Here is a 114,130-nt window from a genome sequence, read left to right on the forward strand (position 1 = left end):
CAGGCACCTTCGGATTGCGGCCGTCGTTGCTGTCGATGAATTTTCCGATCACTTGATATCGTCTGGAGCGTTCGGGGTCATGCGAGAGGGCCAGGTAATACAAGGTGTCAGATTTCGCCGGCCCCTGAAACGCATTTTCGAGCGTAAACGCACATTCGGCACTTCCGGCCTCGACACCCTTCTGAAAGGTCTTGAGTGCCTCCGGGTATGACCCGTCGGTCTTCAAGTCCAGGCCGAGCATCATCGCGGCTTTCCCATACCCTTGAGCTGTAGCGCACTCCCGCATCTGCTTCGCAATGACCGGTGCATTGTCCCGTGGTGCGAGTAGTTCCCCAATGTAGTACTGAGCGTCGGGGTTGCCCAGATCGGCAGCTTTTCGGAAGTAATGCAGCGACATCTCGTTGTCTTGCTTCAGACCGTATCCGGCCTCGAGATATTGGCCGATGTCGTAGTAGCCGGCGGGTATGCGTTGCTCGACCAATTGTGAGGCGAGATCAACCGCTTCTTTCGCCGGGTCGGGAGAGTGGGCCAGTTCTTGCGAAATCAGGAGTTGAGCGTTGTCGTTGGCCTTGTAGTGTCCATACGCGGCGGCAATCCGATAGTAACGAACGATATCGTCGAAATCTTTCGGTCCGTTCCGCTTCTGCAGGTATCGAGCGTACTGGAACAATGCATCTGCCTTGGGATCGAGCGAAGGAAGATGGTCGGCGTTGTGTGTGCAGGTAAATGCGAGATTGGCTTGCACGCTGTTGAGATCGGGAAGCGTGGTTGACTCGGGCGCCGGTTTTTCCTTTTTCGTACACGCGCCCATGAGAAGGGCGAATGAAATGCACAGGGCGAGTCTGTTCATCGATCGATCATCGTAGGTACGATTCAGATGCATCCCGACAGGAAGTCCGAAGTGTCGAAGCACTACGGTTGACCGAATCTCATTTCAGATCCCGCATGCCGTTGACGATTGGTTGTTGCATCTGCACTTGACCACGTAGCGCGCGACGAGGTTCCCGAGCCGGAGGCGAGTCCGGTTCGGGAGCCGCGGAGTGTGCCGAATGTGACGCATTCGCGGGTGTCAGGCCTGATCGAGGTACGAGATGAGTCGCCACGCGACCTGCGTCGTCTGCTGGCGCGTACCGATCACGCGATCCAGAAGCGCGAGTGCCCTTGATTCGTGAACGATGATCGAGGGCAGCGTATCGCCCTTCAGAAACCGCCGTTCCGAGTCGCCGGCCTGACCTTCCTTCAGGGTTGCGCACCAGACTCCGTCCTCGGGGCAGCGTTCCCCGGTGCGAGCGACCGTTCCGATCGGCAGTCGCGTCGCGACGGTCACCGGCTGCAGTTCCTCCGAGACTTTGTCCTGGACGCCGGCGAGCGGTAGCCCCGTTGCCGGATCGAGGTGCTTCGCCTTCGCCATTTCGTTGATCATCTCGTCGGAAGGCTTTTGCGGAGGCGTGGCGGCATCTTGCTCTTTCTGCCACTGGAAGCTGCCGTCCCACGGCGGAAGTTTTGCGGGTGGCAGAGGGACGATCTTGTCGATGTCGGGAACCTTCGGATTGCGGCCGTCGTTGCTGTCGATAAATTTTCCGATCAGTTCGTAGCGTCGTGTTCGTTCGGGATCGTTGGACAGGGCCAGGTAATACAGCGCGTCGGATTTAGGCGGCCCCTGAAATGCATGTTCGAGCATGAACGTACTTTGCGAGTCTCCCGACTCGGCACCTTTCTGGAAAGCCTTGAGTGCTTCCTGATAGAAGCCGTCGGTCATCAAGTCCGCGCCAAGCATGTTGGCTGCTTTGCCATTGCCTTGAGCCGTAGCACACTCCCGCATCTGTTTTGCAATGGCCGGTGCATTGTCTCGCGGGGCGAGTAATTCTCCGATGTAGTACTGCGCGTCGGGATTGCCCAGATCGGCGGCCTTTCGGAAGTAGCGCAGTGACATCTCGTTGTCTTGCTTCAAGCCATAACCGGTTTCGAGATAGTGGCCGATATTGTAGTAACCGGCGGGTATGCCTTGCTCGACCAGTTGTGAAGCGAGATCAACCACCTCTTTTTCCGGGGCGGGAGAATGGGCCAGTTCTTGCGAAATCAGGAGTTGAGCGTTGTTGTTCGCCTTGTAGTGACCATACGCTGCCGCTATCCGATAGTAACGGACGATATCGTCGAAGTCTTTCGGTCCGCTTTTCTTTTGCAGGTATCGAGCATACTGAAACAGCTCATCTGCCTTGGGATCGAGCGAAGGGAGATGGTCGGCCTCGTGCGTGCAGGTAAATGCGAGATTGGTGTGCACGCTATTGAGCTCGGGAAGGTGAGGTGACTGGGACACTGGATTTTCCTTTTTTGTACACGCACCCAGGACAAGGGCTAGCGAAATGCACAGGATGAATCTGTTCATCGATCAATCGTCGTAAGTACGGTTATCAGAGGTTCTTTCGAATCGGACGAGCGAGGCAATAGGCTTCATTCCTTTGTTGTTCAACGTCTTGTTGCGATCCAGGATCGTGCCCCACGCTTTGAAGGAACTTGCATAGTCGTCCAGGTCTCCCGCTCCGTTGGTATGAAGCCCCCAAAGCTTCTTTCGCAGCGGCTTCGTGATATCGCTGTTTTCGTGACAAATATTGAGTTCGCTATCGACATTCATGCTTCGGATGTTCACATTCGCGGACCCGAGCGTCATGAATGCGTCGTCGACCGTCATCAGTTTGGCATGGACGTATACCGGCAACCAATTGTCTGGGTGGGAGTCGGGCGCCACGAGCGTACAAATATGTATCTTAAGCCCGGGTACGTCCATGGGGGGCGCATCCGGGCGGATGTTCGCATTGGCGCGCTTTTTCCGCTGCACTTCGTCCAGACCGATCTGAATATCCTGCTGCCGAGACTGGCTCGCCTGATAGTAGTTTGCGGCACCTTGCATCGCCATCCCGTCAAACGGATTCACTCCCTGGGATTGCATTTTTTGTAACGACGCCTGCTCTGCAGCAAGCTGCGACTCCAGCGAGTGCTGCTGCGCGGTGAGCTGGTCATCGACGGCTTTCTGCTGGCCCGTCATGCCTTCCTCACGCTCCAGCAATGCGACGCCCGGCATCGTGTTTCCGTATCCAAGCGAATTCAACATTTGGTACGTTCTCACCGTTCCGTTGCCGACTGCCGCATCGCTGGAGTTCGTAATCACGAACAGATAGATTGGCCCGTCCTGGCCGACATCCCGGCCCCATCGGAGATGCGTGGTCGCGACATTCTTGATTTTCGTTGCGAGTTCCTGCCAGCGGAAATACTGATTCTGGATGAATATGTATTGCGTCGCGTTGTTGATCGCCTGCAGGTACATTTTCCCGATGTCGCGCTTGCCCTTCTGCGATTGCGTGCGCAAAACCTGCGCCCTCACTTTGAGATCGTCAGGTGAGTCAGTGCGGATCTTTTGCTTCCCGGCTTGCCCGGCGCGCAGCTTCGTCAGATTTTGCCCCGTCGCATCGTCCCATGCTTCGCAGAAGTTCTTGTTCAGGTCCTCCAGGATGGGACCCGTTACGCGACTCGATATGTCCTGCCACGGACAGGGGCCATTGCGGCCCGTGCTCGGCGTCTTGGGGTCGTAGTGGTGATCGTCGGTATCCCAGTACTGGTCCAGCATGTTGTGACCCATGACGAAACCGGTGGCCAGATCGGGATCCTCGTAATCGATCAACACCATCTTTTGGTGATGCGTCGGCTCGGAGCCCATGCCTTTGGCCGCGCCGCGTTTCATGGCTGCGTTCCAGTCGGACTTCGAGCCATAGTTCCAGACCCTGCCGATGATTTCGGCGCGTTCGGAAAAGCTGAACCCGCGCGTCGCGATCTCGATGTTGGTCATGGCCTCCTTTCGATGAAGGAACTTGGTCGGCACGTCCGACAGGGACGTGAGCGACTGGACCGCCTTTACCGGGGCCATGACCACGTCATCGACGACGCGATTGGCCAAGGACGCCGATCCGCCTCTCGTAACGTTGTTCAGATTGGCTCGTCTGTACCATTCCGTATCGAACTTGCGCTCTTCCGCTGTCTGGTAGTCGGGTGCCATCAGGGGATGGCTGTCGTACATGTTCTGGCTAAAGCTTTGTTTGAGGCGCGTGATGCCGTCGAAGCCCGGCATGTTGTTTTCGCTCAGTTCGGCCACGTAAAGGTCATCGTGCCAGCACAGCAATCGTACCTTGCAGCCTTCCTTGCCCTTTTGCTCAAGCAGCGCACCAATTCGCATGCCGGAACCGTCACGGCGAAAGTACATGGACGGCTGAAAGCCCCAGCAAACGATGTCGATCGAATGCTTGGCGCCTGCGATGGCATCGTATACAGCCCGAAACGCGGTTTCGCCATTGACCAATGGCCGGAAGGATCCGGACTTTGGACCATATTCCGTGTTTTGCACATACCAGGGGAGGCAGACATTCGCGGCCGATGTCTCGTTCTGAGCGATGGGCGTGGTGATCTTCTGGTTTGGCGTCGCCATGGCCTATGCATCCGATGAAGGGTTGAGCAGGTCGCTGTAGAGTTGCCGGTGTGCGGCGCGATCGAGGGCGATCGCGTCGCCCTCGGGGAGCGTTTCGTGAAACTGGAAACCCTGATTGGCGAGCGCGCCATTGGCCGCGTCGCGGTAGTCGCCCGGTACCGGAATGTCGTGCGTGACGCCGTTAGCCATCTCCAGCGTGTATTTTTGCGTGGTGACGTGATGGTCGATCGGCAACTGGCCGGTACGGTCCAGCACGCCTTGCTTGACCAAAGCGCCATCAGCATAGAGCTTGTACGGCATGCCTGCCGGCACCACGCTGGTGGCGGATGGGGATGCCATCGTATTTAACGTCAGGCGTCGCGTCGGTAGATTCTTGAACGCCGGATTCGTCACATCCATGCGGGTCGGGCCGCTGAACGTGAAATCGGCACCCTTGAAATCGAGCCTGCCTGGCGCATGAATCTCGATGTTGCCGTCCTTGATCCGGATGTATGCGCCACCCGACGTCAGCAGGATTTCCTGTTGTGCGGAGGCTTGAACCTTCTCTGTTGCCGACGCGAGCAGCAGGGACTTTTGCGCGGTGACCTCGACGTTATCCGCGTGGGCCTGCACCTGAATCTTGCCTTTGGCCGCGAACAGCTTCATGCCGGCGTTCTGCACAAACAGGCTCAACTTCTCGGTGATGCTGGCGACCAGCGATCGTCCCGTTGCGATGTGCGTGCTCTGGCCGCTGACGAGATTGACATGCTGATCTGCCGCGACATGTGCAGACTTCTGAGTCGACAGTGCGATGCCTGCCGGTGCGGCGACCAGAATCACGGGCTGTTTGAATACGCTGGCCTTTCCCGTTCCACCGCCTGCCGTTACGCCGCCGCCGCCCGTGGCCCCTGTTTCGCTGTGAGTGGTTGCATCCGCAAAGGCATGCAATGCCGCATGCCCGTCCTTCAGGCTTTCCGCGCTTGCCGTTTCGCTAGCTTGCGAGAGACCGTCGAGCACGTTGGCAGAGCTTGTCAACTGGTTGGTGGCTGCGCGCGTATCGAGCGGCTGGTTGGCCACCGGATGAGTTGATACGTAGAGTCCGCGGCCCGAACGCAATGCCCCATATGCGTCCGAGCTGAGATCGAAACCGCTGCCGAGATAGTCGCCCCGAGCGTTGCCCGTGTGGTTGATCAGGTAGCCGAGATGCAATTGCGCATTGGTATTGCTACTGTATAGCTGCACACGGTTCTGTCCGGTCGAGTCGTCCATCACCATTTGATTGAATCCGGTTCCCGAAAACTCACGGGACCGATAACCTGACAGCAGGCCATTTGAATGCCATTGTGGCTTGGTTGCGCCGTTGTAGACACGAAGCAGTGCGATCGGCCGATCGATATCGTTGCCGATATGTCCGATGAGCAGTTCTTCACCGGTGCGTGGCATATGGACGCCACCGTAGCCGTCTCCTGCGTCGGACTGGGCAACGCGCACCCAGCACGATGCGCGTTCGTCGCCGTCGTTGTGCCGATCCCACGTGAAAAGAACCTTGATGCGATTCAGATCGTCGGTATACGCTTCCTGGCCACTCGGGCCGACCACGATCGCCGATTCCAGTTTGGCCTCTGGCTTGAGGTGTTCGAACGGACTGCGATATGCGACGGTGGTGCGCTGCGCTTCAAGCGACACACGATAAAAGCCGGTCGAACCATCGGCGTGCGGGACCGAGAACAGGCCACCGGGGTCGTCGTCCTGCACGTTCTTCAGTACGTGATACAGGCTGTGCGGGAAGTTCGTCTCGTACTTGGAGAGCGGCAGATTGTTGACGATGGCCCATTCGACGTCGATCACGGCGAATTCCCGCTGGTTCGCTGGATCGAGGTCGTGCTCGGGATGACCGGTCATCGTGAATCGTCGTCCCGCGTCGGCTCGACGCAGGTTTGCCACGCCGTGATAGCGCTTGGCTTTCGATTCCCACTCCTCCATGCGGAGTTTGGACAGATGGTCGCCGCGATCCTGCTTCGGATAGGTATAGGCGCCCGTATATTCGTAGACTTCCATCTGCGCGGGCACATCGCCTTGATGAGCCATCGTCGGAATCGATGTCGCCTTCGGGTTGGCCGGTGTTGGCGGGTTTTTATAGTCGAACGTTCGCGTCGACAGCAGCACGGACTGCAGCGTGCGTGTCGCCGACCATTGCGTGAAGGTGTCGGCCTCGCCATGGGCGCCGGCACGCGAAAAGGCGACTGTCGGGGGAGACAGCGGCTCGAGCACTTCGAGGCGATCGGTGATCACCAGCGTGTGTGATTTGCCGTCGATCGCCTGCCTCCAGATACCGTATAGCCCTTCTGATTCCAGAATGCGGTGCACGAAGTTCCAATCGGTTTCGTCCTGACGGCAGTACGAACGCGACGGCAGTGGTTGCGCCAGTTCGAACCGATACATACCGCGTGCTTGCGGATGTTGATCCAGTACGTCGGTGATGATCGCGTCGGCGCTTTGGTCTTGCCAGTGACGCTGGTCGCGACGGAACTTCAGGAAATGCATCCAGGATGAGAAGTGCAGTTGGTAGCCGGTCAGCCCGCCGTCTTCGCCCAGTCGCCGGGCTGTGTGGACATACCCGTGATGCGGGAGATAGGACCGGTCGGTCTGCTGGATCCAGAGCGTGACCGGTTGTGAAATCAGCGTCTTGAGAGGGACGTCGCGCGAGAGCGATACGCAATCGACCATGAACAGGTAATCACGCCCGATGCGCGAATGTCCGATGATCTGGTGGGGAATCAGCACGTCGGTGCCGATCGGCGTATCGAGCTTAAGAATACGTCCCTCTTGGGACAGCCCTCCCGTCATTGTCCCAATCATGCTTCGCGCATCCATGCTGACTCTCTCTCTCGTTATTTAGGCATATCGCGCGATTCTACGCGCGCTGAAATTAAATATGAAGAGCGCGCGCTGGATGTTAATTGGTGGTATCGGAACTTTGTCGGACGAAGTATTTTTTTGATTTCTCTCGATAGATCAATGGCATGAAGAGGTTTTTCTTCTACTTGATGAATGCTCGTTTACATGGAGACGAGTTGCGGGTGATTGAAAGTCATTGTTAAGTGAATTGATTTTGTAAGTATTCGGTTTGGTTAATGTTGGGGATGTTGGGTATTCTGCGGGCATCTATTTTGTTTGGTAATTGAAAGAATGAAAATTGCGGTTTTAGAGAGTCATCGCCTGTGTGCAGCCCGTACTCCTAATCTAATTCGATACTCCAACTTGATTTTGAGAACGATCGGTTCTAATATCGCCTTCCATGAGCCCCACGCCGACATCTTCCGGCGCCCGCGATAGGGGGCGCCCACGCGAATTCGACACCGACGAGGTGATCGATGCGGCCGCACGCGTCTTCTGGGAGCAGGGATATCACGCGACGTCGATCGACGCGTTGTGCGAGGCGACCGGCGTCTTTCGCGGCAGCCTGTACCGAACCTTTGGCGACAAGCACGGGCTGCTGGTCGCCGCGTTCGACCGTTATGCGGAAGGTGCGATCGCGCGGCTCAAGGAGCGCCTCGCGGCGGATCTGCCGCCGCGGCAGGCACTCCGGGAGGCGCTGCTGTACTACACGGAAATCGGTGTACGGCTGTCGGAGCGACGCGGCTGCTTCATCACGAATACGGCCGTCGAACTCCTGCCCGGAGACGACGCATTACGCCCATACATCGAATCGACGCTGCTGCGCATCGGCACGCAATTCAGCCTGGCCGTCGCACGCGGGCAGCAGTCGGGCGATTTCGACCGGAATCTCGATCCGGAAGCGGTAGGCCGGTTCCTGCTGTGCCTGATCCAGGGCATGCGCGTGCTGGGCAAGTCGAGTGCGTCGGAGTCGGAGCTGGCATCGATCGTCGATATCGCGATGCGGGCGCTGGCCTGATATTTTTTTGATAATTTTGAGAATGATCGGTTTCAAATGTGGAGCGTGCCGGATGCCCGCATCGAGACCGTGAAGGGCAGGCGAGAACAGCAAGGAAGGTAATAAGACGCTGCCGCTGCGCACATCAGCACCGGCATCATTTTTCAATTAATTTGGGAATGATCGGTCATGAATAACGCAACTCCCGCAACACCTGTCGCGAGCGCGTACGGCAAAGGCATCGTCGCATGTGTGACCGCGACGATCCTGATGGGCGTGATGTTTCCGGTAATGACTGATGCGCTGCGCTACATCGATCCCTTTACATTCACGTCGCTGCGCTATCTGGTCGCCGGCATGGGCTTCCTGGCGTTGCTGGGGATCGTCGAAGGCCCCGGCGCTTTCCGTTCGGCAGGCGAGCCCGTGGCGCTCGCGTGGCTGCTCGGGTCGATCGGCTTTTGTGGATTCGGGTCGTTTGTATTCCTGGGCCAGCAACTGGCCGGCGACGAAGGCGCGCTGACCGCGTCGATCATGATGGCGACGCAGCCGATGATGGGGCTCCTGCTCAACGCAGTGGTGCGGCGCGTCGCGCCCGCGCCGGTGTCGGTGCTGTTCGTCGTGCTGTCCTTTACCGGCGTGGCCCTCGTCATCACGCGCGGCGACGTGATCGCCGCGCTGCGCGAGCCGCAGCACTATGCGGCCAACGCACTGATCATCGTCGGCGCGTTGTGCTGGGTCGTCTATACGTTCGGCGCGGCACGCTTCACCCGCTGGTCGGCGTTGAAATACACGACCTTCACGACGTGGCTCGGCTTGACCACGATCGTCGCGGTCAACCTGCTGCTGATCGTTACGCACCGGATCGCGGCACCGTCACTTGCCGCGGTGCAGGCGGTCCTTCCGCATCTCGCGTACATGGGGCCGGTGGCCGGCTTCGGCGCGATCCTGCTGTGGATGACGGGCAACCGGATTCTCGGGCCGATGAACGGCGTGCTGTTCATGGACATCGTGCCCATTACGGCATTCGCCGTTTCCGCATTCACGGGCGTCGTGCCCAATCATGCACAGATCGCAGGCGCCGCGCTGACCGGTGCGGCGCTGATCCTGAACAACCTGTACCTGCGGCGCAGGGCGCGTCGAATCGGCACGACGCCCGCGCGCGTGCCGTCGGTTTCCACATGAGCGTCGCGCCTTCGCGTGTTACGAAAACACCACCGTCCGATCCCCGTTCAGGAACACGCGCCGCTCGATGAACGCCTTCACCGCGCGCGCGAGCGTGAGCGATTCGACATCACGCCCCACCGCAAGCAACTGCTCCGGCCGCAACGCATGATCGACCCGCTCGACGACCTGCTCGATGATCGGGCCTTCGTCGAGATCGTCGGTGACGAAGTGCGCGGTCGCGCCGATCAGCTTCACGCCGCGCGCATGCGCCTGGTGATACGGCTTCGCGCCCTTGAAGCCGGGCAGGAACGAATGATGGATGTTGATCGCGCGGTTCGCGAGCTTCGCGCTCGTCTCCTGCGACAGCACCTGCATGTAGCGCGCAAGGATCACGAGTTCGGCGCCGCTCGATTCGAAGAAGTCGAGCCACTGCGCTTCCTGCTGCGCCTTCGTCTCGGCCGTGATCGGGAAGTGGCGGAACGGCAGCCCGTGCTGCGCGGCGAGCGGCTCGAAGTCGGGATGGTTCGACACGATGCCGACGATGTCCATCTTCAGCTCGCCCATCCGCCAGCGGAACAGCAGGTCCGCGAGGCAGTGCTCGAGCTTCGACACCATGATTAGCACCTTGGGCCGCGCGTTCACATCGTGGATCGCCCACTGCATGTCGCCCTGCTCGCCACCGAGGCTGGCTGCGATCGGTGCGAATTCGTGGCGCAGCGCATCGATCTGCAGCGTTTCATCCGTCGGATGAAAGACGCAGCGCACGAAGAAGCGGTTGCTGAGATCGTCGTCGAACACGTTCAGCGCATCGACATAGCAGCGATGGCGATCGAGAAAGCCGACGACGGCGGCGACCTGGCCGGCCGCGCTCGGGCACGACAGTGTCAGGACGAATTGATCGGGGCGGTGCTCGGCGGTCATGAGACTCCTCGGATGGCATGGGCGCACGGCCGTGCGGCGGCGCACGAAGGCGCCGCGCCGCGCGGGTAGCGGGAGGCTCAAGTAAATCAGGACGATTTCGGGGCGGATAGAACCAACGCGCCGTGTGGCTGGTATCGGCGCGCCAGCTCGCGGGGGCGCGCTGCGCCCGTCACGCGCTCGCGCACGCGTCGAGCAGCCAGCGCCGGAACACGTGGGTCGCGTCCGGCTCGGGCCGTTGCGGCGGCCGCACCAGGAAGTAGCCGCGCGACGTGACGACCGGCGCGTCGACGGGCTTCACGAGCTGCCCCGACGCGACGAGTTCGTCGACGAGCGGCGACCAGCCGAGCGCGACGCCTTCGCCGAGCAGCGCCGCATGGATCACGAGCGCGTAGCTGTTGAAGGTCACGCCGCGCGCGGCGGCGGCCGTATCGAGGCCGTGCGCGTCGAACCAGCCGGACCACGACAGCCAGCGCTCGGGGCGCGTCGGCTGCACGTGCAGCAGCGGCAGGGCCAGCAAGTGCTCGGCCCGCGCGACGTGCGGGTGCGCGTCGCGGAACGCCGGCGAGCAGACGGGCGTGACCGATTCCGGAAAGAGCCGTGCGGCGGTGCACGACGGCCAGTGCCCGTCGCCGAACAGGATCGCGATGTCGCCATGGTCGCGCTGCGCGTCGTAATCCTGTGACGTGACGACGCGCACGTCGACATCCGGCATCACGCGCTTCAGCCCGGCCAGGCGCGGCATCAGCCAGTAGGTCGCGAAGCCGAAGTCGGTGACGATCGTGAGTGCGCCATGCTCGCGGCGCGCACGCAGGGTCGCGGTCGCGCCGCGCAGCGTGTCGAGGCTCATCCGCACGGCTTCGTACAGGCACTCACCGTCGGCCGTCAGCGTGACGCCGCGCGGGCTGCGCTCGAACAGCGGCACGCCCAGTTCGGCTTCGAGCTGGAACACCTGCTGGCTCACGGCCGGCTGGGTGGAGCCGAGCTCGCGCGCGGCGGCCGTGAAGCTCGCGAGCCGGGCGGCCGATTCGAACGCGCGCAGCGCCTGCATCGACGGTAACGGTTCGGATTTCGACATAAGTCTCTCTAATGGCCCCATAAGGGCCGGACACCTACCCGCGCGAATTCGGGTGGGGGATAGTGCTTCGGACGGTGCGGTACCTGCGCTTCGCGGCCTGCGTCAAAGCCCGCTTCTAAGCCTGCTTCAAAGCCCGCTTCACGGGCACCGCGCCACGCATTCCGCGATTCTAGCCAGCGCGGCCCGCCCGTGCGGCACTTTCGCCGAACTGCTTCCGTCATGCCGGACGTCCCGCTGCGCGAGCGGCGCGCCGCTCCATTCGAACACCGTTTTCCCCACGACAGCCGATGACGAACCCGACACCCAACATCCTGATCCTGATGGCCGACCAGCTCACGCCGTTCGCGCTGCCGGCCTACGGCAATCGCGTCGCGCGTACGCCGACGCTGGACCGTCTCGCCGCGCAAGGCGTCGTATTCGACGCGGCGTACTGCGCGAGCCCGCTGTGCGCGCCGTCGCGTTTCTCGCTGCTGACGGGCAAGCTGCCGTCGGGGATCGGCGCCTACGATAACGCCGCCGAATTGCCGGCGCAAACGCTGACGTTCGCGCACTACCTGCGCGCGGGCGGCTACCGGACGATGCTGTCCGGCAAGATGCATTTCTGCGGGCCCGACCAGCTGCACGGCTTCGAGGAGCGCCTCACGACCGACATCTATCCGGCCGATTTCGGCTGGGTGCCCGACTGGGACAGCCCGACCGAGCGGCCGAGCTGGTATCACAACATGAGTTCGGTGCTGGAGGCCGGCCCGTGCGTGCGCACGAACCAGCTCGATTTCGACGACGAAGTCACGTTCGCGGCGAAGCAGAAGCTGTACGACGTCGCGCGCGAGCGCGCGGCCGGGCACGATGCGCGGCCGTTCTGCATGGTCGTGTCGCTGACCCATCCGCACGACCCGTATGCGATCACGCGCGACTACTGGGATCTGTACAGCGACGACGACATCGACATGCCGGCCGTGCGGCTCGATGCAGCGGAAAGCGACCCGCATTCGCAGCGGCTGCGCTTCGTCTGCGAGAACGACCGCACGCCGCCCACCGACGCGCAGATCCGCGCCGCGCGCCGCGCTTACTACGGCGCGACGTCCTACGTCGACACGCAGTTCGGCAGCGTGCTGAACGCGCTCGAACAGTGCGGATTCGCCGACGATACGATCGTGATCGTCACGTCCGACCACGGCGACATGCTCGGTGAACGCGGGCTCTGGTACAAGATGACGTTCTTCGAAGGCGGCTGCCGCGTGCCGCTGATCGTCCATGCGCCGGGCCGCTTCGACGCCGCGCGCGTGCGTGGGCCCGTGTCGCACGTCGACCTGTTGCCGACGCTCGTCGACCTCACCGGCGCCGCACCGGCCGGCGGCTGGCCCGATCCGGTCGACGGCGCGAGCCTCGTGCCGCACCTGCTCGGCACGCCGGCGCACGACGTCGCGCTCGGCGAATACCTGGCGGAAGGCGCGGTCGCGCCGGTCGTGATGATCCGCAGCGGCGACTGGAAGTACGTGCATTGCCCGCTCGATCCCGACCAGCTGTACAACCTGTCGGACGATCCGCGCGAGCTGACGAATCTGGCCGGCGTGCCGGAAGCGGCCGACGTGCTCGCCGCGTTTCGCGCGCAAGCCGCGCGGCGCTGGAACCTGCCGGAGCTGGACCGTCAGGTGCGCGCGAGCCAGCGGCGCCGGCGCTTCCATTACGCGGCCACGACGCAGGGCCGCATCCAGGCGTGGGACTGGCAGCCGTTCACCGACGCGAGCCAGCGCTACATGCGCAATCACATCGAACTCGACACGCTTGAGGCAATGGCGCGGTTTCCGCGAGTCGGGCGCTGAGCGTACCGCATCGCGATCATTGAAGAACGACGGAGGAAGCGAACCATGAAACGGCAACGCAATGCAGCAATCCGAAGGATCGGCGCGGCGCTCGCCGCTGCCGCGTGCCTGATGACGACGCAAGCCGCGCATGCGGCCGACCCGCAGACGTGCAGCGACGTGAAGATGGCGGCGCCCGGCTGGACCGACATCGACGCGACGAACGCGATGGCGGGCGTCGTGCTGAAGGCGCTCGGCTATCGGCAGGACGTGGCGAACCTGTCGGTGCCGATCACGTACCAGGGGCTCAAGAAAGGGCAGGTCGACGTGTTCCTCGGCAACTGGATGCCCGCGCAGGCGCCGCTCGTGAAGCCGTTCGTCGACGAGAAATCGATCGACGTGCTGCACGCGAACCTGAGCGGCGCGAAGTTCACGCTCGCGGTGCCCGATTACGTGGCGGCCGCCGGCGTGCATACGTTCGCCGATCTCGCGCGCTACGCGGATCGCTTCGGCGGCAAGATCTACGGGATCGAGCCCGGCGCGCCCGCGAACCAAAACATCAAGCGGATGCTGTCCGACCACGTACTCGGGTCCGCGAACTGGTCGCTCGTCGAATCGAGCGAGACGGGCATGCTCACGCAGGTCGAGCGCGCGGTGCGCGACAAGCGCTGGATCGTGTTTCTCGCGTGGGAGCCGCATCTGATGAACACGAAGTTCCACCTGACCTACCTGTCGGGCGGCGATGCGTACTTCGGCCCGAACTACGGCGGCGCGACGGTCAACACGGTCACGCGTACCGGGTTCGCCGGCCAGTGCACGAACCTCGCGCGGCTGTTCCGGCAGATGACGTTCTCCGTCGACGTCGAGAACCGGATGATCGCCGACATGCTCGACCACAAGACGTCGCCCGCGCTCGCGGCGCAGCATGCGCTGAAGGCCGAGCCCGCGCTGGTTGCCGGCTGGCTCGACGGCGTGACGACGGCGGCTGGCGCACCGGGCCTGCCGGCCGTGCGCGCAGCCCTCGACGGGCGCTAATTCCCTCCCTCCGGGCGGCCGGTTTTGACCGTGCCGCCTGTCTACGTGTTTTCCCGATCCGTCGCATCGTGACCATTTGGTGTCGCCTTCAGACGGGTGACCGGAAATATGGGTTTGTATTTTTCGCCAATGGCTGCGTTATTGCGGAAAACGAAATGCCGAAGCCAGCGGGGCGGTCTGAATTGGAATCCACCGGCGCATCGCGGCACGCGCCGGGACGAGATTCTATCCATCGAACGGTTCAGGGAGGGTGGTCGACAATGAAGCAAAAGAAAGTTGCCGTAGCCGCCGCGCTTGCATGCGCGGCCTGTATTCCCGCCATCGGGCATGCGCAAAGCAGCGTGACGCTGTACGGGATTCTCGACGCGGGCATCACGTACGTGAACAACACGGGCGGTTCGCACGTGGTCAAGTTCGATGACGGCGTCGCCTACGGAAACCGCTTCGGCCTCAAGGGCACCGAAGATCTCGGCGGCGGCCTGAAGGCCGTGTTCACCCTCGAGAGCGGCTTCCACCTCGGCAACGGGCAACTCGGCTTCGGCGGCGCGGAATTCGGCCGCCAGGCGTATGTCGGCCTGCAGAACGACTGGGGCACGCTGTCGTTCGGTAACCAGCTCGACATCACGAACGAACTCGTATCGATCTACAACATCTCCGCGTGGGGCAGCGGCTATGCGATCCACCAGGGCGACTTCGACCGCTTCAACGGCGACCGCCTGCCGAACTCGGTGAAGTTCCTGTCGAACGATCTCAGCGGCTTCAAGTTCGGCGCGATGTACTCGTTTGGCAACGTCGCGGGCAACTTCCACCGCAACAGCGCCTGGAGCGCGGGCGCGAGCTTCACGAAGGGCGACTTCTCGATCGGCGCTGCGTACACGCGCCTGAACAACCCGAACGGCATCTATGCGTTCGACCCGTACGCGATGATCGGCACGCACACGTTCCTCGGCCAGCAGACCGTCACCGTCGATCCGGCGACCGGCGCACGCACCGACCTGTTCGCGAACACCGCGATGGACGTCGACAGCCAGGGCACGTTCGGCGTCGGCACCAGCTACACGATCGGCAAGCTGACGCTCGACGCCAACTACTCGTACACGACGATCAAGGGCTTCGGCCAGTCGTCGCACATGCAGGTGTACGAAGGCGGCGGCCTGTACCAGTTCACGCCGGCGCTGAGCCTCATCGCGGGCTACCAGCACACGCGCTTCGAAGGCCACCACTGGAACCAGGGCACGGCCGGCCTGCACTACCTGCTGTCGAAGCGCACCGACATCTACATCTCCGGCGATTACCTGCGCGCGTCGCAGGGTGTCGATGCGGTGGTCGGCTACAGCTTCACGCCGTCGACGACGCAGACGCAGGCCGACGTGCGGATCGGGATGCGGCATTCGTTCTGAGCGGGATGGGGTGGGGCAGCGACGTCTTCAGCGAGCGGTCTCTCTTTGGCGCGAACCTCGGTTCGCGCTTTTTTTTTGGTTCATCGCGGGAAACCGTGGAGCGTTTGAGGGGGATTGCGTAACCTGACGCCTGACTTTAAGGACGTCAGGAGGAGCAATTGCTCGATCGCAAGGCACTTCAGGCACTGGGCAGCTGGACGGGCTATCGGTTAGAGCGGGTGGAATGGCCGGAAGGAGAAGGCCGTACGCTGTCGCTGCATTTGAAGCCGGTCAGCAAGGTGATGTACTGCGAGCAATGCGGTGCACGGTGCCATCAAATCCACGAGACGACGGTTCGCCGCGTGCGCGATCTGCCGTTGTTCGAGTACCGGGTGGTGCTGCACGTCCCCCGCCGCCGGGTCTGGTGCGAACGCTGCGGCGGTCCGCGACTGGAGAAGCTGGTGTGGCTGGGCCGTTACCAGCGAGTGACGGAGCGATTTGCCAAGGCCTGCGAGAAACTGCTGCAAGCGGCCAGCGTACAGGCAGTGGCGGCTTTCTACGATCTGGGCTGGCACACGGTCAAATCGATCGACAAGATGCGCTTGCAAGCGCGTGTGGCTGAGCCGGACTGGTCGACGATCCGCTATCTGGCGATGGACGAGTTTGCACTCCATAAAGGCCATAGGTATGCCACGGTGGTGGTCGATCCGATCGGCCGGCAGGTGCTCTGGATTGGATCGGGACGCTCACGCGAGACGGCCCGCGCCTTCTTCGAGCAGCTTCCTGAGGGTGTCGCCGAGCGCATCGAAGCAGTCGCGATCGACATGACCACGGCCTACGAGTTGGAAATCAAGGCGCAGTGTCCGCAGGCCGAGGTGGTCTACGACCTGTTCCACGTCGTGGCCAAGTACGGGCGCGAGGTGATCGATCGGGTACGTGTGGATCAGGCCAATCAGTTACGCCATGACCGGCCGGCCCGCAAGGTATTGAAATCCAGTCGCTGGCTGCTGCTGCGCAACCGCCACAACCTGAAGCCCGAGCAGTCCGTGCATCTGAAGGAACTGCTGGCAGCGAATCAGCCCTTGTTGTGCGTCTACGTGCTACGCGACGAACTCAAACGGCTCTGGTTCTACCGAAAGCCTGCCTGGGCGGAAAAGGCCTGGGAACACTGGATCGAGCAGGCCCGGCAAAGCGGGATTGCCGCGCTGCAACTGTTCGCGCAGCGCCTACAGGGTTACTGGCACGGAATCCTCGCCCGCTGCCGCCATCCGCTCAATACCAGCGTCGTCGAAGGCATCAACAACACCATCAAGGTCATCAAACGTCGGGCCTACGGGTATCGCGACGAGGAATACTTCTTCCTCAAGATCCGCGCCGCGTTCCCCGGTAATCCGCGATGAACCTTTTTTTTGCCGGGCGTGACCGGGCACGAAAGCCGTCCGGCCCGTGCCGTCAGCGTGGCCACCGCCCGGGGAACAGCGGTCGGACGGTATTGACCATTGCCGTCTATAGGCGCTAGCATCGTCCGCATGCTGAATCGCGCCATTTCCCCCTCCTCGTTCGTTCGTGCATGTTGTCAGAACATGCCAGGGGGAAGTTGCGTCTAGCGCATTCGCTAAACATTCAAGCAATCGCCTTCCGGCCGCCTGTGATGCAAGACAGGCGGCCTTTTTGTTTTTGGGCCCACTCCTTCGGGACGGAGAAACTCGATGCCGCTTGCGCTGTATGACACCTGGTCGCGTACCGTGCGCCCCTTCACGCCTATCCAGGCCGGGCAGGTCGGCATGTATTGCTGCGGCCCGACGGTCTACGACGACGCCCACATCGGCAACCTGAGAACCTACGTGTTCGAGGATCTCCTGCGCCGTGTACTGGCGCGCAACGGCTACGCGGTCCGGCACGTCGTCAATATCACCGACGTCGGCCACCTGACGTCGGATGCGGACGAAGGCGAAGACAAGATGGAGAAGGGCAGCCGTCGGACCGGCGAATCGGCATGGGCCATCGCGCGGCGCTACACCGAGGCGTTCGTCCGCGACTGGCACGCGCTCAACCTCCTCGAGCCGACGGTGTGGTGCCGCGCCACCGATCACATCGCCGAACAGATCGCGTTCATCGAAACGCTCGACCGGGGCGGCTACGTCTATCGGACGGACGACGGCCTTTACTTCGACACCAGTCGGCAGGACGACTACGGGTATCTCGCGCGGCTGGACCGCGCGGGGTTGCAGGCGGGCAAGCGGGTGGCGCTGGGCGGGAAGCGGAGCATCACGGATTTCGCGTTGTGGAAGTTCAGCCCGGTTGACGTCCAGCGGCAAATGGAATGGGACAGCCCGTGGGGGCGCGGCTTTCCGGGCTGGCATATCGAATGCTCGGCGATGTCGGCGAAGTATCTCGGGACGTTGTTCGATATCCATTGCGGCGGCGAGGATCATATCGCCGTGCATCACAGCAACGAGATCGCGCAGACGCGGGCAGCCCACGGCACGCAGCTCGCGAACTACTGGATGCACGGGCACTTCCTGACGCTCGACGCCGATACGAAGATGTCGAAGTCGAGCGGCGCTTTCGTTCGTCTGCAGACCTTGCAGAGCCGCGGTGTTGATCCGCTCGCGTACCGATACCTGTGCCTGACGGCCCACTATCGAAGCAAGCTGCATTTCACGTGGGCGTCGCTCGACGCGGCACACACCGCGCTGAATCGGCTCAGGCACCTCCATGCCGGCTGGCCGGACGGCGGGCGCGTCGATGCGGATTTCGCCGCGCGATTCGATGCCGAAGTGAACGAGGACCTGAATCTGCCGAGGGCGCTCGCGGTGCTGTGGGACCTGGTCAGGAGCAACCTGCCGCCAGCCACCCTGAAAGCAACCGTCGACAGCTTCGACGCGGTGCTGGGTCTCGGCTTGCGCGAATGGCGGCCGGTTGCGTTCGACGTTCCGGACCATGTCCGCGGGTTGCTCGGTGAGCGTGAGCGCGCGAGGGCGGACAAGGACTGGGCGCAGGCCGACCGGATCCGGGCAGCGTTGAGCGCCGAGGGCTGGAGAGTCGAGGACACGCCGGAAGGGCAACGCGTGTTCGGCTTCGCGACGGATTCGAGCGATACGGGCGGCCCGCCGCAGTAATGCGCGCGGGCCGCCTGCGTCGGAACATCCTGTCGCCGGACATCGACCCGGCGGCCGCGCTCGACGTGGCCGCCGGAATCGTCGGCACTCACGCCTGCGGCCCGTTTTCCGCGGTTGGCATATCATCGCGCTTTGGCCGCGTCGGTACCGGCGCGCAGCGCCGCCTGCCGAGACCTCGATGACCGACTCCGTGCCCGACCCTAGTCCTTTATCCCCGTTACCCGCCAACCTGTTCCGCCATGTCCCGTTCCAGCGTTTCTGGGGCACGCGCGTCATGTCTTCCCTGGCGTTCCAGATCCTGTCGGTTGCCATCGGCTGGTACGTCTACGCACTCACGCACAGTGCGTTCGCGCTGGGCCTCGTCGGTCTCGCGCAGTTCGTGCCGATGTTCGCGCTGACGCTCGTCGTCGGGCAGGTGGCCGACCGCTACGATCGCCGGCGCATCGCGACGATCTGCCAGGGCGTCGAGGCGCTGGCCGCCGGCGTGTTCCTGCTCGGTGCCACGCAAGGGTGGCTGGCCGCACCGGCCGTCTACGCGCTCGCGGCGATCGTCGGCACGGCCCGCGCGTTCGAGTCGCCGTCGGTGTCGTCGCTGCTGCCGGCCGTCGTGCCGCGTACCGACTTGCCGCGCGCGACCGCGCTGTCGACGTCCGCGAACCAGGCCGCGCAGATTCTCGGGCCCGCATTCGGCGGGCTGCTGTATGGCGTGGGCGCGCCCGCGGCGTTCGGCACGAGCGTCGTCGCCTTCGCGATCGCGGCGGTGCTGAGCGGCACGATTCCGCTGCGCAGTGCGCCGCCCGCCCGCGAGCCGGTCACGCTGCGCTCGGTATTTTCGGGGATCGCGTTCATCCGGCGCGAGCCGGCGATTCTCGGCGCGCTGTCGCTCGACCTGTTCGCGGTGCTGTTCGGCGGCGCGACCGCGCTGCTGCCGATCTACGCGCGCGACATCCTGCAGGTCGGCCCGTGGGGGCTCGGTGCGCTGCGTGCGGCGCCTGCCGTCGGCGCGCTCGCGGGCACGCTGTGGCTCACGCGGTTCCCGCTGAAGGGGCGGCCGGGCCGCGCGATGTTCGGCGGCGTGATTGCATTCGGCATCGCGACGATCGTGTTCGGGTTGTCGCGGCACTTCGCGCTGTCGCTCGTGGCGCTGGCCGCGCTCGGCGCGTCGGACGTCGTCAGCGTCGTCGTGCGGCTGTCGCTCGTGCAACTGCGCACGCCCGACGACATGCTCGGGCGCGTGAGCGCGGTCAATTCGCTATTCATCGGTACGTCGAACCAGCTCGGCGAATTCGAGTCGGGCGTGACGGCCGCATGGTGGGGCGCGCCCGCGGCGATCGTCGTGGGTGGCGCCGCGACGATTGGGGTCGCGCTCACGTGGATGCGGCTGTTTCCGCAGCTCACGAACATGAAGTCGCTCGAGCGCGACGCGTGACGTAGGGTGCGGGATGCGTCCTGCGTCACGCATACGGTCGCGTCGAAGCAATCAGAAGATCCGGTGACCAATCCACCATCCGCCGGCCGCAAACAACGCGGCTGCGGGCAGCGTCAGCACCCATGCCCACACGATGTTGCCGGCCACGCCCCAGCGCACGGCCGACAGCTTCTGCGTCGCCCCGACGCCGACGATCGCGCCGGTGATCGTGTGCGTGGTCGACACCGGAATGCCGAGGAACGACGCGAGGAACAGCGTCATCGCGCCACCGGTTTCCGCACAGAAACCGCCGACCGGCTTGAGCTTCGTGATCTTCTGGCCCATCGTGCGCACGATGCGCCAGCCGCCGAACAGCGTGCCGAGGCCCATCGACAGGTAGCACGCACCGATTACCCACGCCGGCGGCGCATCGGCGGTCGCCGACGCATAGCCCGACGCGATCAGCAGCATCCAGATGATGCCGATGGTCTTCTGCGCGTCGTTGCCGCCGTGGCCAAGGCTGTACAGCCCGGCCGACAGCAGTTGCAGCCGGCGGAAGCGCCGGTCGACCTTGCTGGGCGCGGTACGGAAATACAGCCACGACACGCCGAGCATGAACAGCGAGCCGAGGATGAAGCCGAGCAGCGGCGAGATGAAGATGAACGCGATGGTCTTCAGCAGCCCGTCGATGTTCAGCGAGCTCCAGCCCGACTTGGCGAGCGCCGCGCCGACGAGGCCGCCGATCAGCGCGTGCGACGAGCTCGACGGAATCCCGTAGTACCACGTGATCACGTTCCAGCCGATCGCACCGACCAGCGCGCCGAAGATGACGTAGTGGTCGACGATCTCGGGGTCGATCGTGCCTTTACCGACGGTCTGGGCGACTTTCAGGTGGAAGATGAAGTACGCGATCACGTTGAACGCGGCCGCGAACACGACGGCCTGCTGGGGCTTCAGCACCCCGGTCGACACGACGGTGGCGATCGAGTTCGCCGCGTCGTGAAAGCCGTTCATGAAGTCGAATACGAGCGCGACGAGCACGAGTGCCGCGACCATCCATAGGGCGAGTTGTATCGAATGCATCGTGGTCCGCTCAGGCGTTTTCCAGCACGATGCCTTCGACGATGTTCGCGACATCCTCGAATTTATCGGTGATCCGTTCGAGCAGGTCGTAGACGCCCTTCAGCTTGATGAGCGTCTTCACGTCGATGTCGTCGCGAAAGAGTTTCGAGATCGCCGATCGCAGCACGCGGTCGGCGCGGGTCTCGAGCGCGTCGATCTCTTCGCACGCCTTGAGGATCTGCGCCGACTCTTTCATGTCGGACAGCAGGTTGACCGCGATCTGCGTCTGCAGTGCAGACTGCACGACGATGTCCGCGAGTTCGCTGGCCTCCTCGGTGACCGACTTCAGGTCGTAGACCACGACGGTGGTCGCGACGTCCTCCATCAGGTCGAGGATGTCGTCCATCGTCGTGACGAGCTTGTGGATCTCGTCGCGATCGAGCGGTGTGATGAACGTCTTGTGCAGCAGGTCGATCGCATCGTGTGCGAGCTTGTCGCCGGTTCGTTCGGTGGTCTGGACGTTGGCCATGGCCAGCTCGGCATCGTCGAGATTGTCGAGAAGCATCTGAACCTCGCACGCGGCGAGGACGATGTGCTGCGCATGCGTGTCGAACAGGTCGAAGAAACGGTTTTCGACGGGGAGGAAGCGTCCAAGCATGGATTCTCCGGGGAAAAGGTGAGCGGGATGACGCGGGTCAGGCCGCGCACGGGCGGCATAGCGCGCGGTTACCGAACGCGACGTGCCGGCCTTCGGCGAGTGCGCGCAAGTCCAGCGGCCGCTGGTTGACGATCGTGCTGGCGTGCCCGGCCGACAGGTCCGGGTTGACGAAGTACATCAGCGACTTGCGCGGTGTGCGGGTGCGCGGGCGTTCGACGGCGTGCTGCATCGCCGGCACTTCGCCGTCGGTGAGCGCCTCGAGCAGTGAACCGGCCAGCACGATCATTTCGTCGGGCCGCGGCAGCGCGGAAAGCGGCGACGAGTCGGGGAGCAGGATCAGGCCGGGTGCGGTCGGCCGGATGAACGACAGCAGGTGGCCGTCTTCGTGCGGATCCTGCAGGTACGCGCGGTCGTGGCTGCCGTGATGCTGCTCGTACGCGCAGAACTGCAGGTAGGAGCTGTGCCGGACCGGCGGCTGCGGCGTACCGCCGAGGTTGTCGCACACCGCATCGAGCAGGTCCTGCGCGATCGTGTGGATGCAGGCTTCGTAGGCGGCCATCTCGCGGTAGAACGCGGATTTGGCCAGCGCAAAGCCGTGATGCGCGTCGCGCCGCGCAACCCAGTAGCAGAACCGGTCGCACAGATCGGGGCGCTCGGGCGTATGCGAGTATTCGAGCCCGAACGGCAGGAAGCCGTCGGTCTGGTCGGGAAACGAGAACGCGTGCTTTTGCTTGCGATTCAGCTGGTCATAGGCGGCCGCGAGGCGGTCGAAATGCATGAGCAGTGCGCACGGCATCTTGAAGTAGACGTAGCTGTCGCGGATCAGCCGGCTGGCATGGAGTTTTATACGGTTGTGCATGGTGTTCTCCCGGTACATCGGACATGGCGTGGCGCCGAACGCGGGCATTGCCGCGTGACAGGCGCATGAGAAGGCGGGCGTGGCGGCGCGACCCGGTCGGCGTCATCGCGGCGTGCGTGACGAAGCCGCTTTGGATCGACGTAAATGACCGGTGGGGTGGCGACGCGGGAGAGCGTCCTGGCGGCCGTCGTGTGCGAACCGGTGCGGCCGGTTCGGCTGAGCGGAGAGATCGAGTCGTTTCATGCGTGCTCCAGGCGCCGGACTGCACACGGCGGGAGCGTCATGACGTCAACGACGGACGAGCGCTTCCCGCCGCGCCGCGTCGGGCGCGATCGGCTGATAAGAGGCTGGGAGTCGAGGGTTCGCCGGCAGGGCGTGCGAACGCGTGCCGGCGCAGCTTAATCGGCTAGGGTCGTCGTCCATTTCGAACTCCTGTCTATTGGCGTAGCGCGTGCGTGAACCTGGGCCGTGCACGCGCGGGCATGCGGCCGGACACACGCACGCGACGCGGGTCACGTACGGATGCCGCTCGCGTGTCGAGCGGCGACTGAATTGTCGAGTACGGGAATTTCGGATCGACGGCAGGCCGATCCTGAAAGACGCCGCATCCTGCTATCCCGGGATGCGGCAGAAGACAAGGCTCTGCGAAGCTTCCTCAGGCGGCAGTCAGGTTGGTGCAGGACCAACTACAACTCGCATCGGTAGGCACAGAAGCCTCCATGAATGAAAACGAGTGCGATGGTAAGAGGGAACCGCGCGGCGCGTCAATCGAAAACTTCGCGTGGTTTTCGCGCGGGGTTCGCCTGCCCGTGGCGTCGGCGCGGGCGGGCAGCGTTGCCGATGCACCGGGCCGATTTCGGCATATCGGGCAAGGCCCGTCGGGCCGTGACGGCGGCGCGGTTTTCGTGCTTCGCGCCGGCGCCAGCGCCGGGCCTCACGCGGGTTCGACGATGACGGCCGTGCCGTAGCAAATCACTTCGGTCACACCCGAACCGATCTCGGTCGAGTCGTAGCGCATCGCGACGATCGCATTCGCGCCGAGCTTGCGCGCATCGGCGAGCATCTTGTCGAACGCATGCTCGCGCGCCTTCTCGCACAGCGACGTATAGAGCGTGATGTTGCCGCCGAAGATCGTCTGCAGCGACGCACCGAACGAGCCGACGATCGAGCGCGAGCGCACGATGATGCCTTGCGCGACGCCGAGCGAGCGGACGGTCGTGTAGCCGGGCAGGTCGAACGCGGTCGTCACGCGAGCGGGCGAAAGATCGTCGAGGGAGCGAGGGATATCGGTCATGACGGGACGTGGGTAGCGGAGTGGTCGAACGACGATTCTATCCGGACGCGGGCGCGAAGCCGGCGGCGAGACCTGAGCGATATCGCGACGTCGCCGGTTGTCCGATCAGGCGGCGGCATTCTTTAACAAATGTATCGGCGAATGCCGGCAGCGGCCATTGCAGCTGCGATGAGCATGCATCATTACCGGATCCTGGCCGCGCGGGTTCGAACGAAGTCGCCGGGAAGGAAGCGCGCACGCGCCACCTTCCCGGCCGCACGCCGTCAGGGCTTCACGGACGTCCCGCCGTCGCCACCGAGATCGACCGCGTAGGCCAGCGCCAGCTTGCCGAACTTCAGCGCATGATTCGCCTGGCGATCCGAATTCTCCAGCGTGTCGTTCACGGTATGGATATACGGGCTGTCGTTCTGGTCGGCCTCGAACGGGAACGACGCCGGATACCCTTGCGCATTCCACGACGCATGATCCGAGCATGCATACCCGCACTGCGACGTGCCGATCGCGAGTTCCGGCAGGTAGGTCTTCGCCAGGTTCGTCAGGTAGGTGTTCTGCGACGCGTTCGTGTAGTCGGTGATCAGGTAGATGTCCTTCGGATCGCCCTTGTAGTTCGTCATGTCGAGCTGCAGCACGCCGACCACATTCGCATTCTGCGCGCGGAACTGCTTCGCGATCGCTTTCGAGCCGAGCAGCCCGGCTTCCTCGGCTGCATACCCGACGAACTTGATCGTGCGCTTCGGCTTGTAGTGGTTCGCCAGCAGCACGCGCAGCGCTTCGGTGAGGCTGGCGATGCCCGATGCGTCGTCGTCCGCGCCGGGCGAGCGCGTGTTCTCCGTCGTGCGGCCGACCGTCGAATCGAGGTGGCCGCCCAGCACGACGGTGCCCGCGGCCGGATCGCTGCCGCGAATCGTCAGGATTACGGATTTCTGCGGAAAGCCGGTGTGCGCGAACTGCTCGACGGTGATGTCGGCGCGCGAGCCCGCCAGCTGCTTCCACTGCAGTGCGAGCCAGTCCGATGCGGCGACGCCGTGCGACGTCGTGTAGTAGCGGTTCGTGAAGCCGGACAGCGACGTAATCGTGCCGACGATGTTGCTGGCCTGCAGCTGCTGGAGCCACGTGCCGATCTGCGGCGCGTTCGATACCTTGTACACGACGGCGGCGGCCTGTTTCGCGAGCGTCGGCGGCAACGGCTGCAGTGCCTGGCGCGCGTCGTCGAACGAGTCGTGCACGACATAGCCGGGCCCGTGGCCGCGCGTATGGTGGACGGCATGGGCCAGCTCGCCGAGCCGTGAATCGTCGATTTCGACGACGTGAACGACTTCGCGGCGCGCGGCGCCGTCGGCCGTCTTGCCCGCGTCGACGGTCGTGCTGTACCGCGCGGTGGCGCCGGCGTCGATGCGTTGCAACTGGCGGAACGCCGCGTCGCCGAGTGTGATCCACACCGGCGTCGCATGCGCGGCGGCGGTCAGCAGCATGCCGCCCAGCGCGGCGCTCAGGCGGGTCAGTTTCAGAGTAGGCATGTTCGATCTCCTGAGGATGGCGATGTCGAGGAAGCGGGCGCGCCGCAGGTCGTGCGACACGCCCCCGCCTGCTGCGGAATTACGACTTCTTCGGTACGGTCACGCCGTACGTGCAACTCTGGTTGTACGCATTGCCGATCGCGGTGAGCTGCGCGCTGCTGTAGCCGAGCGCGGACGCTGCCGTCAGCACGGCCTGCGCGGCGGCCTTCTGGTTGGTCGAGCTGTTGGTCATCGACAACCCTTTCAGGAATGCCTTGTCCATCGCCTGCGCACCGATCGCATCGCGCGCGACGAGGTTGCACGACGCCCAGTACTGGCCGGCTGTATGGATCTCCGCGCCGCGTGCCTGCGCGTAGGTGCGCCCGACGTTCCAGTTGGTCACGCGGCCGCCCCAGAACTCGTTGTGGCCGTCCCAGTTGTAGACCCAGTGGTATTGCGCATCCGACGGGCTCCACTGGTTGAAGTCGCGGCTGTACGCGGCGGCGAGATAGTCGCCGGTGCCTTCCGACAGCCCTTCCTGTTGCGACAGGCCGCCGTTCGTCACCCAGTCGTGGATGCCGTGGCCGAGTTCGTGGATCACGACGTCCGCGTCCTCGGCATCGTCGACGCCGCCTTGCCCGAAGGTCAGCCGGCCGCTGCTCGACGAGTACGACGAGTTGTCGTCGCCCGATTCGCCGTGCGGGTCGTACTGCACGCCGCCGGTGTACTGGTACGGCAGCGCCTTGATGCCGAGCGTCTGGTTCACGTAACGCAGGAACGTGTCGATGTGGTAGTACGCGTTCACGGCCTCGAAGTACAGGTTGCCGCGCGTGAACTCGAACGCGGGCGTCGTCTGCACGGGGCACGCCTTGTCGAGCGGCGCGTCGAAATCGACGCATACCGCATACGGACCCGACAGCGAATAGCGCCCGCCCGACTGCGCGAGATCCTTCAGCGCGACGCGCACGCGTGCGGCGGTGAGCTGCGACGAATCGGCGTCGTTGTTGTCCTTGAATCCCGTGCTGCCGTAGCTGCTCTTGGTCGGCGACAGCGGGTCGGGCCGGAACACGAAGCCCGTGCCGTCGGTCGCGTAGAACGCCTTGTCCTCGGCGCGCAGCACGTCGCCGCTGCCCGAGTCGATCAGCAGCTCCCAGTCGCCTTTCGGGCCGTCGTTCGGGCGGCCGCGCACTTTCCACGCGGTATGCGTGCCGGCCTTGTCGACGAACGCCACGAGCTGCGCATCCAGGTTCGAGAAGCCGCTCACGCCGAGATACGCGCGGGCGCGGTCGAGCGCCTGCTGCTGGTCGACGGCCTGCGCCTTGCGCGACGTCGCGACCACGCCGTTGATCGTGTTGCTCGCGACGTACAGGATGCGGCCGTCCTTCGCGACCGTCACCGCGATGTCGCTGCCGTACACGGGCAAGCCGGCCGCCTGCTGCTGCAGGCGCACGACGGTGAAATCGGCGTCGGTGCGCTCCGACGTGACGACGAGGCTCGCGAGCGCGGTCGCGTCGAGCCCGAGTTGCGTGGCTTGCGACGCGACGAAGTCGCGCGCGGTGGCGGCGGGCGTCGTGGCGGTTTTCTTCGCGCGATATGCGGGGTTGTACAGCGTGACCGCGACGCCGTCCGCGCGGAACTGCCCGGCGGCCGTATCGGCCTTGGCGGCCGGCGGCGCGACGCCGCGCGTCAGGCTTTCGCGCAGGCTCGTTGCTTGCGGGTTCGACACTTTCGTATCGGCCGCGGTGCCGCCGACGATGCCGAAACCGAGCGCGAGACCCAGGGCGAGCGGCAGTGCTTTGCGTGATGTCTGCATACGTGATCCTCATCTCAACGGTGGGATACGCCCGCGCGTTCGTGGCGCGCAGGCACGACACGGCCCGCGCGCCGGCGCGATGGCGCCGGTGCGGCGAAGCGGTGTTGGGAGCGTCGACTGACTAAGGAACCCTAAATGTCAGGTCGAAAAGAAACAGGCAGGCGAAGCGGGGGAGAAGCGGGAGAAGAAGCGAACGGCAGGCAGGTGCGGCGACGGCGAAGCGAGCATCGTCATGTCATACCCCTCGGATCGGATCGATATCGGTGGCAGCCCGCGTGGCGCGTCGCACGTTGCGATGCGGCATGCATGTCGTTAGGCTGCCTATCTAACTTTTTTTGGTATGTTACAGAATATTTTCAACGACATTCCAATTTATTTTCGACGACCGCTTCGGTCCGTCGATCAATCGCCGGCATTGTTCAGCAAGCGGCGGGAATCGCTGCCCGAACGCGCAATTCCGCGCCGGATTGTGCGTGAAACCGGCGACGATCAGCGCGTCGCGCGCCGGTCGTTGCGCGGGCTCAGCCCGAATCGCGTGCGATACGTGCGCGAGAAATGCGACGGCGATTCGAACCCGCACGCGACGCAAACCGACGTGATGCTCATGTCCGTCTGCTGCAGCAGTTCACGTGCGCGATCGAGGCGCAGGTTCAGGTAGAAATGCGTCGGCGTGTCGTTCAGCGTCGCGCTGAACAGCCGTTCGAGCTGGCGCCGCGTGATCGACACCTCCTGCGCCAGCGCATCGGAGCCGAGCGGGTTTTCCATGTGCCGCTGCATCGTGCCGATCACCTGGATCAGCTTGCGGTTGTGCACGCCGTAGCGCGCGGCGATCTCGAGCCGCTGGCTGTCGGAGCGCTGCCGGATCCGGCTGACGACGAACTGCTCGGAGATCGCCGCCGCGAGATCGGCGCCGTGCCGCCGCCCGATCAGGTCGAGCATCATGTCGATCGACGCGGTGCCGCCCGCGCACGTGATGCGCCGGTCGTCGATCTCGAACAGCTCCTGCGTCGCGTTCAGCCCGGGGTAGCGTTCGCGGAACGCGGCCAGTGCTTCCCAGTGCAACGTGAGCGGCTGCGACGCGTCGAACAGCCCGGCTTCCGCGAGCACGAAACTGCCCGTGTCGATGCCGCCGAGCGTTGCACCATGACGGTGCTGGCGGCGCAGCCAGTCGCCGATCGCGCGGGTGTAGCACACGAGCGGATCGAAACCCGCGACGACGAACACCGTCTCGACCTTGTCGACCTCCGCGCACGCGGCCTCGGCGGCGACCGGAATGCCGTTGCTCGCGGCGACGGGCGCGCCGTCGGCGCTGATCACGTGCCAGCGATAGAGCTCGGTACGAAAGCGGTTCGCGACGCGCAGCGGCTCGACCGCGGACATGAAGCCGAGTGCGGAGAAGCCGGGCAGCAGCAGGAAATGGAAATCCTCGGGCATCGGGGCAGGAGATGGAATCCGGTGGTCGTCGCGCGTCGTGCGGGGCGGCGAGCGGCCGGTTCGCGCACGCCGAACGGTCAGCGGGAGATTATCGCGGGTTTTGCGCGGGCTCAGCGCGTTTTTGCGTCGCGCACGGCCCGGCGCGCGGTGGTCGACCAGTACACGGAAAGCAAGTCAGTGATGGTGAACTACGCGTGAGCGCCGCGGCGTGCGCGAGACGTCCTCACGCCCGAACCAGCACCACCCCGAGAATGAGACACGCCGCGCCGGCCAGGCGGATCGGGCTGGCCGCGTGCGGCTGGATGCCGAGCACGCCGAAGTGGTCGAACACGAGCGCGCCGGTCATCTGCCCGACGACGATCAGCGCGAGCGTCGTCGCGGCGCCCAGTCGCGGCACCATCAGGATCGCGATACCGACGAACACCGCGCCGAAGAACCCGCCGGTCCAGCTGAACCACGACGCGGCGCCGGTGAGGGGGCCGGTGCCGCTTAAGCGCGGATGCGGGGTCAGCAGCGCGACCGCGAGCATCGCGGCCAGCCCGACGAGGTAGCTGACCGAACCGGCCCACCACGGCGAGCCGAGCTGCGCACGGAGATTGGCGTTGAGCACCTGTTGCAACGCCACGCTGACGCCGGCGGCGACGACCAGCAGATAAGACAGGAGAGTAGTCACGACGAGGCAGGCTCCGGCGAAGTGGCCGTGACGGCGGCTCCGGCACGGCAGGCTTCCATTCTGGAAAGCGCGGCGGTATAACGCAAATATCAAATCGAGCGCTTATCCATCTCGTTTCGGCATGCCATCCCTGAGGCAAATCCAGTATTTCCTGACCGTGGCCGATCTCGGCGGCTTCACCCCGGCCGCGAGCGCGCTCCACGTCGCGCAGTCGGCGCTCAGCCGGCAGATCGGTCAACTGGAAGACGAGCTGGGGTTTCCGCTGTTCGACCGGGAGCCACGCGGTGTGCGGCTCACGCCGGCCGGCGCGCGCTATCGCGAACGTGTGGCGTCGATTCCGGCGACCCTGACCGCCGCAGCCGACGAGGGCGTGCAGTTGTCGCGCGGCGAAGCGGGCGTCTTGCGGCTCCTGCATTCGAGCACGGTTCCCGTCGGCAGCCTGATGCCGGTGCTCGAGCGCTTCATGCGCGCGTGTCCGGGCGCGCGGATCGATCTCGACGGCGCGTCGTCCGAGGATCAGGTGCTGGAGATCGCGAACGGCAACGCCGATATCGGGATCGTCCGTTTGCCGGTGCTGCGCCGCGATCCGCGCGTGCGCTTCGTCGAACTCGCGGCCGAGCGCTTGTGCGTGGCGGTGCCGGCCGGTCATCCGCTGGCGGGCCGCAAGCGCATGGCGATCGCGCGGCTGCGGCACGAGCCGTTCGTATCGGCCGTGTATCGGGAGCGGGGCGGGCTCGCGCGCGTCGTGATCGATCTGTGCCTGAAGCGCGGATTCGTGCCGGCGACCGCCCGGATCGTGTCGCCGAAGACGTCGATGCTGAATCTCGTCGCGGCCGGGCAGGGCGTGGCGATCGTGCCGGAACGGATGGCGAGTCTCGGGATCGACGGGGTCGTCTTCGTGCCGATTTCCGATGAAGACGCCCAGTCGGTGTGCGCGCTGGTGTTGCCGGTCGAGCCGACGGTGCTGGCGGACACGTTCGTGCGGGTGATCGGCGAATAAAAAAACGCCAACCCGTTCATACCGGGTTGGCGTTTCGCGTGGCGATGACCGGTATCAGAACTGGTTCATCGTGTTGTCCTTGCCGGCTGCCTTCAGCGCTGCTTCGCCGCTGAAGTATTCCTTGTGATCGTCACCGATGTCCGAGCCGGACATGTTCTGGTGCTTCACGCAGGCGATACCCTGGCGGATCTCCTTACGCTGCACGCCGGCCACGTAGCCCAGCATGCCCTGGTCGCCGAAGTATTCCTTGGCCAGGTTGTCGGTCGACAGCGCGGCGGTGTGGTACGTCGGCAGCGTGATCAGGTGATGGAAGATGCCGGCTTCACGCGATGCGTCGGCCTGGAACGTACGGATCTTCTCGTCGGCCAGCTTGGCCAGTTCCGTGTCGTCGTATTCCACGCTCATCAGCTGCGCACGATCGTAGGCCGACACGTCCTTGCCCTCGGCCTTCAGCGCGTCGTATGCCTGCTGACGGAAGTTCAGCGTCCAGTTGAACGACGGGCTGTTGTTGTACACCAGCTTCGCGTTCGGGATGACCTTGCGGATCTCGCTGACCATGCCGCCGATCTGCGCGATATGCGGTTTTTCGGTTTCGATCCACAGCAGGTCGGCGCCGTTTTGCAGCGACGTGATGCAGTCGAGCACGCAGCGCGCTTCGCCCGTGCCGGCGCGAAACTGGAACAGGTTGCTCGGCAGGCGCTTCGGACGCAGCAGCTTGCCGTCGCGCTTGATGACCACGTCACCGTTGCCCAGCTGGTCGGCCGACAGTTCTTCGCAGTCGAGGAAAGAGTTGTACTGGTCGCCCAGGTCGCCCGGCGTGTTGGTCACGGCGATCTGCTTGGTCAGGCCGGCGCCCAGCGAGTCGGTACGGGCGACGATGATGCCGTCGTCCACGCCCAGTTCAAGGAACGCGTAGCGGATCGCGCGGATCTTCGCGAGGAAGTCCTCGTGCGGCACCGTGACCTTGCCGTCCTGGTGGCCGCACTGCTTCTCGTCGGACACCTGGTTTTCGATCTGGATGCAGCATGCGCCTGCTTCGATGAACTGCTTGGCCAGCAGGTACGTGGCTTCCGCGTTGCCGAAACCGGCGTCGATGTCGGCGATGATCGGCACCACGTGCGTGACGTGGTTGTCGATCTTCTCCTGGATCGCGGCCTTCGCGGTGGCGTCCTTGGCGGCGTCGAGTTCGCGGAACAGGCCGCCGAGCTCACGGGCGTCGGCCTGGCGCAGGAACGTGTACAGCTCGCGGATCAGCGCGCTGACCGAGGTCTTTTCGTGCATCGACTGGTCCGGCAGCGGGCCGAACTCGGAGCGCAGCGCGGCGACCATCCAGCCGGACAGGTACAGGTAGCGGCGCTCGGTGCTGTTGAAGTGCTTCTTGATGGAGATCATCTTCTGCTGGCCGATGAAGCCGTGCCAGCAACCCAGCGACTGCGTGTACTTGGACGGGTCGGCGTCGTAGGCGGCCATGTCGGCGCGCATGATCTTCGCGGTGTACTTGGCGATGTCCAGGCCCGTCTTGAACTTGTTCTGGGCACGCATGCGGGCGGCGTACTCGGGGCTGATCGCATTCCACGCGCTGCCGTGGTTTTCCTTCAAACCGGCAACTGCCTTGATGTCGTCTTGATACTGGGCCATGTCAATCTCCTGGGAGCAAAGCGCGTTTGAGTAACGGGTTGAGCGTGCCCGCTACGTCTGTCGAAGCGGACTGCATGGGATAAATAGTAACGCCGCCCATTGCGCATTTGGCGATGTCTTATATAAGACATAAGACATTATTTTCTGTTGATTTTCAATGGGTTACGTTTCAGTTTTTGCAATGCAAAACAAGTTTTCAAGCGACGAAAAGGCGTCGGCGCGGGAAATTGGCGGGGATTCCGCAATACGAAACGCTCTTTCGGCTGCTGGAGGCCGGGCCAGCTTCACACGCGCCCGTGACACCCGTTCGTCGGGGCGGCGCGAGCGGCGCTGAACCGACGCCGCCTCGGCATGCCGTTTCGTCCGGGCCGGAATCGAAAGCATCGCGCCGCATGCGGACAAGCCGAATCCGTCGGGAATACGCGTAGAAACCCCGCCCACCAAGCCTCTCACGAAACCTAGTGGTTTCCACTCATAGTCGCAAATAGTCAAGAACAGGTCGCCGCCGGTCTTCTCGCGGCCAATATGGCTCGTTACTTTTACTCCCACGATGCAGGCCGGGCACACCCCGCGCACCGGCTGCCGCGAGTCAAACCGGGAGGTAACGAACCATGAAGTCGACGAAGATCGCCGCGCTTGTCGCGGCCGTGCTGGCGACCGGCGCGTTCACGCACGCGGCGCAGGCCGAAACGGATGCCGCGACGTGCCGCACCGTGCGTTTCGCGGATATCGGCTGGACCGACATCACGTCGACCACGGCGCTCGCGTCGACCGTGTTCGAGGCGCTCGGCTACAAGCCGACCACGACGATCGCGTCGGTGCCGATCTCGTTCGCCGGCCTGAAGAGCAAGCAGCTCGACATATCGCTCGGCTACTGGTGGCCCGTGCAGCAGAAGCAGCTCCAGCCGTTCCTCGACAGCAAGTCGATCAACGTCGTCGAGCCGCCGAACCTGTCGGGTGCGAAGGCGACGCTCGCGGTGCCGAGCTACGAGTACCAGGCCGGCCTGAAGACCTTCGAGGACATCGCGAAGCACCGCGCGGAACTCGACGGCAAGATCTACGGGATCGAGCCGGGCAGCAGCGCGAACGCGACGATCCAGAAGATGATCGACACGAACCAGTACGGGCTCGGCGGCTTCAAGCTCGTCGAATCGAGCGAGGCCGGGATGCTGGTGACGGTCGAGCGCGCGATCCGCGAGAAGAAGTGGGTCGTGTTCCTCGGCTGGGAGCCGCATCCGATGAACATCCAGATCAGCATGAACTACCTGTCCGGCGGCGATGCGTCGTTCGGGCCGAACTACGGCGAAGCGCGCGTGTACACGCTCACCGCGCCCGACTTCATTTCACGCTGCCCGAACGCCGGCAAGCTCGTCACGAACCTGCGCTTCTCGACGCAGCTCGAGAACCAGCTGATGCAGTCGGTGATGAACAAGACGAAGCCGGCCGATGCCGCGAAGGCGTACCTGAAGAAGAACCCGCAGGTGCTCGATCCGTGGCTCGCGGGCGTCAAGACGTTCGACGGCAAGGATGGCCTGCCGGCCGTGAAGGCGTATCTCGGCCTGTGACGGATGGCCCGCGCGCCGCACGCGGCGCGCGCTGACGAATCATTCGCATTGCGACACAACCGATTCAAGCGAGGCAACCAGCATGAACCACGAAGTCATCATCACCTGCGCCGTCACCGGCGCGGGCGATACGGTCGGCAAGCATCCGGCGATTCCGGTCACGCCGAAGGAGATCGCGGCCGCCGCGATCGAGGCCGCGAAGGCCGGCGCGACGGTGGCGCACTGCCACGTGCGCGATCCGCAGACGGGGCGCGGCAGCCGCGACCCGAACCTGTACCGCGAAGTGGTCGACCGCATCCGCTCGGCCGACGTCGACGTGATCATCAACCTGACCGCCGGCATGGGCGGCGATCTCGAGATCGGCCCGGGCGAGGACCCGATGCGTTTCGGCAAGGGCACCGACCTGGTCGGCGGTCTCACGCGGCTCGCGCACGTCGAGGACTTGTTGCCCGAAATCTGCACGCTCGACTGCGGCACGCTGAATTTCGGTGATGGCGACTACATCTATGTGTCGACGCCCGCGCAGCTGCGCGCCGGCGCGAAGCGCATCCAGGAACTCGGCGTGAAGCCGGAACTGGAAATTTTCGACACGGGCCATCTGTGGTTCGCGAAGCAGTTGCTGAAGGAAGGGCTGCTCGACGATCCGCCGCTGTTCCAGCTGTGCCTCGGCATTCCGTGGGGCGCGCCGGCCGACACGGGCACGATGAAGGCGATGGTCGACAACCTGCCGCCGGGCGCGCACTGGGCCGGCTTCGGGATCGGCCGCATGCAGATGCCGATGGTCGCGCAGGCGATGCTGCTCGGCGGCCACGTGCGGGTCGGCCTCGAAGACAACATCTGGCTCGATCGCGGCGTGCATGCGACCAACGGCACGCTCGTCGAGCGCGCGAGAGAGATCATCGAACGGCTCGGTGCCCGCGTGCTGACGCCGGCCGAAGGCCGCCGCAAGCTCGGCCTGCCCGCGCGCGGCGAGCGTCCGCTCGAACGCCGTGCGATCGCCGAGTTCGCGTGAGCTTTTGCCAGACTGATTGACATGACGCGGCGGCGTGCACAGGTGCGGCCGCCCACCGATTTCCCCTGATTTGAAGGATGCGTTGACATGGCTGTGAAGACCGACATCAAGACGTTCGCCGCCATCGGCACCGGCGTGATCGGCAGCGGATGGATTTCCCGCGCGCTCGCGCACGGTCTCGACGTGGTCGTATGGGACCCGGCGCCGGGCGCGGAGGAGCGGCTGCGCGCGAACGTCGCGAATGCGTGGCCCGCGCTCGAACGCGTCGGCCTTGCGCCGGGCGCCGACCCTGCGCGGCTGCGTTTCGCCTCGACGATCGAGGCCTGCGTCGCCGACGCGGATTTCATCCAGGAAAGCGCGCCCGAGCGCGAGGCGCTGAAGCTCGAACTGCACGAGCAGATCAGCCGTGCGGCGAAACCCGACGCGATCATCGCGTCGTCGACGTCGGGGCTGCTGCCGACGGATTTCTACGCGCGGGCGACGCGTCCGGAGCGCTGCGTGGTCGGCCATCCGTTCAACCCCGTCTACCTGCTGCCGCTCGTCGAGGTGCTCGGCGGCGCGCGTACGTCGCCGGAAGCGGTCGAAGGCGCGATGGAGGTCTATCGCAAGCTCGGCATGCGGCCGCTGCACGTGCGCAAGGAAGTGCCGGGCTTCATCGCCGACCGCCTGCTCGAAGCGTTGTGGCGCGAGGCGCTGCACCTCGTCAACGAAGGCGTCGCGACGACCGGCGAGATCGACGACGCGATCCGCTTCGGCGCGGGCATCCGCTGGTCGTTCATGGGCACGTTCCTGACCTATACGCTCGCGGGCGGCGATGCGGGCATGCGACACTTCATGCAGCAGTTCGGCCCCGCGCTCGAATTGCCGTGGACGAAGCTGGTCGCGCCCACGCTGACCGACGCGCTGATCGACAGCGTCGTCGAAGGCACGACCGAACAGCAGGGCACGCGCAGCATCAAGGAGCTCGAACGCTATCGCGACGAGTGCATCACCGAGGTGCTGAAGTCGATCGCCGCGGTGAAGGCGCGGCACGGGATGCGATTCGAAGACTGAGGACGACAGACGATGACCGGCGATACCCCGCTGACGATTTACCGCGACGTGGTGCGGCCCGAATGGGTCGACTACAACGGCCACCTGCGCGATGCGTTCTACCTGCTGATCTTCAGCTTCGCGACCGATGCGCTGCTGGATCGCATCGGCCTCGATGACGCCGCGCGTCGCGAGCGGGGGCGCTCGGTCTACACGCTCGAAGCACATGTGAACTACCTGCACGAGATCAAGGAGGGCACGCCGGTGCGCGTCGACGCGCGCGTGCTCGCGCACGACGCGAAGCGGCTGCATCTGTATCTCGAACTGTTCGCCGACGGGCACGACGATGCGGTATCGGCGAGCGAGCAGATGCTGCTGCACGTCGATACGCGCGACGGCGCGAAATCGGCGCCGTTCGACGACGACGTGGCTGCACGCGTGGCCGAGCTGCATGCGTTGCAGCGCGATTGCGCGGCGCCCGCGTATGCGGGCCGCGTGATCGGGCTGCCGCCGCGCCGATAGCCTGCGCGCACCTTCGACCTCGGAGCGCAGACGATGCTCGAACCGGAAATCGCGACGTTCGTTGCCGCCGTCGACGCGTGGTATCCGGCCGACGCGGCGGCGCGCTCGCCCGCCGAACAGCGCCGCCTGTACGACCGCTTCGCGGCCGAATGGACGCCGGCCGCGCTGCCGGCCGGCATCGTGCAGCAGGACGCCGTCTGGCATGCCGCCGACGGCCGTGCGATCGCGCTGCGGCGTTACACGTCCTCGCACCGCGCGCCACGCGGCACGGTGCTGTTCTTTCATGGCGGCGGTTTCGTCGTCGGCTCGCTCGACAGTCATGCGCTGATCACCGCGCAACTGGCCGCCGATACGGGGCTCGACGTGATCGCGGTCGACTATCGGCTCGCGCCCGAGCATCGCGCGCCGGCCGCGCTCGAAGATTGCCTGGCGGTCACGCGTGCCGCGCGCGATGCGCGCTGGCCGTTCGGGCCGTGCATGCATCCGCTGACGCTCGCGGGCGACAGCGCGGGCGGCATGCTCGCGGCGGCGGTGGCCACCGCGCTGCGCGATGCGGGCGAAGGCGGTGTCGACGGCATCGCGCTCGTCTATCCGATGCTCGGGTTCGAACCGCAATCGCCCGCGCGCGAAACGGAAGCGCATGCGCCGATGCTGACGCTCGACGACGTCCATCGCTATCGCGCGCTGTACTGGGAAGGCGGCTTGCTCGATGCGCTGGGAGACGGCGACCCGCTGCTGCGCGCGTCGGTACCGCTCGCAGCGGCGCGTTTCGACGGCCTGCCGCCCGTGCTCGCGATCGGCGCGGAACACGATCCGCTGCGCGACGACGCGCGTGTGTACGTCGAACGGATTCGCGCGGCCGGCGGGGCCGCGCACTACTGGATGGGAGAAGGGCTGGTGCACGGCTGCTGGCGCGCGCTCGGAACGAGCCCGCAGGCGGCGCGGCTGCACCGGACGGTCGGCGGGTTTCTGCTCGCACCACACGCGTAGCGGGCGTTTCCGGGAGGCAACGATGCAGGCAGCGCAACACCGTATCGAGGACTGGCGGACGTTTTCGGCCGACGTGGCCATTGCGGCGGCGACGATTGGCGACGGCGCGGTGGACGTCGAATGGAGCGACACGCGACGATCGCCGTTTCATTTCGACTGGCTGCGCGACAACTGCGCGTGTTCCGCATGCGTGCATGCCGTCACGCGTGAACAGGTGTTCGAGATCGCCGATGCGCGCGAGGATCTCTCCGCGCTCACGGTGCACGTCGAAACCGACGGCGCGCTGCATGTCGAGTGGAACGACGGACACCGCAGCGCGTGGTCGCCGGGCTGGTTGCGTGCGCATGCATACGACGACGCGTCGCGCGCGGAGCGGCTGGCCGCGCACGGGCGGCACGTGTGGGCCGGTGACGACGCGACGGCCATCGGCGTGTTCGCGTGGCGCGACGTGATGGAGGACGACCGCGCATTGCTCGCGTGGCTCGCCGCGTTGCAACGCACGGGGCTGACGCTCGTCGAAGGCGTGCCGGCCGAGCGCGGCCGTGTCGACGAGATCGCGCGCCGCATCGGCCTGATCCGCGAAAGCAATTTCGGCGTGCTGTTCGACGTCGAATCGAAGCCGCGCCCGGACAGCAATGCGTATACGTCGCTGAACCTGCCGCCGCACACCGACTTGCCGACCCGCGAGCTGCAGCCGGGCGTGCAGTTCCTGCATTGCCTCGCGAACGACGCGACCGGCGGCGACAGCGTGTTCCTCGACGGCTTCGCGCTGGCCGATGCGCTGCGGCGCGAGCATCCGGCCGATTTCGAACAGCTCGCGGTGACGCCGTTCGAGTTCTGGAACAAGAGCGCGAACAGCGACTACCGCTGCTCGGCGCCGGTGATCGGGCTCGACGCGCGCGGCAACGTCACCGAGGTGCGTGTCGCGAACTTCCTGCGCGGGCCGCTCGATGCGCCGGCCGGCTCGGTCGCGGCCGTCTATCGCGCGTACCGGCGGTTCCTCGCGCTGGCGCGCGAGCCGCGCTTTCGCGTGCAGCGCCGGCTGCGGGCCGGCGACATGTGGGCGTTCGACAACCGCCGCGTGCTGCATGCGCGCACCGAGTTCGATCCGTCGACCGGACGCCGGCACCTGCAGGGCTGTTACGTCGATCGAGACGAGTTGCTGTCGCGGTGGCGGGTGTTGTCGCGATCGGTGCCGGCTGCGACCGCGTCGCGCTGACGGGCGCGCGGTTTCGTCCTGCTCGTACGCATCCCTCGAAAATGAAAAAATACCCGGACGCCAGGCGCCCGGGCGAAGCCACCCGTTGCGGGGCGGCGGAGGTATGCGTTTCATAAAAACGGACGAGCCCCGCAAGGGGGCTCGTCCGGATATTTCTTCATCGCGCGACGCGCGGCGCCCGCCGAGGGCGCATCGACTTACTGGCCGAAGAAGATCGAGTCGCGAGCGTTCGACGATGCGGCCGGGGCGCCCGAGTGGACGGCCGGAGCCGGTTGTGCGCCGTAGCCGCTGGTGTCGGCACCATGAACACGCGCTTCGGCGCTCTGGATGTCGTTCGGGTAGTACGGGCTTGCCACGCCCGGCTTGTAGCCGGCTTGTTCGAGCTGGACCAGTTCGTTGCGCACTTGCGCGCGGGTCACGGTGCTTTGAGCGAATGCGCCAAACGAAGCGGACAGGGCGGCAGCGGCAACGACTGCGGAAACGAGCGATTTCATGATGACCTCCGGTGTTTTATTGAGTTCGCTCTCGACACCATGTCTTAAGCGATTGATCAAATCTTAGTCATCGGAGGGTTGAGGGTAAACGCTGATTTTGACGATAAATTGTTTCCTGGGTGGTAACAGTGGCGAGTCGAATCAGGCTTTCAACCGGCTTTCTTTTCGGTCGGTGCAACAAGTCTGGCGAATATTGCGGAGGGCGAAGCGCGGTTCAGCGCACCTCGGCCGCCGTGTCGAACGACCGGCCCGGCGAGCGTCCGGCCGGTGCGCCCGAACTGAGGAACCGCACGCCCGTCGCGGCTTCCGAGGCCTCCCACAGCAGTGCAGCGGAAGCCACGTCACGCGCCGCGCGTGGCACGCTCGCGGGTGCCGGCAGCCCGCGCGACTCGAACCAGCCGGACGGCCCGATGTAAGCGCCGCCGGCGAGATCGGGCGAGGTTGCCGCATGAATCGCGGGTAGTGCGCCCTGGTCGGCCGGCTGCGCGAGATAACGGTTCGCGGTGCGCATCAGTGCGGCACGGGCGGGCGAGCGGTCCATCGCCGGGCCCGCGAGCTGCAGGTTGGTCGCCGCGTAGCCCGGGTGCGCGGCCACGCTGATCCCGGCGAACGCCGCGCGCTCGAAACGGCGCTGCAGCTCGATCGCGAACACGAGATTTGCGAGCTTGCTGTCGCAATAGGCGAGATAACGGTTGTAGCGGTGTTCGGCGCGCAGGTCGTCGACGCGGATCCGGCCGCCGCGGTTCAAGCCGCTCGACATCGTCACGACCCGCGCCCGGCGCGCGGCGCGCAGCGCGGGCAGCAGATGGCCGGTGAGCGCGAAATGGCCGAGGTGGTTGGTGCCGAACTGCATCTCGAAGCCGTCGCGCGTATGGCGCAGCGGCAGGAACATCACGCCGGCGTTGTTGCAGAGGATGTCGACGCGCCCATGGCGGTCGGGCACATCGGCTGCGAAGCGCGCGATCGACGCGAGATCGGCGAGGTCGACCGCGTCGACTTCGACGCGGGCATCGGGATGGAGCCGGCGGATCGCATCGGCCGCCTGTGCGGCGCGGGCCGCGTCGCGGCAGCCCATCACGACCGTCGCGCCTTTCGCGGCCAGCGTTTCCGCCAGCTGCCAGCCGAGCCCGCTGTTGGCGCCGGTCACGACCGCGACCTTGCCGCCTTGCGCCGGGACGTGGCGCGCGCTCCATGCATGCATGTCTGCCTCCCTCGGCGCGGCCGGGCGGCCGCGGCACGTAATCATTACATTGAGTGGTGTAACGATAGTGCGCGCGGGCGTGGCAGACAAGCGGGGGAACTAGACCGGCGCTTCTAGGGCCGGCGCAGCGGATGGCGCCGCGTGCGGTGACGCACGGCCGGCGGGATTTACCTGCCGCCGGCCAGCGCGAGCACTTCGGCGGCGGAGATCATCGCGGCCGCGTTCGCGGGCGCCGGGCGTTCGGCCGGGCGGAAGACTTCGTCGCCGCGGTGGATCACCTGGCGCGACAGCGCGCAGGTGCCGGTGCGTTGCGCGAAGCGGCGGCGCCAGCGCTGTTCACCGTAGTGACAGCGGCCGGGCTCGACCCAGCGGACGACGAGCAGCGTATCGGAACGTTCGAGGATTTCGACGTGAACGTCGGCGGGATCGAGCGCAGGCAGGGATTTGGAGGCCTTCATTTGCCGTTTCCTAAAGCTCGTGCGGTTCGGTCATGGCAGTGGATGTCACTACCCGATGGCGAATCCGTAGCGGTTTCCATGAGTGGTGCGCTAAATGTAAGCGTCTGTGACCGGAAAAAACATCCTGTCTGGCTCAAATTACCTTTTGCCGATTTAGAAACAATCCAGGCTTATTTTCTTGGAAACCACAGACAAAAACGCCCCGGACACGAAGCCCGGGGCGGAAAATCGGCCTGCGCGCCGTGTCTGCTCGCCCAGTCACGGAGCCCATCGCCGGGGGACGGAGGTGCCCGCAGGGATCGAACGCGGGCGGGGTGGCGATGGACCGGAAGCGCAGTCCGGTACGTCATGATGGCGCGCGCATCCCGTTGAGACCCTGACGTGAACATGACTTTTTCGTCAGTTTGGCCGGATGTTGGGCTGGGCGCGCGCGAAAAAACCCACTGGAAGGCCAGCCGGTATTGGGTTTGTCCGAATTCCGGGCGCGTGCTCCCGGGCGCCGTCGAACGTCGAATTCCTGCTCGAACGCCCGATTTCCCCACCCGGGTAAATACTGAATCCCGATTCCGTGACAAACGCCGGATCACTTCCTATGATTGGTTGGACCTTTAGTCCTTTGTGCCAATCGGCCGACGGGTGGCCGCTTTTTCGGGAGTGTCGCTCATGAGATTGCAGGGCAAACGCGCGCTGGTGACGGCGGCCGGGCAGGGCATCGGCCGCGCGACCGCGCTGCGGTTCGCGAGCGAGGGCGCCGACGTGCTGGCGACCGACATCAACGAAGCCGCGCTCGTGCGGCTCGAGGCCGACGCCGAGCGCGCGGGCGGCCGGCTGGCCACGCGTCGGCTCGACGTGACCGATGCGCGGGACGTCGCGGCGCTCGCCGCGAGCGAACGCGCATTCGACGTGCTGTTCAACTGCGCGGGCTACGTGCACCACGGCTCGATCCTCGACTGCGACGACGAAGCATGGGCGTTCTCGCTGAACCTGAACGTCACGTCGATGTACCGGCTGATCCGCGCGCTGCTGCCCGCGATGCTCGACGCCGGCGGCGCGTCGATCATCAACATGGCGTCGGCCGCGTCGAGCGTGAAGGGCGTGCCCAACCGCTTCGTCTACGGCACGACCAAGGCGGCCGTGATCGGCCTGACCAAGGCGGTGGCCGCCGATTTCGTCGAGCGGGGCATCCGCTGCAACGCCATTTGCCCGGGCACGATCGAATCGCCGTCGCTGGCGCAGCGGATCGCGGACCAGGCGCGCACGCGCCACGTGTCGACCGACGAGGTGCGCCAGGCGTTCGTCGCGCGCCAGCCGATCGGCCGCATCGGCCGCGCGGAGGAAGTGGCCGCGCTCGCGCTGTACCTCGCGTCCGACGAAGCGTCGTTCACGACCGGCGCGATCCACCTGATCGACGGCGGCTGGTCGAACTGACCGCGCCCTCCCATTCACTTTCCGTATCGGCTCAACACGACATGAAACTGCTGAGATTTGGCGACAAACACCATGAAAAGCCGGGCCTGCTCGATGCGCAGGGCCACATTCGCGACCTGTCCGGCGTGATCGACGACATCGCCGGCGACGCGCTGTCACCCGCGTCGCTCGCGCGGCTGCGCGACATTCCGCCGTCGTCGCTGCCGCTCGTCGAAGGCACGCCGCGGCTCGGCGCGTGCGTGGGCCGCGTCGGCAAGTTCATCTGCATCGGGCTCAACTATTCCGACCACGCGGCCGAATCGGGGATGGAGGTGCCGAAGGAGCCCGTCGTGTTCGGCAAGTGGACGAGCGCGATCTCCGGCCCGAACGACGACGTCGAGATTCCGCGCGGCTCGGAGAAAACCGACTGGGAAGTCGAGCTCGGCGTGGTGATCGGCCAGGGCGGCCGCTACATCGCGGAAGCCGACGCGCTGTCGCACGTCGCAGGCTACTGCGTCGTGAACGACGTGTCGGAGCGCGAATTCCAGCTCGAACGCGGCGGCACCTGGGACAAGGGCAAGGGCAACGACACGTTCGGGCCGCTCGGGCCGTGGCTCGTGACGGCCGACGAAGTGCCCGATCCGCACGCGCTGCGGCTGTGGCTCGACGTCGACGGCCATCGCTACCAGAACGGCACGACCGCGACGATGGTGTTCCGCGTGCCGCACCTGATCAGCTACCTGAGCCGCTTCATGAGCCTGCAGCCGGGCGACGTGATCTCGACCGGCACGCCCCCGGGCGTCGGCCTCGGGCAGAAGCCGCCCGTCTATCTGCGCGCCGGACAGGTGATCACGCTCGGCATCGACGGGCTCGGCGAGCAACGCCAGCGCACCGTGCAGGCCTGATTTCCTTTAACGGACGGTTCGTCATGCCTATCATTCGATCGATGCGCGTCCTCGACGTGCGCTTCCCGACCTCGCGCCAGCTCGACGGCTCCGATGCGATGAACCCGAACCCCGATTATTCGGCGGCCTACGTCGTGCTCGAAACCGACCATGACGGGCTCGAAGGTCACGGGCTCACGTTCACCATTGGGCGCGGCAACGAGATCTGCTGCGCGGCGATCGACGCGATGCGCCACCTCGTCGTCGGCCTCGACCTCGACTGGATCCGCGAGGACATGGGCCGCTTCTGGCGGCACGTGACGTCGGACAGCCAGCTGCGCTGGATCGGCCCCGACAAGGGCGCGATCCACCTGGCGACGGGCGCGGTCGTCAACGCGGTGTGGGATCTGTGGGCGAAAGCCGAACGCAAGCCGCTGTGGCGGCTCGTGGCCGACATGCGCCCCGAGGAGCTGGTGCGCGCGATCGACTTCCGCTACCTGACCGACTGCCTGACGCCGGACGAAGCGCTCGACCTGCTGCGCCGGCAGGCGCCGGGCAAGGCCGACCGGATCGCGCTGCTCGAGCGCGACGGCTACCCGTGCTACACGACGTCGGCCGGTTGGCTCGGCTACAGCGACGACAAGCTGCGGCGGCTGTGCCGCGAAGCCGTCGACGCCGGGTTCGAGTACGTGAAGCTGAAGGTCGGCGCGAACCTGGAGGACGACATCCGCCGCGTGACGATCGCGCGCGAGGTGATCGGCCCGGACCGCAAGCTGATGATCGACGCGAACCAGGTGTGGGAAGTGGACGAGGCGATCGACTGGGTGCGCGAGCTGGCGTTCGCGCGGCCGTGGTTCATCGAGGAGCCGACCAGCCCCGACGACGTCGAAGGGCATCGCAAGATCCGCGAGGCGATCGCGCCCGCGCAGGTCGCGACCGGCGAGATGTGCCAGAACCGCGTGCTGTTCAAGCAGTTCATCGCGCGCGGCGCGATCGACGTCGTGCAGATCGACGCGTGCCGGCTCGGCGGCGTGAACGAGATTCTCGCGGTGATGCTGATGGCCGCGAAGTACGGGCTGCCCGTGTGCCCGCATGCGGGCGGCGTCGGGTTGTGCGAGTACGTGCAGCATCTGTCGATGATCGATTACGTCTGCATTGCCGGCACGAAGGAAGGGCGCGTGACCGAGTACGTCGATCACCTGCACGAGCATTTCGTCGAACCGTGCGTGGTGCGCGGCGCGGCGTACATGCCGCCGACGGCGCCCGGTTTCTCGATCGAGATGAAGCCCGAATCGCTGGAGCAATACCGGTTCCGCGGCTGACACGCGTCGAGCGTGCCGACAACATGAACGACGGAGACGCGAAGTGGATTTGAATCTGCAACACAAGGTCGTGATCGTGACCGGCGGCGCGTCGGGCATCGGCGCCGCGATTTCGATGCGGCTGGCCGAAGAAGGCGCGATTCCGGTGGTGTTCGCGCGCCACGCACCCGACGATGCATTCTGCCGCGCCGTCGTGCAGAAGCAGCCGCAGGCCGCATGCGTCACGGTCGAATTGCAGGACGATGCGCGGTGCCGCGATGCCGTTGCGGAAACGGTCACGCGCTTCGGCCGACTCGACGGCCTGGTCAACAACGCGGGCGTCAACGACAACATCGGGCTCGATGCCGGGCGCGACGCATTCGTCGCGTCGCTCGAACGCAACCTGATCCACTACTACGTGATGGCGCACTACTGCGTGCCGCACCTGAAGGCGTCGCGCGGCGCGATCGTCAACGTTTCGTCGAAGACGGCCGTCACCGGGCAGGGCAACACGAGCGGCTATTGCGCATCGAAGGGCGCGCAGCTCGCGTTGACGCGCGAATGGGCCGTCGCGTTGCGCGACGACGGCGTGCGCGTGAACGCGGTGATTCCGGCCGAAGTGATGACGCCGCTGTACCGGAGATGGCTCGACAGTTTCGACGACCCCGACGCGAAGCTGGCCGGCATCGCGAGCAAGGTGCCGCTCGGCCAACGCTTCACGACGGCCGACGAAATCGCCGATACGGCCGTGTTCCTGCTGTCGGAACGCGCATCGCACACGACGGGCCAGTGGCTGTTCGTCGACGGCGGCTATACGCATCTCGACCGTGCGATCAGCTGAGGGCGGCGATCCATGCAACCCGACCTGACTCCGAACGCCGCACCGCCGCTGATCGCATTGACCGGCATCGGCAAGCGCTTCCCCGGCGTGCAGGCGCTCGACGACTGCCATTTCGACCTGCGTGCCGGCGAAGTGCATGCGCTGATGGGCGAGAACGGCGCCGGCAAGTCGACGCTGATGAAGATCCTGGCGGGCGTCTACCCGCGCGACGAAGGCGAGATCCGGATGGACGGCCGCGCGGTGGAAATCGCCGATCCGCGCGCCGCGCAGGCGCTCGGGATCGGCATCATCCATCAGGAACTGAACCTGATGAACCACCTGAGCGTCGCGCAGAACATCTTCATCGGCCGCGAGCCGCGCGGCCGCTTCGGCGTGTTCGTCGACGAGGACAAGTTGAACCGCGACGCGGCCGCGATTTTCGCGCGGATGCGGCTCGATCTCGACCCGCGTACGCCGGTCGGCCGGCTCACGGTGGCCAGGCAGCAGATGGTCGAGATCGCGAAGGCGCTGTCGTTCGACTCGCGCGTGTTGATCATGGACGAGCCGACCGCCGCGCTCAACAACGCGGAGATCGCCGAGCTGTTCCGCATCATCGGCGACCTGCGCGCGCACGGTGTCGGCATCGTCTACATCTCGCACAAGATGGACGAGCTGCGCCAGATCGCCGATCGCGTGACCGTGATGCGCGACGGCAAGTACGTGGCGACCGTGCCGATGGCGGACACGTCGATGGACGCGATCATCGCGATGATGGTCGGCCGCCAGCTCGCGACCGAATTCCGCACGCCGCCCGATACATCGGCAAACGACGTCGCGCTCGAAGTGCGCGGGCTGTCGCGCGGCCGTGCGATCCGCGATGTCGGCTTCACGCTGCGGCGCGGCGAGATCCTCGGCTTCGCCGGGTTGATGGGCGCCGGCCGCACCGAGGTCGCGCGCGCGGTGTTCGGCGCGGACCCGGTCGATGCGGGCGAGATCCGCGTGCACGGCAGGACCGTGACGATTCGCACGCCGGCCGACGCGGTGAAGCACGGCATCGGCTACCTGTCCGAGGATCGCAAGCACTTCGGGCTCGCGGTCGGGATGGACGTGCAGAACAACATCGCGCTGTCGAGCATGCGCCGCTTCGTGCGCCGCGGCGTGTTTCTCGATGCGCGTGCGCTGCGCGACACCGCGCAGTCGTACGTGCGGCAGCTCGCGATCCGAACGCCGTCGGTCGCGCAGCCGGCGCGGCTGCTGTCGGGCGGCAACCAGCAGAAGATCGTGATCGCGAAGTGGCTGCTGCGCGACTGCGACATCCTGTTCTTCGACGAACCGACGCGCGGCATCGACGTCGGCGCGAAAAGCGAGATCTACAAGCTGCTCGACGCGCTCGCCGCCGACGGCAAGGCGATCGTGATGATCTCGTCGGAATTGCCCGAAGTGCTGCGCATGAGCCACCGGATTCTCGTGATGTGCGAAGGGCGCGTGACCGGCGAATTGCGCGCGGCCGACGCCACGCAGGAAAAGATCATGCAGCTCGCGACGCAGCGCGAGTCGACCGTGTTGTCCTGAACCAGACGCCGAGACGCTTACCCGATCATGTCCAACGATACGCATCCCGTTCCACCCCTCGCGTCCGGCGACACGCCGGCCGGCGCATCGAGCCTGAAGTCGCGCTTCTTCAACCCGGCCGTGCGGCAGAAGCTGCTCGCGTTCGCGAGCCTCGTGCTGCTGATCGTGTTCTTCAGCGTCGCGTCGCCGAACTTCCTCGAAGTCGACAACCTCGTCGCGATCCTGCAGGCCACCGCGGTGAACGGCGTGCTGGCCGTCGCCTGTACCTACGTGATCATCACGTCGGGCATCGACCTGTCGGTCGGCACGCTGATGACGTTCTGCGCGGTGATGGCCGGCGTCGTGCTGACGAAATGGGGGATGCCGCTGCCGCTCGGGATCCTGGCCGCGCTGTTTTTCGGCGCGCTGTCGGGCAGCGTGTCGGGCTTCGTGATCGCGAAGATGAAGGTGCCGCCGTTCATCGCGACGCTCGGCATGATGATGCTGCTCAAGGGGCTGTCGCTCGTGATCTCGGGCACGCGGCCGATCTACTTCAACGACACGCCGGGCTTCACGTCGATCGCGCAGGATTCGCTGATCGGCAACCTGATTCCGGCACTGCCGATTCCGAACGCGGTGCTGATCCTGTTCCTCGTCGCGATCGGCGCGTCGATCGTGCTGAACCGCACGATTTTCGGCCGCTACACGTTCGCGCTCGGCAGCAACGAGGAAGCGCTGCGGCTGTCGGGCGTGAACGTCGACGCGTGGAAGATCGCGGTCTACACGTTCAGCGGCGCGGTATGCGGGATCGCAGGGCTGCTGATCGCGTCGCGGCTGAATTCCGCGCAGCCCGCGCTCGGGCAGGGCTACGAGCTCGACGCGATCGCGGCCGTCGTGATCGGCGGCACGTCGCTGTCGGGCGGCGCGGGCAGCATCGTCGGCACCATCATCGGCGCGTTCATCATGAGCGTGCTGACGAACGGCCTGCGCATCATGTCGGTCGCGCAGGAATGGCAGACGGTCGTGACGGGCGTGATCATCATCCTCGCCGTCTACGTCGATATCCTGCGCCGGCGCCGCCGCTGATGGCCGCGTTCACGCAGGCAGGTGCTTCATCGCCGGTTCCGGCCGGCGTCCCAGTCGTTCCAGTCGGTTGAGTCGATACGAAAAAAGGAGACGCGAAGTGATCAGGAGCAAGGTGTTGAACGCGATCGTCGGGCTGACGTTCGCCGTCGGCGTCACGGCCGGCGCGCAGGCGCAGGAAACCTACATCCCGCTGATCTCGAAAGGCTTCCAGCATCAGTTCTGGCAGGCCGTGAAAGCGGGCGCGACGCAGGCCGCGAAGGACTACAAGGTGAAGGTGACGTTCGAAGGGCCGGAGACCGAGGCGATGGTCGACAAGCAGATCGACATGCTGTCGGCCGCGATCGCGAAGAAGCCGGCCGCGCTCGGCTTCGCGGCGCTCGACAGCAAGGCCGCGCTGCCGCTCTTGAAGAAGGCGCAGGCCGAGAAGATCCCGGTGATCGCGTTCGACTCGGGCGTGGACAGCGACATCCCGGTGACGACGGCCGCGACCAACAACAAGGCCGCCGCGTCGCTCGCCGCCGACAAGCTCGCCGCGCTGATCGGCGACGAGGGCGAGGTGGCCGTGGTCGCGCACGACCAGACGAGCCGCACCGGCATCGACCGCCGCGACGGCTTCCTCGAACGGATGAAGTCGGCGCACCCGAAGGTGCAGGTCGTCACCGTGCAGTACGGCGAAGGCGACCAGCTGAAGTCGACCGAGGTGACGAAGTCGATCCTGCAGGCGTATCCGAAGCTCAAGGGGCTGTTCGGCACCAACGAAGGCTCGGCGATCGGCGTGGTCAACGGCGTGCGCGAGATGAAGCGCAAGGTCGTGATCGTCGGGTACGATTCCGGCAAGCAACAGAAGGACGCGATCCGCAGCGGGCTGATGGCCGGCGCGATCACGCAGAACCCGATCGGGATCGGCTACAAGACGGTCGAGGCGGCCGTGAAGGCGATCAAGGGCGAGAAACTGCCGAAGGTCATCGATACCGGTTTCTACTGGTATGACAAGACCAATATCGACGATCCGAAGATCGCGGCGGTGTTGTACGACTGAACGTTGCGTCGCGCGGCGGCGGCGCGCGCCGCCGCCGCGGCGACCGGATACGAGGGCATCATGGGCGCAGTGCGTATCGATTCGCATCAGCACTTCTGGCGCTACCGCGCCGCCGATTACCCGTGGATCGGCCCCGGCATGGGCGTGCTCGCGCGCGACTACCTGCCCGATGCGCTGTGGCCGCTGATGCATGCGCAGGCGCTCGGTGCGTCGATCGCGGTGCAGGCGCGCGCCGGGCGCGACGAGACGGCGTTCCTGCTCGATCTCGCACGCGACGATGCGCGCATCGCGGCGGTGGTCGGCTGGGAGGATCTCGCTGCGCCGCAGCTCGCGGATCGCATTGCCGAATGGCGCAGCCCGAAGCTGCGCGGCTTTCGCCACCAGGTGCAGGACGAAGCCGATGCCGCCGCGTTCGTCGCGGAGCCGGGTTTCAACCGCGGCATCGCGTGGCTGCAGGCGAACGGCTACGTGTACGACGTGCTCGTGTTCGAGCGCCAGTTGCGCGACGTGTGGGCGTTTTGTGCGCGGCACGACGCGCACTGGCTCGTGCTCGATCACGTCGGCAAGCCCGCACTCGCCGACTTCGAGCGCGACGACACGGCGCTCGCGCGCTGGCGCGCCGCGTTGCGCGAGTTGGGCGCGCTGCCGCATGTCGTGTGCAAGCTGTCGGGGCTCGTGACCGAGGCCGACTGGAAGCGCGGGCTGCGTGGGAAGGATGTCCGGCGCATCGAGCAGTGTCTCGATACGGCGCTCGACGCGTTCGGCCCGCAGCGGCTGATGTTCGGGTCGGACTGGCCCGTATGCCTGCTGGCGGCGTCGTATGACGAAGTGGCGTCGATCATCGAGCGCTGGGCCGAATCGCGGTTGTCGGCGGCCGAGCGCACCGCGCTGTGGGGCGGCACCGCCGCGCGTTGCTACGCGGTGCCGACGTGAGCGCACGTGCGTGCGCGTGGGGGCGTGGCTTCGTCGGACGAATGACGACGGGCGCCACGATGTTCAGATGGTTGCGGTCGCATCGATTCTTCACCCGGTGCCCGGGGCCGAACCTTTAGAATATGCGCAAACGGTTGCGTGCGATGCGCGCGCGGCCGTCCGGAACGAAACCGATCACAGTCCCGACGTATGTCCATCCAGCCGATTCAGAACCGCCGCCTCTACCAGCAGATCGCCGACAAGCTCAGTGCGATGATCGAGTCCGGCGACTTTCCGCCGGGCAGCTACCTGCCGCCCGAGCGCGAACTGGCCGAACGGTTCGGCGTGTCGCGCACCTCGGTGCGCGAGGCGCTGATCGCGCTCGAAGTGAGCGGACTCGTGAGCGTGCGCGTCGGCGACGGCGTGAAGGTGCGCCATCCCGAAACGGCCGCCGCGCCTGAGCCCGCGCCTGTCCCTGCGGAGAAGGCCGCGCCGTTTACGATCGTCGAGATCGATCCCGAACTCGGCATCGCACTCGACCTCGATACCGAAATCCCGCCGTTCGCGTTGCTGCAGGCGCGCCGGCTGATCGAGCCGGAAGCGGCGTCGCTGGCCGCGAAGCACGGCTCGGACGAACAGATCGAAGGGATTCACGAGGCGTTCCTGCGCAACCAGGCAGACAACCTCAGCGGCTCGCTCACGCATCCGGGCGACCGGCTGTTTCACATCCGCATCGCGGAGGCGAGCGACAACGCCGCGTATGCGCTGATGATCAAGCAACTGCTCGCGCACAAGTACGACCTGATGTTCCAGCGGCTGCAGTCGCTGTACATGCCGAACGACATGCCGCACCGCTCGGAACTCGAACACCGCGCGATCCTCGATGCGATCCGCGCACGCGACCCGGACGCCGCGCGCCGCGCGATGGCCGAGCATCTCGACGAAGTGATCCGCATCTTCGGCCGCGCGCTCGATTGAGCGCGCGTCGACGCGTGACCGGTTGCCCGTTCAGAAGCGATCCGCGCGATACGGCGCCGGATCGGTGAACGGCGCTTCGCCCGTCATCATCTCGGCCAGCAGGCGGCCGGTGACGGGGCCGAGCGTCAGCCCATGATGGTTGTGCCCGAACGCGAACCACAGCCCGCGATGCGCGGGCGCGGGGCCGATCACCGGGCGCATGTCGGGCGTGCACGGCCGGAAGCCGAGCCAGGGCTGCGGGTCGAGCCGCTCACCGAAGCCGAACACGGGCCGCGCGACGCGTTCCGCGCGTTCGAGCTGCACGCCGGTGGGCGGAACGCCGCGCCGCGCGATCTCGACGCCGGTCGTCAGCCGCAGCCCGCGCTTCATCGGCGCGATCACGTAACCGTATTCGCGATCGACGATCGGCGCTGACGGCACGCCGCGCGCGGACGGCGCATAGTGCATGTGATAGCCGCGCTTCTCGCGCAACGGGATCGTGTAGCCGAACTTGCCGAACACCGTGTCGGACCACGGGCCGAGCGCGACGACCACGGCCGGCGCGGCGGCCATGCCGTCCTGCGTCCTGACCTGCCAGCCCGGCGACAGCGCGTCGAGGCTCGCGGCATCGCCCGTCAGCAGCGTGCCGCCGCCTTGCACGAAGAGACGTGCGTACGCTTTGACGAGCGCGGACGGATCGACGACGCTTTTCGGATCGAGCCAGTGCAGCGCGCCGCAGAAGCCGGGCGCGAGGCTGGGTTCGTGCGCGCTCAGTGCGGCCGCGTCGAGCGGCGTGATGCCGAGCCCGTGGCGGCGCGCGGTGAGTCCGGCTTCGGCCACGCCGCGTTCGAATGCGGCCGGCGTGCGGAACGCTTCCAGCCAGCCGTTCGCGCGGATGAGTTCGCCGGCGCCGGCCCGCGCGATCAGCGCGTCGTGCTCGACGATGCAGCGCTCGATCAGCGGCAGCATGTCGCGCGACGCCGCCGCGTGACGCAGCGGCGCCGATTCCCACCAGAAACGTGCCAGCCATGGCGCGAATGCGGGCAGCGACGCGCTGTGCCAGTAGAGATCGGTCGAGCGGTTCAGCGCATAGCGCATCAGCGTGAACGGGCTGCGCGGGAACGGATACGGTTCGACCGACGAGCGCTCGATCAGCCCCGCGTTGCCGAAGCTCGTGCCTTCGCCGGGCGCGCCGCGATCGACGAGGGCGACCTTGCGCCCGCGATCCTGCAGGTGGAGTGCTGCGGAGACGCCGACGATGCCTGCGCCGAGAACGATAACGTCGAAATCCATCGATGGTGAGTGACGGTGAGCGGCGCGCGCCCGCGATGACGGATGCGCCCGGGTTGGAGAGCAGTTCGAACTGCCAGCATACTCGCGGCGGCGCGGCGCACCAAGAGGGCGCGCGCGGCCTGCGCATGGCAGGTGGCCCGATCACGACGATTCGCGATTGATGCGACGACGCGGGCAGTAGAATGCGCGGATTCCGGCCTTCGAGGGTGACACGCGATGATCGAGTTGAGCGCAGGGGCGCCAAGCGTATGTGCGCCCGCAGTCCGCCGCGTCCGCCGTCAACGCATCTCGAACAGCTTTCCCCATCGCGCCAGCACGCGCGTATCGACCCCCGCCATCCTCAGCGTTTTCCACACCACGGTCGCCACCGTGTCATAAGCGGCGATCCCGGTCGCCTGCTCGAACGGCCCGGCCAGATGGGCGGCATGCAGGTTCGTGCAGAACGTCGCCACCGCATCCGGGCGCGCCCGCGCAGCCTGGCGCATCAGCGCCGCAATCTGCGTATCGGGCACTTCCGCGAAGCTGAAGTTGTCGCGCAACCCGAGATGCTGTTCGCTCACGCATTCGATGCCGAGTTGCGCATACTGGCGCACGATCCGCTGCTGCACGTCGTCGAGATACGGCGTGACGAGGCCGAGCCGCCGCACGCCGGTGCGTTCGAGCAGTTCGTTCAACGCGAGTACGGACGACGTCGCCGGAATGCCGGTGGCCTGCTCGATGACGCGGCACAGCGCCGCGTCGTGTTCGAAGCCGAGCCACCCGGCCGACGTGCCACTCCAGCCGATCACGTCGACCCGCGCGTCGGTGAGCTGCCGCGCCGCGACGAGCATGCGCGCCGCGTCGAACTGGTCGAGCGCGGCGTCGGTGAGCGCAATCTCGGTCACGGTGAAGCGCGCGAAATGCACGCTGACGTCTGGCAGCCCGGCGACGATCGCGGTCGTCAACGGCTCGAGCGCGGTGTTCGACGACGGCGTCAGGATGCCGATGCGGATGCGCGGATTCATCTCGGGGCGTCCGCTCAATCGAGCAACTGCCGCACGGCGTCGATCGCCTCGCGGCGCAGCGCGGCCAGGTCGAGGCCGGGAATCTCGCCGTTGTCCACCACGACGCGGCCGTTCACGATGTTGTACTTCACCGGCGCGGGCTCGCCGGCCGTCACCGGCGCAATGGCGTAGTCGTGGAAGCCGTTGAAGCGCGGCCCGCTCACGTCGTACAGCACGAGATCGGCGGCCTGGCCCGCCTCCAGCGTGCCGACCGCGTTCAGCCCGAGCACGCGCGCGCCGCCTTGCGTGCCCCAGTGCAACACTTCCTCGGCGGTGGTGGCCGCCGCACCGTGCGCCGCACGATGCACGAGCCAGGCGAAATTCGCTTCGTGCGTCATGCTGCCGGATTCGTTCGACGCGACACCATCGACGCCGAGCGACACCGGCACGCCGGCCGCCGCCATGCGCGGCGCGGGCGCGATGCCGCTGCCGAGCCGCGCGTTGCTGACGGGGCAGTGCGAGCAACCGGTGCCCGTTTCGGCGAGCAGCGCGATTTCGTTCTCCTCGAGATGGACGAGGTGCGCGAACCACACGTCGGGGCCGAGCCATTCGTGTTCGGCGACGAATTCGACCGGGAGCTTGCCGTAGCGCTCGCGACAGAAGTCGACGTAACGCGTCGTCTCCGACAGGTGCGAATGCAGCCGCAGGCCCATTCCGCGCGCGGCGCGCGCGACTTCGGGCAGCAGGTCGGGCGGCAGCGAGAAGGTCGGTGTCGTCGGGGCGACGACCACGCGCCGCATCGATGCGGTGCCCGCGTCGTGATAACGCGCCTTCAGCCGCTCGATATCGGCAAGCATCCGGTCGAGCGTCTCGGGCTGCAACGCCGTGCCGGCGAAGCCCGGATGATCGCCGGCCGCCTGCAATGCGCCGCCGCGGCACAGCACGAAGCGCATCCCGAAGGCGGCCGCTTCGTCGAACAGCAGGTCGCCGGTCTCGGTCGTGCCGCCCGCGTGATACAGGTAGTGGTGATCGGCGCAGGTCGTCACGCCGGACAGCAGCAGCTCCGCGAAGCCGAGCCGTGCGGCGATGCGCGCGAGCGCCGGCGTGAAGCGCGCGACACGCGGATACGGCACGGCCGCAAGCCATTCCTGCAGGCCGGCGTTGATCCCGGCCGGCACGGCCTTCAGCAGGTTCTGGAACAGGTGGTGATGCGTGTTGACCCAGCCGGGGTAGACGACGCAGTCGGTCGCGTCGATCACGCGTTCGCCGGGCAACGGTGCGAGATCGGGCGCAATCGTGTCGATCCGGCCGTCGCGGATGCGCAGGTCGGCCTGGCCGAGCCGCGCGGCGTCGCCGGTGCGGCCGCTCATGACCGCGATCGGGTTGCGGATCAGCAGCGAAGAAGAAGGAACGCTCATGGTCGGGTCTCCTCGGATACGGATAGTCGGGTTGTGATTCGTCAGGCGCCGCGCGGGCTCGATGCCGCACGCGGCATGCAGCCCGTCAGTCGCACTCGCGCGCCATCGGGCTGCCGTGCGCGGCGTCGGCGTGGACGTGCGATTCGACGGGGGCGGCCGCCGGCACACCGTTGAGCAGCGCGTTGAGCAGCACCGACACGAGGCATGCGAGCACGACGCCGCTGTGCAGGAACGGCTGCGTCCAGTCGGGCATGTGCGCGAACACCTTCGGCGCCATCACCGGAATCAGCGCGGTCGCGATCGTGAAGCCGACGATCAGCACGTTGTAGCGGTTGCCTTCGAAGTCGACCTTCGCGAGCGTCTGCACGCCGGCGGCGACCACCACGCCGAACATCGCGATACCGGCACCGCCGAGCGCGGCCGACGGCGTCGACGCGACGATCGCGCCGATCTTCGGCACCAGCGCGACGACGCACATCAGCACGCCGCTGACCGTGACGATCCAGCGGCTGCGCACGCCGGTCAGGATCACGAGCCCGACGTTCTCCATGAACGCGATGAACGGGAACGCGGCGAACGTGCCGGCGATCGCGCTCGCGACACCGTTCGCCCGCAGCCCGCGCACGACGTCGTCCTCGCTCACCTGCTTCTCGACGATGTCGCCGATCGCGACGAATAGCCCCATCGACTCGACCATCTGCACGATCATCACGACGACCATCGTCAGCACCGGCACGATCGCGAACACCGGCGTGCCGAAGTGGAACGGGTAGGGCACGGTGAACCACGGCGCGGCCGCGACGTTCGTGAAATTGCCCATTCCGAGCGCGATCGCGAGCAGGCTGCCCGCGACGAGCCCGATCAGCACCGACAGGTTGCGCAGGAACGCGTTCGCGAAGCGGTTGACCGCGAGGATCACGACCGCGACGACGAGCGCGACCGCGAGAAACGACAGTTCGCCGAACTGCAGCTTCGCCGCGTCGCCGCCGCCGGCCCACTGGTACGCGACCGGAAACAGCTGCAGCCCGATCACGGTGACGATGCAGCCGGTCACGACCGGCGGGAACAGCCGGCGCAGCCGGCCGACCAGCGGCGCGGCGAAGGTCGTGATGATGCCCGCGCCGATCACCGCGCCGCACACGCCGGCGAACCCCACGCCCGGCGTCAGGCCGATCGCGATCACGGGGCCGACGCTGCTGAACGCGACGCCCTGCAGGATCGGCAGGCGCACGCCGAGTTTCCAGACGCCGACCGTTTGCAGGATCGTCGAGATGCCGGAACAGAACAGCGCGGTGCTGATCAGCACGGTCGTATCGGCGGGCGACATCTTCAACGCCGATGCGACGATCAGCGGCACCGCGATCGCGCCGATGTAGGCGACGAGCATGTGTTGCAGGCCGAGCGTCAGCATCTGGCGGCGCGGCAGGACCCGATCGACGGGATGTGAGGCAGCGTTCATGGGCGAGTCTCCTGAGGTTCGTTTGCGGGCGGACGCGCGATGCGCCCGCCTGGCGTGCCCGTCAGGCCGCGACCGCCGCGGCGAGACAGGCATGGAAACGGTCGGTCAGCGCGGCGCGATCGAGATCGCGGCCGATGAAAACGATGCGTGACGAGCGCGGCTCGCACCCCCACGCCTGCGCGGCGCGCAGTTCGATCACGCCGTGCACGCCCTGCAGCACGTAGCGTTGCGCGCGGCCCTGCACGGCGAGGATGCCTTTCATCCGGAACAGGTTCGCGGTATCGGCGCGACGCAGCTCGCCGAGCCACGCTTCGAGCGCGTCGAGAGCGACGTCCGCATCGACTTCGATGCCGACCGACGACACGCTGGCGTCGTGTTCGTGGTGGTCGTGATCGTCGTCGTGTGCGTGGTCGTCATGCTCATGCTCGTGCGCGTGTTCGTCCGCATGCGGTGCATCGGCCTGCAGCCCGTCGCTCTCGACGAGGATCTGCGCGAATTCGTTCGCGCCGATGCCGAGGATGCGGTCGAGATCGACCTGCGCGTAGCTCGACGTGACGATCTCCGCCGTCGTGTTCAGCTCGCGCAGCCGCGCGGTCAGCGCGTCGACGTCCGGTGCGTCGACGAGGTCGACCTTGTTGATCACGATGCGGTCCGCGCAGACGATCTGGTCGACCGCCTGGTTGTCGCGGCCGTCGAGCACCAGATCGTCGAGGTGCGCGCGGATATGCTTCGCGTCGACCATCGTGACGACCGCGTCGAGCGCGACTTCCTTCGCGATCGGATCGTCGAGGAAGAAGGTCTGCGCGACCGGATACGGATCGGCGAGGCCGCTCGTCTCGACGATGATGTGATCGAGCCGGTCGGGGCGCGCGACGAGCATCCGCACGATCCGCACGAGATCCTCGCGCACCGCGCCGACGCAGCACACGCAGCCGTTCGTCATCTCGTAGATTTCCTCGGTCGATTCGAGCACGAGGCCGCCGTCGATGCCGATCTCGCCGAACTCGTTCTCGATCACCGCGATCTTGCGGCCGTGCTTCTCGCGCAGGATGTAGTTCAGCAGCGTGGTCTTGCCCGCGCCGAGAAAGCCCGTGAGCACGGTGACCGGAATCTTCTCGACGTCGCTGTGGGTGGTGTGGATGTGGGTCATGATGCGTCTCCGTTGAGTCGGTTGGGCTGCGGGTTCGGCTGTGATGCGTTGTCTTTCCAGCGATGGACGGTGCGGGAATCGAGGTCGAACAGGTCGAGCACGCGGCCGAGCGTGTGGTCGATCATCTGGTCGAGCGAAGCGGGGCGTGCGTAGAACGCCGGCACCGGCGGCGCGACGATCGCGCCCATCTCGGTGACGGTGGCCATGTTGCGCAAATGCGTGAGCGTGTACGGCGTCTCGCGTGCGAGCAGCACGAGCCGGCGGCGCTCCTTCAGCACGACGTCGGCCGCACGCGAGATCAGGCCGGACGAAAGGCCGCTCGCGATCTCGGCGAGCGTTTTCATCGAGCACGGCGCGACGATCATCCCGAGCGTGCGGAACGAGCCGCTCGAGATCGGCGCGGCGATGTCGTCGCTGCGGTACAGCACGCTCGCGAGCGCGGTGATGTCGGACAGCCGGAAGTCGGTCTCGTGCGCCATCGTCAGCGCGGCGGCGCGCGACACGACCACGTGCGTCTCGATGTCGAGCTCGCGCAGCAGCGCGAGCAGCCGCATCCCGTACACGAAGCCGGATGCACCGCTGATGCCGACCACGAGCCGCCGCGCGCTCATCGCGACGCTCCGCCGAGTTGCGCGATCACGTGCGCGGCGCGCTGCATCGCGGCGTCGCCGACGCGTGCGCGCACGCCGTCGAAGCGCGAGCCGCGCGTCGCGTCGATCCCCATTCGCGACGTCGTGCCGTCGGACGACGACGACGGATCGAGCGGGCTGCCGGGCAGGCCGTCGACGACGAACAGGTCGCGGTGCGGCTGGAAGTGCGTCGCGATCGCCCACAGCACCTGCGCGTCGTCGGTGACGTCGACGTCGCTGTCGACCGCGACGACGTTCTTCAGGTACGGATCCCAACCGAGCAGCGCGAGCATGATCTGGCGCGCCTCGCCGTCGCGCGACTGCTTCAGCGCGACGTAGCAGTGGAAGTGCGTACCGGAATTCGGATAGTGGATCGCGGTGACGGAAGGAAAGCGCGCCTTCAGCTTCTCGCTCATCTCGGCTTCACGCGGCAGCCGCGCGAGCGTCAGGTGCTCCGCGTACGGGCCGCCGACCACGTCGACGAGCCATGCATCCTTGCGCCGCATCATCGCGTCGAGGCGCAGCACGTTGTTGGTCGAGCGGTCCGACGAGTAGCCGGTGAATTCGCCGAACGGGCCTTCTTCCGCGTGCGCGTCGGGATCGATCGTGCCTTCGAGCACGAACTCGGCGGCGGCCGGCACGCCGATGCCGTGGCGCGGCGTGCGCACGAGCTGCAGTGGTGCGCCGAACAGCCCGCCGGCGATCGCGCGCTCATCCGCGCCGAACGGCACGCGCGCGGCGGCCGCGAGCATGAACAGCGGATGCGCGCCGATCACCATCGCCACCTTGAGCGTGTCGCCGCGCGCCTTCGCGGTCTGCAGCATCCGCCACAGATGGCCGCGCGAATGCAGGCTCGTCGCCAGCGCATTGCGCGCATGCGGCATCGAGCGGTGGTAGCTGAGGTTCGCGACGCCCGTCACCGGATCTTCGGCGACGATCACCGCGTTGGTCACGTAGGGCCCGCGATCGGTTTCGAAGTGGCGGATCATCGGCAGCTGCGCGAGATCGACCGCATCGCCTTCGGTCACCTGATCGAGCACGGGGCCGTGCGGCACGATGACCGGCGCGACGGGCGCGTTCGCGCGCTGCTGCCACGCGTCGAACAGGCCGTTCGCATCGACGCCGAACAGCCGGCCGATGCGCGTGCGGGACGCAAATACGTTGGTGACGAGCGGTGTCGACAGGCCGTCGACGCGCTCGCAGACGAGCATCTCGTGCCGCCCGCGCGCGGCGAGCGACGCGACGACGGCCGTGACGTCCTGGTCGGCGGACAGCGGCTGCGCGAGCGTCAGCACGTCGTCCGGAAAGCGTTCGCGATAGGCGTTCGCGAAGTGATGAAAATCCTGCTGCTCGGCGAAAAGGCTGGACGCCATGATGCACTCCGTCGGATGCGGAAGGGGAAAGGCCGGATCGCGCGCGTGTTCGATGCGGCACGCGATCCGGCTGCCGGCGCGTTACAGGTAGGTCGACGTGAGGCGCTTCTGCGCTTCGTCGAGATCCTTCGGCGGCCTGGTCGGCTCGATGCCGACGAGGCGGGCGATGTTGTTGCCCATGTAGTCCTCGAGGCCGTCCTCGTCGAGATCCATCCCCTGCGGCGCGGGCCCGCACAGCATTTCCAGCTCGCGCAGCCACATGCCGGGCTCGTTCGGCGGCGAATCGGTGCCGAACACGATCTTGTTGCGCGGCAGCTCGCGGGCGAACTCGACGATCCGCGACTGGTAGCACCAGCCCGATTCGCAGTACACGTTCGGCGTATCCATCGCCATCCAGAACGCTTCGAACGAGTAGTTGCCACCCGTCTGGATCCCGAAGTGACCGATGATGAAGTTCACCATCGGAAACTCGCGGATGATCGGATAGAACTGCGTCGGGATCGTGTACGGCCCGTCGCCGGTGTGGATCAGCACGACGATGTTGTACTTCGCGCAGACCTTCATCGCGGGGCGCAGCCAGTCGAGCGCGCGATCGGGCCGGTAGCCGTGCATGTTCGCGTGCAGCTTCACCATCTTGAAGCCGTACTCCCTGATGTGGAATTCGAGCTCCGCCGCGCCGTTCTCCGGGCCCCAGCGCGGGTTGTACGTGAAGTTGCCGATGAAGCGGTCGGGGTATTTCTGCGTGAGTTCGGCGATATACGCCATGTAGTCGCGGATGCCTTCACGGCCGCGGCGGTTGCCGTCGCGATAGCCGGTGTTGCCCGGCGGCGGCTGGATGAAGCCCATGTCGATGCGGCGCGGCTTGCCGTTGATGATGTACGGGCCGTCCATCATCTTCAGCAGGCGTTCGCCGGTGAACGGTTCGCCGGTGTGGCGCCACGCCTCGTCGACGAGGTTGGTCGGGTGCAGGTGCGTATCGATGATCATGCAATGCTCCGGAATCGGGAGAGAGGGGTGCGAGCGTCAGGCGGCGAGCAGCGCTTTCGCTTCGTCGACGGTGCGCGGCGCGGGTGTCGGCTCGAGGCCGATCATTCGCGCGGTGTTGTTGCCGAGGTAATCCTCGAGCGTGTCCTCGTCGAGATTCATCCCTTGCGGCGGATCGAAGCACAGCACTTCGAGCAGCCGCAGCCACATGCCCGGTTCGTTCGGCGGCGTGTCGGAGCCGAACAGGATCTTGTGCTTCGGCAGCACCTTCGCGAATTCGACGATCCGCGACTGCAGGCACCAGCCCGATTCGCAATACACGTTCGGCAGGTCCATCGCGAGCTGGAACGGCTCGAAACAGTAGACGCCGCCCGTCTGCACCCCGAAGTGCGCCATGATGAAATTGACCGTCGGGAATTCCTTGATCATCGGCACCCACTCGGTCGGGATGCTGTACGGACCGTCGCCGGTGTGCAGCTTCACGAGCACGCCGAGCTCCGCGCATTTCTTCAGCGCGGGGCGCAGCCAGTCGAGTGCGCGGTCGGGCCGGTACGCATGCATGTTGGCCTGGAACTGCACCATCTTGAAGCCGAGCTTGCGCACGTAATGATCGATCGCGTTCACGCCGTTCTCCACGCCGCAGCGCGGGTTGTAGACGAAGCAGCCGATGAAGCGGTCGGGGTGCTTGCGCACCATCTCGACCGTATACGCCATGTACGCGTCGATCGATTCGGTGCCCGACTTCTCGCCGTCGGTATAGGTATAGATGGTGTTGCCTTGCGGCGGCTGGATGAACGCCTTGTCGACGCGGCGCGGCTTGCCGTTGATGAGGAACGGGCCGTTCATCGTCTCGATCAGGCGCTCGCCGGTGAACGGCGGGCCGTCGTGACGCCATGCGAGGTCGACGAGATTCGTCGGGTAACAGCTGGTGTCGATGATCATCTACTCGATCTCCTTGAGAGGAACCGGAAAGGCCGGTTGCCGTATCGCGGGCAGGCACGTCGATGAAGCGACCTGTCGGTCGGATTCATGCGGCCCTTTGCAAGACGCATTATTTTTTTGCGCCTTCCCCTCGCCGGCATCGAGTGACACACTGCGACGTGCACTGCTGCTTGGGACCGAGTGTCACCAGCCGAATGTGCTCTGTACAATATTTTTTACTGACGCTCTTGATACGTTTGCGATATGGACATGCGTGTGTTGCGTTACTTCGCGGTGCTGGCCGACGAACTGCATTTCGGGCGCGCGGCCGCGCGGCTCCATATCTCGCAGCCGCCGTTGAGCCAGCAGATCCGGCTGCTCGAGGAGCAGCTCGGCACCGCGCTGTTCGTGCGCTCGCAGCATCGCGTCGAATTGACCGAGGCAGGGAAAACACTGAAGGAACAGGTGCCGCTGATCGTCGCGCAGTTCGATCGCGCGATCGATCTCACGCGTTGCGCGGGGCGCGGTGAAGTGGGGCGGCTCGCGGTCGGCATCATCAGCTCGGCGATGGTCGTGCCGATTCCGCGTGCGTTGCGCGTGTTCGCCGAGCGCCATCCGCACGTGCACTGGTCGCTGCACGAGATGACACCGGCCGCGCAGATCGATGCGCTGAAGGAAAAGCGGCTCGACGTGTGCTTCTTCCGGCTGTTCCAGGACGACCCGTCGATCCGCAGCGAGATCGTGGTGCGTGAAACGGCCGTGGCCGTGCTGCCGTCCGGCCATCCGCTCGCGTCGCGCGACGCGATCGCGCTCGGCGAGCTGGCCGGCGAGCAGTTCGTGTCGTTCGGCCTGCGGCATTCGCAACTGGCGCGCTTCCTGCAGCAGAGCTGTGTCGACGCGCGCTTCACGCCGCGGATCGCGCACGAGGTCGTCGAGGTGCACACGCTGCTGTCGCTGGTGCGTGAAGGGCTGGGCGTCGCGCTGCTGCCCGCGTCGTCGCGGCAGATCTCGACGGGCGGCGTCGCGTTCGTGCCGCTGCTGCCGCCGGCGCTCGAGGTGTCGCTGCAGGCGCGCTACCGCGCGGACGATACGTCCGCGGTGCTCGGCGCGTTCCTCGACACCGTGCGCGAGGTCGCGGCGGAGTTCAGCGCGTAGCGGCGCGTATCAGCGCGCGAGCGATTGCGCGACGAGCGCGCCGATCGCGTCGATCAGCGGCTTCACGCGCGCATGCCGTTCGCGCGGCCAGATCGCATGCAGGTTGTAGTGCGTCGGAATCGCGATCGTGCAGAGTTCGACGAGCCGACCGTCGCGGCGCGCATCGGCGGCGAGCAGCCCGCGCACCAGCCCGGCGCCGAGCCCGGACGCGAGCGTCGCGACGAGCCCCGCCGCGTTGTCGAACACGGCGATCGTGTCCGGTTCGACGGGTTCGAGCCCCGCCGCCTCGAGCCACGGAATCCACGACCGCTTCGTATAGCCGAGCAGCGGCAGTTCCAATACCTGTTCGGGCGTGAGCGGCGCGGTCAGCCCGTAACGTTCGAGCAGCGCGGGCGCGGCCATCGCGGTCAGCCGGTCGGGGCAGACCAGCGCGCTGTCCACGCCTTCCCATTCCCCGTAGCCATAGCGCAGCGCGACATCGACATGGTCGAATGCATCGCGATCATGGCGCGGCGCCGACAGCACCGTCAGCGTCGTGCCGTCGAGCGTGCGCATCAATGCCGGCAGCCGCGCGGGCAGCCAGCCCTGCATCAACTCGGGATCGACGTCGAGCCGGAGTGACGGCCCGGTCGTGCGCCCCTTCACCGACGACAGCGCGCGATCGATCTGCTCGAGCCCGTCCGACAACTGGTTCGCGAACAGCGTGCCGGCATCGGTCAGCATCACGCGGCCGCCGGCGCGGGCGAACAGCGGCTGGCCGATGAATTCCTCGAGCGAGCGGATCTGCTGGCTGATCGCGCTGTGCGTGAGCGCCAGCTGGCGGGCCGCGCTGGAAAAGCTGCCGACCCGCGCGGCATGCAGAAACGCCTGCATCGACTGGATCGAAGGGTATCGCTTGAGCATCTGTTAGTCCGACTGACAGGGATTCGACGAAATGATCGCTGGCGTAGCCGTGCACCGCGTTTCGATAATGCTCCGGAACCGCGCGATGGCGCGGGCCGACCTATGAATGCGAATCAGGAGACCGCGCATGATCGACATCGTCGTGAACGATACACGCCATTCGCTCGAGAATGTACCGGAGGATATGCCGCTGCTGTGGGTGCTGCGCGACCGGCTCAAACTTACCGGCACGAAGTTCGGCTGCGGCAAGGGCCTGTGCGGTGCATGCACCGTGCATCTCGACGGGCAGGCCGTACGCGCGTGCCTGATTCCGGCCGTCGCCGCGCACGGGCGGCGCGTGACGACGATCGAGGGGTTGTCGCCGGACGGGCGGCATCCGCTGCAACTCGCGTGGGTGGCCGAGGACGTGCCGCAATGCGGCTATTGCCAGCCGGGGCAACTGATGCAGGCGGCCGCGCTGCTGAAGGGCGGGCAGCCGGTGGACGACGACACGATCGTGCAGGCGATGTCGGGCAACCTCTGCCGTTGCGGCACGTATGCGCGCATTCACCGCGCAATCAAGCGTGCGGCGTCCGGCGATCCGGCGCTGAAGGCCGCGGCCGAACCCGCGAAGGAGGCGTGACATGCGCGACGATCACGCACCGGATGCACCGCATGGCGACGGCACGCCGCGCCGGCGTTTTCTCAAGCAGGGTTCGGCGCTGCTGGCCGCCGGCATCGCGATCGGCTTCCGGATGCCCGACGCGGCGGCCGCAGGCGAGCACGCAAGCGGCGATCCGCATCCGTCCGCCGGCGAATTCGAACCGAACGCGTGGGTGCGCGTGCTGCCCGACGACACGATCAAGCTCGTCGTGCACAAGCACGATTCGGGCACCGGCACGCGCACCGCGCTCGCGGCGGTGGTGGCCGAGGAGCTCGACGTCGATCCGTTCCGGGTCGACGTGATCACGCCGGAAGATCCGTTCTTCGCCGACTACCTGCATCCGCTGTGGAAAGTGTTCTCGACCGGCGGCAGCACGAGTGTCGCGATGGAGTACGACCGGCTGCGTCGAGCGGGTGCGACCGCGCGTGCGATGCTCGTCGAAGCGGCGGCGCATCAATGGGGCGTGCCCGCTTCTGCGTGTACGACGGCAGACGGCGCCGTGCTGCATGCGTCGAGCGGCCGCCGGGCGACGTACGGCTCGCTCGCGCAGGCGGCCGCGCAACTGCCGGCGCCGAAACAGGTCGCGCTGAAAGAGCCCGCGCAGTTCCGCTATATCGGCAAGCTGCGCAAGAAGCGCGGCGGCGCGCAGAAGGCCGACGGCTCGTTTCCGTACGGCATCGACGTGTCGTTGCCGGGGATGCTGGTCGCGGTCGTCACGCGCGCGCCGGTGATCGACGGCCGCGTGCGCAGCGTCGATGCGAAGGCGGCGCTCGCGATTCCCGGCGTGCGCGACGTGCTGCAGATTCCGCCGCGCCCCGATGTGCTCGGCGGCAACCAGGCCGGCGTTGCGGTGCTCGCGGACGACTACTGGTCCGCGCATCGAGGCCAGGCCGCGCTGACGATCGAATGGGAGGACAGCCTGTTCGAAACCTTCGACAGCAGCACGCTCGCCGCGCGCCAAGCCGCGTGGCTCGACGATCCGGCTGCGCGCGTCGTGCCGACGATCGCCGACGGCGATCCGACGAAGGCCCAGGCGGCCGGCGCACGCACGATCGAGGCGTCGTATGCAATGCCGCACAAGGCCGCGAATCCGCTGGAGCCGATCAACCTCACCGTGTGGGCACGCAATGGCGGCATCGAATACTGGGGCGGGCTGCAGGTGCCGTCGACCGCGATGGAAGCGGCGGAGGTGATCGGCGGCATTCCTTCGCATCGGGTGACGCTACGCGAGCTGGTGTCGGGCGGCAGCTTCGGCGCGCGCGAATCGAAGTACTGGCTGTTCGAGGCGACGTGGCTCGCGGTGAAGACGGGCAAGCCCGTGAAGCTGATGAACAGCCGCGAGGACGAGATGCGTGCGCTGTTCTATCACGCGGCAAGCTACCACCGTGCGCGCGCGGTGCTCGATGCGCAGGGCAATCTCGCGTCGCTGTGGCTGCGCGCCGTGATGCCCGCATCGCCGCAGCAGTGGGAGCCTGGCTATCTCGAGCGCACCGACCGGATGGATTTCAGCACGACCGAGGCCATCACGAAATGGGAGTTCGCGTATGCGGCGCCGCATCGCGACATCGGCTGGATCCGGATGGAGACGGGCGTGCCGACCGGCTGGTTTCGCGCGGTGAGCTACATCCCGAACGTGTTCGCGGTCGAATCGGTGATGGACGAGGCCGCGCACGCGGCGCAGCGCGACCCGGTCGAGTTCCGGCTCGCGCACATGCGCGACCGGCCGCGCCATGCGGCCGTGCTGCGTGAAGCGGCGCAACGCGCGGGGTGGGGCCAGCCGCTGCCGGACGGCGTCGCACTCGGCATTGCGACGAACCAGGCGTACGACAGCTATGTCGCGGTGGTCGCGCGGGTCGTGCGCAAGGACGGCGCGGTGCGCGTGGAGAAGTTGACGTGCGTTGCCGATTGCGGGATCGCGGTGTCGCCGGCCGGCGTCGACGAGCAACTGTACGGCGGCCTGATGTGGGGGCTCGGCCATGCGACGTCCGATCGCATCGACTTCCGGCACGGCCGCGTGCAGCAGTCGAACTTCGATACGTATCGCGTGATGCGGATGAGCGACATGCCCGATACCGACATTCACATCGTGCAGGGCGATCCGGCGAAGCCGGGCGGGGTCGGCGAGCTGTCGAGCCCGGCGGTGACGCCGGCGATCGCGAACGCGGTGTTCCGGCTGACGGGGAAGCGGTTGCGGGAGACGCCTTTCGATTTGTCGGCGGTGGCGTAGCGTGACCGAACGTATGAAGTTTGCCCTGCATCGACCGCCATTCCGCTGATCAATTCGCCGACGTCGCAACCCGATCGACGTCGGCGCATGCGTTCGCCCGCATCGTCGCGCGCAAGCGCCGATTCCGCATACGTTCCCCCGCTTCTCGCGGGTGTTTCCCACTGGTTGGTGGTGCGAATTTTTACCTAAGATGAAGCCATCATGCGCGTAATTCGGTGCCTGCACGCGCATGGAAGGAGGCGGGAGGCAGCGCCGGAGCGACGCCAGCGGATGTTGCCATCATGGATGCGAAAGTGTGCGCGTCGGCTGTCAGTCTCGCGACTGCAGCGACGCCAGCGGACGCGGCGGCAATCGCCGCGCGAACGGCGCCCGGCCGTCCCGGTCGAATCGCTCCGCTGCGCCACGCGCTGATCGCAATCGTTTGCGTTCTGGGGGCCGCACAGGTCGTGCTTGCCGGGGCTTCCGCCGAGGCTGTCGATCCGCCCGACACGGTGCGCATCGTTGCGGCCGCAAGCCCCGCGGATCCCGCCACTCCGGCCGTTGCGACACACGACACGGCCGTGCGTCAGGTCGTGCTGGGCATCGTCAGTTTCACCCGCTGGCCGACGACACCCGTGCGCCTGCATCTGTGCGTCACGGGTCGGCCCGACTATGCAAGCGGCCTGACCGACACGCTGCAGGCCGGCTCGACGCTGCTCGACGTGCAGCGTGTGCGCTTCGACGATCCCGCGCTCGGCATGGCCTGCGACATCGTCTACCTGGGCAACCTGAGCGAAGAGGAACGCGCGCGCGTGAGGGCGGCGGTAGCCGGCCATCCGGTGCTGACGATTGCGGAACACGATCCGTCCTGCACGGCGGGCGGCATGTTCTGTCTCAACGTCGACGGCGAACGCGTGTCGTTCGACATCAATCTCGACGCGGTCGCACGCAGCGGCGTGCGCGTGCATCCGAACGTGCTCAATCTCGCACGGCGGCCGGGGGCACCATGACACGGCCCACCCCTCCGGTCTCGCTGTCGCGCGTGCCGCGCCCGACGCTGCAAAGCGTGCTGCGTCGCGCGCACCTGCGCCTCGCGTTCGTCGCCGTCACGATGGCGGCCGTGTCGTTGATCGTGGTGGCCGTGATTGCATTGCGTGCGTACGCCGGCAACAACCTGAACCTGCTGGCGCGCTCGCTCGGTTATACGGTGGAGGCCGCGCTCGTGTTCGGCGATCGCGTCGCGGCGGCCGAGGCGATCGGGATGATCGCCGGCGATGAGGACGTCGCGCAGGTGACGGTCACGGATAGCCAGGGCCAGCCGTTCGCGACGTGGCAGTTGCCTGCCGGCAGCGGGATCGCGCGGCTCGAGCGCGTCGTCGCCGACTTCGCGCTGCCGGGGCCCGTGACCGCGCCGGTGGTGCACGACGGCATCATCGTCGGCCACGTCGTCGTGCGCGGCCGCGGCCATCAGTTCTTCGGATTCCTGCTGGGTGGCGTGGGCGGCATTCTCGGTTGCCTGGCCGTCAGCGTGATCGGTGCGTACATCAGCTCGCAGCGCCTGCTGCGCAGCATCGTTTCGCCGTTGCGCGCGCTGGCGGGCGTCGCCCACGCGGTGCGGCGCGAACGTGCGTTCGCGCAGCGCGTCGAGCCCGCATCGATTGCCGAACTCAACCAGCTCGGCGACGACTTCAATGCGCTGCTCGACGAATTCGAAGACTGGCAGAACACGCTGCGCGACGAGAACGCGTCGCTCGAACACAAGGCGACGCACGATGCGCTCACGGGGCTGCCCAACCGCGTGCAGTTCGAGTCGCGTCTCGCACTCGCCCTCGGCGAAGCCGGGGTGACGGGGCAGCGGGTCGCGGTCCTGTATCTCGATTGCGACCGCTTCAAGGAAATCAACGACGGCCTCGGCCACGACGCCGGCGACGCGGTGCTGATCGGTATCGCGTCGCGCCTGCGCACGCAGGTGCGCGAGGCCGACCTGGTCGCGCGCCTGGGCGGCGACGAATTCGCGGTCATGCTGCCGGCCGTGCGCGAAGCGGGTAGCGTATGTCGTATTGCTGACGAGATCCTGTCCGGCATGGCGCCGTCGATCGAGCTGTCCGACGGCCGCGTGGTGGCCACCATGATGAGTGCCGGCGTTGCGCTGTATCCCGATCACGCGTCGGATGCGAGCGGCTTGCTGCGGGCGGCGGATGCCGCGATGTACCGCGCCAAGCGCGCCCGGCCAGGCTCGTGGCAACTCGCGGAAGGGGTCGCTGGGGCGGCTTGAGGTTCATCGTTTCACGCTGCGGGCGAGGCTGCGGCAGTGGGTGGAAAAAAGCGCTCGCGATGCGCGTGCAATCGAAGGGGTCAATGATGAGCAACACGTTTCCGGTTGGGCTTGGGCGCTTGTGCGTCGGCAGCGCGCTGCTTTTATGCATGCTGCTGGGAGGGTGCAAGACGCCGCCGCCGCTTCATCGTGGATTGACGCAGACGCAGGTCACCGCGCTCAAGTCGGCCGGTTTCCAGGAAACCCAGCAGGGTTTCGAGTTCGGCTCGACCGGGCCGATCCTGTTCGATTTCGATCGCTACAACCTCAAGCCCGATGTACGGCGGATCGTCGAACGGATCGGTCGCACGCTCCGCTCGGCGGGGATCAACGGCGTACGGGTCTACGGATATTCGGACCAGGAAGGCGTGGACGAGTATGACCTCGAGTTGTCCAGGCGGCGGGCGGAGGTCGTCGCGCTTGAACTGGTCGACGTGGGGCTCGATGCGAAGCGCATCGCGGTCGTCGGGAAAGGGAAGAGCGATCCGGTCGGGGACAACAAGACGCCGGGAGGAAGGGCGCAGAACCGGCGGGCGGCGATCGTGGTGTCGCCGCGGTGATCGCCGCGGTTTCCGTGGGTGGGATGAAAGTAATTCGAAAGCTTAAGAAAACTCGCAATCGAACGCGGCGGCCGGCAGCGTGTAGCGGCACGGCAGCGTTTGCCAGCGCGCGTTCCGTTCCGAGCGTTCGCACTATTTCATCGTGACTGGGGGCGATGCCTCGCCCCGTACGGATCTGTCACACGTTTCATGCAGATTGTGTCCTGTTCCGCGCGTGCTGGCGCGGTGATTCGGCATGGGCGCCGCGTCCGGGCGACCATGCCGCCGGCCTGTTTCCGGGCTATCGAGGGCCTGAACGGAAACGTTTGCAGGTGTCTTTCTCGCGTGGGGATTTTGTCCTACATTATCGGGGCTTCGGGCCGGTCAGCCGGCACCAGGAACCTGAGAACACAAGAAGGAACAAGCATGAGTTTCGCTCCGAACGGGGGTATTCCCACTGGAATGGGCGGTAGTCCGCTCGGCTCGTTGAGCGCGCTCGGCGGTCTCGCCGGCCCGGTTGCGTCGAGCGTCGCCGGTAGCCTCGGGCCGCTTGCGGGTTTGGCCGGGCATGTCGACACCGTCCAGCGCGCGATGCAACTGGCGCAGACCGGCTTCTCGCTGATGGACAAGACGCCCGCAGCGATTGCCGAGGCGATCAACGGCGCCGCCAACCCCGCGCGCCTGACTCAGCTCAACCGCTACGTGACGCTCGATACGCCGCTCGGCCCGGACGTGCTGCTGGTCAGCGCTGCCGTCGTCGACGAGCACGTGAACCGGTTGCCGGAGATCCACCTCGACCTGCTGTCGCATCGCCACGACCTGCGCCCCGAGGACCTGATCGGCCAGCAGGTCAAGATCCGGTTCGACCAGCAGGCGCGCCTGTCGACGCTCGAACGCGTCGTCGCATCGGGCGCTGCCGACAACGATCGTTACTTCGACGGCTACGTCGCGTCGTTCGACCGCGCCGGCAACCCCGGCAACGTTACGCAATATCACCTGACGGCGGTGCCGTGGTTCTGGTTCCTGACGCGCTCGACCGACTGCCGGATCTTCCAGAACAAGACCGCGCAGGACATCCTCACCGAGATCTTCCAGGAGCACGGCTTCTCCGACTTCGTATTCGATATCCGGACGGCCCAGAAGCCGCTCGAGTACGTCGTGATGTACCAGGAGAGCTACTACAACTTCTGCGCGCGGCTGATGGAGCAGGAGGGGCTGGTCTGGACGCACCGCTACGAGAAGGACAAGCACATCCTGGTGATCGGCGATTCGAACCTGCTGTTCCGCCCGATCGACGGGCTCGCGACGGTGCCGTTCGCGGCCACCGAGGCGAGCGAGGACAGCGGCATCGACCAGTTGCATGAAGGCCGGCGCTTTGGCGTGGGCAAGGTCACGTTCCGCGACTTCAACCATCAGAACCCGTCGTCGCCGCTGATGCTGGTGGAGGCCGGGCCGCAGAACCTCAAGCATGCGCGGCTCGACGCGACCGAGCGGTTCGAGCACCAGTCGCTGTACGACCACGGCGACGACGGCAACCGTTACGCGCGTTTCGCGATGGAGGCCGAGGAGGCGCAGGCCCATCGTTATACCGGCGGCGGCTACGCGTGGCGCATGACCACGGCGGGCGCCGTCACCGTGGCGAATCACCCGGTGCTCGAGAACAACCAGGAATACGTGATCCTGCACGTGCGTCACGAGGCGGTGAACGACTACACGCAGCACAGCGCGAAGCTGCCGTATCGCAACAGCTTCGCGCTGCTGCCGAAGAAGATTCCGTACCGTGCGCCGCGCGGCACGCCGAAGCCTGTGATTCACGGTACGCAGTCGGCGATCGTCGTCGGGCCGAAGGGCGAGGAAATCTACACCAACGGGAGCGCCGTGAAGGTGCACTTTCCGTGGGACCGGCGCGGCAAGAAGGATGGCTCCGATTCGATGTGGATACGCGTGTCGCAGCCGTGGGCAGGCGACGGCTGGGGCGCGGCCGCGATTCCGCGGATCAAGCAGGAAGTGCTGGTTGCGTTCAACCAGGGGGACCCGGATAACCCGGTGATCGTCGGTCGCGTGTTCAACGGCGAGCAGGGCAACCCGTATCACGGCGCGGCCGGGCAGACGATGGGGATCAAGAGCCAGACGCACAAGGGGCAGGGGTCGAACGAAATCCGCATGACCGACACGAACGGCATGCAGGAATTCTTCATGCATGCACAGAAGGACATGAACACCGTCGTCGAGAACAACGAGACGCACAAGGTGCTGGGGCCGATGCGCACTGTGCTGGTGGCAACGGGGAGTGAAGAGAAGCAGATCCCGCAGGGCAACCTGACCGAGACGATCGCCGAGAAGCGCAGCACGACCGCGACCACCGTCGAGGTGACGACGCCGGCCAAGGATGGCGGCGGTGGCACACAGGTTTACATGGCCGAGCGCGGCATCCTGCTGAAGGTAAAGGACAGCTCGATCTCGCTCGCGCCGGAAGGCATCCGCCTCGAGCACAAGGGCTCCGTGATCCTGATGACCGACGACGGCGTGATGATCAACGGCACGCGTATCGACCTCAACAAATAATACGAACGAAACCAGCCATGCACTACGCAATCCACGAAGGCACCTTCGAACTGCCGGACGCGGCGCTCGACCGTACGGTCAACATCCTGGTGATGAATGTCGGCCCCGGCGGCCTCAATCTCGTGATCGCGCGCGGGCGGTTGCGCGACGGGGAGAATCTCGACGCGTTCGTCGCGCGCGAATGGGAAGTCGCGTCGCGCGACGCCAAGCTGCTGACAGAAAAGGCGCGCCGGCCGGTGACGGTCGGTTCCCGTGCGGGTATTCAGATCGATTCCACGCTCGAGCGGGACGGCAGGCTCTGGCATCAGCTGCAGACGATGTTTCCGTCGGACGATGCGGGCCGCGTGCTGGTGATGACGTTGACCAGCGCAGCACCGCTGACCGAAGAACAGCAGGCGATCGCCGAACGCATGCTCGCCAGTTTCCAGCCGCGCGCGGCGCGGCCGTCCCTGCTCGGGCCGGGTGACGCGTCGTGAGCGCGGAGAACTTCGCGGCCGCACGCTTCGAAGATCCGATCCAGCATACGTCGCTCCTGGGTGAGCTTGTCGGCACTGTCGGGTCGGTAGTCGGCGGCGCCATCGTCGGTGCGTTGGTGGCAGAGGCGATGGAGGGGCTGATATTCGCCGGCCTCGCTGCGCTTGAGATCGGCACGGCAGGGTTGGCGACGCCGCTCGTGATTGCGATCGGTGTGGGCGTGGCGGTCGGCTCCGGCGCGTTGATGGAAGCGAGCGGCATGAACGATGCCATCGACGACGGCGCGAAGTCGGTGGCCAATTCGCTCGTGCCGCCCGAGATCAAAGGCAAGATCGCGAGTGGGTCGGGGAACGTCTACGTCAACGACAAGCCGGCGGCGCGGGCGGCGAAGCCGGGCGATCTCGATACCGTTGCATGTACCGATCATCCTGGGCCGCAGATGATTGCCGACGGGTCAGGCAGCGTTTATATCAACAATCAACCGGCCGCGCGGGTCGGCGACAAGACGACGTGCGACGGGACGATTGCCGAAGGCTCGGACAACGTCTTTATCGGCGGTGGGACGCAGCGGGTGCGGGACGTGAAGTCGGCGACCCGGCTCGGGTGGCTGGGGGCGGCGCTCGGTATCGCGCTCGCGGTGTGCGGCCGCGGGAAGATGAGCTGGGGCGATTTTCTGAAGAGCAAGGCGCCGTGTATCGCGATGAATTTCGCGGCGGGTGCGTTCGGAACCTGGCTGGGTAGTCTGGCGAGACCCTCGGCGGGGCATCCGGTCAATGTCATTACCGGCAGCAAGGTGCTCGATGGCACGGACGATACCGACTTCGTCCTGCCCGGGCCGCTGCCGATCGTGTGGCAGCGTTTCTATAGCAGCCTCGATGATCGTGCCGACAGCCTGTTCGGGACAGGGTGGAGCGTGCCGATCAGCGTCGAGCTGCGGCTCGCGCGTGAACATGGCGAGGTTGCGTCGATCACGTACTGGGACGAGCAGGGGCGCGATATCGTGTTCCCGGCCGTGCCGCCGGGCGAGAGCCATTTCAGCGTGCCGGAAGGCATTTACCTGATCTGCACCGAAGGTGGCCACTATGTGGTCGAGACGGTCGACGGTATGTATCGCGATTTCGGTCGCGCGCGTACCGATGCGGATGGCGAAGCGCTCAAGCTGTGGCGTCTCGAGGATCGCAACGGTAACTGGATCGAGGTTGAGCGGGAATCGCACGACGACGTTGTGCGGCCCGTACGGTTGCACGATAGTGCCGGTCGCTTGCTGACCCTGTCGTACGACAAGTTGCATCCGCAACGTATTGGCGCGATCGAACTGACCCGTGGTGTTGACGGTGAACAACCCGACACGCTGGTGCGGTACGCGTACAGCAACGCCGGCGAACTGGTGGCCGTTACCGATCGTAGCGGTCATATCGGGCGACGCTTCGCATACGAGCGTGGGCTGATGGTCCAGCACACGCTGCCTGGCGGCCTGCAGTGTTTTTATGCGTGGCAGGGTGTCGGTCGCGATGCGCGTGTCGTGCGCCATTGGACCGACGACGGCGAAGCGTACACGTTCGACGCGGATCTCGCGCAGCGTGAGGTGACGATTACCGACCAGATCGGTCGCGTGACGCGCTGGACGTGGAATGAAGATCAGCAGCCGACGAGCCATACGGATGCCGAAGGCCACGTGTGGCAGCTGGAGTGGAACGCAAAGCGGCAGTTGGTCAGCACGACCGATCCGGCCGGGAACACGACGCGCTTCGAATATGACGAGCGTGGGCGTCAGACGCAGCGCATCGATGCGCTTGGCCAGGTTGAGCGAACCGAGTGGAACGGGTACTACGACCTGCCTGTTGCGGAAACCGATCCGGCTAATTCGCGCTGGATTTACCGCTACGACGATCGCGGCAATCTGACGATGACGCGCGATCCGGCGGGTTTTGCGACCGAGTATCACCGGGACGAGCGCGGGCTCGTGCACACGATTCGCGATGCGCGGGGTGGGTACAAGTTCCTCGAGTGGAATGGTCGTGCGCAGTTGACGTCGTATACCGATTGTTCCGGCAAGGTTACGCGGTTTGCGTATGACGCACGTGGTGCGCTCGCGCGTGTGACCGATGCGGCCGGGCAGTCGACCGTGTACGAAACGGATGCGATGGGGCGGGTCACGGGGATCGGGACGGCCGATGGTGCTCGTCAGGCATTCCGGTATGACGTGGCCGGGCGTCTCGTTGAGGTTGTCGATGCGAATCAGCGCAGCACGCGGTATGAGATCAATCCGCGCGGGCTGCTGCTTGCTCGTACTGACGCGGCTAATCGTGTGGTGCGATTCGGGTATGACGATGCGTTCCGGCTTGCGAGCCTGACCAACGAAAACCGCGAGTCGTATCGCTTCCAGTATGACCGTCGCGATTTGGTGGCCGCGCAGATCGGGCTCGATGGCCACAAGCGTACGTACGAATACGACGTGTGCGGCCAGGGCACGATCGTGCGGGATGGAAAGATCGAGACGCGATACGAGCGCGATGCGATCGGGCGACTGACGGCGAAGCAAGCCACGCATGAGCGATGTGAGTACCTGTACGACAAGGCGAGCCGAATCGCGTCGGCCGAGTTGTACACGCTGGCTGCTCGTGGTCCTTTGCTGAAGAATCGGGTCAGCCTGAAGTACGGGGCGCGTGGTGAGGTGCTCGAGGAATACACGCCGACGGGCTGGCTTGCGCATACCTACGATGAGCTGGGTAACCGCGTCAGCACCACGATTTCAGGTGAGCGTACGATCGACTGGCTGCATTACGGGTCCGGACACGTGCACCAGATTCGTTTCGATGGTGCCGCGGTTGCGGACATCGAACGGGACGATCTGCATCGCGAGGTGCTACGGACGCAGGGCAAGCTGACGAGTCACTTCGGGTATGACGCCGTGGGGCGCCGTGCGCGGCAAACTGCGCAGCGAGGTACGGCGGGCGGCGAGTTGCTTGCGAAGCAGTGGCAATACGATGCCGCAGGCGACGTGATCCAGAAGCGCGATCAGCGTTATGGCACGACGAGCTATCGGTATGACCCGACGGGGCGCATCGAACAGATGGCAGGGCCGGGACTGCCGCCGGAAGTGTTTCGTTGGGATGCGGCGGCCAACCTGGTGTCGAGCGATCACCCGGGCGGATACGTCGAGCACAACCGGCTCAAGGTGTTCGAGGACAAGCGCTTCGAGTACGACGCGTATGGGCGGCTCGTTCGTAAGCTCAGCGGGCATGGGCCGGCGAAAGAGCTCACGCTTGAATACGACGACTGGAACCAGCTCAAGACCGTGGTGACGAAGGACCGGCTCGGGGTTGCGACGACGCATTTCGAGTACGACGCGTTCGGCCGGCGGGTTCGGAAGCTCAACGGCAGTTACGCGAGTACGGATTTCCTGTGGGACGGCATGCGGTTGGTGCAGGAAACGTATCACGATCGTCAGGGCGAGGAAGCGCTGACGTACTTGTACGAGTCGAATAGTTATGTGCCGCTTGCCAGGATCGATCAAGGGAAGGCGGCGGCTAATGATGCGGATGGGCGGGATGCGGTTTACTACTTCCACAACGATGTATCGGGGTTGCCCGAGGAATTGACTGACGCTGGTGGCGAACTGGTTTGGCAGGCGCGCTATAAGATTTGGGGTAATGCGGTGCAGGAGGAGTGGATCGCGCGGGCGCCGCAGAGGTCGACAGCCACTTGGGGTGAGGTGTCGGTGGCCGCGCCGACGGCGATACATGCACCGCGACCACAGAACTTGCGCTTCCAAGGGCAGTATTTGGATCGTGAAACCGGGCTGCACTACAACACCTTCCGGTTCTACGATCCGGATATCGGGCGATTCATCACGCATGATCCCATTGGACTTGCTGGTGGCATCAACCTCCACATGTACGCGCCGAACCCGGTAAGCTGGATTGACCCGTGGGGCTTGAGGTGCGGGCCGGGCGAAGCGACAGGAGCTGGGCGTAAAGTGACTCCCGGAAGATGGCTACGCGGTACCCATGGGAACGCCGGTGCCTTTCCGGAGTCGATTGCAAAAAAGATGAAGGGACGCTCTTTTAGGGAAACGCTGATTTATTCGGCTCGGCGGTCATCGCAGACGTAGCCGAGGACGTTTAGAAGACAGCTCACGGAACGGACCCACGACGATGAAGAGGCAGATCGGCTTCGCGGAAGCGGAAATTGCAGGCAAGAAGCGAGTGACGAGGCGCCAACGCTTCCTGGAAGAGATGGAGAAGGTCGTTCCGTGGCAGCGCTTGCTGTCGGCCATCGAACCGCACTATCCGAAGGGCACGCGAGGTCGCCCGCCGATTGGCCTTGAGCGGATGCTGCGAATCTACTTCGTGCAACAGTGGTACGGACTGTCGGACGAAGGACTGGAAGACGCGCTGTATGACAGCATCACGCTGCGAGCCTTCGCCGGCATCGATCTGGCGATCGAGAACGTGCCTGATGCAACCACGCTGTTGAAGTTCCGGCGCCTGCTGATCGAACACGAACTGACACGGAAGTTGTTCGACGAGATTGGCATCTCGCTGTGCGAGCGTGGGCTGATGATGAAGGAAGGCACGCTGGTTGACGCGACGATCATTGAAGCGCCGCCGTCGACCAAGAATGCCGGGAAGAGCCGTGACCCGGAAATGCATCAAACGAAGAAGGGCAACGAATGGCACTTTGGCATGAAAGCCCACATTGGCGTCGACGCCGACTCGGGCCTGATTCACAGTGTGGTTGGCACGGCGGCCAACGTGTCGGATGTATCGCAAGCTCATGCCCTGCTGCACGGGCATGAAGAGCAGGTGTTCGCCGACGCGGGCTACATTGGCGTCGACAAGCGCGAGGAAATGGCGGGCAAGGCCGTGAAGTGGCACGTCGCTGCCAGGCGGGGAAAGATCAAGGCGATGCAAGAAGGAGCGCTGAAGGACCTGGTGATCGCGCTCGAGCGAACCAAGGCGCAGATCCGTTCGCGGGTTGAGCATCCGTTTCATATCGTCAAGAATCTGTTTCAGCATCGCAAGACCCGATACAAGGGCTTGGCCAAGAACACCGCGCAACTGTTCAGCCTGTTCGCTCTGGCGAATCTGGTGATTGCGCGAAATCTGTTGCGATCGGTCCATGGGAGCAGTCCGTCATGCGTATGAAAAATGCGAGCAGGGGAGGCTCGCTTACGCGCCAAATTCACTGAATTGAGCGCCGATTCGCTTCGTCATCCAGAAAATTTGAAGCCATCTCGCCTGCAACTTCGGAAGTTGGTCCATTGATCAGCGTTTCCCTAGCGATTCATGGGGTACAAGTCCTCCGAATCACTGACATGAAACATCAGGCACGGACACGCTCCCTATACCTAACGGCCAATCCCCCCAATCCCCCATTTCTGAGATGCCAGCCCGACTACACTGGTCTTGAAGCCTTGCTTCTCGTCATCGGGAGTAGAACGCAGTCCCCTCCGCCCCGATGGTCGACCGTAAGCCGTCTTGCCCAACAAGACCCAGCGAAGGGGGAGAAAGAAGGGAAAACCCAAGGCATCAAAAAAGCGCGGGCCGCATGGGCGGCAACCCATACGACCCGCTGACCACCACCAACTCACACCAGGAGTCGGAAATGGCTGACGCCAATACTAAGCCACGTCGTAGAAAGAACAAACCGGTCAACATGCAAAAGACGTTTGAGCTGGTCCTGCGCAACTACCCGGACCTTCCCAAGCGAGGCTGGCCGTATCTGCCGTGGATGAAGGCGATCGACATTGATTTCAAGATCTTCGGATTCAAGCCTGGCGACCGCGTATACGTGGACGCCAACTACGCGACCCGGCAGATCACGATCACGCCGGATTACAGCCAGTTGGCGTTGCGAGAGCAGCCGTACCACGATCTTGACCGTGGACCGTCGACGCTATAACGCCTGCAAGGGCCGCTTGATGCGGCCCTAGCGAGTGGAATGCAGGCGTTTCCCGAATGCGACTGACTGCCGGGGCGACACCGCCCGGCCATTGCTGCAAACGCCGCGACTCACACCTCCAGCCACCTTCAACAACTGTCACGACCGCAAGGTCCGTGAGGCGACACGGCGCCTGCCGAAACAGCCGAATGGCGTCAAATCATCAAATCAACGCCCACCGGCTTGCCGCTTCACAAGCGCCCCCCGCTGCAACACATACTCGACCCGCGCGCCTTCATCGGCCACGACTCCGATATCTTCAAGCGGATTCCCATCCAGCACGACGAGGTCGGCGATCGCGCCCACGGCCACCACCCCAAGCTGCCCCTGCATATTGACGATCTCCGCCGCGACGGTCGTCGCCGACCTGAGCGCTTCCAGATTCCCGAGCACCTCCGCCCGAATCCGAAACTCTCCGCTTTGAAACGCGTGCATTTCCCCGAGTAGATCCGACCCGAACCCCATCTTCACGCCGGCGTTCGCATAGATTTCCAGCGATTCGCGGCCTTTCTGCTGAACGGAAGCCACCTTTGCCACCGAATCCGGCGGCATCCCGAACTCCGCGCCGTGTTTGGCCAGCGCGTCATAAGTGACAAGCGTGGGCACGACAAACGCGCCATGCTCGCGCATCAGCTTCGCCGCCGCCTCATCCACGAGATTCCCGTGCTCGATCGTCCTAACCCCACACCGCACCGCCCGAGCAATCGCCCGCCCCGTATACGCATGCGCCATCACATACGTATTCGCGGCTTCGGCCTCATCCACGATGGCCCGAATCTCGTCCTCGGAGTACTGCGTGTTCGCAATCGGGTCGGTAGGCGAAGCCACGCCACCTGACGCCATGATCTTGATCTGCGTCGCGCCTTTCTGAATCTCCTCACGCACGGCAAGCCGCACACCTTCGACCCCGTCCACCACCCGAGCAATCGCCCCCGTCCTGAAACAGCAAGAACAAGGCTCCAGCAAATCCCCGCGCGGCCGAAAGTCCCCATGCCCGCCGGTCTGCGACAACGCCTTTCCCGACGGAAAAATCCGCGGCCCCGACACCAGCCCGGTTTCGACCGCCTGCATCAAACTCCAGTCTGCGCCCCCAGCATCGCGCACGCTGGTGAACCCGCGCGACAACATCGCATCGAGAATCGGCAACGACCGAATCGCGGCAAGAATATTCGGCTGCGTCGCATTCACACCGAGGTTCGCATTCGAAGCCAGCACATGCACATGGCAATCGATGAATCCCGGCATCACGGTCTTGCCGCGCACGTCGATCACCTGCGCATTCGGCAAATCCACCGGCCGATCGGTGACTTCGACGATCCGTTCTCCGTCGATCACGACATGATGATGGTCGAGCAGCACGCCCCGTTCGAGATCGAGTACGTTGCCGCCTTGCAGCACGGTAATGGTCATGGATAGAGATCCTTATCGATTGACGGAAGCCGCCCGCTTGGCGTCCTTCACGAAGCGCGTTCCGATGAAACTGACGGCCGCCGCGAGCGTCACGTAGAAGGCCGGCGCCATGTTGCTGCCAGTGCGGGCGATGAGCCACGTGATCAGGAACGGCGCGAAGCCGCCGAAGATCGTGACCGCGAAGTTGTACGCAACGGACAGCCCGGTCGACAGCACCTTGGTCGGGAACAGTTCGGCGAACGCCGCGAGGATCGGCCCCGTGTAGGTCGCGATCAGCACGCCGAACACGGCCTGGAACACGATCAGCGACGTGAACCCGGGCGCATGGTTGATCCACGCGAACATCGGCCACGCGAGCAAGAAGATGGCCAGCGCCGATCCGGACAGGAATACGCGCCGTCCCCACACGTCGGCGAGCCGGCCGACGATCGGCGAGCAGCACATGATCATCAGCCCGCCGACCATGCCGGCCGCGAAGCCGGTCGATTGCGGCAGATGCAGCGTGCGCACGGAATACGTCGGCATGTAGAAGAGCAGCACGTAGGTGCAGACGGTCCACAGAATGACCATCGAAAAGCTCGCGAACGTCTCGCGCGGGTAGGTGGACAGCACTGCCTTCAGCGGCGAGCTTTCTTTTGCCTGCGCTTCGACGGCGCTGAAGGCGGGCGTCTCGTCGATATGGCTGCGGATGTAGTAGCCGACGGGCCCGACGATGATCCCGAGCAGGAACGGCAGCCGCCAGCCCCAGCTATGCAGCGCCTGCGTGTCGAGCGACGTCGTGACGAAGGTGCCGGTCGCGGCGCCGAGCAGCACCGCGAAGCCGATGCTCGACTGGATCCAGCTCGAGTAGTACGCACGCTTCTCCGGCGGCGCGTATTCGGTGAGGAACGCGGTGGCGCCGCCCATCTCGCCACCGGCCGAGAAGCCTTGCAGCAGCCGCGCGACGACGATCAGCAGCGGCGCGGCGATGCCGGCCTGTTCGTAGGTCGGCGCGAGCCCGATGAGCGCGGTGCCGGCGGCCATCATGAGGATGGTGAGCGACAGCGCGGCCTTGCGCCCGACCTTGTCCGCGTAGATGCCGAGCACGATGCCGCCGACGGGCCGCATGAAGAAGCCGACGCCGAACGTCGCGACGGTCAGCAGCACGGACGTCAGTTCGTTGCCGGTCGGAAAGAACAGTTTCGCGATGATGACCGCGAAGAAGCTGTAGACGGTGAAATCGAACCATTCGAGACCATTGCCGATCACGGTCGCGACGATGGCGCGGCGGCGCTGCTGCACTGCCGCATCGACGGCAGGCGCGGCGCGCGGGGAAAGCGTTCCTTGCATGGTCTCTTCCTCTATCGGAATCAGAAGGCGGGACGGCTGCCCCGCGTGAACCCATGCTAAGGACAGCGCGATTTTTTTCTGAAACGAAAGATTTGCATGCACGCATGCGCTACGCGCATGCATCGCAATCAGGACGCGGTCTGCTTCTCCGCCTGTTCGAACAGCCAGCGTGTGAACAGGCGTGCGGCGTGGTTCTGCGCGCGGTCGTTCGGCGAGATCACGTAGTAGCCGCCGCCGTGGCTCGCGGATGCTTCCGTCACGCGCACGAGCAGGCCGGCCTCGATGCATGCGTCGATCATGTAGCGCCAGCCGAGCGACACACCCTGGCCGAGAATCGTCATCTGTACGATCTGCGGATAAGAATTGATCGTGATGTCCTGCGGCCGTGCCTTCTGCCGGTCGATGTCGTTCTGGTCGAACCATTCGGACCACGACATCCATTGGCGCTGGCCATCCTCGAGACGCAGCAGCGTCTCGTTCGCAAGATCGGCTGCGTCGAGCGTGCGGCCGGCCAGATAGCCGGGCGAGCAGACCGGAAACACTTCCTCGTCGAACAGGCGGCGCGCGGTGTATTCGGCCGGCGCCTGCTGACGCACGTAGTACACACCCACGTCGAACTCCGCCGGCGACATCGACGCGAGCCCGTCGCGCACGATCAGCCGCAGCTTGATGTCCGGATAGGCGGCGCGAAACGCGGGCAGGCGCGGTGTGAGCCACAGCAGCGCAACGCCCGACGAGCATGCGATCGTCAGTTCGAGATCGCCATAGGGCTTCATTACATCGTGCGTGGCTTCCGCGCATTGCGTGAGGAGATGGTGCACCTGCGCGGCGTATTGCTCGCCGGCGATCGTCAGCCGCAGCGAACGATGTTCGCGCACGAACAGCGAGCGGCCGAGGAATTCCTCGAGCTGCTGGATCTGCCGGCTGATCGCGCTTTGGGTCAGATGCAGCTCGGTGGCCGCGCGCGTGAAGCTCGCATGCCGCACGGCGGCTTCGAACGCGATGAGGCACTGAAGGGGCGGCAGGGGCGTGATGCGCATGGCAGCTTGGGAGGTCGAGGAGGCTGCCGATATGATACGAGCGGATCGAAAGGAAATCACAAGGAAGCAGGGTGCGCCAGTCACCGCATTCATGCGAAGATTGACCGCACAACACACTCGCCCGAGAACGACGTGACCCTATTCAACCCTGAGAGCAAACCGGACGCCGCCCATCCGCCGTGGATGCCCGTCGCGATGGCCGAACTCGGCATCCGCCGCCATCCGCCCGGCAGCATCAACCCGCGCATCGTCGAATACAACAACCAGACGAACCTGGTCGGCTACGACGACAAGATTTCCTGGTGTTCGTCCTTCGTCAACTGGTGCATGACGCACGCCGGCATACGCGGCACGGGCTCGGCGCTTGCGCGTTCGTGGCTCGAATGGGGGAGGCCGCTGGAACGCCCGGTCTACGGCTGCATTGCAATCCTGACCCGCGACGATCCCGCGAGCTGGAAAGGGCACGTCGGTTTCTACCTGCGTCACGATGACGAGCAGGTGTATCTCTTCGGCGGCAATCAGCTGGAAGAAGTACGCGAACTCGCGTACCCGTTGAACGAAGTGATCGGCTACCGCTGGCCCGACGCCGCGTGACGACGCAGCAACAGCCCATACAAAACCACGAGCGCCGCGTAACCGGCCGCTGCTAACCTGTCACACAACCGCATCGACCCACCCGGAGCCCGTCGGCGCATCAACGCGCCGCCACCGGCCTCCGCACCCACAAGGAGCCTGCAGTGCAAACCGGTCATCTCCGTCTCTACGCGGATACGCAATACACGAGCCCTTACGCGATGTCGGTCTTCGTGGCGCTCGAGGAAAAAGCGTTGCCTTACGAACTGGTGACCGTCGACCTCGGCAACCGCGCGCATTTCGCGCCCGACTACGCGGCGACGTCGCTGACGCAACGTGTGCCGACGCTCGTCCACGACGATTTCGCGCTGTCGGAATCGTCGGCGATTACCGAGTATCTCGACGAGACTTTCCCGGGCACGCGGCTCTATCCGGTCGAGCCGCGCCAGCGTGCGCGGGCGCGACAGGTGCAGGCGTGGCTGCGCAGCGACCTGATGCCGGTGCGGACGGAGCGGTCGACCGAAGTGCTGTTCTACGGGCCGTCGAGCGAGCCGCTGTCGAGTCTCGCGCAGGCCGCCGCGCAGAAGCTGTTCGTGGCCGCCGACAAGCTGCTTGCACCGGGCGCGTCGAACCTGTTCGGCGAGTGGAGCATCGCGGATGTCGACCTGGCGGTGATGCTGAACCGTCTGGTGCTGAATGACGATCCGGTGCCGCAGCGCCTCGCCGACTATGCACGTGCGCAGTGGGAACGGCCGTCGGTGCAGCGCTGGGTGAAGCTGAAGCGGCCGCCGTTGTAATTCGCCATGAACGTGATCTGGCCGATCCTCATGGTGCTCCTGTTGGCGGCAGGCGTGTTTGTTGCGGTCCGGTTCTGGCACAAACTCATCACGCGTATCGTCACCGTGATCGTCGGATTGGGTATTGCGTGGATCGTGGCTTACTCGATTGCGTTGACGACGGTCCAATGTCTCGGATCGTGCGGCTGAAGAGCGGGGCGCCGGCAAGTATGGAAGCCGCCGCCCTGTCGTGATCCCGCCTAGTTCTTCGCCACTTCCTCCGATTCCGTCGGCGGCCCACCCGCCGCGTCATTCCTGCTCCACCCACCCCCGAGCGACCGATAAAGCGCCACCGCCGCCAGCGCATGTTCGCGCTTGACCTGATTCAGCGAATCCGAATCCCGCAGATAAACCTCCTGCGCGGACAGCACATCCAGAAAATCCGTCGCACCGCCCTTATAGAGCTGATTCGCCAACCCAAGCGCCTTGTCCGACGCAGCCAGCGCGCTACCCAGCCTGCGCGTCGCCTCATCGGAACTGACGAGATTCGCCCGCGCATCCTCGACTTCCCTCAGCGCCTGCAGCATCGTCTGCCGTAACCCGAGTTCCGACTCGCGCATCCGGCTTTCGCTCTGCGAGATGTCGGCGGTAATGCGCCCCGCATTGAAGATCGGGCTCGTCGCACTCAACGCCGCACTGAACAGGTTATCGGTCAACGTCGGCAACCCGAGATAAGAAGCCGCCAGAATCCCGTCCGTCAGGTTCAACGAAAACTTCGGATACCGCTCGGCCTTTGCCACACCGACTTGCGCGGCCCGCCGCTCGACCTGCGCATACGCGGTCAGTACATCAGGCCGCCGCAGCAACGCCTGGGAAGGCAACGTACCCGGTGCGCCAACCGGCGGCGCGGGAATTTCCCCCGCCTGCGCGAGCACCAGCCGATCAACAGATTCCGGCGTCCTCCCCGAATACACCGCAATCAGATTGAGCTGATGCGCAATCTGCGCCTGCGTCGGCGGAATCCGCGCTTCGAGCGCATCGAGCTGGTTCTGCGCACGCGTGACGTCAAGCTCGGTCGACAGCCCGAACGTCTGCCGCTTGCGCGTGAGTTCGAGCGCATGCTGCCGGATCTTCGCGTTGTCCTGCAGGATCTTCAATTCCTGCTGCGCCCAGCGCAGATCGACATACGCGGAAGCCGCATCGGCCGCGAGCGCGAGCCGCATCGCATCTTCCGCATGCTTCTGCCCGACGAGCTCGGCCTGAGCGGCAAGCAGATCGAGCCGTTCACCGCCGAACACATCCGGCGACCAGCTCAACGCGAGCCCGGCACCCGCCTGCCGCACATACCCGAGCGGCGGCGGCGTGTTCTGGCGTGCGTCGGCCGCATGCGCGGTCGCATCGAGTTCGGGCAGCAGCACTGCGCGCTTCTGCACGGTCAGCGCCTGCGCCTGCTTCACGCGTTCGGCGGCGGCCTGCAGATCGAGGTTGCCGTCGAGCACGGTGGCGATCAGCCGGTCGAGCGCGGGATCGTGGAATTGCGCCCACCACGCGGCGGCGTCGATGTCCGCGCGCGGCACATCGGTGTCCCATGCGTCCGGCGCGAGCGTCCGAACCGAATCCTGAAGCGCCGGATGCTGCGCGGGCTGCACCGCGCATCCGGCGGCGAGTGCGCTGACGGCGAGGGCGACGAGAAGTTTTTTCATGATGGGGATGACCTCAACCTCAGTGCGCGTCCGGCGGCGGCGCGTTCAGGGAAATGGGTTTGGAGAAGACGACCGCGAGCAGCGCGACGACGAAGCACAGCGACAGCGCGTAGTACGCATCGGCATAGGTGAGCGTGAGCGCCTCGCGATAGATCAGGTGATGCAGGTTCGCGAGCCCGGCTTGCGCGGTGTCCAGCGTGTTGCCGGCCACCGACGTCCAGTACGCAGCCTGCCGATCGAGCAGCGACGCGATCTGCGGCTGGCCGGCGCTCACGTGCTCGTTCAGGCGCAGGTAGTGAAAGTTCAGCCGGTCGTTGAGCATCGTCGCGCTCACCGCGATGCCGATCGCCCCGCCGAGATTGCGCATCAGGTTGAACAGGCCGCTCGCCGATTTCAGGCGCGACTGCGGCAGCGAGCCGAGCGCCATCGTCACGATCGGCGGCACGCTGAACTGCTGGCCGATGCCGCGCAGCGCCTGCGGCAGCAGCAGTTCGCGCCAGCCCCAGTCGTGCGTGATCGGCGTGTACAGGTAACAGCCGAGCCCGAAGCAGATCAACCCGAACACGAGCAGCGCGCGCAGGCTGAAGTAGCGCGCGGCGAACGCATACGCGCAGAGCGCAATCAGCTGGAACGCGCCGACCGACAGCAACGCGATGCCGATCTGCAGCGAGCTGAACGCGCGCACCTGCGCAAGAAACAGCGGCGTCAGGAACACGGTCACGAAGATCCCGATGCCGGTCACGAACGACAGCAGGCTGCCGATCCCGAAGTTGCGCACGACGAGCGCGCGCAGGTCGACGATCGGATCCTTCGCGGTCAGCGCATGCACGATGAACAGGAAACCGCAGATGCCGGAGATCCACGCGCAGATCACGATCGCGTCGTCGCCGAACCAGTTCTTGCGCGGGCCTTCCTCCAGCACGTATTCGAGGCAGCCGAGGAAACCGGACATCAGCATGATGCCGAGATAGTCGCCGCGCTTGATGAGGCTGAGGTCGGGTTCGTCGATGTGCACGTAGCGCGGCACGAGCGCAGCCACCGCGATGCCCGGCACGAGGTTCAGGTAGAACAGCCAGTGCCACGACCATTGATCGGTGATCCAGCCGCCGATCACGGGGCCGATCGCCGGGGCGAGCGACGCGAGCGCGCCGATGGTCGTCGACGCGATCAGCCGCTGCTTGCCGGGGAACAGCACGAACGCGGTGGTGAACACGGTCGGGATCATCGCGGCGCCGAGCGCACCCTGCAGCCCGCGAAACAGGATCATCGAATTGATGTCCCACGCGACGCCGCACAGCATGCTGGTGATCGTGAAGCCGACCGCCGATGCGGCGAACAGCCAGCGCGTCGACATCACTTTCGACAGCCAGCCCGACATCGGGATCACGATGATCTCGGCGATCAGGTAGGCCGTTTGCACCCACGACAGTTCGTCCTGGCTGGCGGACAGGCCGCCGCCGATGTCGCGCAGCGACGACGCGACGATCTGGATGTCGAGCGTCGCCATGAAGAAGCCGACGCACATCAGCGCGAACGCGAACACGCGCTGCTTCGTCGGTTGCGACGCCGGGTCGCCGGAAAACGCGGTGGTCATCGTCGGCTCCCGTTCAGTTCGCGTGATCGGTATGCACGGTCACGACCGCGGAGAGCCCGGGGCGCAGCACCTGCTCGAGGCCCGGCTGCGGATCGAGATGCACGCGCACGGGCACGCGCTGGACGATCTTCGTGAAGTTGCCGGTCGCGTTCTCGGGCGGCAGCACGCTGAAGGTCGCGCCGGTGGCGGGCGCGAGGCTGTCGACGCGGCCGTGCAGTTTCGTGTTCGACGCATCGAGCGATACGTCGACGCGATCGCCCGCGTGCATCTTGCGCAGTTGGTCTTCCTTGAAGTTCGCGTCGATCCACAGGCCGGACGCCGGCACGACGGTCAGCAGCGGCACGCCGACGTTCGCGAGCATCCCGACGCGGCCCGTGCGGTTGCCGACGTAGCCGTCGACCGGCGAGCGGATCGTCGTGTATTCGACGTTGAGCGCGGCGACACGCTGCGCGGCAAGCGCGGTGTTCACGCGGGCCCGCGCATCGGCGAGCTGCGCACCGAGCACGTCGAGCTGCCGCTTCGACGCGAGCAGCGCGGCGTCGCTGCGGTCGACGGCGGCGCCGGCCTTCGAATAGTCGGCGTCCGCGCGTTCGACGATCTGGTTCGACACGGCGTCGGATTTCACGAGCTCGCGATAGCGCACGCGGTCCGACGCGGCACGCGTCAGCTCGGCCGACGACGCATTCTTCTCGGCCGCCTGCTGGCCGATCACCGCGAATTGCAGTTGCTGCTTCGCCTCGAGTTCGGTCACCGCGGAGCGCGCGCTGTCGACTTCGGCGCTGGCCTGTGCGAGCTTCGCGTCGTAGTCGCGCGCATCGAGTTGCACGAGCACGTCGCCGGCCTTCACGCGCTGGTTGTCGGTCACGAGGATCTTGTCGACGAAGCCGTTGACCTTCGGCGCCAGCACGGTCACGTCGCCGCCGACATACGCATCGTCGGTGCTTTCCTGAAAGCGCAGCACGAACAGCCAGTCGAGCGCGGCGGCGGCGACGACGATGACGACGGCACCCACCGCGATGCGCATCCACGGCACGCGGCGCTGTTGCTTCGCGGGCTGGTCGAGTGTGGCTGCTTCACGGGATGAGGCAGCGGCTTGGGTCGTATCCATCGATTCACCTATGTATATGCACTTATCAAGTCGATCGACGGCATGTCGTCGATCGGGGAAGGGGCTAGCGTTCCGGCAGGTTGTGCGTGATCCGGAACAATTCGTCTCTCAGGCGGGCCGCCTGCGTCGACCCGAACCGCTGCTCGAACGCTTCCTGCGCGGCGAGCCAGTGCACGTGCGCGTCGGCGATCTTCGTTTCGCCGTGCGCGGTCAGCGCGAAGGTCTGGCGGCGGCACCGCGGCTCGATCTGGCCCGCCACCAGCGCCGCGCCGATGAGCGGCTTGAGCGCGCGCAGCAGCGCGGTGCGTTCGATCACCAGCACGGTCGACAGCGTCGCCATCGTCAGGCCGGGCCGGTCGCGCAGCAGCGCGAGAATGCTGTACTGCGACGGCGTCACGCCCGCCCGCGACAGATAGCGCTCGTAGAACTGCGAGATTCGTCGGGCGGCTTGCCGGACCGCGAAGCAATCGTCATCGGTGAGCGTCATCTTGTGCATGTACACATGTTAGGAGGCAATGCGGCTCGAAGCGAGCGGCGGGGCACGATCAGATTGTTGTCGCGGCTGTACCAATCGGCGTCAGGCGGCCGCCGGAACGATCCAGCCTTCGCGGTCGCAATAAGCGGCCGTGTAGTCGATGAACGTCTTGACCTTCGCGGGCAGCAGCGCGCGGTTCGCGTAGGCGAGCTTGATCTCGACGAACGCATCGACGAGATCGGCGTCGGCCAGCAACTGCACGAGCGCGCCTGACGCAAGCTGGGCATCGACGAGCGTCTTCGGCACGACGCCGATGCCGAAGTCGTGCATCACCATTTCACGGTTGAAGACGGGGCTGTTCGACGAGATGTCGAAGCGGAACGGCACGGTCAGCGTGTTGCCGTCGACGCGGAACGACAGCGCGGGCCGGCGCAGAGACGGCGACATCGGCACGAATGGGTGATCGGCGAGATCGGCTGGCGCGACCGGGCGCGAATGCGCGCGCAGGTACGCGGGTGTCGCGACGATCACGAGCGGAATCCGCTCGATCAGCCGCACGACGGTCGATTCGTTCGTCAGCATGTACGGGACGACGATACCGATGTCGTAGCCTTCGCCGACGAGATCGATGGGGCGCTCGGTCAGCGTCACGTCGAGGCGCACTTTCGGGTGCGCGGCCTTGAAGCCGGCGATCAGCGGCACCAGCCGGTTCAGCGTGGCCGTCGTGTGCGCGACGAGCCGCAGCAGGCCTTCGGGCTCGCGCGTCGGCGACTGCGCTTCCGCCTCGAGCGAGTCGAGTTCGTCGAGCACGGCCGCGCAGCGCTCGTAGATGCGCTCGGCCGTTTCGGTCAGCGACACCTGGCGCGTGGTCCGGTGCAGCAGCCGGCTGCCGAAGCGCGCTTCCAGATCCGCGACCGCGCGCGACACGACCGGCCGTGCGAGGCCGTGCATGTCGGCGGCGCGCGTGAAGCTGCGCATCTCCACCACCGACCGGAAAATCCGCAGCTTGTCGATGTAGTCCATGTCCGTCTCCTTGACGCGAGGCCGGCCGCCGGCCTGGTTACGGCGGAGTGTACATTGACTTTATGCATATGCACATATAAATTGCGAAACATGAACGACACCTCGATTGCCCAGGCGTGCAACTGCCTCGCGCTGCGTCAGGCGGCGCGCTTTGTCACGCAACTGTACGAACGCCATCTGGCCCCAGTCGGCGTCACGCCCGCCCAGTTCTCGATCATGGCGAACCTGACGCGCCAGCCCGGCCTGCTGATGAGCGAACTCGCCGATGCGCTCGTGATGGATCGCACGACGCTGCTGCGCGCGCTCAAGCCGCTGCAGCGCGACGGCTTTGTCGCGACGGCCGCGTCCGAGCACGACGCGCGCGCGCATGCGCTGAGCCTCACGAAGCTGGGCGAGCGCACGTTCGCTGAAGCGAAAGTCGCCTGGCAGGCCGCGCAGGACGAATTCGAGACGCAGTTCGGCCGCGATCGCGCGAAGGCGCTGCGCGACGAGCTGTTCAGCGTGACCTCGGAACGCTAGACAGCTGGCTGGCGGCAAACTGGAGCTGAATTCGAGCCATTGGTCGCTTCAAAGCCGCTCAAGGGTGGAAATTGGTTTTTGAAAATGTCCGGTTAAGTGCTGATCTGGACAGTTTTTATTTCCAGTTGTAGAGTCCCCTGACGGATTTCACGAGCCGGCGCCGCCGGCACGCGTCAGAGGAGCAACCGATGCTGCAGTTGAGTGACCGCGACAGCGCGATGCTGCGCGGGGATTTCGGCGAGGGCGTCGCGCGCGCGATGCGGATCGTCGCGCGCACGGCGCACGTGATGTCCGCGCCGCATTTGATCGACATCACGTCCGCCCATATCGACGGCTGCCTTTACCACGGCCAGACCAGCCTCGACTTCGTCGAGTATTTCGTCGACACCGGCGCGAAGGTCGCGGTGCCGACCACGCTGAACGTCGGGTCGCTCGACCTGATCCATCCGGAGCTGTACCACGGCGACCGCACGATCCAGCGCGATGCGCAGCGCCTGATGGATGCGCATCTGCAGCTCGGCTGCGAATCGAGCTTCACGTGCGCGCCGTACCAACTGAAGAACCGTCCCGCGAAAGGCGAGCAGATCGCGTGGGCCGAATCGAACGCGATCGTGTTCGCGAACTCGGTGCTCGGCGCGCGGACGAGCCGCTACGGCGATTTTCTCGACCTGGCCGCTGCGATCACCGGGCGTGCGCCGTATGCGGGGCTGCATGTCGAAGCGAATCGCGCCGCGCGGATCGTGTTCAACGCACCGGAATTCAGTCGCTTGGCCTCGCGCGACATCTATTTCGCCGCACTCGGGCTGCTGATCGGCAGGATCGCGGGCGCGGTCGTGCCGGCGATCGTCGGGCTGCCGGCGGACACCACGGAAGACGAACTCAAGGCACTGGGCGCGGCCGCCGCGTCGAGCGGGGCCGTTGCGCTGTTCCATGCGGTCGGTGTGACACCGGAAGCGCCTACGCTCGACGCCGCATTGCACGGACAAGCGGCGCCACGCACGGTCGATGTCACGATGGCCGATCTCGATGAGATTCGCCGCACGCTGAACCACGGCGCGGCCGGCGATGCACTCGTCGCGGTAGCGCTCGGTACGCCGCATTTCTCGCTGGCCGAATTCCGCACGCTCGATACGTTGCTCGATGCATTCGACGGCAGGCCGGCCTGCGATTTCTACGTGAACACGAGCCGATTCATCCTGTGGGAACTGGAGGAGGCCGGCCTCGCGGAGAAATTCGCGGCACGCGGCATCCAGATCGTCGTCGATACCTGCACGTACATCACGCCGGTGATGAAGCAACTGTCGGGGCTCGTGATGACCAATTCGGGGAAATGGGCGTCGTATGCGCCCGCGAACATCGGCGTGACGGTCGCGTACGGCAGCATGCGCGAATGCGTGCGTTCGGCGTACGAAGGAAAGGTGCGATTCGATGACTGAAGCCACGCGCAAGGGTTTGACGGGCGACACGCTCGTGCCGGGCAGCGCGTGCGCGCGCCCGTTCGTGCTCGACAAGCCGCTCAGCTTCTGGGGCGGCTACGACTCGGGTGCGGGAAAGATCGTCGATCGCGGCCATCCGCAGGCCGGTGCGAGCCTCGCCGGCAAGGTGATGGTGATGCCGCACGCGAAGGGCTCGAGTTCGAGCAGCAGCGTGCTCGCGGAAGCCGTGCGCAACGGCACCGGGCCGGTCGCGATCGTGCTGAAGGAGCGCGACCTGATCATCTCGATCGGCGCGATCGTGGCGGCCGAACTGTATGCGATCGCGGTGCCGGTGGTGTGCGTGACCGATGACGTGTACGACGCGATCGCCGCCGCGACGGGGGAGGTGCGGATCGAAGCGGGAGAGGGGGATGGCGGTGCGCGGATTTGCGTCGACCTCTGACGTTTCGTGCGCGGGATCGGCTCAGATGAAGCGAATGTGCGACGTTTCTTCGTTCGAGAGCGACAGTGCGTGCCGGGCAGCATTCATCTCGCGCTTGCCGCCTGGCTGCCTGAGCCGCCGGATCTCGGGCCACAAGATTGCGCCGAACACGGTGCGCAGGATCGTGCTCAGCAGGAAGAGCGCGATCGCGGCGCCGCCGAACCACGTGGATATCTCCAGCACGCTGTCCGTGCTGCGTTCCGTCGCGGACACGAGGCCGATGGTGATGGCCATGGCGACCAGCATGCCGATCGTTACGACGATATCCATGCGGGCAGCCGCGACTTTCGCGGTGCGAACGAGATACACCGAGCCGTCGGTCGCGTTGCGGATAGCGTAGATGGCTCGGCGATCCCGATCTTGCGTGTATGCAACGGTCAACCGGTCGCCCGCGACGATGAACACGCTTCGCGTGCTGTCCGTCCTGAGCGTGAGCGGTGCGTCGACCGTGTCGAGCTGGAGCGCAATCTCCTCGAGGCTTTGCGTGGTCATGCCGAGGTTGTTGCTCCAGATCTTCGTACTGATCGTGTTCTGGCTGACCGACGTCACGCAACCCGACGCGATCTGCATGGTGCGATCGCTCATCCGTTGCTCTTTTCCGCCGTGAAACCGGCCGGTTCGTATTGCCACTTTTCCTGGGCTTCGCGCCGCTGGGGCCGGAAGACCAGTTCGGACAGGCCGGCGATCGCGAGCAGGGTGCCCAGCAGGCTGATGATGCCGACGACCAGGGTCACCGCGCCGACGAACGCCCAGCCCGATTTGAAGGCGGCGCCGTCGATCAGCAGGCTCAGCATGAAGATGCATGACGCCCAGATGAGGAGCGACACGTTGCTGCTCTTTTGTCTGAACACGTTGTAAGGAGCGATTGCGACGTCGTTGCCTTTGATCCACGCGATGCTGCGGCGACCGCGATCGTCGAAGACACACGCACGCACCGCCATCCCGGGCTTCAATCGATCGATCTGCTTGAACGCCTCCGCATCGATATCGTCCGCCGCGATGAAGTAGCACGTGCCCTGCATCGTCAGGCGATACAGCGGCACCTTCTTGCTATCGGACGCGACACGAATGAGGTTCGTATCGATACGGTCGATCGTCGCGTCGATCAGGGTGGTGTGATTGGGCATGGGGCGGGAGAGTGCGCCGGTGGGCGCCGCTTTGGCGTGGCATTGATCATACCGATGAAATTCCGCGCAGGCACGTCGTGCCGCCCGCAGCCCCGCGTCATTCGTGCGACGTGCCCGCGGCGGCGTCCCGATACGCACTCGGCGTCTGCCCGGCCCAGCGCCGGAACGCGCGCGTGAAATTCGCCGGGTCGGTGAATTGCAGCCGCTCGGCGATCGTCTTCAGGTCGAGATCCGACGCGGCAAGCAACTGCTTCGCGTCGCGAAACCGCGCTTCGTCGAGCAATTGCCGATAGCTCGATCCGGCTTCCTCGAGCCGGCGCCGCAGCGTGCGGGTCGACACGAGCAGCGCGTCGGCGAGCGTCTCCGGCCCCGGATATTCGCCAGCCCCGCGTGCCAGCTCTGCGCGCACGCGTTCGACCAGATCGCCTTCCTCCTGACGCACCTGCGCATACTCGCGCTCCACCTGCACGAGCGCCTGCCGGTGGGCGACTTCGTCGGCGAGCGGCAGCGGCCAGTCGAGCACGTCGCGCGCGATCCACAGCGCATTGGCGGCACAGCCGAATTCGACCGGCGGCAACTGATCGCGATAGCGCGCGAAATAGGGCGGCTCCGGCCACGCGAATTGCAGCTTGATCGGCGGCGACGTGCGTCCGGCCCATTGAGAGATGTTCTGCGCAAGCCCGGTCAACACGAATTCGAACATCACGTGATGCTGCAGCACGGGGCTGGCCTGCACGCCGTGCAGTTCGAGCGTCGCGCCGCATTCGTCTTCTGCATAGGTCAGCCGATATTGGCGATTGCGCATCCGGAAGTAGCGCTGCGTGACGGCGAGCGCTTCCCGGATGTCCCGCGCGGTCAGCGTCGCATAGCCGAGAAAGCCGTGCACGGTCGGCTTCAGCAGCAGCCCGAACGCGAGCCCGATGCCCGGATCGCCGCCGATCTCGATCGCATTGAGCACGAGCCGACCCCATTGCGACGGCGCGACGCGCGCGTCCGGTTCGGCCAATACCGCATCGCGCAGGCCCGTGCCGGCGCGCACGGCGGCCAGATCGACGCCGCGTGCGGCCAGCGCCTGCAGCAACAGGCGCGGATAGGCGATCGGAATCGTCGGCCGGCGCAGCCCGAGGCGGTCCTTGGCGAGAGGGGAGGTCATGTCGTCTTGGCCGGAAATGACAAGCATTATGGCTGTTTGCCCCCTCACGTTCAAGGCGGCGCGCGCCTACGATGTCACGCATCGCTTACTGGCACGAATCGGCACGCTCATCATGACCACGACCTTTCCCCACCTGCTCGCCCCGCTCGACCTCGGCTTCACGACGCTGAAGAACCGCGTGCTGATGGGCTCGATGCACACGGGCCTCGAGGACAGCCGCAAGACGCTGCCGCGGCTCGCCGAATATTTCGCCGAACGCGCCCGCGGCGGCGTCGGCCTGATCGTGACGGGCGGCTTCGCGCCGAACGTGGCCGGCTGGACCAAGCCGTTCGGCGGCACGCTGATGACGTCGGGCGCCGCGCGGCGGCATCGCGAGATCACGGAGGCCGTGCACGCCGAGGATGGCAAGATCGCGCTGCAGATCCTGCATACGGGACGCTACGGCTATCACCCGTTCGCGGTCGCGCCGTCGAAGATCAAGTCGCCGATCTCGCCGTTCGCGCCGCACGAACTGAGCGCACGCGGCGTCGAGCGGCAGATCCGCGCGTTCGTCCGCTGCGCGAAGCTCGCGCGGGAAGCCGGGTATGACGGCGTCGAGATCATGGGCTCCGAAGGCTACCTGATCAACCAGTTCATCTCGATGCATACGAACAAGCGCACCGACCAGTGGGGCGGTTCGTACGAGAACCGCATCCGGCTGCCGATCGAGATCATCGAACGTACGCGCGAAGCGGTCGGCCGCGATTTCATCCTGATCTACCGGCTGTCGATGCTCGACCTGATTCCGGACGGAAGCGACTGGAGCGAAACCGTGCAGCTCGCGAAGGCCGTCGAGCGCGCGGGCGCGACCATCATCAACACGGGGATCGGCTGGCACGAGGCGCGGGTGCCGACGATCGCGACGTCGGTGCCGCGCGGCGCGTTCGCGTGGGTGACGAAGAAGATGAAGGGCGAGGTAGGCATTCCGCTCGTGACGACCAACCGGATCAACCGCCCCGAAGTGGCCGAGCAGATCCTCGCGGACGGCTGCGCGGACATGGTGTCGATGGCGCGCCCGCTGCTCGCGGATGCCGAGTTCGTCGTCAAGGCCGCGCAGGGTCGTGCCGACGAAATCAATACGTGCATCGGCTGCAACCAGGCGTGCCTCGATCACGCGTTCAAGAACCAGATCGCGTCGTGCCTGCTGAACCCGCGCGCGTGCCACGAGACGGAACTGAAATACACGCCCGCCGCGCGGCCGAAACGCATCGCGGTGGTCGGCGCGGGGCCGGCCGGGCTCGCATGCTCGACCGTGCTCGCGCAGCGCGGCCATCAGGTCGACCTGTTCGACGGCGCGGCCGAGATCGGCGGCCAGTTCAACATGGCGAAGCGGATTCCCGGCAAGGAAGAGTTTCACGAAGCGCTGAGCTACTTTGGCCGCCAGATCGAGCTGACCGGCGTGAACCTGCACCTGAATCGCCGCGTCGACGCGAACGACCTGATCGCGGGCGGCTACGACGAGATCGTGCTCGCGACCGGCGTCGCGCCGCGCGACCCGAAGATCCCGGGGCAGGACGGGCCGAACGTGCTCAGCTACATCGACGTGCTCGCGGGCAAGCAGCCGGTGGGCCGGCGAGTCGCGGTGGTCGGGGCGGGCGGGATCGGCTTCGATGTCGCCGAGTATCTGGTGCAGGAGGGCGAATCGCCGGCGCTCGATCTGGAAGAGTGGAAGGCCGAGTGGGGGGTGACCGACCCGGCCGCGACGCGCGGTGGCGTAACGCGTGCACAGGTGACGGCGCCGGCGCGCGAAGTGACGCTGCTGCAGCGCAAGGCCGCGCCGCTCGGCAAGGGGCTCGGCAAGACGACCGGCTGGATTCACCGTGCGACGCTGAAGATGAAGCAGGTGAAGATGATCGGCGGCGTGAACTATGAACTGATCGATGCGCGCGGGCTGCACGTGTCATACGGCGAGCAGCGCACCGATCACGAAGTGATCGAGGCCGACACGATCGTGCTCTGCACGGGGCAGGAGCCGCAGCGCGCGTTGCTCGCGCCGCTGCAGGCGGCCGGGCGCTCGGTGCACCTGATCGGCGGCGCGGAACTGGCCGCCGAACTCGACGCGAAGCGCGCGATCGATCAGGGCTCGCGGCTCGCCGCGCGGCTGTAACGGGCGGTCGCGGCGACGGCCGCTCGAAGGTACGCCGCGTGGCGGTGATCCGCCTGCGCGGCCGTTCGTGGCTCACCGTCTACTGCACCGATTCGCCGGCGCAGGACTGAAACGAGCCGCAACGCCGGCCGCGTCGCCACGTAACGTGGCGGCGCTACCCCGACAGACCGTGGCGGCGATTGGCCATCACCCGGCTCAGGCCGCTTCGGCCCGTTCTTCCTCTTCCGCTTCCAGCATCGCCTTGACGATCAGGTAGATGGCCGGCAGGTCGTCATCGTCGCGGCGCCAGTCGACCGGTTCCTCGACATCCGCGGCGACCAGGCGGCTGTCGCGCAGCCGGATGAACGCGTCGACGACGGCCGGATCGTTGCGGCTCAGGAAGCCGGCATTCGAGAATGCCAGCTCTTCGACGTTCAGCAGCGCCTGCCAGCTCATCGTGCGCACGGCCGCGGGATGGGTGCGGCGCCGCAGGCCGAGCGCCCGCTGCGCGGGGCCGCCCGCGACACGCTGCAGATCGACAACCGCCCGCTGCGCGGCGCGCTCGAAGTGGACGGGGTTGAAGCCGGGTTGCTCGGGATCGAATGCGGATGCCTGGAACATGGTCGCCTCACAAAAGTCCGTTCGTCTGTGAATGACGGAATTCGGGTCAAATGGTGCAAAAGCACTGTAAATATATACAGTGTTTGGCGCGGTTTCAAGCCCCGGATGAAGGATTTCGTGCGATGGCGGTCGAAGCGGGCGGCCGCCCCGGGCAGGCGACCGATCTACACCGCTGCCGCGATCGTCTCCCGCAACCATCGATGCGCCGGATCGCGATGCACGCGTTCGTGCCACAGCATCGACATTTCGTAGCCGGGCACGTCGACGGGCGCTGCCACGACACGCAGCGCGGGCACGTCGCGCACCAGCCGCTCGGGCACCATCGCGACGAGATCGGTGCTGGCCACGGCCGACAGCACGAACAGGAAATGCGGCACCGACAGCACGACGCGCCGCGTGGCGCCCACCTTCGCGAGCGCTTCGTCCGTCACGCCGAAGAAGCCGCCGCCGTCGGGCGACACGATCACGTGCTCGAGCGTGCCGAACTGCGCGAGCGTCGGGCGCCGCTTCAGCTTCGGGTGCCCGGCACGGCCGATGAGCACGTAACGCTCGGCGAACAGCGGCAAGCGCCGCATGCCGGGCGGCGACGCTTCGGTCATGTGGAAGACGAGATCGATGCCGTTTCGTTCGGTGTCCTGCTCGATGCGCGGCGGTACCAGCTCGACCACGGCGAGGCGCGTGGCGGGCGCGGCCGAACGCAGCGCGTTCAGCGCGGGCAGCACGATCGTCGATTCGCCGTAGTCGGTCGCGGCCACGCGCCACGTGTTCGTCGCGGTCGCGGGATCGAACGGCGTGGCCGGAATGACCGCGCGCTCGACCGCTTCGAGCGCATCGCGCAACGGTTCGCGCAGCGCTTCCGCTCGCGCGGTCGGCCGCATTCCACGCGGCCCCGGCAGCAGCAGCGGATCGCCGAACACGTCGCGCAGCTTCTGCAATTGCACGCTCACCGACGGCTGCGACATGTTCAGTTTCTCGGCCGCGCGCGTGACGTTGTGCTCGGCGAGCAGCACGTCCAGCGTGACGAGCAGATTGAGATCGAGTCGTCTGAGATTATTCATGGCTATACCTGGAATATCAGGAATTCATTTCAAATATACCGTTGGCGGTCGCATCCTGCAGTCATTCAATCAACGGAGTACCGAACATGAATGTGCTGATCGTCTATGCCCATCCCGAACCGCGTTCGCTGAACGGCGCATTGCGCGACTTCTCCGTCGCGCATCTCGAAGCGGCCGGCCACACGGTGCAGGTGACCGACCTGTATGCGATGAACTGGAAGGCGGCGTTCGACGCGGACGACGTGACCGATCGTGCGCCCGATGCGCGGTTCGATCCGTCGCTCGACTCGAAGCGCGCGTTCGCGGCGGGTACGCAAAGCGAAGACATCGCACGCGAGCAGGAGAAGCTGAAGTGGGCCGACGCGGTGATCCTGCAGTTCCCGCTGTGGTGGTTCTCGATGCCGGCGATCATGAAGGGCTGGTTCGAGCGCGTGTATGCGTGCGGCTTCGCGTACGGCGTGGGCGAGCATTCCGACACGCACTGGGGCGATCGCTATGGCGAAGGTTCGCTTGCCGGCAAGCGCGCGATGGTGATCGTCACTGCGGGCGGGTGGGAGTCGCATTACAGCCCGCGCGGCATCAACGGGCCGATCGACGACGTGCTGTTCCCGATCCAGCACGGGATGCTGTATTACCCAGGCTTCGACGTGCTGCCGCCGTTCGTGATCTACCGGACGGGGAAGATGAACGACGCGCGCTTCGACGAAACGCGCGCGGCGCTCGGCAAGCGTCTGGATGAACTGTGGACCACGCAGCCGATCCCGTTCCGCCGGCAGAACGCGGGCGATTACCAGATTCCGGCGTTGACGCTGAAGGACGAAATCGTGCCGGGGAAGGTGGGGTATGCGGTGCATCTGGCGCACGAGCATGGATGATGCATGGCCGGCCCGAGGGAGAAAGCGGCGCGCGGGCATATCGACACCTGCGCCCGAATCAAGTAGTTTCCGGAGATCGACGCGATTCGTCTGCACAATAGGCCGGCACGGCCCGTGCAGCGAATCCGTCTCGACGGAGAACAACAACGATGACTTTCGAACCACCGGGCCACGCAGAACCGATCGATGACAACCGCGCCGTCCTGCTGATCGAACTCGAAGCCGGCGGCTATCTGACGGAGGAGCAGGCGGCGCGCGTCACCCAGCGTCTGAGGGACGCACCGGCCGAGCTTCCCGACACCGATTCCCCGCGCAAAATGCTCGACTGGCTGATTGCCGAGGGCTATACGACGGCGAACGCCGAAGCGAAAGCCACGCATGAACTGCTGGACGGCCACTACGCGAGCGGCAATGCGAAAATCGTCCTGATGACGGTGCTGGAGGAGATCGATCCGCCCCGGTTCGAACAGCGTCGGAACGAAACGATCGCATCGATGCAGCGTGAGCAAAAGAAGAAGCAGATGCTGATCGGCTTCGGCGGCCTGGCGGCGGCGCTTGCGGTGGGCGCCTACCTGTTGTGGCCCGCATCGGCGCCCGCATGCGGCGCGTCGAGCACCACCAAGGCGCTGAATTCGCTGTTGTTCGACGCGCGCAGGGACATGATGCGCAGGAACCCGATGCAAATGCTCGACCGGGGTACCAAGTCGTTCCCGCACGTCAGCAACCCCCGTGAAGTCGGCTACGACGAGGCCAATCGGGCGCGCGGCTGCCTGGCGGACGTGAGTATCGCCGACGAGCACGCGACGCTCGGCTATGTGGTCCGGCACGACGACAAGGAAAAGAGCGCCTTTGTCGTGCAGACGTTCTCGCCCGAATACGTGACGGCTCGCTACAGTGCGCAGGGCCTCGATCCGAAACTCGGCGCACCGCTTGGCCGCGACGTCATCAGCGCGGCTTTCATGGCAGGCGTCGCGCAACTCGACAAGGACGTGTCGGCGCGCATGCCGCGCTACGGCAAGCCGAGGTTCGGCGACGACACACCGACGACGCTGACGAGCAGCGTGTTCGGTGTCATGCCGGCCGCCGACTGCAAGCCGATCGATGGCGACCGCGTGTCGTGTCCGTTGCTGATCGATTATCGCGACCGGTTGCTCGGTGCGATCGGCGCGCCGTCGATGCTGCAGTTGAAGGGCGATTTCACGTTCGTCAAGGAGGGCAGCGGCTGGAAAGCCGCCGACGATTTCGACAAGACGCTGATGGAGGCGATCGTCGCGCGACGCGTCGCGAAGGTGTATGGCGACGACGTCGCCGACAAGATGGAGGCGGAGAAGAAGTAGGCTGCGCGGCAACCCGATCGACCGCTGCGGCTGACGCAATGAAACGGGCGGCCTGCGAGGCAATCGCAGGCCGCCCGTCTTTCTTGTCAGTGCTCGACTGCTTGCTTACCGATCGTCTTCCCGCACCGAAGAAGGATGCCGGCACAGCGCCCGCACTTCCATCTCCATATACGGGAACAGCGGCAGCTGGCTCAGCACGTCATGCAGCTGCTGCGCGCTTTCGACGTCGAAGATGCTGACGTTCGCATACTGCCCGGCGATCCGCCACAGATGCCGCCAGGTCCCTTCGCTCATCAGCCGCTGGCACATCGCCTTTTCTTCCGCCTTCAGCGTGGCCGCCTTGACCGGATCCATGTCCGTCGGCAGACGGACGGTCATTTCCACATGAAACAGCATCCTGCACTCCTTGCGTAATCGGTTCGTCGAATCGGAAGGCCGCTCACGCCTGCGCGCGGGCCCGCTCGACTTCGCTGCCCGGCACGTCCGGCTTTTCCTTGAGCAGCGAGAAGTCGAAATCGATCAGCGCGAACTGCCCGTCGACGCCATACGGCTTGCCTTCCGCGCCTTCGGCCTGCTTCACCGGCGGGATCAACCCGTCGCGCGTCGCGAACGCGAAGTCGTCCCACAGGTGCGGATCGCCATCGATGTTGATCTGCGTCGTCAGCTTACGATAACCGTCCGCCGAAACGAAGAAGTGAATGTGCGCAGGGCGATGGCCGTGGCGGCCGAGCTGATCGAGCAGTTGCTCGGTCTTGCTGCCCGGCGGCACGCTGTAGCCGACCGGCAGCACGCTGCGGAAGCTGTAGCGGCCTTCGGCATCGGTACGGATCGAGCGGCGCAGGTTGAACGCGGGCTGCGACTGATCGAAGTACGAGTAGTTGCCGAGATGGTTCGCGTGCCACACCTCGACCAGCGCGTTCGCGATCGGTGCGCCGTCCTGGCCCAGCACCTGGCCGCGCATGATGAGCGTCTGGCCCGGATCGGTGCCGTCGTCGAGACGCGCATGGCCGACCGATTCCGGCGCGCCGGCCACATACAGCGGCCCTTCGATCGTGCGCGGCGTGCCGCCCTGGATGCCGGCCTTTTCCTCGGCTTCGTCCATGCGCACGTCGAGGAAGCGCTCGAGGCCGAGGCCCGCGGCGATCAGCCCGAATTCGCGGCCGGCTTCGTTCAGGTAGTTCAGCGCCGTCCAGAATTCGCTCGGCTGCACGTCGAAGTCCTCGATCGTGTAGCAGATGTCCTTCACGATCCGGTTGACGATCGCGCGCACGCGCGGGTTGCCCGGCTTCTCGGCGGCGTCGTCGAAGGTCTTCAGCAGTGCGTCGATGGCTTGCTTGTTCATCTGTGTCTCCGGTTTCGGTTGTCGTGTGGGGTCAGCGGGCGTCGCGTCGCATCCGTTCGATGCGCGCCCAGTCGAAGGTGATGCCGAGGCCGGGCGCTGCCGGCAGGTGCAGCTTGAAATCCGCGTAGCGCAGCGGCTCGACGAGGATCTCCTCGGTGAGCAGCAGCGGGCCGAACAGCTCGGTGCCCCATTTCAGCGAGTCGAACGTGCTGAACAGTTGCGCGGACGCCATCGTGCCGGCCGCGCCCTCGAGCATCGTGCCGCCGTACAGTTCGATGCCGGCCGCCGCCGCGATCGACGCGACGCTCGCCGCACCCTGCAGCCCGCCCGATTGCGCGATCTTCACCGCGAACACGTCGGCTGCGCGATCCTGCGCGAGCGCGAATGCATCGACGGGGCCGTGCAGCGCCTCGTCGGCCATGATCGGCACCTGCGCCAGTTGCGTGAGGCGTTTCAGCCCCGCGCGGTTGGTTGCCGCGATCGGCTGCTCGACCAGGCTCACGCCGGCTTCCGCCAAGCGCGCGCCGGCCCAGATCGCGTCGGTTTCGCTCCACGCCTGGTTCACGTCGACGCGCACGTCGCCGCGTTCGCCGAGCGCGCGCTTGATCGCGATCACGTGTGCGACGTCGTCGGCCACCGCGTTCGAGCCGATCTTCAGCTTGAACGCACGGTGGCGGCGCGCGTCGAGCATCGCCTCGGCTTCCGCGATGTCGCGCTGCGTGTCGCCGCTCGCGAGCGTCCAGGCGACCTCGACCGCATCGGTCCGGCGGCCGCCGAACAGTTCCGACAGCGGCACGCCGAGGCGGCGCGCCTGCGCGTCGAACAGCGCGGTTTCGATCGCGCACTTCGCGAAGCGGTTGCCCTGGAACAGCTTGCGGGCGCGCGCCAGCGCAGCGCCCGGGCGGGTCGCGTCCATGCCCTGCAGCAGCGGTGCGAAGTAGGTGTCGATGTTGACCTTGATGCTTTCGGGGCTTTCCTCGCCGTACGCGAGACCGCCGATGGTGGTCGCCTCGCCGACGCCTTCGATACCGTCCGTGCATCGAATACGCACCAGCACGAGGGTCTGACAGTTCATCGTCGCGACCGATAATTTGTGGGGCCGGATCGTCGGAACGTCGACGAGCAGCGTCTCGATGCGTTCGATGGTGGCGGCAGTTGCTATCATGCGATTCCTCCTGTTGGTGCACATGGTAGGAATTCCCGCCCCGCGTCGTCCAACACTCTTTCCGACTACTTCCATACCTTTGAGGCATGAAATGGAATTGCGTCAGCTCCGCTACTTCATCGCCGTCGCCGAGGAAATGAACATCACGCGGGCGGCGGAGCGGCTGCACATGACGCAGCCGCCGCTCAGCCGCCAGCTCCAGGCGATCGAGGACGAAATCGGACTGCCGCTGTTCGAGCGCGGCGCGCGGCCGCTGAAACTGACGGATGCGGGGCGCGTGTTCTATGCGCAGGCGAAGCGCCTCGTCGACCAGGCCGACGAGCTCGGCCCGCTGACGCGGCGGCTCGCGCAGCTGTCGGAGCGGATCGTGATCGGCTTCGTGCCGTCGACGCTGTACGGCGCGCTGCCGGACGTGATCCGCGCGTTTCGCGAGGCGCAGCCGGACGTCGAGTTGTCGCTGATCGAAATGTTCACGCTCGAGCAACTCGGCGCGCTGAAGGGCGGGCGGATCGACGTGGGCTTCGGCCGGCTGCGCTTCGACGACGACCAGCTGGTGCGCGAGGCGCTGATCGAGGAAAAGCTGATCGCGGCGCTGCCGGTCGGGCATCGGCTCGCCGATCCGGCCCGGCCGCTGACGCTCGCGGACATCGCGAACGAGACGCTGATCGTCTATCCGAGCACGCCGCGGCCGAGCTTCGCCGATCAGCAGCTGTCGGCGTTGCGCGACGGCGCGCTGGTGCCGGCGGCCGTTCACGAGGTGCGCGAGCTGCAGACGGCGCTCGGGCTGGTGGCCGCGCAGGTCGGCGTGTCGCTGGTGCCGGAGAGCGTGGAGGGCGTGCGCGTAAAGGGTGTGGTCTACCGGCGGTTGCCGGAGCCGGCCGCGACGTCGCCGATCATCATGAGCCGCCGGCTGCACGGCGAAAGCGCGGCGACGGCCGCGTTTTGCGCGATTGCGCGGGCGATGATCGGGCCCGTGGGGTGACGGTTGTCATCGTCGCTATAAATCGCAACTAACGGTCTGTTTCGGCAGCGACTGGCAGATGCGGAGAGGGCGCCGTGCTGTCGTGCGAGCGCTTTGCCGGTGACGCAAGCCACCGGCCGCGCGAGCATGCGCGACGACGTTACCGCTTCCCGTCGAGCGTTTCCGAAGGCGATTCCCCGAACTTCTCCCGATACGCGATCGCGAACCGCCCCAGATGCGTAAACCCGCAATCGAGCGCGACATCGGCGATCCGCCGGTCGGACACCGCGCCGCGCAGCAGCTCGCGCGCGTGGTCGAGCCGCGTCGCGCGCAGGTATTGCATCGGGCTCATCCCGCGGAACTGCAGGAACGCATCGCGCAGCGTCCGCTCCGGCACATTGGCGGCCTGGACGATATCGGCGAGTTGCAGCGGTTGCGCGTAGTGCGCGTTCACAAACTCCTGCGCGCGCCGCACGAAGCCCGGCGCCGGGTCGCGGTGCGACGCCTGCAGCACGGACGGCGGGTGGCCTTCGATCAACAGGTCGATCAGCAGGTGCTCGAGCTGTGAGGCGACACGCGGGTTCGCGTTCGCGCGTTCGAGCAGTTCGGGCGAGCGGGCGACGAGCATCAGTTGCTGGCGCCACGCGGCGAGCGCCGCGTCGCTGACATGCAGCACGGGATCGAGCGTCGCGCGGGGGTCGCCGGTCAGCGAGCCGACGGTCGCCGCGTCGATGCGCAGCACGAACTGCTCGCAATCGGCGGACAGCACCGCGTCGAAGCGTTCGCCGGGCGCACACAGCACGCCGGTCTGGCCATCGACGCCGAGCTGCCGCCCCATCGCGCGCACCTCGGCCTGGCCGGACAGGCAGAACATCAGCAGGTAGTAGCCGTCGACCGCGTCGACCTGCACGCGCATCGCGTCGCCGAACGCGATCGTGCCGATCCCGAGCCCGCCGAGCCTGACGAAATCCATGTGCGACGCGCCGCGCGTGCGACCGTTCGGCAACAGCGCATGCGGCTGCATCACGCGCGAGATCCGCTCGCGCGTCTCGTCGAGATCGCGGGATTCGAACAGCCGGTGCGCGCGCAGCGCGAGCGGCTCGAACGACGTTGGGGACATGGGCATCAGCCTTGGTGTGGACGGCGTGCGCGTCGATCCGATCAATGGGTCGCGATCGTGCGCCGGGTCGTGTGTGCCGTCATGCTAGCGCAGAAATCCGCCGAAAGTGGATATTGCGCTGCCGCAATCGCACTTTCCGGATAGACGGCGAATATTAGCTTTTCAAAAATCGGCTCCATGCATTCAACGCAACGGATCGACAAGGAGTCCGACATGGAGCAGACAGAATCGCCCGTCGTTTTCGCCGCGCGCGACGACGCGTCCGACGTGAGCTTTCCGCACGACGACGGCTCGCGCGTGCCGTACAAGGTGTTCAGCTCGCGCGCGGTCTACGATCGCGAGCAGGAACGCATCTTCCGCGGCCCGACGTGGAACTTCGTCGCGCTGGAAGCGGAAATCCCGAACGCCGGCGACTTCAAGAGCACGTTCGTCGGCGACACGCCGGTGGTCGTCACGCGTACCGAGGACGGCACGCTGTCCGCGTGGGTGAACCGCTGCGCGCACCGCGGCGCGCAGGTGTGCCGCAAGTCGCGCGGCAACGCGAGCTCGCACACGTGCGTCTATCACCAGTGGAGCTTCGACAATTCGGGCAACCTGCTCGGCGTGCCGTTCCGGCGCGGCCAGAAGGGGATGTCCGGGATGCCGGCCGACTTCGACCCGAAGCAGCACGGGCTGCGCAAGCTGCGCGTCGACAGCTATCGAGGGCTCGTGTTCGCGACCTTCAGCGACGACGTGATGCCGCTGCCCGACTATCTCGGCGAGCAGATGCGCCCGTGGATCGACCGGATCTTCCACAAGCCAATCGAGTATCTCGGCTGCACGCGCCAGTATTCGAAGTCGAACTGGAAGCTGTACATGGAGAACGTGAAGGACCCGTATCACGCGAGCATGCTGCACCTGTTCCATACGACCTTCAACATCTTCCGCGTGGGGATGAAGGCGCGCTCGATTCCGGATGCGAACCACGGGCTGCACAGCATCATCACGGTGACGAAGACGGGCGACGACACGTCGGCCGCGTACAAGCAGCAGAACATCCGCTCGTTCGACGAAGGCTTTCATCTGGAAGACGAATCGATTCTCGACCTCGTGTCGGAATACGACGAGGACTGCACGAACCATATCCAGCCGATCTTCCCGCAGCTCGTGATCCAGCAGATCCACAACACGCTGGTCGCACGGCAGATCCTGCCGAAAGGCCCCGACAACTTCGAGCTGATCTTCCACTTCTTCGGCTACGCGGACGATACGCCCGAGCTGCGCGCGCTGCGCATCAAGCAGGCGAACCTCGTCGGGCCGGCCGGCTACATCTCGATGGAGGACACGGAGGCGACCGAGCTCGTGCAGCGCGGCACGGTGCGCGACGGCGACGCGACGTCGGTGATCGAGATGTCGCGCGGCAATCCGGACCAGCAGGACACGGTGATCACCGAGAGCCTGATCCGCAAGTTCTGGGTCGGCTACCAGAAGCTGATGGGCTATTGAAGCGGGAGCGCGGAACGATGGAAAACCTGACGGAAGACATGAAGACGTGGTTCGAGATTTACATGCTCCAGAACCGCTATATCGGGCACCTCGACAACGACCGGCTCGAAGCCTGGCCGACGATGTTCACCGAGGATTGCACGTACGAAATCGTGCCGAAGGAGAACGCCGACCTCGGGCTGCCGGTCGGGATCGTCCACTGCACGAACCAGCGGATGCTGCGCGACCGCGTGGTGTCGCTGCGGCACGCGAACATCTACGAAGAGCATACGTACCGGCACATGACGTCGGGCCTGACGATCGTCGCGGAACGCGACGGCGAGATCGACACCGAGAGCAACTACGTCGTCGTGCAGACGCGCAGCAACGGCGAGTCGAACGTGTACCAGGCCGGCAAGTACTACGACACGGTCGTGCGCACGCCGGACGGGCTGCGCTACAAGACCAAGCGGGTGATCTACGACACGTCGCGCGTGCAGACACTGCTCGCCACCCCGATCTGATACGGAAGCAAGGAACTGACATGACCGAAGCAACGCTCGCCGAGTGGCATCCGCTCGGCGCTTTCGACGAATTCTCCGAAGACGAACCGGCCGCGCGCGTCGCCGGCCAGAAGCCGATCGCCGTGTTCCGGATCGGCGACGAACTGTTCGCGATGCACGACCTCTGCACGCACGGCCACGCGAGGCTGTCCGAAGGCTATGTGGAGGATGGCTGCGTCGAATGCCCGCTGCACCAGGGGCTGATCGACATCCGCACCGGCGCACCGAAATGCGCGCCGATCACGGAGCCGGTGCGGACCTATCCGATCCGGATCGTCGACGGGCAGGTGGAAGTCAATGTCGGCTGATCCGTTCGTGATCGTCGGCGCCGGGCATGCCGCGCGGCGCACGGCCGAAGCGCTGCGCGAGCGCGACGCGGCGGCGCGCATCGTGATGATCGGCGCGGAGCGCGCGCTGCCGTACGACCGACCTGCGCTGTCGAAAGATGCGCTGTTGACGGACGGCGGCGAGCAGCGTGCGTTCGTGCGCGACGCGGCGTGGTACGACGCGCAGCGCATCGAGTTGCGGCTGGGTACGCGTGTCGATGCGATCGAACGCGATGCGCAGCGCGTGCGGCTCGACGACGGCACGACGCTGGCTTATGCGCGGCTCGTGCTCGCGACGGGTTCGCGGGTGCGCATGTTCGGTGGTGAGATCGACGCAGGCGTCACGCCGCATTACGTCCGCACGGTCGACGATGCACGTGCGTTGCGTGCGCAGCTTGTGCCGGGCCGCCGCGTGGCGGTGCTTGGCGGCGGGTTCATCGGGCTGGAGGTCGCGGCGGCGGCGCGCCAGCTCGGGTGTGACGTGACGGTGATCGATCCGGCGCCGCGCCTGCTGCAACGTGCGTTGCCGGAAGTGGTCGGTGCGTATGCGCATCGGTTGCACGACGCGCGGGGCGTGGTCTTCCAGATGACGACGCTGCCGCGCGCGATCCGGCGCGCCCCGGGCGGCGCAATCGTCGAGACAGATCGTGGCGACGTGCCGGCCGATCTCGTCGTGGTCGGCATCGGTGTGGTGCCGAATGTCGAGCTGGCGCAGGCGGCGGGGCTCGATGTCGACAACGGGATTCGCGTCGACGCGGGCTGCCGCACGGTCGATCCCGCGATCTTCGCGGCGGGCGAGGTGACGATGCACTTCAATCCGTTGCTCGGGCGTCACGTTCGGATCGAATCGTGGCAGGTGGCCGAGAACCAGCCGGCGGTTGCGGCCGCGAACCTGCTCGGCGCGGACGAGACCTATGCCGAGCTGCCGTGGCTCTGGTCGGATCAGTACGACTGCAACCTGCAGATGCTTGGGCTGTTCGGCAGCGAGCGCACGATCGTCGTGCGCGGCGATCCGGCGAATGGGGCGTTCACGGTGTTCGGGCTGGGGGATGACGGCAGGATCGTCGCGGTGGCGGCGGCGAACCTGGGGCGCGACATCGGCGCATCGCGCCGGTTGATCGCGGCCGGGGCGGTGCCGGACCCGGTGAAGCTTGCGGATCCGGCGGTGAACCTGAAGACGTTCATGTAGCGGGCGCTCGGTCGTCCGGCCCGGCATGCGGTAACGATGCCGGCCGGCGCCGTGTGCAATCCGCCGATCCGATCCGGTGGCGTCCGGCACGCTCGACGCGTGTCGCAATGTTTGTCGGCAGCCCCGCAACCGGTGCATATTAGCGGCATCGTTCGCCCGACCCGTTGCCCATGACGCCAGACAAAGCCCTCGAACTGAAACGCAGCAAGCGCCGTGCCCTGTGGCTGTTGCTGGCCGCCGTCGCGGTGTTCGTCACGACGATTCTGCTGCCGCGCGGCCCGTGGGTCGACGGCGTCAAGGCCGTGGCCGAAGCCGCGATGGTCGGCGCGCTCGCCGACTGGTTCGCGGTCGTCGCGCTGTTTCGCCGCGTGCCGATCCCGTTCGTGTCGCGCCACACCGAGATCATTCCGAAGAACAAGGACAAGATCGCCGACAACCTCGCGGTGTTCGTGCGCGAGAAATTCCTCGGCCCCGACGCACTCGCCGCGCAGATTCGCCAACACGACCCCGCGCAGAAACTCGGCGCGTGGCTCGGCGAGCCGGCGAACACGGAGGCGCTCGGCGGCTATGTGACGAAGCTGATGAGTTTCGCGCTCGACATGACCGACGACGCGCGGATTCAGTCGTTCGTCCACGACGCGTTTCGCGCGGTGATCGACCGGGTCGACCTGTCGCAATCGGCCGGCGCGATCCTCGACACGCTGACGAAGGACGGCCGCCACCAGGCGCTGCTCGACGATGCGATCGAACAGGTGGTCGACGTGCTCGACAAGGAGGAGAACCGCGAGGTGATCGCGGGCTTCATCGTCGAATGGCTGAAGACGCAGTACCCGAAGGTCGAGAAGATCATGCCGACGCAGTGGTTCGGCGAGAACGGCGCGCGGATGCTCGCGAGCGCGGTGAGCCGCGTGCTGGAGGGCGTGGCAGCCGATCCCGAGCACGAGCTGCGGCAACGTTTCGACCGGACGGTTCTGCGCTTGACCGAGCGGTTGAAGCACGATCCCGCGTTCATCGAGAAGGGCGAGGAGATCAAGCGCTATATCCGCGACGGCGCTGCGTTCAACGACTATGTGCGCGACCTGTGGGATCAGTTGCGCGCGTGGCTGAAGGCCGATCTCGCGCGCCCCGATTCGGCGCTGCACCGGCAGGCCGCGATGCTCGGCGGCTGGCTCGGTGCGCGGCTCGCGGAGAGCCCGGCATTGCGTGCGTCGCTGAATGAGCACGTTGAGAAGGCCGTGCACGAGATGGCGCCGGATTTCGCGGATTTCCTGATGCGCCACATCCGCGACACGGTGCGCAACTGGGATGCGCGCGAGATGTCGCGGCAGATCGAGCTGAACATCGGCAAGGATCTGCAATACATCCGCATCAACGGCACGCTGGTCGGCGGGCTGATCGGGCTCGGGTTGTATCTGGTGTCGCTGGTGCCGCGCTGGGCGGCCGGCTGGCTGCACTGACACGGCCACGGCCACGGGTATCGCGCCGCGGGCGGGACGGGCCGCGCCCGCGCATCAGGCGTGCGCTTTCGAGCCGTGCAGTTGCAGGCCGAGCGCCTTGATGACCTTCAGGATCGTGCCGAAGCTCGGGTTGCCGTCGTGCGACAGTGCCTTGTACAGCCCTTCGCGCGACAGGCCCGCATCGCGCGCGACCTGCGACATGCCGCGTGCCCGCGCGATCACGCCGAGCGCATGCGCGATGAAGGCCGGATCGTCACCGGCTTCCTGCAGGCACGCTTCGAAGTAGTCGGCCATGTCGTCTTCGGTTTTCAGATGATCGGCCGAATCCCACGGCCGGGTGCGGATCTTGTCCATCGGTTACTCCATGTCGAGATGCGCGAGCATCGCGTGCGCGGCGCGGATGTCGGCCTGTTGCGTCGATTTATCGCCGCCGCAGAGCAGGATGACCCAGATCGTTCCGCGCCGGACGTAGTAGACGCGATAGCCTGGGCCGTGGTCGATCCGCATCTCGACAATCGGCGAGCCGGCGGACTTCCAGTCGCCCGGATTGCCCATCGAGAGGCGGTCGATGCGTGCCTGGATGCGGCGCTTCGCGACGCGATCCGGCAGGCCGGCAAACCAGGCGTCGAAGACGTCGGTGGTCCGGATGCTGAACGTAGGCGCACTGTAGGGCATGGATTGCAGTGTGTCAACCATGGTTCACATGTCTGAGGGGTTGAGTTTCATTGCCGCTACGGTAGTGCCGTGCGCTTCGTTTGCGTGCTGATTGGCCGTTCGGCCGAAGTCGGGATCGTCCGAATCCGTCTACAATCAAAAACGTCCTTGCCGCCCGTGCGTGTTTGCCGCGCGCGGGCGGATCCGTTTGTCCTCCGGTATCCGGAGGCGCCGCCGTGGAGCGCGTGCTACGCGGCGGGCAGTGCCGTGGTTTGTGTCCAGTAGGTAAAGCGTCCGCGCGCCGTAGGCCGGCGCGCGTTCTGAACGCTGCGTGTCCGTAGGCCGGGCAGGCGGCATCAACCGAGAGTCCCCCATGAAAGCATCGGATCTGTTCGTGAAGGCGCTGGAAGCCGAAGGCGTCGAGTACGTGTTCGGCATTCCCGGCGAGGAAAACCTCGATCTGCTCGAATCGCTGCGGCGATCGAAGATCAAGCTCGTGCTGACCCGGCACGAGCAGGCGGCCGGGTTCATGGCCGCCACCTACGGCCGCCTGACGGGCCGCACCGGCGTGTGTATCGCCACGCTCGGGCCCGGCGCGACGAACTTCGTGACGGCCGCCGCGTATGCGCAGCTCGGCGGCATGCCGATGCTGATGATCACCGGGCAGAAGCCGATCAAGTCCAGCAAGCAAGGCCACTTCCAGATCGTCGACGTGGTCGACATGATGCAGCCGCTCACGAAGTTCACGCGGCAGATCGTGTCGATCGGCAACATCCCGTCGGCCGTGCGCGAGGCGTTCCGCCGCGCGGAGGAAGAGCGCCCGGGCGCCGCGCACCTCGAGCTGCCGGAAGACATCGCGCACGAGGAGGGCGACGGCAAGCCGATCCCGCGCAGCTACAGCCGGCGGCCGGTGGCCGAGGAGAAGGCGGTCGCGCACGCGGTCGACGCGATCCAGGCCGCGCGCCATCCGCTCCTGATGATCGGCGCGGGCGGCAACCGCAAGACCACCTGCAAGATGCTGCTCGAATTCGTCGACAAGACGGGCATCCCGTTCTTCACGACGCAGATGGGCAAGGGCGTGATCGACGAGACGCACCCGCTGTGGCTCGGCAACGCGACGCTGTCCGACGGCGATTTCGTGCACCGCGCGATCGAGCATGCGGACTGCATCATCAACGTCGGCCACGACGTGATCGAGAAGCCGCCGTTCTTCATGCGTACCGACGACAAGACCGTGATCCACGTGAACTTCCTCGGCGCGCAGGTCGATCCCGTCTACTTCCCGCAGATCGAGGTGGTCGGCGATATCGCGAACGCGGTGTGGCAGATGAAGGAGGCGGTGACGCCGCAATCGCACTGGGATTTCGAGCGCTTCCGGATGATCAAGGCGCATTTCGACGCGCATCTTGAGAAGGGCCAGCACGATCCGCGCTTCCCGATGTACCCGGTGCGGATCGTCAACGATCTGTACAACGCGATGCCGGTCGACGGCATCGTCTGTCTCGACAACGGGATGTACAAGATCTGGTTCGCGCGCTACTGGCGCGCGCACGAGCCGAATTCGCTGCTGCTCGACAACGCGCTCGCGTCGATGGGCGCGGGCCTGCCGTCGGCGATCGCGACGAAGATCGTGCATCCGCAGCGCAAGGTGATCGCCGTGTGCGGCGACGGCGGTTTCATGATGAATTCGCAGGAGCTCGAAACGGCCGTGCGGCTGAAGCTCGACCTCGTCGTGATGATCCTGCGCGACGACGCGTTCGGGATGATCCGCTGGAAGCAGGAGAACATGAATTTCCCCGATTTCGCGATGACGCTGCAGAACCCCGATTTCGTCGCGTATGCGCAAAGCTACGGTGCGCACGGGCATCGCGTCGAATCGGCCGACGATCTCGAGCCGCTGCTGCGCGAGTGTTTCTCGTCGCCGGGCGTGCACGTAATCGACGTGCCGATCGACTATTCGGACAACGAGCGCGTGCTGAACCGCGAGATCAAGCGCCTGTCGGCACAACTCTGAATGTCACGTTCACAGGAAGGAGTCGTTCCATGTTGAAGGAAACCTATCCGTACTACCTCGCCAACGAAGCCGTCTACGCGAACACCGATCTGGAGGTGACCGACAAGTTCAGCGGCAAGGTCGCGACGCGCGTCGCGCTGGCCGACGCGAAGGCCATCGACGCGGCGATCGGTGCGGCGGTCGATGCCGCGAAGCCGATGCGCGAGTTGCCGGCCTACAAGCGGCAGGCTGTGCTCGACCATTGCGTCGCGCGCTTTCGCGAGCGCTTCGACGAGCTGGCCGAGGCGCTGTGCATCGAGGCCGGCAAGCCGATCAACGATTCGAAGGGCGAAGTGACGCGGCTGATCGACACGTTCCGCGTGGCGTCCGAGGAATCGGTGCGGATCGACGGCGAGATCATCAACCTCGAGATCTCCGCGCGTGCGCAGGGCTATACGGGCTACACGAAGCGCGTGCCGGTCGGCCCGTGCTCGTTCATCTCGCCGTTCAACTTCCCGCTGAATCTCGCCGCGCACAAGGTCGCGCCCGCGCTCGCGGCCGGTTGTCCGTTCGTGCTGAAGCCGGCGAGCCGCACGCCGATCGGCGCGCTGATCATCGGCGAGGTGCTCGCGGAAACCGACTTGCCGAAGGGCGCATTCTCGGTGCTGCCCGCGCATCGTGACGGCGCCGACCTGTTCACGACCGACGAGCGGTTCAAGCTGCTGTCGTTCACGGGTTCGCCGGCGGTCGGCTGGGCGTTGAAGGAGAAGGCCGGCAAGAAGAAAGTCGTGCTGGAACTTGGCGGCAACGCGGCCGCGATCGTCGATGCGGACCAGCGCGACCAGCTCGACTACGTGGTCGAGCGCCTTGCGTTCGGCGCGTATTACCAGTCGGGCCAGAGCTGCATCGGCGTGCAGCGGATCCTCGTGCATGCCGACCTGTACGACGCGCTGCGCGACAAGCTGATCGCGAAGACGCGTTCGCTGAAGATGGGCGACCCGAAGGATCCGTCGACGTTCGTCGGCCCGATGATCTCCGAATCCGAATCGCGCCGGCTGTCGGGCTGGATGGACGCGGCCGTCGCGGCGGGCGCGAAGATCGTCGCGGGCGGCAAGGTCGATGGCGCGATGTTCGAGGCAACGCTGCTGGAAAACGTCGGGCGCGAGCAGGACCTGTACCGGAAGGAGGCATTCGGCCCCGTTGCGATCCTCGAGAAGTTCGACCGGTTCGACGAGGCGCTCGCGCGCGTGAACGACAGCGACTTCGGGCTGCAGGCCGGCGTGTTCACCGATTCGCTCGCGCATGCGCAGCGCGCGTGGGACGAGCTGGAGGTCGGCGGCGTCGTGATCAACGACGTGCCGTCGTTCCGCGTCGACAACATGCCGTACGGCGGCGTGAAGGATTCGGGCCTCGGCCGCGAAGGGATCCGCTACGCGATCGAGGACATGACCGAGCCGCGGCTGATGGTCGTGCGGCGCCGGTAACGCGCGGGCAGGCGGCGCGGCGCCGCGACGGCACGCGGGCGGGCGATCGGGCCGGCCCGCGTGCCGTTTTTCATGGTGGCGCATGTATTGGGCCGGCGCCGGGCCCGCACCGTGACCGCCTCGCGCGGCGGGCGGCCCGGGCGCGCTCGACTGCGGGCCTCGCCTCGTGATGTAATCGCGCGAAACTGCCGACCGGGGTACGACACCGGAACGCGCGAATTCATTCTTCACGAGGTCGATTCATGTCCCCCGTCTCGGCATTCAAGCTGGTTTTGTTGTCATTTCTCGCGATCGTCGCGCTCGAATGCATCGCCAAGCGGCTGCGATTGCCGCCCGCGGCCGCGCTGCTGATCGGCGGCATCGGCATCGCGTTCATTCCCGGCCTGCCGCCGATCAATCTCGATCCGGAACTGGTGTTGCTGGTGTTCCTGCCGCCGCTGCTGATGGACGGCGCGTACTTCTCGGTGTGGGAGGAGTTCAAGCGCAACGTCGGCGGCATCCTGCTGCTCGCGATCGGCGCGGTCGTGTTCACGACGTTCGCGGTCGGCTTCGCCGTGCACTGGGTGGCGCCGTCGCTGCCGTGGGCCGCGTGCTTCGCGCTTGGCGCGATCGTGTCGCCGCCCGACGCCGTGGCAGCGAAGGCCGTGCTCGAGCGCGTCGCGCTGCCGCGCCGGCTGATGGTGCTGCTCGAAGGCGAAAGCCTGCTGAACGATGCGGCCGGCCTCGTGCTGTTTCGCTTCGCGGTCGTCGCGGCGCTGTCGGGCACCTTCAGCCTCGGCCACGCGGTCGTGGGTTTCGCGGAGCTCGGGCTCGGCGGCGTGGTGGTCGGCTTCGCGGTCGGCAAGCTCGTCGTGTGGTTCCTCAAGCTGCTCGACGACGACTATCTCGTGATCACCGTCGCGGTGATCGCCGGCTGGATCGCGTATATCGCGGGAGAGATGGTCGAAGTGTCCGGCGTGATCGCCACGGTCACGGCCGGCATGATCGTCGGCTGGCATCAGCACGAGGTGTTCTCGGCGGCGGTGCGCACGCGCGGCACCGCGTTCTGGCAGGTCATCGTGTT

Annotated in this window: 101 protein-coding genes and 1 pseudogene (2 of these 102 running past the window's edge); 54 read left to right on the forward strand and 48 right to left on the reverse strand. The window is 65.8% G+C overall.

The window, feature by feature from the left end:
- The 4 genes and pseudogenes from CFB34_RS06905 to CFB34_RS06920 all read right to left on the reverse strand — a co-directional run.
- Positions 1 to 811 (reverse strand): annotated as a pseudogene (locus CFB34_RS06905) (sel1 repeat family protein) (its annotated part extends 173 nt beyond the left edge of the window); the annotation flags it as partial.
- A 258-nt stretch (positions 812 to 1,069) separates the two neighbouring features.
- Positions 1,070 to 2,386: a sel1 repeat family protein gene (locus CFB34_RS06910; RefSeq protein ID WP_179243753.1), complete on the reverse strand. Its 1,317-nt coding sequence runs from the start codon at positions 2,384 to 2,386 to the stop codon at positions 1,070 to 1,072.
- Positions 2,387 to 2,389: 3 nt separating this feature from the next.
- Complete coding sequence (locus CFB34_RS06915; RefSeq protein WP_089441777.1) at positions 2,390 to 4,474, reverse strand: phosphatidylserine/phosphatidylglycerophosphate/cardiolipin synthase family protein; 2,085 nt, start codon at positions 4,472 to 4,474, stop codon at positions 2,390 to 2,392.
- Between the two features lie 3 nt (positions 4,475 to 4,477).
- Positions 4,478 to 7,327, reverse strand: a complete 2,850-nt coding sequence (locus CFB34_RS06920; RefSeq protein ID WP_089441778.1) for a type VI secretion system tip protein VgrG — start codon at positions 7,325 to 7,327, stop codon at positions 4,478 to 4,480.
- Between the two features lie 424 nt (positions 7,328 to 7,751).
- On the opposite strand from CFB34_RS06920, the gene CFB34_RS06925 reads away from it, so the two are divergent.
- Together CFB34_RS06925 and CFB34_RS06930 are read left to right on the forward strand one after the other, a co-directional pair.
- Entirely contained in the window at positions 7,752 to 8,369 is a 618-nt protein-coding gene (locus CFB34_RS06925; RefSeq protein WP_089441779.1) for a TetR/AcrR family transcriptional regulator, read from the forward strand.
- Between the two features lie 168 nt (positions 8,370 to 8,537).
- A complete protein-coding gene (locus CFB34_RS06930; protein ID WP_089441780.1) occupies positions 8,538 to 9,530 on the forward strand; it encodes a DMT family transporter in 993 nt (330 codons plus the stop codon).
- An 18-nt stretch (positions 9,531 to 9,548) separates the two neighbouring features.
- Here the strand turns inward: CFB34_RS06930 and purU are convergent, their stop codons facing one another.
- Both purU and CFB34_RS06940 read right to left on the reverse strand, forming a co-directional pair.
- Positions 9,549 to 10,433 (reverse strand): formyltetrahydrofolate deformylase, encoded by an 885-nt coding sequence (purU, locus tag CFB34_RS06935; protein WP_089441781.1) that lies wholly within the window; start codon positions 10,431 to 10,433, stop codon positions 9,549 to 9,551.
- 169 nt (positions 10,434 to 10,602) lie between these two features.
- Positions 10,603 to 11,508 carry a LysR family transcriptional regulator gene (locus CFB34_RS06940; RefSeq protein ID WP_089441782.1) on the reverse strand — a complete coding sequence of 302 codons (906 nt, stop codon included), beginning with the start codon at positions 11,506 to 11,508 and terminating at the stop codon, positions 10,603 to 10,605.
- A 287-nt stretch (positions 11,509 to 11,795) separates the two neighbouring features.
- Between CFB34_RS06940 and betC the strand changes: the two genes are divergently transcribed.
- The 6 genes from betC (at position 11,796) to CFB34_RS06970 (ending at position 20,275) form a co-directional block, all read left to right on the forward strand.
- Positions 11,796 to 13,331, forward strand: a complete 1,536-nt coding sequence (gene betC, locus CFB34_RS06945; RefSeq protein WP_089441783.1) for a choline-sulfatase — start codon at positions 11,796 to 11,798, stop codon at positions 13,329 to 13,331.
- 45 nt (positions 13,332 to 13,376) lie between these two features.
- Positions 13,377 to 14,345, forward strand: coding sequence for a choline ABC transporter substrate-binding protein (gene choX, locus CFB34_RS06950; protein ID WP_089441784.1), 969 nt, complete (start codon positions 13,377 to 13,379; stop codon positions 14,343 to 14,345).
- Positions 14,346 to 14,605: 260 nt separating this feature from the next.
- Positions 14,606 to 15,745 carry a porin gene (locus CFB34_RS06955; protein WP_089441785.1) on the forward strand — a complete coding sequence of 380 codons (1,140 nt, stop codon included), beginning with the start codon at positions 14,606 to 14,608 and terminating at the stop codon, positions 15,743 to 15,745.
- Positions 15,746 to 15,903: 158 nt separating this feature from the next.
- Positions 15,904 to 17,124, forward strand: coding sequence for an ISL3 family transposase (locus CFB34_RS06960; RefSeq protein ID WP_089439944.1), 1,221 nt, complete (start codon positions 15,904 to 15,906; stop codon positions 17,122 to 17,124).
- 309 nt (positions 17,125 to 17,433) lie between these two features.
- Positions 17,434 to 18,846 (forward strand): cysteine--tRNA ligase, encoded by a 1,413-nt coding sequence (cysS, locus tag CFB34_RS06965; RefSeq protein ID WP_089441804.1) that lies wholly within the window; start codon positions 17,434 to 17,436, stop codon positions 18,844 to 18,846.
- Positions 18,847 to 19,024: 178 nt separating this feature from the next.
- Positions 19,025 to 20,275 (forward strand): MFS transporter, encoded by a 1,251-nt coding sequence (locus tag CFB34_RS06970; protein ID WP_089441805.1) that lies wholly within the window; start codon positions 19,025 to 19,027, stop codon positions 20,273 to 20,275.
- A gap of 51 nt (positions 20,276 to 20,326) precedes the next feature.
- On the opposite strand, the gene CFB34_RS06975 is transcribed toward CFB34_RS06970, so the two are convergent.
- The 7 genes from CFB34_RS06975 to CFB34_RS07005 form a co-directional block, all read right to left on the reverse strand.
- Positions 20,327 to 21,337, reverse strand: a complete 1,011-nt coding sequence (locus tag CFB34_RS06975) for an inorganic phosphate transporter (RefSeq protein WP_089460191.1) — start codon at positions 21,335 to 21,337, stop codon at positions 20,327 to 20,329.
- Positions 21,338 to 21,347: 10 nt separating this feature from the next.
- Positions 21,348 to 21,974: a DUF47 family protein gene (locus CFB34_RS06980; RefSeq protein WP_089441806.1), complete on the reverse strand. Its 627-nt coding sequence runs from the start codon at positions 21,972 to 21,974 to the stop codon at positions 21,348 to 21,350.
- Positions 21,975 to 22,011: 37 nt separating this feature from the next.
- The gene (locus CFB34_RS06985) at positions 22,012 to 22,833 is read right to left on the reverse strand and encodes a 2OG-Fe(II) oxygenase family protein (protein ID WP_179243752.1); all 822 of its coding nucleotides are present in this window, start codon (positions 22,831 to 22,833) and stop codon (positions 22,012 to 22,014) included.
- A gap of 934 nt (positions 22,834 to 23,767) precedes the next feature.
- Positions 23,768 to 24,127: a YbjQ family protein gene (locus CFB34_RS06990; RefSeq protein WP_089441808.1), complete on the reverse strand. Its 360-nt coding sequence runs from the start codon at positions 24,125 to 24,127 to the stop codon at positions 23,768 to 23,770.
- 263 nt (positions 24,128 to 24,390) lie between these two features.
- Positions 24,391 to 25,644 carry a M20/M25/M40 family metallo-hydrolase gene (locus CFB34_RS06995; RefSeq protein ID WP_089441809.1) on the reverse strand — a complete coding sequence of 418 codons (1,254 nt, stop codon included), beginning with the start codon at positions 25,642 to 25,644 and terminating at the stop codon, positions 24,391 to 24,393.
- Between the two features lie 79 nt (positions 25,645 to 25,723).
- Positions 25,724 to 27,436: a M36 family metallopeptidase gene (locus CFB34_RS07000; RefSeq protein WP_089441810.1), complete on the reverse strand. Its 1,713-nt coding sequence runs from the start codon at positions 27,434 to 27,436 to the stop codon at positions 25,724 to 25,726.
- A gap of 489 nt (positions 27,437 to 27,925) precedes the next feature.
- The gene (locus CFB34_RS07005) at positions 27,926 to 28,870 is read right to left on the reverse strand and encodes a GlxA family transcriptional regulator (RefSeq protein WP_089441811.1); all 945 of its coding nucleotides are present in this window, start codon (positions 28,868 to 28,870) and stop codon (positions 27,926 to 27,928) included.
- On the opposite strand from CFB34_RS07005, the gene CFB34_RS07010 reads away from it, so the two are divergent.
- Positions 28,853 to 29,068: a hypothetical protein gene (locus tag CFB34_RS07010; protein WP_143329489.1), complete on the forward strand. Its 216-nt coding sequence runs from the start codon at positions 28,853 to 28,855 to the stop codon at positions 29,066 to 29,068. The two genes, CFB34_RS07005 and CFB34_RS07010, sit on opposite strands and share 18 nt — an antisense overlap.
- 25 nt (positions 29,069 to 29,093) lie before the next feature.
- Here the strand turns inward: CFB34_RS07010 and CFB34_RS07015 are convergent, their stop codons facing one another.
- On the reverse strand, positions 29,094 to 29,543 hold the full coding sequence (locus CFB34_RS07015; protein ID WP_089441812.1) for a DMT family transporter: 450 nt from the start codon (positions 29,541 to 29,543) through the stop codon (positions 29,094 to 29,096).
- Between the two features lie 121 nt (positions 29,544 to 29,664).
- Here CFB34_RS07015 and CFB34_RS07020 point away from each other — a divergent pair, with 121 nt between their 5' ends.
- On the forward strand, positions 29,665 to 30,543 hold the full coding sequence (locus tag CFB34_RS07020; protein WP_089441813.1) for a LysR substrate-binding domain-containing protein: 879 nt from the start codon (positions 29,665 to 29,667) through the stop codon (positions 30,541 to 30,543).
- Positions 30,544 to 30,597: 54 nt separating this feature from the next.
- On the opposite strand, the gene CFB34_RS07025 is transcribed toward CFB34_RS07020, so the two are convergent.
- Positions 30,598 to 32,181 carry an isocitrate lyase gene (locus CFB34_RS07025; protein WP_089441814.1) on the reverse strand — a complete coding sequence of 528 codons (1,584 nt, stop codon included), beginning with the start codon at positions 32,179 to 32,181 and terminating at the stop codon, positions 30,598 to 30,600.
- A gap of 162 nt (positions 32,182 to 32,343) precedes the next feature.
- Positions 32,344 to 32,730: a hypothetical protein gene (locus tag CFB34_RS07030; protein ID WP_179243674.1), complete on the reverse strand. Its 387-nt coding sequence runs from the start codon at positions 32,728 to 32,730 to the stop codon at positions 32,344 to 32,346.
- A gap of 62 nt (positions 32,731 to 32,792) precedes the next feature.
- Between CFB34_RS07030 and CFB34_RS07035 the strand changes: the two genes are divergently transcribed.
- From CFB34_RS07035 to CFB34_RS07060, 6 genes are all read left to right on the forward strand, one after another.
- Positions 32,793 to 33,746, forward strand: a complete 954-nt coding sequence (locus CFB34_RS07035) for a choline ABC transporter substrate-binding protein (protein WP_089441815.1) — start codon at positions 32,793 to 32,795, stop codon at positions 33,744 to 33,746.
- 82 nt (positions 33,747 to 33,828) lie between these two features.
- Complete coding sequence (locus CFB34_RS07040) at positions 33,829 to 34,758, forward strand: 3-keto-5-aminohexanoate cleavage protein (protein WP_039366557.1); 930 nt, start codon at positions 33,829 to 33,831, stop codon at positions 34,756 to 34,758.
- Positions 34,759 to 34,845: 87 nt separating this feature from the next.
- Positions 34,846 to 35,811, forward strand: coding sequence for an L-carnitine dehydrogenase (locus CFB34_RS07045; protein WP_089441816.1), 966 nt, complete (start codon positions 34,846 to 34,848; stop codon positions 35,809 to 35,811).
- Positions 35,812 to 35,823: 12 nt separating this feature from the next.
- Positions 35,824 to 36,312: a thioesterase family protein gene (locus tag CFB34_RS07050; protein WP_048243371.1), complete on the forward strand. Its 489-nt coding sequence runs from the start codon at positions 35,824 to 35,826 to the stop codon at positions 36,310 to 36,312.
- A 33-nt stretch (positions 36,313 to 36,345) separates the two neighbouring features.
- Positions 36,346 to 37,302, forward strand: coding sequence for an alpha/beta hydrolase (locus CFB34_RS07055; RefSeq protein ID WP_089441817.1), 957 nt, complete (start codon positions 36,346 to 36,348; stop codon positions 37,300 to 37,302).
- A gap of 22 nt (positions 37,303 to 37,324) precedes the next feature.
- On the forward strand, positions 37,325 to 38,521 hold the full coding sequence (locus CFB34_RS07060) for a TauD/TfdA family dioxygenase (RefSeq protein WP_089441818.1): 1,197 nt from the start codon (positions 37,325 to 37,327) through the stop codon (positions 38,519 to 38,521).
- Between the two features lie 197 nt (positions 38,522 to 38,718).
- Here CFB34_RS07060 and CFB34_RS07065 read toward each other — a convergent pair whose 3' ends face one another.
- The 3 genes from CFB34_RS07065 to CFB34_RS07075 form a co-directional block, all read right to left on the reverse strand.
- Complete coding sequence (locus tag CFB34_RS07065; protein ID WP_089426868.1) at positions 38,719 to 39,015, reverse strand: DUF4148 domain-containing protein; 297 nt, start codon at positions 39,013 to 39,015, stop codon at positions 38,719 to 38,721.
- Between the two features lie 214 nt (positions 39,016 to 39,229).
- Positions 39,230 to 40,216, reverse strand: a complete 987-nt coding sequence (locus CFB34_RS07070) for an oxidoreductase (protein ID WP_089441819.1) — start codon at positions 40,214 to 40,216, stop codon at positions 39,230 to 39,232.
- A gap of 167 nt (positions 40,217 to 40,383) precedes the next feature.
- Positions 40,384 to 40,674 (reverse strand): DUF3331 domain-containing protein, encoded by a 291-nt coding sequence (locus tag CFB34_RS07075; protein ID WP_039366241.1) that lies wholly within the window; start codon positions 40,672 to 40,674, stop codon positions 40,384 to 40,386.
- 663 nt (positions 40,675 to 41,337) lie between these two features.
- Between CFB34_RS07075 and CFB34_RS07080 the strand changes: the two genes are divergently transcribed.
- The 9 genes from CFB34_RS07080 to CFB34_RS07120 all read left to right on the forward strand — a co-directional run bounded on the left by CFB34_RS07080 (position 41,338) and on the right by CFB34_RS07120 (position 50,652).
- Positions 41,338 to 42,102, forward strand: a complete 765-nt coding sequence (locus CFB34_RS07080) for an SDR family oxidoreductase (RefSeq protein ID WP_089441820.1) — start codon at positions 41,338 to 41,340, stop codon at positions 42,100 to 42,102.
- Positions 42,103 to 42,143: 41 nt separating this feature from the next.
- Entirely contained in the window at positions 42,144 to 42,986 is an 843-nt protein-coding gene (locus CFB34_RS07085; protein ID WP_089441821.1) for an ureidoglycolate lyase, read from the forward strand.
- 23 nt (positions 42,987 to 43,009) lie between these two features.
- Positions 43,010 to 44,287 carry an L-fuconate dehydratase gene (locus tag CFB34_RS07090; RefSeq protein ID WP_089441822.1) on the forward strand — a complete coding sequence of 426 codons (1,278 nt, stop codon included), beginning with the start codon at positions 43,010 to 43,012 and terminating at the stop codon, positions 44,285 to 44,287.
- A 43-nt stretch (positions 44,288 to 44,330) separates the two neighbouring features.
- On the forward strand, positions 44,331 to 45,107 hold the full coding sequence (locus CFB34_RS07095) for an SDR family oxidoreductase (protein WP_089441823.1): 777 nt from the start codon (positions 44,331 to 44,333) through the stop codon (positions 45,105 to 45,107).
- Between the two features lie 12 nt (positions 45,108 to 45,119).
- Positions 45,120 to 46,658, forward strand: coding sequence for a sugar ABC transporter ATP-binding protein (locus CFB34_RS07100; RefSeq protein WP_089441824.1), 1,539 nt, complete (start codon positions 45,120 to 45,122; stop codon positions 46,656 to 46,658).
- Positions 46,659 to 46,685: 27 nt separating this feature from the next.
- Positions 46,686 to 47,723, forward strand: coding sequence for an ABC transporter permease (locus CFB34_RS07105; protein WP_089441825.1), 1,038 nt, complete (start codon positions 46,686 to 46,688; stop codon positions 47,721 to 47,723).
- Between the two features lie 97 nt (positions 47,724 to 47,820).
- Positions 47,821 to 48,762, forward strand: a complete 942-nt coding sequence (locus CFB34_RS07110) for an ABC transporter substrate-binding protein (RefSeq protein ID WP_089441826.1) — start codon at positions 47,821 to 47,823, stop codon at positions 48,760 to 48,762.
- Between the two features lie 60 nt (positions 48,763 to 48,822).
- A complete protein-coding gene (locus CFB34_RS07115; RefSeq protein WP_089442217.1) occupies positions 48,823 to 49,695 on the forward strand; it encodes an amidohydrolase family protein in 873 nt (290 codons plus the stop codon).
- A gap of 189 nt (positions 49,696 to 49,884) precedes the next feature.
- Positions 49,885 to 50,652, forward strand: coding sequence for a FadR/GntR family transcriptional regulator (locus tag CFB34_RS07120; protein WP_089441827.1), 768 nt, complete (start codon positions 49,885 to 49,887; stop codon positions 50,650 to 50,652).
- Positions 50,653 to 50,682: 30 nt separating this feature from the next.
- On the opposite strand, the gene CFB34_RS07125 is transcribed toward CFB34_RS07120, so the two are convergent.
- The 9 genes from CFB34_RS07125 to CFB34_RS07165 form a co-directional block, all read right to left on the reverse strand.
- Positions 50,683 to 51,924 (reverse strand): FAD-binding oxidoreductase, encoded by a 1,242-nt coding sequence (locus CFB34_RS07125; protein WP_089441828.1) that lies wholly within the window; start codon positions 51,922 to 51,924, stop codon positions 50,683 to 50,685.
- Positions 51,925 to 52,202: 278 nt separating this feature from the next.
- Positions 52,203 to 52,928, reverse strand: a complete 726-nt coding sequence (locus CFB34_RS07130; RefSeq protein ID WP_089441829.1) for an aspartate/glutamate racemase family protein — start codon at positions 52,926 to 52,928, stop codon at positions 52,203 to 52,205.
- Between the two features lie 14 nt (positions 52,929 to 52,942).
- Complete coding sequence (locus tag CFB34_RS07135; RefSeq protein WP_089441830.1) at positions 52,943 to 54,325, reverse strand: amidohydrolase family protein; 1,383 nt, start codon at positions 54,323 to 54,325, stop codon at positions 52,943 to 52,945.
- 85 nt (positions 54,326 to 54,410) lie between these two features.
- Complete coding sequence (locus CFB34_RS07140; RefSeq protein WP_089441831.1) at positions 54,411 to 55,784, reverse strand: nucleobase:cation symporter-2 family protein; 1,374 nt, start codon at positions 55,782 to 55,784, stop codon at positions 54,411 to 54,413.
- 61 nt (positions 55,785 to 55,845) lie between these two features.
- Positions 55,846 to 56,934 carry a GTP-binding protein gene (locus tag CFB34_RS07145; RefSeq protein WP_089441832.1) on the reverse strand — a complete coding sequence of 363 codons (1,089 nt, stop codon included), beginning with the start codon at positions 56,932 to 56,934 and terminating at the stop codon, positions 55,846 to 55,848.
- Complete coding sequence (locus CFB34_RS07150) at positions 56,931 to 57,545, reverse strand: UbiX family flavin prenyltransferase (RefSeq protein ID WP_089441833.1); 615 nt, start codon at positions 57,543 to 57,545, stop codon at positions 56,931 to 56,933. Before CFB34_RS07150 ends, CFB34_RS07145 begins: the two co-directional genes overlap by 4 nt.
- Positions 57,542 to 58,936, reverse strand: coding sequence for a UbiD family decarboxylase (locus CFB34_RS07155; protein ID WP_089441834.1), 1,395 nt, complete (start codon positions 58,934 to 58,936; stop codon positions 57,542 to 57,544). The genes CFB34_RS07150 and CFB34_RS07155 overlap by 4 nt, the downstream gene beginning before the upstream one ends.
- Before the next feature lie 81 nt (positions 58,937 to 59,017).
- The gene (locus CFB34_RS07160) at positions 59,018 to 59,923 is read right to left on the reverse strand and encodes an amidohydrolase family protein (protein WP_089426889.1); all 906 of its coding nucleotides are present in this window, start codon (positions 59,921 to 59,923) and stop codon (positions 59,018 to 59,020) included.
- A 36-nt stretch (positions 59,924 to 59,959) separates the two neighbouring features.
- On the reverse strand, positions 59,960 to 60,862 hold the full coding sequence (locus CFB34_RS07165; protein WP_011354246.1) for an amidohydrolase family protein: 903 nt from the start codon (positions 60,860 to 60,862) through the stop codon (positions 59,960 to 59,962).
- A 243-nt stretch (positions 60,863 to 61,105) separates the two neighbouring features.
- On the opposite strand from CFB34_RS07165, the gene CFB34_RS07170 reads away from it, so the two are divergent.
- Complete coding sequence (locus CFB34_RS07170) at positions 61,106 to 61,996, forward strand: LysR substrate-binding domain-containing protein (RefSeq protein WP_089441835.1); 891 nt, start codon at positions 61,106 to 61,108, stop codon at positions 61,994 to 61,996.
- Positions 61,997 to 62,005: 9 nt separating this feature from the next.
- Here CFB34_RS07170 and CFB34_RS07175 read toward each other — a convergent pair whose 3' ends face one another.
- Entirely contained in the window at positions 62,006 to 62,899 is an 894-nt protein-coding gene (locus CFB34_RS07175; protein ID WP_089441836.1) for a LysR substrate-binding domain-containing protein, read from the reverse strand.
- 127 nt (positions 62,900 to 63,026) lie between these two features.
- On the opposite strand from CFB34_RS07175, the gene CFB34_RS07180 reads away from it, so the two are divergent.
- The 10 genes from CFB34_RS07180 (at position 63,027) to CFB34_RS07225 (ending at position 77,547) form a co-directional block, all read left to right on the forward strand.
- Positions 63,027 to 63,521 carry a (2Fe-2S)-binding protein gene (locus tag CFB34_RS07180; RefSeq protein WP_089441837.1) on the forward strand — a complete coding sequence of 165 codons (495 nt, stop codon included), beginning with the start codon at positions 63,027 to 63,029 and terminating at the stop codon, positions 63,519 to 63,521.
- A 1-nt stretch (position 63,522) separates the two neighbouring features.
- Positions 63,523 to 65,769: a molybdopterin cofactor-binding domain-containing protein gene (locus tag CFB34_RS07185; protein ID WP_089441838.1), complete on the forward strand. Its 2,247-nt coding sequence runs from the start codon at positions 63,523 to 63,525 to the stop codon at positions 65,767 to 65,769.
- Positions 65,770 to 66,050: 281 nt separating this feature from the next.
- Positions 66,051 to 66,758 carry a YfiR family protein gene (locus tag CFB34_RS07190; RefSeq protein ID WP_089441839.1) on the forward strand — a complete coding sequence of 236 codons (708 nt, stop codon included), beginning with the start codon at positions 66,051 to 66,053 and terminating at the stop codon, positions 66,756 to 66,758.
- A complete protein-coding gene (locus tag CFB34_RS07195; protein ID WP_089441840.1) occupies positions 66,755 to 68,023 on the forward strand; it encodes a diguanylate cyclase in 1,269 nt (422 codons plus the stop codon). Before CFB34_RS07190 ends, CFB34_RS07195 begins: the two co-directional genes overlap by 4 nt.
- Before the next feature lie 86 nt (positions 68,024 to 68,109).
- Positions 68,110 to 68,622, forward strand: a complete 513-nt coding sequence (locus CFB34_RS07200) for an OmpA family protein (protein ID WP_089442218.1) — start codon at positions 68,110 to 68,112, stop codon at positions 68,620 to 68,622.
- A gap of 405 nt (positions 68,623 to 69,027) precedes the next feature.
- A complete protein-coding gene (gene tssI / locus CFB34_RS07205) occupies positions 69,028 to 71,166 on the forward strand; it encodes a type VI secretion system tip protein TssI/VgrG (protein WP_089441841.1) in 2,139 nt (712 codons plus the stop codon).
- A gap of 17 nt (positions 71,167 to 71,183) precedes the next feature.
- Positions 71,184 to 71,642, forward strand: coding sequence for a DUF1795 domain-containing protein (locus CFB34_RS07210; protein WP_089441842.1), 459 nt, complete (start codon positions 71,184 to 71,186; stop codon positions 71,640 to 71,642).
- Positions 71,639 to 75,754, forward strand: a complete 4,116-nt coding sequence (locus tag CFB34_RS07215) for an RHS repeat-associated core domain-containing protein (protein ID WP_242808577.1) — start codon at positions 71,639 to 71,641, stop codon at positions 75,752 to 75,754. The genes CFB34_RS07210 and CFB34_RS07215 overlap by 4 nt, the downstream gene beginning before the upstream one ends.
- A gap of 43 nt (positions 75,755 to 75,797) precedes the next feature.
- A complete protein-coding gene (locus tag CFB34_RS07220) occupies positions 75,798 to 76,790 on the forward strand; it encodes an IS5-like element ISBmu2 family transposase (protein WP_006412423.1) in 993 nt (330 codons plus the stop codon).
- A gap of 460 nt (positions 76,791 to 77,250) precedes the next feature.
- On the forward strand, positions 77,251 to 77,547 hold the full coding sequence (locus tag CFB34_RS07225; protein ID WP_089429160.1) for a hypothetical protein: 297 nt from the start codon (positions 77,251 to 77,253) through the stop codon (positions 77,545 to 77,547).
- A 207-nt stretch (positions 77,548 to 77,754) separates the two neighbouring features.
- Here the strand turns inward: CFB34_RS07225 and CFB34_RS07230 are convergent, their stop codons facing one another.
- The 3 genes from CFB34_RS07230 to CFB34_RS07240 all read right to left on the reverse strand — a co-directional run bounded on the left by CFB34_RS07230 (position 77,755) and on the right by CFB34_RS07240 (position 81,365).
- Positions 77,755 to 78,996 carry an amidohydrolase family protein gene (locus CFB34_RS07230; RefSeq protein WP_089443082.1) on the reverse strand — a complete coding sequence of 414 codons (1,242 nt, stop codon included), beginning with the start codon at positions 78,994 to 78,996 and terminating at the stop codon, positions 77,755 to 77,757.
- Positions 78,997 to 79,008: 12 nt separating this feature from the next.
- Positions 79,009 to 80,325, reverse strand: coding sequence for an MFS transporter (locus CFB34_RS07235; protein WP_089443081.1), 1,317 nt, complete (start codon positions 80,323 to 80,325; stop codon positions 79,009 to 79,011).
- A 128-nt stretch (positions 80,326 to 80,453) separates the two neighbouring features.
- A complete protein-coding gene (locus CFB34_RS07240) occupies positions 80,454 to 81,365 on the reverse strand; it encodes a LysR substrate-binding domain-containing protein (RefSeq protein ID WP_089443080.1) in 912 nt (303 codons plus the stop codon).
- Between the two features lie 183 nt (positions 81,366 to 81,548).
- Between CFB34_RS07240 and CFB34_RS07245 the strand changes: the two genes are divergently transcribed.
- The 3 genes from CFB34_RS07245 to CFB34_RS07255 all read left to right on the forward strand — a co-directional run bounded on the left by CFB34_RS07245 (position 81,549) and on the right by CFB34_RS07255 (position 82,924).
- The gene (locus CFB34_RS07245; protein WP_089428115.1) at positions 81,549 to 81,959 is read left to right on the forward strand and encodes a TIGR02594 family protein; all 411 of its coding nucleotides are present in this window, start codon (positions 81,549 to 81,551) and stop codon (positions 81,957 to 81,959) included.
- Between the two features lie 143 nt (positions 81,960 to 82,102).
- Positions 82,103 to 82,735 carry a glutathione transferase gene (gene yfcF / locus CFB34_RS07250; protein ID WP_089443079.1) on the forward strand — a complete coding sequence of 211 codons (633 nt, stop codon included), beginning with the start codon at positions 82,103 to 82,105 and terminating at the stop codon, positions 82,733 to 82,735.
- Positions 82,736 to 82,741: 6 nt separating this feature from the next.
- Entirely contained in the window at positions 82,742 to 82,924 is a 183-nt protein-coding gene (locus CFB34_RS07255) for a hypothetical protein (protein ID WP_069250984.1), read from the forward strand.
- Positions 82,925 to 82,974: 50 nt separating this feature from the next.
- Here the strand turns inward: CFB34_RS07255 and CFB34_RS07260 are convergent, their stop codons facing one another.
- The 5 genes from CFB34_RS07260 to CFB34_RS07280 form a co-directional block, all read right to left on the reverse strand.
- Positions 82,975 to 84,417 (reverse strand): efflux transporter outer membrane subunit, encoded by a 1,443-nt coding sequence (locus CFB34_RS07260; RefSeq protein ID WP_089443078.1) that lies wholly within the window; start codon positions 84,415 to 84,417, stop codon positions 82,975 to 82,977.
- 19 nt (positions 84,418 to 84,436) lie between these two features.
- The gene (locus CFB34_RS07265) at positions 84,437 to 86,011 is read right to left on the reverse strand and encodes a DHA2 family efflux MFS transporter permease subunit (protein ID WP_089443077.1); all 1,575 of its coding nucleotides are present in this window, start codon (positions 86,009 to 86,011) and stop codon (positions 84,437 to 84,439) included.
- Between the two features lie 13 nt (positions 86,012 to 86,024).
- Positions 86,025 to 87,119, reverse strand: a complete 1,095-nt coding sequence (locus CFB34_RS07270; protein WP_089443076.1) for an HlyD family secretion protein — start codon at positions 87,117 to 87,119, stop codon at positions 86,025 to 86,027.
- A 64-nt stretch (positions 87,120 to 87,183) separates the two neighbouring features.
- Entirely contained in the window at positions 87,184 to 87,615 is a 432-nt protein-coding gene (locus CFB34_RS07275; RefSeq protein ID WP_089443075.1) for a MarR family winged helix-turn-helix transcriptional regulator, read from the reverse strand.
- A gap of 81 nt (positions 87,616 to 87,696) precedes the next feature.
- Positions 87,697 to 88,617 (reverse strand): LysR family transcriptional regulator, encoded by a 921-nt coding sequence (locus CFB34_RS07280; RefSeq protein ID WP_089443074.1) that lies wholly within the window; start codon positions 88,615 to 88,617, stop codon positions 87,697 to 87,699.
- Between the two features lie 90 nt (positions 88,618 to 88,707).
- Between CFB34_RS07280 and CFB34_RS07285 the strand changes: the two genes are divergently transcribed.
- The 3 genes from CFB34_RS07285 (at position 88,708) to CFB34_RS07295 (ending at position 91,014) form a co-directional block, all read left to right on the forward strand.
- Entirely contained in the window at positions 88,708 to 89,136 is a 429-nt protein-coding gene (locus CFB34_RS07285; RefSeq protein WP_089443073.1) for a MarR family winged helix-turn-helix transcriptional regulator, read from the forward strand.
- Between the two features lie 188 nt (positions 89,137 to 89,324).
- Positions 89,325 to 90,572 carry an aconitase X gene (locus tag CFB34_RS07290; RefSeq protein WP_089443072.1) on the forward strand — a complete coding sequence of 416 codons (1,248 nt, stop codon included), beginning with the start codon at positions 89,325 to 89,327 and terminating at the stop codon, positions 90,570 to 90,572.
- Positions 90,565 to 91,014 (forward strand): DUF126 domain-containing protein, encoded by a 450-nt coding sequence (locus CFB34_RS07295; RefSeq protein WP_089443071.1) that lies wholly within the window; start codon positions 90,565 to 90,567, stop codon positions 91,012 to 91,014. The genes CFB34_RS07290 and CFB34_RS07295 overlap by 8 nt, the downstream gene beginning before the upstream one ends.
- Before the next feature lie 21 nt (positions 91,015 to 91,035).
- Here CFB34_RS07295 and CFB34_RS07300 read toward each other — a convergent pair whose 3' ends face one another.
- From CFB34_RS07300 to CFB34_RS07310, 3 genes are read right to left on the reverse strand one after another with little or no spacing between them, the layout of a single operon-like run.
- Positions 91,036 to 91,638: a hypothetical protein gene (locus CFB34_RS07300; protein ID WP_089443070.1), complete on the reverse strand. Its 603-nt coding sequence runs from the start codon at positions 91,636 to 91,638 to the stop codon at positions 91,036 to 91,038.
- Positions 91,635 to 92,318, reverse strand: a complete 684-nt coding sequence (locus CFB34_RS07305; protein WP_242808578.1) for a hypothetical protein — start codon at positions 92,316 to 92,318, stop codon at positions 91,635 to 91,637. Before CFB34_RS07305 ends, CFB34_RS07300 begins: the two co-directional genes overlap by 4 nt.
- A complete protein-coding gene (locus tag CFB34_RS07310; protein ID WP_089443069.1) occupies positions 92,278 to 93,360 on the reverse strand; it encodes an AraC family transcriptional regulator in 1,083 nt (360 codons plus the stop codon). The genes CFB34_RS07305 and CFB34_RS07310 overlap by 41 nt, the downstream gene beginning before the upstream one ends.
- Positions 93,361 to 93,445: 85 nt before the next feature.
- Between CFB34_RS07310 and CFB34_RS07315 the strand changes: the two genes are divergently transcribed.
- Positions 93,446 to 95,479: an NADPH-dependent 2,4-dienoyl-CoA reductase gene (locus tag CFB34_RS07315; protein WP_089443377.1), complete on the forward strand. Its 2,034-nt coding sequence runs from the start codon at positions 93,446 to 93,448 to the stop codon at positions 95,477 to 95,479.
- A gap of 195 nt (positions 95,480 to 95,674) precedes the next feature.
- On the opposite strand, the gene CFB34_RS07320 is transcribed toward CFB34_RS07315, so the two are convergent.
- Entirely contained in the window at positions 95,675 to 96,079 is a 405-nt protein-coding gene (locus CFB34_RS07320) for a DUF2471 family protein (protein ID WP_039344831.1), read from the reverse strand.
- A gap of 164 nt (positions 96,080 to 96,243) precedes the next feature.
- Complete coding sequence (locus CFB34_RS07325; protein WP_089443068.1) at positions 96,244 to 97,137, reverse strand: LysR family transcriptional regulator; 894 nt, start codon at positions 97,135 to 97,137, stop codon at positions 96,244 to 96,246.
- A gap of 86 nt (positions 97,138 to 97,223) precedes the next feature.
- On the opposite strand from CFB34_RS07325, the gene CFB34_RS07330 reads away from it, so the two are divergent.
- Positions 97,224 to 98,012: an NAD(P)H-dependent oxidoreductase gene (locus tag CFB34_RS07330; RefSeq protein ID WP_089443067.1), complete on the forward strand. Its 789-nt coding sequence runs from the start codon at positions 97,224 to 97,226 to the stop codon at positions 98,010 to 98,012.
- Between the two features lie 149 nt (positions 98,013 to 98,161).
- Positions 98,162 to 99,349, forward strand: a complete 1,188-nt coding sequence (locus CFB34_RS07335) for a hypothetical protein (protein WP_089443066.1) — start codon at positions 98,162 to 98,164, stop codon at positions 99,347 to 99,349.
- A gap of 105 nt (positions 99,350 to 99,454) precedes the next feature.
- On the opposite strand, the gene catC is transcribed toward CFB34_RS07335, so the two are convergent.
- The 3 genes from catC to CFB34_RS07350 are packed head-to-tail and all read right to left on the reverse strand — an operon-like array spanning position 99,455 to position 101,856.
- Positions 99,455 to 99,745 carry a muconolactone Delta-isomerase gene (gene catC / locus CFB34_RS07340; protein ID WP_089443065.1) on the reverse strand — a complete coding sequence of 97 codons (291 nt, stop codon included), beginning with the start codon at positions 99,743 to 99,745 and terminating at the stop codon, positions 99,455 to 99,457.
- A gap of 43 nt (positions 99,746 to 99,788) precedes the next feature.
- The gene (gene catA / locus CFB34_RS07345; protein WP_089443064.1) at positions 99,789 to 100,691 is read right to left on the reverse strand and encodes a catechol 1,2-dioxygenase; all 903 of its coding nucleotides are present in this window, start codon (positions 100,689 to 100,691) and stop codon (positions 99,789 to 99,791) included.
- Between the two features lie 31 nt (positions 100,692 to 100,722).
- Complete coding sequence (locus CFB34_RS07350; protein WP_089443063.1) at positions 100,723 to 101,856, reverse strand: muconate/chloromuconate family cycloisomerase; 1,134 nt, start codon at positions 101,854 to 101,856, stop codon at positions 100,723 to 100,725.
- Between the two features lie 91 nt (positions 101,857 to 101,947).
- Here CFB34_RS07350 and CFB34_RS07355 point away from each other — a divergent pair, with 91 nt between their 5' ends.
- Positions 101,948 to 102,838 (forward strand): LysR family transcriptional regulator, encoded by an 891-nt coding sequence (locus CFB34_RS07355; protein ID WP_089443062.1) that lies wholly within the window; start codon positions 101,948 to 101,950, stop codon positions 102,836 to 102,838.
- Between the two features lie 139 nt (positions 102,839 to 102,977).
- On the opposite strand, the gene andR is transcribed toward CFB34_RS07355, so the two are convergent.
- Complete coding sequence (gene andR, locus CFB34_RS07360) at positions 102,978 to 103,937, reverse strand: anthranilate 1,2-dioxygenase regulatory protein AndR (RefSeq protein WP_069251003.1); 960 nt, start codon at positions 103,935 to 103,937, stop codon at positions 102,978 to 102,980.
- Between the two features lie 213 nt (positions 103,938 to 104,150).
- Between andR and andAc the strand changes: the two genes are divergently transcribed.
- The 5 genes from andAc (at position 104,151) to CFB34_RS07385 (ending at position 108,936) form a co-directional block, all read left to right on the forward strand.
- Positions 104,151 to 105,422: an anthranilate 1,2-dioxygenase large subunit AndAc gene (gene andAc, locus CFB34_RS07365; protein ID WP_089443061.1), complete on the forward strand. Its 1,272-nt coding sequence runs from the start codon at positions 104,151 to 104,153 to the stop codon at positions 105,420 to 105,422.
- 17 nt (positions 105,423 to 105,439) lie between these two features.
- Positions 105,440 to 105,925 (forward strand): anthranilate 1,2-dioxygenase small subunit AndAd, encoded by a 486-nt coding sequence (gene andAd / locus CFB34_RS07370; protein ID WP_089443060.1) that lies wholly within the window; start codon positions 105,440 to 105,442, stop codon positions 105,923 to 105,925.
- 20 nt (positions 105,926 to 105,945) lie between these two features.
- The gene (gene andAb / locus CFB34_RS07375) at positions 105,946 to 106,272 is read left to right on the forward strand and encodes an anthranilate 1,2-dioxygenase ferredoxin subunit AndAb (protein WP_006479527.1); all 327 of its coding nucleotides are present in this window, start codon (positions 105,946 to 105,948) and stop codon (positions 106,270 to 106,272) included.
- Positions 106,262 to 107,479 (forward strand): anthranilate 1,2-dioxygenase system ferredoxin--NAD(+) reductase, encoded by a 1,218-nt coding sequence (gene andAa, locus CFB34_RS07380; protein ID WP_089443059.1) that lies wholly within the window; start codon positions 106,262 to 106,264, stop codon positions 107,477 to 107,479. Before andAb ends, andAa begins: the two co-directional genes overlap by 11 nt.
- A 170-nt stretch (positions 107,480 to 107,649) precedes the next feature.
- The gene (locus tag CFB34_RS07385; protein WP_089443058.1) at positions 107,650 to 108,936 is read left to right on the forward strand and encodes a DUF445 domain-containing protein; all 1,287 of its coding nucleotides are present in this window, start codon (positions 107,650 to 107,652) and stop codon (positions 108,934 to 108,936) included.
- A gap of 54 nt (positions 108,937 to 108,990) precedes the next feature.
- Here CFB34_RS07385 and CFB34_RS07390 read toward each other — a convergent pair whose 3' ends face one another.
- Entirely contained in the window at positions 108,991 to 109,290 is a 300-nt protein-coding gene (locus CFB34_RS07390; RefSeq protein ID WP_048250151.1) for an addiction module antidote protein, read from the reverse strand.
- 3 nt (positions 109,291 to 109,293) lie between these two features.
- Complete coding sequence (locus CFB34_RS07395; protein ID WP_347404465.1) at positions 109,294 to 109,611, reverse strand: type II toxin-antitoxin system RelE/ParE family toxin; 318 nt, start codon at positions 109,609 to 109,611, stop codon at positions 109,294 to 109,296.
- Positions 109,612 to 109,963: 352 nt separating this feature from the next.
- Between CFB34_RS07395 and CFB34_RS07400 the strand changes: the two genes are divergently transcribed.
- The 3 genes from CFB34_RS07400 to CFB34_RS07410 form a co-directional block, all read left to right on the forward strand.
- On the forward strand, positions 109,964 to 111,604 hold the full coding sequence (locus CFB34_RS07400; RefSeq protein WP_089443056.1) for an acetolactate synthase large subunit: 1,641 nt from the start codon (positions 109,964 to 109,966) through the stop codon (positions 111,602 to 111,604).
- A 29-nt stretch (positions 111,605 to 111,633) separates the two neighbouring features.
- Positions 111,634 to 113,067 (forward strand): aldehyde dehydrogenase family protein, encoded by a 1,434-nt coding sequence (locus CFB34_RS07405; protein WP_089443055.1) that lies wholly within the window; start codon positions 111,634 to 111,636, stop codon positions 113,065 to 113,067.
- Positions 113,068 to 113,309: 242 nt separating this feature from the next.
- Positions 113,310 to 114,130: the 5' portion of a Na+/H+ antiporter gene (locus CFB34_RS07410; RefSeq protein ID WP_089443054.1), read on the forward strand. 763 nt of this gene lie beyond the right edge of the window; only the first 821 of its 1,584 coding nucleotides appear in the window; its start codon is at positions 113,310 to 113,312; the stop codon falls past the right edge of the window.

Source organism: Burkholderia sp. HI4860 (assembly GCF_002223045.2).
GTDB lineage: Bacteria > Pseudomonadota > Gammaproteobacteria > Burkholderiales > Burkholderiaceae > Burkholderia.

Excerpts from the sequence above, each read along its gene's own strand:
- CFB34_RS07080 (WP_089441820.1), top strand. The coding sequence starts at position 41,338 with ATGAGATTGCAGGGCAAACGCGCGCTGGTGACGGCGGCCGGGCAGGGC.
- CFB34_RS07170 (WP_089441835.1), top strand. The coding sequence starts at position 61,106 with ATGGACATGCGTGTGTTGCGTTACTTCGCGGTGCTGGCCGACGAACTG.
- CFB34_RS07280 (WP_089443074.1), bottom strand. The coding sequence starts at position 88,617 with ATGGACTACATCGACAAGCTGCGGATTTTCCGGTCGGTGGTGGAGATG.
- CFB34_RS07120 (WP_089441827.1), top strand. The coding sequence starts at position 49,885 with ATGTCCATCCAGCCGATTCAGAACCGCCGCCTCTACCAGCAGATCGCC.
- andR (WP_069251003.1), bottom strand. The coding sequence starts at position 103,937 with ATGTCCCCAACGTCGTTCGAGCCGCTCGCGCTGCGCGCGCACCGGCTG.
- CFB34_RS06975 (WP_089460191.1), bottom strand. The coding sequence starts at position 21,337 with ATGCATTCGATACAACTCGCCCTATGGATGGTCGCGGCACTCGTGCTC.
- CFB34_RS07325 (WP_089443068.1), bottom strand. The coding sequence starts at position 97,137 with ATGAATAATCTCAGACGACTCGATCTCAATCTGCTCGTCACGCTGGAC.
- CFB34_RS07235 (WP_089443081.1), bottom strand. The coding sequence starts at position 80,325 with ATGCAAGGAACGCTTTCCCCGCGCGCCGCGCCTGCCGTCGATGCGGCA.
- CFB34_RS07385 (WP_089443058.1), top strand. The coding sequence starts at position 107,650 with ATGACGCCAGACAAAGCCCTCGAACTGAAACGCAGCAAGCGCCGTGCC.
- CFB34_RS07290 (WP_089443072.1), top strand. The coding sequence starts at position 89,325 with ATGCTGCAGTTGAGTGACCGCGACAGCGCGATGCTGCGCGGGGATTTC.
- CFB34_RS06910 (WP_179243753.1), bottom strand. The coding sequence starts at position 2,386 with ATGAACAGATTCATCCTGTGCATTTCGCTAGCCCTTGTCCTGGGTGCG.
- purU (WP_089441781.1), bottom strand. The coding sequence starts at position 10,433 with ATGACCGCCGAGCACCGCCCCGATCAATTCGTCCTGACACTGTCGTGC.
- CFB34_RS07395 (WP_347404465.1), bottom strand. The coding sequence starts at position 109,611 with ATGCCCTACAGTGCGCCTACGTTCAGCATCCGGACCACCGACGTCTTC.
- CFB34_RS07130 (WP_089441829.1), bottom strand. The coding sequence starts at position 52,928 with ATGAATCCGCGCATCCGCATCGGCATCCTGACGCCGTCGTCGAACACC.
- CFB34_RS07350 (WP_089443063.1), bottom strand. The coding sequence starts at position 101,856 with ATGATAGCAACTGCCGCCACCATCGAACGCATCGAGACGCTGCTCGTC.
- CFB34_RS07190 (WP_089441839.1), top strand. The coding sequence starts at position 66,051 with ATGGATGCGAAAGTGTGCGCGTCGGCTGTCAGTCTCGCGACTGCAGCG.
- andAc (WP_089443061.1), top strand. The coding sequence starts at position 104,151 with ATGGAGCAGACAGAATCGCCCGTCGTTTTCGCCGCGCGCGACGACGCG.
- CFB34_RS06955 (WP_089441785.1), top strand. The coding sequence starts at position 14,606 with ATGAAGCAAAAGAAAGTTGCCGTAGCCGCCGCGCTTGCATGCGCGGCC.
- CFB34_RS07060 (WP_089441818.1), top strand. The coding sequence starts at position 37,325 with ATGCAGGCAGCGCAACACCGTATCGAGGACTGGCGGACGTTTTCGGCC.
- CFB34_RS07225 (WP_089429160.1), top strand. The coding sequence starts at position 77,251 with ATGGCTGACGCCAATACTAAGCCACGTCGTAGAAAGAACAAACCGGTC.
- CFB34_RS07075 (WP_039366241.1), bottom strand. The coding sequence starts at position 40,674 with ATGAAGGCCTCCAAATCCCTGCCTGCGCTCGATCCCGCCGACGTTCAC.
- CFB34_RS07085 (WP_089441821.1), top strand. The coding sequence starts at position 42,144 with ATGAAACTGCTGAGATTTGGCGACAAACACCATGAAAAGCCGGGCCTG.
- CFB34_RS07050 (WP_048243371.1), top strand. The coding sequence starts at position 35,824 with ATGACCGGCGATACCCCGCTGACGATTTACCGCGACGTGGTGCGGCCC.
- CFB34_RS07300 (WP_089443070.1), bottom strand. The coding sequence starts at position 91,638 with ATGAGCGATCGCACCATGCAGATCGCGTCGGGTTGCGTGACGTCGGTC.
- CFB34_RS07210 (WP_089441842.1), top strand. The coding sequence starts at position 71,184 with ATGCACTACGCAATCCACGAAGGCACCTTCGAACTGCCGGACGCGGCG.
- CFB34_RS07125 (WP_089441828.1), bottom strand. The coding sequence starts at position 51,924 with ATGGATTTCGACGTTATCGTTCTCGGCGCAGGCATCGTCGGCGTCTCC.
- CFB34_RS07295 (WP_089443071.1), top strand. The coding sequence starts at position 90,565 with ATGACTGAAGCCACGCGCAAGGGTTTGACGGGCGACACGCTCGTGCCG.
- CFB34_RS07275 (WP_089443075.1), bottom strand. The coding sequence starts at position 87,615 with ATGCACAAGATGACGCTCACCGATGACGATTGCTTCGCGGTCCGGCAA.
- andAb (WP_006479527.1), top strand. The coding sequence starts at position 105,946 with ATGACCGAAGCAACGCTCGCCGAGTGGCATCCGCTCGGCGCTTTCGAC.
- CFB34_RS07025 (WP_089441814.1), bottom strand. The coding sequence starts at position 32,181 with ATGGCCCAGTATCAAGACGACATCAAGGCAGTTGCCGGTTTGAAGGAA.
- CFB34_RS07045 (WP_089441816.1), top strand. The coding sequence starts at position 34,846 with ATGGCTGTGAAGACCGACATCAAGACGTTCGCCGCCATCGGCACCGGC.
- CFB34_RS07135 (WP_089441830.1), bottom strand. The coding sequence starts at position 54,325 with ATGAGCGTTCCTTCTTCTTCGCTGCTGATCCGCAACCCGATCGCGGTC.
- CFB34_RS07035 (WP_089441815.1), top strand. The coding sequence starts at position 32,793 with ATGAAGTCGACGAAGATCGCCGCGCTTGTCGCGGCCGTGCTGGCGACC.
- catC (WP_089443065.1), bottom strand. The coding sequence starts at position 99,745 with ATGCTGTTTCATGTGGAAATGACCGTCCGTCTGCCGACGGACATGGAT.
- andAa (WP_089443059.1), top strand. The coding sequence starts at position 106,262 with ATGTCGGCTGATCCGTTCGTGATCGTCGGCGCCGGGCATGCCGCGCGG.
- CFB34_RS07335 (WP_089443066.1), top strand. The coding sequence starts at position 98,162 with ATGACTTTCGAACCACCGGGCCACGCAGAACCGATCGATGACAACCGC.
- catA (WP_089443064.1), bottom strand. The coding sequence starts at position 100,691 with ATGAACAAGCAAGCCATCGACGCACTGCTGAAGACCTTCGACGACGCC.
- CFB34_RS06930 (WP_089441780.1), top strand. The coding sequence starts at position 8,538 with ATGAATAACGCAACTCCCGCAACACCTGTCGCGAGCGCGTACGGCAAA.
- CFB34_RS07285 (WP_089443073.1), top strand. The coding sequence starts at position 88,708 with ATGAACGACACCTCGATTGCCCAGGCGTGCAACTGCCTCGCGCTGCGT.
- CFB34_RS07105 (WP_089441825.1), top strand. The coding sequence starts at position 46,686 with ATGTCCAACGATACGCATCCCGTTCCACCCCTCGCGTCCGGCGACACG.
- CFB34_RS06990 (WP_089441808.1), bottom strand. The coding sequence starts at position 24,127 with ATGACCGATATCCCTCGCTCCCTCGACGATCTTTCGCCCGCTCGCGTG.
- CFB34_RS07100 (WP_089441824.1), top strand. The coding sequence starts at position 45,120 with ATGCAACCCGACCTGACTCCGAACGCCGCACCGCCGCTGATCGCATTG.
- CFB34_RS07330 (WP_089443067.1), top strand. The coding sequence starts at position 97,224 with ATGAATGTGCTGATCGTCTATGCCCATCCCGAACCGCGTTCGCTGAAC.
- CFB34_RS07040 (WP_039366557.1), top strand. The coding sequence starts at position 33,829 with ATGAACCACGAAGTCATCATCACCTGCGCCGTCACCGGCGCGGGCGAT.
- CFB34_RS07310 (WP_089443069.1), bottom strand. The coding sequence starts at position 93,360 with ATGCTTGTCATTTCCGGCCAAGACGACATGACCTCCCCTCTCGCCAAG.
- CFB34_RS07230 (WP_089443082.1), bottom strand. The coding sequence starts at position 78,996 with ATGACCATTACCGTGCTGCAAGGCGGCAACGTACTCGATCTCGAACGG.
- CFB34_RS07115 (WP_089442217.1), top strand. The coding sequence starts at position 48,823 with ATGGGCGCAGTGCGTATCGATTCGCATCAGCACTTCTGGCGCTACCGC.
- CFB34_RS07145 (WP_089441832.1), bottom strand. The coding sequence starts at position 56,934 with ATGACCCACATCCACACCACCCACAGCGACGTCGAGAAGATTCCGGTC.
- CFB34_RS06980 (WP_089441806.1), bottom strand. The coding sequence starts at position 21,974 with ATGCTTGGACGCTTCCTCCCCGTCGAAAACCGTTTCTTCGACCTGTTC.
- CFB34_RS07010 (WP_143329489.1), top strand. The coding sequence starts at position 28,853 with ATGGAAATCCTCGGGCATCGGGGCAGGAGATGGAATCCGGTGGTCGTC.
- CFB34_RS07400 (WP_089443056.1), top strand. The coding sequence starts at position 109,964 with ATGAAAGCATCGGATCTGTTCGTGAAGGCGCTGGAAGCCGAAGGCGTC.
- CFB34_RS07000 (WP_089441810.1), bottom strand. The coding sequence starts at position 27,436 with ATGCAGACATCACGCAAAGCACTGCCGCTCGCCCTGGGTCTCGCGCTC.
- CFB34_RS07195 (WP_089441840.1), top strand. The coding sequence starts at position 66,755 with ATGACACGGCCCACCCCTCCGGTCTCGCTGTCGCGCGTGCCGCGCCCG.
- choX (WP_089441784.1), top strand. The coding sequence starts at position 13,377 with ATGAAACGGCAACGCAATGCAGCAATCCGAAGGATCGGCGCGGCGCTC.
- CFB34_RS07405 (WP_089443055.1), top strand. The coding sequence starts at position 111,634 with ATGTTGAAGGAAACCTATCCGTACTACCTCGCCAACGAAGCCGTCTAC.
- CFB34_RS07390 (WP_048250151.1), bottom strand. The coding sequence starts at position 109,290 with ATGGACAAGATCCGCACCCGGCCGTGGGATTCGGCCGATCATCTGAAA.
- andAd (WP_089443060.1), top strand. The coding sequence starts at position 105,440 with ATGGAAAACCTGACGGAAGACATGAAGACGTGGTTCGAGATTTACATG.
- CFB34_RS07200 (WP_089442218.1), top strand. The coding sequence starts at position 68,110 with ATGAGCAACACGTTTCCGGTTGGGCTTGGGCGCTTGTGCGTCGGCAGC.
- CFB34_RS07005 (WP_089441811.1), bottom strand. The coding sequence starts at position 28,870 with ATGCCCGAGGATTTCCATTTCCTGCTGCTGCCCGGCTTCTCCGCACTC.
- CFB34_RS07180 (WP_089441837.1), top strand. The coding sequence starts at position 63,027 with ATGATCGACATCGTCGTGAACGATACACGCCATTCGCTCGAGAATGTA.
- CFB34_RS07260 (WP_089443078.1), bottom strand. The coding sequence starts at position 84,417 with ATGAAAAAACTTCTCGTCGCCCTCGCCGTCAGCGCACTCGCCGCCGGA.
- CFB34_RS07090 (WP_089441822.1), top strand. The coding sequence starts at position 43,010 with ATGCCTATCATTCGATCGATGCGCGTCCTCGACGTGCGCTTCCCGACC.
- CFB34_RS06920 (WP_089441778.1), bottom strand. The coding sequence starts at position 7,327 with ATGGATGCGCGAAGCATGATTGGGACAATGACGGGAGGGCTGTCCCAA.
- CFB34_RS06925 (WP_089441779.1), top strand. The coding sequence starts at position 7,752 with ATGAGCCCCACGCCGACATCTTCCGGCGCCCGCGATAGGGGGCGCCCA.
- CFB34_RS06985 (WP_179243752.1), bottom strand. The coding sequence starts at position 22,833 with ATGCACAACCGTATAAAACTCCATGCCAGCCGGCTGATCCGCGACAGC.
- CFB34_RS07070 (WP_089441819.1), bottom strand. The coding sequence starts at position 40,216 with ATGCATGCATGGAGCGCGCGCCACGTCCCGGCGCAAGGCGGCAAGGTC.
- CFB34_RS07020 (WP_089441813.1), top strand. The coding sequence starts at position 29,665 with ATGCCATCCCTGAGGCAAATCCAGTATTTCCTGACCGTGGCCGATCTC.
- CFB34_RS07175 (WP_089441836.1), bottom strand. The coding sequence starts at position 62,899 with ATGCTCAAGCGATACCCTTCGATCCAGTCGATGCAGGCGTTTCTGCAT.
- CFB34_RS06970 (WP_089441805.1), top strand. The coding sequence starts at position 19,025 with ATGACCGACTCCGTGCCCGACCCTAGTCCTTTATCCCCGTTACCCGCC.
- cysS (WP_089441804.1), top strand. The coding sequence starts at position 17,434 with ATGCCGCTTGCGCTGTATGACACCTGGTCGCGTACCGTGCGCCCCTTC.
- CFB34_RS07255 (WP_069250984.1), top strand. The coding sequence starts at position 82,742 with ATGAACGTGATCTGGCCGATCCTCATGGTGCTCCTGTTGGCGGCAGGC.
- CFB34_RS07265 (WP_089443077.1), bottom strand. The coding sequence starts at position 86,011 with ATGACCACCGCGTTTTCCGGCGACCCGGCGTCGCAACCGACGAAGCAG.
- CFB34_RS07315 (WP_089443377.1), top strand. The coding sequence starts at position 93,446 with ATGACCACGACCTTTCCCCACCTGCTCGCCCCGCTCGACCTCGGCTTC.
- CFB34_RS07165 (WP_011354246.1), bottom strand. The coding sequence starts at position 60,862 with ATGATCATCGACACCAGCTGTTACCCGACGAATCTCGTCGACCTCGCA.
- CFB34_RS07220 (WP_006412423.1), top strand. The coding sequence starts at position 75,798 with ATGAAGAGGCAGATCGGCTTCGCGGAAGCGGAAATTGCAGGCAAGAAG.
- CFB34_RS07240 (WP_089443080.1), bottom strand. The coding sequence starts at position 81,365 with ATGCGCATCACGCCCCTGCCGCCCCTTCAGTGCCTCATCGCGTTCGAA.
- CFB34_RS07160 (WP_089426889.1), bottom strand. The coding sequence starts at position 59,923 with ATGATCATCGATACGCACCTGCACCCGACCAACCTCGTCGACGAGGCG.
- CFB34_RS07150 (WP_089441833.1), bottom strand. The coding sequence starts at position 57,545 with ATGAGCGCGCGGCGGCTCGTGGTCGGCATCAGCGGTGCATCCGGCTTC.
- CFB34_RS07355 (WP_089443062.1), top strand. The coding sequence starts at position 101,948 with ATGGAATTGCGTCAGCTCCGCTACTTCATCGCCGTCGCCGAGGAAATG.
- CFB34_RS06995 (WP_089441809.1), bottom strand. The coding sequence starts at position 25,644 with ATGCCTACTCTGAAACTGACCCGCCTGAGCGCCGCGCTGGGCGGCATG.
- CFB34_RS06915 (WP_089441777.1), bottom strand. The coding sequence starts at position 4,474 with ATGGCGACGCCAAACCAGAAGATCACCACGCCCATCGCTCAGAACGAG.
- CFB34_RS07140 (WP_089441831.1), bottom strand. The coding sequence starts at position 55,784 with ATGAACGCTGCCTCACATCCCGTCGATCGGGTCCTGCCGCGCCGCCAG.
- CFB34_RS07055 (WP_089441817.1), top strand. The coding sequence starts at position 36,346 with ATGCTCGAACCGGAAATCGCGACGTTCGTTGCCGCCGTCGACGCGTGG.
- CFB34_RS07185 (WP_089441838.1), top strand. The coding sequence starts at position 63,523 with ATGCGCGACGATCACGCACCGGATGCACCGCATGGCGACGGCACGCCG.
- CFB34_RS07320 (WP_039344831.1), bottom strand. The coding sequence starts at position 96,079 with ATGTTCCAGGCATCCGCATTCGATCCCGAGCAACCCGGCTTCAACCCC.
- tssI (WP_089441841.1), top strand. The coding sequence starts at position 69,028 with ATGAGTTTCGCTCCGAACGGGGGTATTCCCACTGGAATGGGCGGTAGT.
- CFB34_RS07065 (WP_089426868.1), bottom strand. The coding sequence starts at position 39,015 with ATGAAATCGCTCGTTTCCGCAGTCGTTGCCGCTGCCGCCCTGTCCGCT.
- betC (WP_089441783.1), top strand. The coding sequence starts at position 11,796 with ATGACGAACCCGACACCCAACATCCTGATCCTGATGGCCGACCAGCTC.
- CFB34_RS07245 (WP_089428115.1), top strand. The coding sequence starts at position 81,549 with ATGCCCGTCGCGATGGCCGAACTCGGCATCCGCCGCCATCCGCCCGGC.
- CFB34_RS06940 (WP_089441782.1), bottom strand. The coding sequence starts at position 11,508 with ATGTCGAAATCCGAACCGTTACCGTCGATGCAGGCGCTGCGCGCGTTC.
- CFB34_RS07155 (WP_089441834.1), bottom strand. The coding sequence starts at position 58,936 with ATGGCGTCCAGCCTTTTCGCCGAGCAGCAGGATTTTCATCACTTCGCG.
- CFB34_RS07270 (WP_089443076.1), bottom strand. The coding sequence starts at position 87,119 with ATGGATACGACCCAAGCCGCTGCCTCATCCCGTGAAGCAGCCACACTC.